We start from the raw sequence: 115,343 nt of genomic DNA, 5'->3' as shown, positions 1-115,343 counted from the left end.
CGCGAGCCTGACGCACTGCCTGAAAAATACGAATCGGCGCGCTTAACTGCGCCCGAATGCCTTTACCACGCAAGCCAGAAATGCGGATAAAATCAATTTCGATACCATGCTTAGGCACCAAATCGGCTTCCATACGATCCGCCGTACCTAACCAGCGAACCTGCCAGCCCTGCGCCATCAGGTGGTGCGCAACCGCCAGCCCGGGAAAGACATGCCCGCCCGTACCGCCAGCCATCACCATCAAACGCTTGCCTTCGCCACTCATCGGGCACCTCTCGTAAACGCCTGCGCTTTCGTCAGACGCGTTTCAAAATCAATGCGTAACAGCAACACTATCGCCGTCGACATAATCAGCAAACTCGAACCGCCGTAACTGATCAGCGGCAACGTCAGTCCTTTTGTCGGTAGCATCCCCGCCGCCGCGCCTACGTTCACCAGCGTCTGAAAGCTGAACCAGATACCGATGGAACACGCCAGAAAGCCCGAAAAACGCTGATCGATCTCCAGCGCCCGCTTCCCGATAGACATCGCGCGAAAAGCGACGAAGAATATCATTAACAACGCTAAAACCACACCGATATAGCCGAGTTCTTCACCTAAAATAGAGAAAATGAAATCGGTATGTGCTTCCGGCAAATATTCCAGTTTCTGTACTGAATTCCCCAGCCCTTGCCCCCAGAATTCACCGCGCCCAAATGCCATCAGGGACTGCGTTAACTGGTAGCCGCTGCCAAACGGATCGTCCCATGGATTCCAGAAAGACGTCACACGGCGCATACGGTAAGGCTCAGCGACAATCAGCAGGCCAACGGCAAACACGCCACAGCCGATGATCGCCAGAAACTGCCACATCTTAGCGCCAGCCAGAAACAGCATCGCCAGCGTCGTAATAAACAGTACCACCACGGTACCGAGGTCCGGCTGTGCCAGCAGCAGCACCGCCAACACCACCATCACGCCCATTGGTTTACAAAAGCCCCAGAAGTTATTTCGCACTTCTTCAACTTTGCGCACCATGTAGCTGGACAGGTAGCAAAACAGCGCCAGCTTGGATAATTCCGCAGGCTGAATACGCAATGGCCCCAGCGAAATCCAGCGTGACGCACCGTTGACCGAGCTTCCCACCGCGAGCACCACCAGCAACATAACCATGGCGAGCAGTAGCAGTACCGGGCTGTAACGTTGCCATATCTCCATCGGCACACGCAGCGTGATTAACGACAAGCCAAATGCCAACCCGATATAAATCGCATCACGTTTCGCGAACAGGAACGGGTCGCTGGCAAGACGCTGCCCAACAGGCATAGAAGCCGACGTCACCATCACAAAGCCAATCACGGCCAGCCCAAGCGTCAACCACACCAGCGTCCTGTCGTACAGAACAACGCTGAGCGTATCGCTTTCGCGCGTTCCCATAACCCAGCTCTTGATGCGCTCGATAAACGCCAGCCCGAAGAACCGCATCAGCCTAACTCCTCCGCCAGACGAGCGAATTCATCGCCTCGCTGTTCAAAACTGCGGAACTGATCCAGACTTGCGCAGGCTGGCGACAACAGCACCATATCGCCCGGCTTAACGCGTTCGGCGATGATACGCATTGCCTGTTCCATCGTTTCTGTCTGCTCGGCAATTTCCGGGCGCAGCGCAGCCAGCTGTTGCCCATCCTGACCGAAGCAGTACAAATGAATGTGCTCGCCCTGCAAATACGGCACCAGCGGCGAGAAATCGGCAGATTTACCGTCACCGCCTAACAGCAGGTGCAACGTGCCTTCTACCGCCAAACCGCTCAATGCGGCCTCGGTGCTGCCCACATTGGTGGCTTTAGAATCATTGATCCACCGCACGCCATTACGCTCGAAAGCCATTTGAAAGCGATGAGGCAGTCCGGTAAATGACGTCAACGCCGTCAACGCAGACGCACGTGGAATCTTCACTGCATCAGCCAACGCCAGCGCTGCCAATGCATTCGTATAATTGTGCTGCCCAACCAGCTTGATTTCACGGGTATTGAGCACACGTTCACCGTCAACCCGCAGCCAGGTTTCTCCCTGCTGGCGGTTAAGATGGTAATCGCCGACATCGACTCCAAAACTGCGGCAGCGTGCATCCGCACCGCGAACAGGCATGGTCAGCGCATCATCAGCATTCACAACACACAAATCCGCGTGTTCATAAATACGCAATTTCGCCGCCCGGTACTGCTGTAGACCAAACGGGTAACGGTTAGTGTGATCTTCCGTCACGTTCAAAATGGTTGCCGCAGCAGCATGCAGGCTACTCGTCGTTTCCAATTGGAAACTCGACAGCTCCAACACATACAGCTGAGCAGGCTGTTCAAGCAGTTGCAGTGCAGGTAGACCGATGTTGCCCCCCACACCCACCTGCCAGCCTGCGGCACGCGCCATTTCGCCGACCAGCGTCGTCACCGTGCTTTTACCGTTGGAACCGGTAATCGCCACAATCGGGGCTTGCGCTTCACGACAGAACAGTTCGATATCACCAACAATCTCAATACCAGCGTCGGCGGCGTCACACAGAATCGGCGTCGCCAAGGCAACACCAGGACTGGCGACGATCAAATCTGCGCTCATCAGCCAGTCTTCATTCAGGCTACCGAGGTGTCGTTCCACCTGCTCCGGCAGCTTATCCAGACCTGGCGGACTGATACGGGTATCCACCACGCGCGGTACGACATCGCGCGCGAGAAAGAAATCAACACAGGAGAGCCCGGTCAGACCCAACCCGATAATGACGACTTTTTTACCCTGATAGTCCACCATGTCTTACCGTACCTTCAGCGTTGCCAGGCCAATCAGCACCAGCATCAACGAAATAATCCAGAAGCGCACAATCACGCGCGGTTCCGGCCAGCCCTTAAGTTCATAATGGTGATGAATCGGCGCCATGCGGAAAATCCGCTGCCCGCGCAACTTAAAGGACCCGACTTGCAAAATCACCGACAGCGTTTCGACCACGAAGACACCGCCCATAATCACTAACAAAAACTCTTGGCGCAGCAGGACCGCAATAGTCCCCAGCGCGCCGCCCAGCGCCAGAGAACCTACGTCCCCCATGAAAACCTGAGCCGGATAGGTGTTAAACCACAGGAACCCAAGCCCTGCGCCCACAATCGCGGTACAGACGATCACCAGTTCACTGGCATGGCGGATATACGGAATGTGCAGGTAACCGGCAAAGTTCATGTTCCCTGTTGCCCATGCCACCAGTGCAAAACCTGCCGCAACAAACACAGTCGGCATGATTGCCAAGCCATCCAGACCATCAGTCAGGTTTACGGCATTACTGGTGCCGACAATCACAAAGTAGGCCAGCGCAACATAGAGCAGGCCCAGTTGCGGCATTACGTCTTTGAAAAACGGCACAACCAGCTGCGTGGCTGGCGTATCTTTACCGATGGAATACATGGTGAAAGCCACCACGAGCGCAATCACCGACTGCCAGAAATATTTCCAGCGGGCAATCAGCCCCTTGGTATCCTTACGGACCACTTTGCGGTAGTCATCAACAAAGCCGACCGCGCCGTAGCCCGCTAACACCAGCAGTACGCACCAGACATACGGGTTAGACAGATTCGCCCACATCAAAACGGAAACGATAATCGCCACCAGGATCATCACGCCCCCCATCGTCGGGGTTCCGCGCTTACTGAAATGTGATTCCGGCCCTTCGTTACGCACAACCTGCCCAATCTGCAAACGCTGCAGCCAGGCAATCATGTGCGGCCCCATCCATAAGGAAATAACCAATGCGGTCAGCAGGCTGACAATGGCGCGGAACGTCAAATAAGAAAAGACGTTAAAGCCGGTATAAAGTTTGGCCAAATGTTCGGCCAGCCATACTAACATTGCGCATTCTCCTGTAATGCATGTACAACCTGCTCCATCGCAGCACTGCGTGAGCCTTTGACCAATACGCTGATGACGTTATGTTCTGACATCAGCACCTTCAAACGTGAAACCAGCGCGGCTTTATCCTGAAAATGCTCACCATTGCCACTGGCAGTGCCGATCAATTCACTCAACTTTCCCACACTCAATACGCGATCGATGCCCGCGGCACGCGCCGCTTCGCCCACTTGACGATGGCACTCAGGGGCTTCATCCCCCAACTCGCCCATATCACCAACGACCATCACACGGTAGCCCGGCATCTCTGCCAGCACCTGTGCCGCCGCCGTCATTGAACCGACATTGGCGTTGTAGCTGTCATCCAGCAGCAGCTTGCCTTCAGACAAAGCTATCGGGAACAGCCGCCCCGGCACCGCCTGAAGCTGAGATAATCCGGCTTTAACGGCTTCCAGCGTCGCTCCGACGGACATCGCCAGCGAAGCCGCCGCCAGTGCATTAGAAATGTTATGTCGACCCGGTAAAGGCAGCAGAACCTGCGTTTCACCAAACGGTGTATGCAGCATGAAACGCGTGCCTTGCGCCAAAATCTCTACGTCGCTGGCAAAAAAATCGATATCGCAAGCAGCCTGCGGTGAGAAACGCCAGACGGTTTTATGATTCAGCATGACCTGCCAGTGCGGGAAATCGTTGCTGTCTGCATTCACGATCGCTACGCCGTCTGCTGGCAAACCAGAAAATATCTCACCTTTCGCCTGCGCCACACCGGCCAGTGAGCCAAAGCCTTCCAGATGCGCGGCAGCCAGATTGTTGACCAGCGCGCTTTCCGGCCGCACCAGATCGGTGGTATAGGCAATCTCACCAATGTGATTTGCCCCCAGCTCAATCACTGCGAACTGGTGTTCCGCCGTCAGACGCAACAGCGTTAGCGGCACACCGATATCGTTGTTGAAGTTACCAGCGGTATACAACACGGAGCCACACTGGCGCAGAATCGCCGCCGTCATCTCTTTAACCGAGGTTTTGCCGGAAGAGCCTGTCAGGGCGACAACACGCGCCGTTGACTGCTGACGAACCCAGGCACCCAATTGGCCCAGCGCCAGACGCGTATCTTTCACCAGCAGTTGCGGCACATTGATAGGTAAGTGCTTACTGACTAGCAGAGCCGCCGCACCGCCTTTCACTGCATCCGCAGCGTAATCATGCGCATCGAATTTCTCGCCTTTCAGCGCGATAAACAAACCGCCAGACGTCAGCTTACGCGTATCGGTTGAAACATTTTCAATATCAATATCTTCGCCAATCAGCTGCGCATTCAGCACCGTGACAAGCTGCTGCAAGGAGACGCGAATCATGCAATCACTCCCAGCAGGCGGGCAACGGTGATGCGATCGGAATAATCGAGACGCTGATTGCCCACCAGTTGGTAGTCTTCGTGCCCTTTACCCGCAACCAGCACCACGTCATTTTCCTGCGCCTGCATAATCGCGCTAGTGACCGCTTCAGCCCGACCGTGAATCACCTGAACGCGCCCAGCATCCAGCAGCCCGGAGAGAATATCGGCAACAATTGCCTGAGGCTCTTCACTACGCGGGTTATCATCGGTAACCACAACGCGGTCGGCCAGTTGTTCTGCGATACCGCCCATAAGTGGGCGCTTACCTTTATCACGATCGCCACCACAGCCAAATACACACCAGAGTTTCCCCTGACAGTGCAAGCGTGCCGCTTCAAGCGCTTTTTCCAGCGCGTCTGGCGTGTGGGCGTAATCCACAACGACCGTTGGTTTTGCTTCAGCATGGAAAACTTCCATGCGGCCACATACCGGTTGCAGCTGAGAACCCGCGATAACCAATTTATCGAGCGGATAGCCCAGAGACAGCAGCGTTGCCAGCGCCAGCAGCATATTGCTGACGTTAAACGCGCCCATCAGGCGGCTTTCAATTGCGCCATGCCCCCAGCTTGAATCAAACGCAATCGTGGCACCGTTATCGTGATAATCAATCTGTGTCGCTTTCAGCCAGCGCCCACGGCAGCCGGGGACAAGATTGTTTTCCATAGTAACGGCAACCGCATCCGGCAACTTCGCCAACCAGCGCAGTCCGACGTCGTCATCCGCGTTGATAATCATCTGCCCCACGCGATGCTCGGAGAACAGCGCCCATTTGGCCGCTTCGTAGCTTTCCATATCGCCATGGTAATCAAGATGATCGCGGCTCAGGTTAGTGAACACCGCCGCCGCGAACGGCAACGCAGCCACACGATGCTGCACTAGGCCGTGGGAGGACACTTCCATGGCGGCGAACGTCGCACCTTGATCGACCAGTTGGCTCAGCACCTGCTGAACATCGACAGCAGACCCTGTCGTATTCTCTGTCGGAATCGCCCGACCTAATAGGCCATTGCCTACGGTCCCCATCACGGCACTCGTTTCGCCTAATGCCTGACTCCACTGCGCCAGAAGCTGAGTTGTCGTCGTTTTTCCGTTGGTTCCCGTTACGCCAACCAGCTGTAACTTTTCCGCAGGCTGCTGATAAAAACGGCCTGCCAGCGCGGACAGCCGCTGATTCAGGTTGCTGAGATACACCACTGGCACACCGTGCATTTCGCGAACGGTGCCATCAGCGGCCTCACCTTCAGCTTCGGCAACAATCGCTGCTACGCCTTGCGCAATTGCCTGCGGAATATAGCGCCGTCCATCTGCTTTGTGCCCGACAATCGCGACAAACAGATCCCCGGCAGCCGCAACGCGGCTGTCTAATGTCATTTCCCGCAGCGCGCGCGCCGGAGTGTCTTGCACCCACGGCGCAAGTAAATCGCGCAAATTACGATCTGCCACCTGATCCCTCTTCTCTATTAATTACAAACTCGTTTTTGTCGCCTGTCGGCAGCGCATCCGGTTCGATATTCATCGTACGCAGAACGCCGCCCATGATGGCGCCAAAGATTGGCGCAGAAACCGCGCCGCCGTAGTACTTCCCTGCCTGCGGATCGTTAATCACGACAACCAGAGCAAAACGTGGGTTACTGGCTGGTGCCACACCCGCCGTGTAGGCAATATATTTGTTGATGTACTTGCCATCCGGGCCGACTTTTTTAGCCGTACCGGTTTTAATCGCGATACGGTAACCCTTGATGGCCGCCTTAGTACCGCCGCCGCCGGGCAGCGCCACGCTTTCCATCATGTGCACCACGGAACGCACCAGCGCTTCAGGGAAGACGCGTTCGCCAGGAACCGGTGGATCGACTTTGGTAATCGACAGCGGACGGTAAATACCGAAACTGCCGATCGTGGCGTAGACTCGCGCTAACTGTAACGGTGTTACCATCAGCCCGTAGCCGAAAGAAAAGGTGGCCCTCTCTATGTCAGACCACCGTTGTTTTTGAGGGTATAAGCCACTGCTTTCTCCGACCAACCCCAAATTGGTCGCTTTTCCTAATCCAAAGCGCGAGTAAGTATCTACCAACGCAGAGGAAGGCATCGCTAACGCCAGTCTGGAAACACCGACGTTACTCGATTTCTGTAGCACGCCCGTCAGCGTCAACTCGCTGTAGCGCGCCACGTCTTTGATTTCATGACCGTTGACGTAGTAAGGCAGCGTGTTGAGCACGCTATTTTCTTTGACGACACCGCGCTGCAACGCCGTCATTACCACCATCGGTTTAACCGTAGAACCCGGTTCGAAGATATCGGTGATGGCGCGGTTACGCATAATCTCTTTCGGCGTATCCGCCAGATTGTTCGGGTTATAAGACGGGCTATTCGCCATCGCCAGCACTTCACCGGTATTCACATCAACCAGCACAGCCGTTCCTGACTCAGCTTTGTTAAAGGCAACCGCGTTGTTGAGCTCGCGGTAAACCAGCGCCTGCAGACGCTCATCAATGCTCAGCGCCAGATTGTGTGCAGCCTGGCTATCAACAGAAGAGATATCTTCAATCACGCGACCAAAGCGGTCTTTACGCACGGTTCGTTCACCGGGTTGCCCGGTCAGCCAGCGGTCAAAACTTTTCTCAACGCCTTCAATACCCTGGCCATCGATATTGGTGAAGCCGATGAGGTGAGAGGTCACTTGTCCAGAAGGGTAATACCGGCGAGATTCCTGCCGCAGATTAATACCCGGCAGTTTCAGTTTATGAACATATTCGCCAATGGCAGGATTCACCTGGCGAGCGAGGTACACGAAGCGCCCTTTCGGGTTAGCGTTGATCTTGGTTGCCAACTGATCCAACGGAATATCGAGCGCATCAGACAGTGCTTTCCAGCGCGTATCCAACGTAATACCGCCACGATCGTTCACTTCTTTCGGATCGGCCCAGACGGCATTCACCGGCACGCTGACGGCCAAAGGACGGCCAGCACGATCGCTTATCATGCCGCGTGCCGTTGGCACTTCCTGTACGCGCAGAGAACGCATATCCCCTTCGCGCACCAGTTTGTCTGGGTTGATAACCTGAAGATAAGCCGCACGCGCCATCAAGCCAACCATCGCAAGCAGGATACAGCCGCAAAGCAACGCAAAACGCCAGCTAACAAAGCTGGCTTGATCTTCCTGGCGCTTTAACTTTCCTGTACGGGCTGCTTTCATGCTTAGCTGGTTGCCTATTTAGTTCATTGCTTAACCACAATGTTTTCCTGTGACGGATCAACGTGCCCCATTTGCAGTTTTTCCGTCGCGATCCGCTCCACGCGGCTATGATCCCCTAGTGAGTTTTCCTCCAGGATCAGGTTTCTCCATTCGATATCCAACGCATCACGCTCCAGCAGCAGCTGTTCGCGTTCTGCTGTCAGCAGACGTGTCTTATGCGCCGTGGTGACCACAAAGACCGCAGAAACCAGCACGGCAATCATCAGCAACACCGGGAGCTTTGCATTACGCAGCAAATCCTCACCGATGACGCCGACCAGAGTATGCCGCTCGTTACCGATCACGCTGGCAGTCTCTCAGCGAAGCGCAGAACAGAACTGCGCGCGCGTGGGTTTTCCGCAACTTCTGCTTCCGAAGGCATCAGTTTCTTGCCGACAGCTTTTAGCGTCTGTCCACCCTGGCTGCGTAACTGTTCTTCCGTTAACGGCAGGCCTGCTGGCACCTGTGGCCCGCGGCTCTGATGGCGAATAAACCGTTTCACAATCCGATCTTCTAACGAGTGGAAGCTAATCACAGACAGACGTCCTTGCGGAGCCAGTACGCTCAGTGCGCCTTCTAGCGCACGTTCGATCTCTTCCAATTCGCTATTGATGTAAATGCGGATCGCCTGAAAACTGCGCGTTGCCGGATGCTTATGTTTTTCTCTAATCGGACTGGCGGCAGCGATCAATTCAGCGAGCTCTTTTGTCCGCGTCATCGGGTCGAGACGATTACGCTCCACAATGGCGCGGGCAATGCGCTTGGCAAAACGCTCTTCGCCGAACGTTTTCAAGACCCAGACAATGTCGTCAGCTTCCGCTTTCATCAGCCATTCCGCGGCAGACAAGCCACGTGTCGGATCCATACGCATATCCAACGGGCCATCGCGCATAAATGAGAACCCACGCTCAGGGTCATCAAGCTGAGGAGAAGAAACGCCAAGATCGAGCAGAACGCCATCGATCTGCCCGGTCAGTCCGAGTTCCGCAACATATTCCGCCATCGCGGAAAACGGCCCGTGAATAATAGAGAAACGAGGATCGTCAATTGCCTTGGCGGCTTCAATTGCCTGAGGATCGCGATCGATAGCTAACAGACGTCCTTCCGGCCCCAGTTGGGAAAGAATCAGACGAGAATGACCACCACGGCCAAATGTGCCGTCGATGTATATGCCGCCGCTGCGAATATTCAGGCCATTTACTGCCTCATCCAACAGGACGGTGGTATGTTTATAATTTTCCAGCATGGCTATAGCGATAGGTCCTGCAACCGCTCAGACAAAGGTTCCTGAGTCGACTGTTCAGCGTCAATATCATCCCTGACCTGTTGATACCAAGTCTGTTCATCCCACAGTTCAAACTTGTTGAACTGCCCGACTAGCATCACTTCTTTTTTGAGGTCCGCATGCTGCCTTAACGTATTCGCAATCAACAAACGCCCTGCACTATCCATTTGGCACTCGCTGGCATGCCCCAATAACAAACGCTGAACACGACGTTCAGCAGGGTTCATGCTCGACAAGCGCGACAATTTTTGTTCAATAATTTCCCACTCAGGTAAGGGATAAAGCAGCAGGCATGGCTGATGCAGGTCAATGGTGCAAACCATTTGACCTTGCGATTCCCCGTTCAGCATTTCCCGATATCGGGTAGGCACAGCAAGGCGCCCTTTACTGTCGAGGTTAACCAGCGTAGCCCCACGAAACATACCTGAGTTACCCCTCCATAACCTTTTTCACCACTTTACCCCACAAAATCCCACCTTTAAGAGTGTACGGAGGGTATGAAAACCTTGTCAAGCCAGAGCTGGCGCGCTTTGGGATTATTCCTGAATGAATTGGGGCCGTCATAGAGGTAAAAGGAATAAGGAGTCAGAATTAACAAAGATTAACGTCATGATAATTTGAGGAAAATTCATAACGGAACGGGAACATTGCAAACATATAGCCACCAACTCCGGCATATCGATTATTTTTATTGTCACAAGCTGATACCAAAGGTAGCGGTTTTCAGAATAGTCTTACCAGGCCGAACACCTTGAATACCAAGGCCTATACAAGCCCGCAGCATCATACCGTAGCGGTTAACATCTGCTCAATGTCACATTTTTAACATCAACATCGCCGATTCTTCATTAATCAGCCGATTTACGTTAATTGATGCCCCACCGACGAATGCGGTTTCCTGAAAAGAAAAGCAGGCTCAGGAAATGTGTCGAATACATTAAGCGCCTCTCATCCTCAAAACGCATTAAAAATGGAGTACCACAAGCAACCCTGTTTTATCGGTCATCTACTCACTTCCTTTAATGCTTTAACGCAATTCCTTCCCGCGCAGAAAGGCCTTTCACCAAAAAACCATAACGATTTGTTTTTAAATAATTTTAAATCCCTTGTCGCGATAAAAAAACGGGAAAATTGCCGGGCAGATATAAAGTAGCGGGAAAGTATAAAAAACACTCACAAATAAATATTTTTACCTAGTACAAAGCCAATCATGCAGTGATGTAAACTACACAAACAAAATAAGGCATGACAAAAAACCACACTAAACCATTACACCAGTTTATCCGTCCTAAGAATGGAGCAACCAGGCATGTTTTCCCCGACGTCACGATTGCGAAGTGCCACTGCAGATACCTTTGCGCTCGTTGTCTATTGTTTCATCACCGGCATGGCGATAGAAATCATGCTTTCCGGTATGAGCTTCGAGCAATCGCTGTCTTCACGCTTGTTATCTATCCCCGTCAATATTGCCATTGCCTGGCCGTATGGGCTTTACCGCGATCGCGTGTTGAATATGGCCAGACGTCACGGCGGTGAGCATTTTCTGGTACGCAGCGTCGCCGATCTGTTTGCCTATGTCAGTTTCCAATCCCCGGTTTACGCCATCATTCTCTGGTCTATCGGGGCGAACCCCGCGCAAATCCTGACCGCAGTTACCAGTAATTTGGTGGTGTCGATGGTGACAGGCGTGATATATGGCTACTTTCTGGAATATTGCCGTCGGCTATTCCGGGTCGCCTTGCCGTAAAAGTGAATTGAGGCTGGGTAAGGAAGAAGCGCCATAGCAATCTATGGCGCAAAAAGCAGGTCGAAATTACGCGCGGCTCAAAGAGCCACGACGATACAGATTACGCCGGATGCGATTCAAACCAGGTTTCGGCCTTTTCGGCTCATCCAGACTGGCCAACACCAACTCCAGTACGCGTTCCGCGACTTCACGATGGCGCTGAGCGACAGACAATACCGGACACTCCAGATAATCCAACAGTTCATTGTCCCCAAAGGTCGCGATAGCCAGATTATTCGGCAAACGCCCGTTAATCTTCAGGTTGACGTCCATCACTCCCTGCAATAGCGGGAATGAAGTGGTGAATAACGCTTCGGGCATAGGATTATTTTTCAAATAATCCATAAACGCGGCAGCGGCAGCCACGCGTTCATAGCTATTAGAATAAAGGTAATTCACTTCGCGCGGATCGCCCGCCCACGCCTGACGGAACCCCTGCTCACGCAGGAAGCTGACGGAAAGCTCAGGCAAAGCGCCAAGATAAAGTACCGATTTCGCAGGCACTTTTCTTAATTCCTGCGCCAGCATTTCAGCATCTTCAAGATCGGCTCCCACCACGCTGGTGAAGTGCTCACGATCTAACGCCCTGTCTAACGCAATAATCGGCAGGCTGCCATTTATCCAACGTTGATAAAACGGGTGCTCCGGCGGTAATGCGGTAGAAACAATAATCGCGTCAACCTGGCGCTGCAACAGATGCTCAATACACCGCATCTCATTGTCTGGCTGATCTTCTGAACACGCAATTAATAGCTGATATCCGCGCTGTCTGGCCTGGCGCTCCAGATAATTAGCGATGCGTGTATAGCTGGTATTTTCCAAATCGGGAATAACCAAACCAATTGAACGCGTACGCCCGGCACGTAATCCAGCCGCGACGGCGTTGGGATGATAATTATGCTCCCTGACGACAGCCATGACTTTCTCAACGGTCTTATCGCTAACGCGATATTGTTTTGCTTTCCCGTTAATGACATAGCTGGCTGTCGTGCGTGAAACACCCGCAAGACGCGCGATTTCATCCAGTTTCACGGTAACCCCTTAGTAGGCCGGAAAATAAGTAGGCCGGCTCAATAAATAGTGTGATGACCATAAAATCATCATGGATATGGCGTAGATCTAACAGCAGAAGCTTTTGTACGGCAACTGCTTTTATCACGTTACCGACATATTTCAAGCTGCCATATCAATAATGGATGTCTTTTAAGCTGAATATATTGTGTCTATATAAGATAAGGGAAATAAAAAGGCCCGATACTATTATCGGGCCTCTTAAAAGAAAAAGCAGCGAAAAGTCGATTAACGCATGATTTTATCGCCGCGTGATACGCCGACGATACCAGAGCGCGCCACTTCAACAATTTCGGAGACTTCACGTACGGCACTCAGGAACGCATCCAGCTTATCGCTGGTGCCAGCAAGCTGTACGGTATAAAGCGAAGCGGTGACATCCACGATCTGACCGCGGAAAATATCGGCGCAGCGTTTCACTTCTTCACGACCATAGCCTGTAGCCTGTAGCTTCACCAGCATGATCTCACGCTCAACGTGCGCGCCCTGCCCCAGCTCGCTGACGCGCAGGACATCCACCAGCTTGTGCAGTTGCTTTTCGATCTGCTCCAGCACTTTCTCATCGCCTACCGTCTGGATAGTCATACGAGATAGCGTTGGGTCTTCGGTTGGTGCCACCGTCAGACTTTCGATGTTGTAGCCGCGCTGGGAAAACAGGCCGACGACACGTGACAAGGCGCCTGATTCATTCTCCAGTAATACTGATAAAATCCGACGCATGATCAGGTCCTCTCCGTTTTGCTCAACCACATTTCATCCATCGCCCCGCCGCGAATCTGCATGGGGTAAACATGCTCGCTGCTGTCGATGTTGATATCAACAAACACCAGACGGTCTTTCTGCGCCAGCGCTTGCAACAGCTTGCTTTCCAGTTCGTCCGGCGTATCGATAGAAATCCCGACGTGACCGTACGCTTCAGCCAGCTTGACGAAATCCGGTAATGATTCCATGTAAGAACTGGAATGGCGGCCAGAGTAGATCATGTCCTGCCACTGCTTCACCATGCCGAGGAAACGGTTGTTCAGGTTAATGACCACCACAGGCAGATCATACTGCAGAGCCGTAGAAAGCTCCTGAATATTCATCTGAATACTGCCATCGCCCGTTACGCAAATCACCGTTTCTTCCGGCAGCGCAAGTTTGATGCCCAATGCCGCAGGCAGGCCAAAGCCCATCGTGCCCAGTCCACCGGAGTTCACCCAGCGGCGCGGTAAATCGAACGGATAATACAGCGCAGCGAACATCTGGTGCTGGCCGACATCCGATGCCACATAGGCTTTGCCTTCGGTCAGCCGATGCAGTGTTTCAATCACCGCCTGCGGTTTAATCTTGTCACCTTCGGTGCTGTATTTCAGACAGTGACGCCCACGCCACTGTTCGATACCCTGCCACCAGTCACGCAGCGCATCAAACTGCTGCGGTGCGCCATCCTGTGCCAGCAACTCCAACATCAGGGTTAATACTTGTTTAGCATCGCCCACGATAGGGATATCGGCGTTTACCGTTTTGGAAATCGACGCGGGGTCGACATCAATGTGCAGAACCGTCGCATTCGGGCAGTACTTCGCCAGATTGTTCGTTGTTCGGTCGTCGAAACGTACCCCTACGGCGAAAATCACATCGGCGTTATGCATAGCCGTATTGGCTTCATATGTCCCGTGCATCCCCAGCATACCGAGGCACTGACGGTGCGTGCCAGGAAAGCCGCCCAGACCCATCAGGGAGGTTGTCACTGGCAGATTAAGTTTTTCCGCCAGCGTCAGCAGTTCTTCGTGACACTCCGCATTAATTACGCCACCGCCGCTGTAGATAATCGGTTTTTTTGCCGCCAGCAGGGTTTGCAACGCGCGACGAATCTGACCTTTGTGCCCTTGAACCGTCGGATTATAGGAACGCATGCTGACGCTTTCAGGATAAACGTACGGCAGTTTATTCGCCGGATTCATGACGTCTTTCGGTAGATCGACCACCACCGGTCCTGGACGTCCAGTCGATGCCAGATAAAACGCTTTTTTCAGAATCGTCGGGACATCTTCCGCTTTCTTGACCAGAAAACTGTGCTTCACAATAGGGCGGGAAATGCCCACCGTGTCGCATTCCTGAAAGGAGTCATAGCCAATCAGCGAAGTCGCAACCTGACCGGACAACACCACCATAGGAATGGAGTCCATATAGGCAGTAGCGATACCGGTAATCGCGTTGGTCGCACCAGGACCAGACGTGACCAGCACGACGCCGACCTCACCCGTCGCGCGCGCATAGCCATCCGCCATATGTACCGCACCTTGCTCATGCCGCACCAAAATATGCTCGATACCACCAACCGTATGCAGGGCGTCGTAAATATCCAACACCGCACCGCCCGGATAACCGAACACATGTTTTACGCCCTGATCGATCAACGATCGGACCACCATTTCGGCGCCTGACAACATCTCCATGGGTCTGCCTCTTTTGTTCAGAAAGCGGAATCCGCTTCTGTATTGATCGGGAGAAATCCCCGAGCTCACATTGTATTAATACTGTTAACTTTTAGTACAAGAATACGAAATATTATAGGGATTACTGATAACCCATTAACATAACGCCAGATTATGACGCAGACAAACGGCAAAAAACCACCGCCCTTAATCGTGCCTAGGGGAAATCGAACGTGAGGGAAAAAGGAACTGAGATAAAATACTAACTGGAAACCTTCAGACCTGAGAGATCGTCCATGAAGGCCATAAATTACAGAGTGAAATATTGAGGCCGAAAACCACATTTCTTTTCAGGAAACGCGCTTCTCGGCCTACGACATCATCAAGACTCGGCGTACATTGCATCAATTTCCAGCTGGTAACGCTGGTTGATGATCTTCCTGCGCAGCTTGAGCGTTGGCGTCAGCTCCCCTTCTGCCATCGAAAACGGCACAGGCAGCAGCGTGAATTTCTTCACCTGCTCCACGCGGGAAAGCTCTTTCTGCATCTCCCGCAAGCGCTGCTCGAACAGCTCAATAATATGGCTGTGGCGCAGCAGCTCCAGACGATCGTGGTACTTCAGATTGATGGAATGAGCGTATTCTTCCAATGCTTCGAAGCAGGGAACAATCAGCGCAGACACGTACTTACGCGTGTCCGCAATAATCGCAACCTGCTCGATGAAGCGATCCTGTCCCAGCGTGCCTTCCAGATGCTGCGGGGCAATATATTTACCGCCGGAGGTTTTCATCAGATCTTTCAACCGTTCGGTAATAAACAGGTTACCGTTGGCATCCAGTTCCCCCGCATCGCCGGTTTTCAGCCAGCCATCTTCGGTAAAAGTGTCTGCGGTTTCCTGCGGACGGTGGAAATAACCCCGCATGATGGTCGCACCGCGCACCTGAATCTCTTTTTCCTCGCCAATGCGGACCTCAATGCCCGGCAGCGGCGTACCAATAGAGCCCAGGCGGAAGCGACCTTCCTCCCAGCAGGAAACCGTCGCACAGGTTTCGGTCATGCCGTAGCCATAAATGATGCGAATCCCGATCGACCGGAAAAACAGAATGATGTTGTCATCCAGTCGCGCGCCTGCGGCTGGCATAAAGCGAATCTCGCCCCCCAGCAACTGGCGCAGTTTTCCTAACACCAGACGGTCTGCATAGTGGTGCATAACGCGACGGAAAAGACCGCCCTTCTTCGCGGTCTGGCTCGCCAGAAAAGCGCGTTGCCCCTGCGCGATAGCCCAGTTAAATAGCCGCTGGCGATACCACGGCGCCTGCGCCACTTTTTCATGGATGGCGCTATACACTTTCTCATAAAAACGCGGTACGGCGCACATCACGGTAGGCTTCACCGTCTGCATTGCCTCACGCACCAGATTCGTGTTGCTGAGATACACGTTCTGCGCGCCGCGGTGCATAATGACAAAGCTCCAGGCGCGCTCAAATACGTGGGAAAGCGGTAAGAAACAGAGCGATACGTCATTTTCTGACATATCCAGACGATCGTCATGCAGCTTAAGCTGCATCGCCATGTTGGTGTAATCCAGCATGACGCCTTTTGGCTCACCGGTAGTGCCAGAGGTATAAATCAGCGTAAAGAGATCGTTGAGATCGCGGCTGTCGATACGCGCTTGCCATTCATCACGCCAGAAATCGTCTACCGCCTGCGCTTCAAATTCATGCAGGGATTGTGCGATGTCGCTACCGCGCAGGTTAACGCCTTCATCCATCACGATGATGTTTCGCAGTTGCGGGCACGTGTCCCGCAGCGCCAGCAGCGCATCCAGTTGCTCCTGGCCACCGACGAATATCGTACGGATATCCGCATCGTTGATGATGAATGCCGCCTGTGCCGACGTATTCGTGGCATAGATTGGCACGCTGATCGCACGCAGGTGCAACAGCGCCAGATCGGCCAGCGACCAGTTCATTGAGTTATGAGAGAAAATCGCAACCCGTTCCTGAACATCCAGCCCTAACGCTAAGAGCGCGCTGGCAATGCGCTGAATGCGCTGCCCGGCCTGTGTCCAGGTGAGCTGCTGTTCGCCCGCAGGCGTCCACTCGCGCAACGTAATGCGGCCTGCGCAGTGATTGATTCGATCTTGGACCCGGTGCACCACATGGTATGGCTGTAAATGATTATTCATCTGTAAAAGAATTTCTAAGGGGGAAGAATTTGACAGCGTTTCAGCGTACAGCTGTACATTATTTGGCGTGCAGTCTACCGCCAATGTTCAAAACCGCAACGATCTTTCGTTCATTCGGCGCAGGCTATCGCTGGTTTACTTGATGCACGTCACACCAATCAAAAGTTGACATAACCCTGATAATCGCGTACCAATAAAGGAACACCGAATTTTAGATGACGAGACACTATGTTCAACTTTACTGTCCTACTAGGCCTACTACTAAACGCATCCTTCTTGCGCGGTAGGTTTGTGGGCAGAGTTCAGAACTAAGTTTCTCGCCACACGATACAAAAACCCGCGCTGATGCGCGGGTTTTTTTTTACTCGCCGAGCGCCAAGTACAAGTAGACACGACAAGGAACTAAACCGATGAGCGAGCAAGTCATTATTTTCGATACCACATTACGCGATGGTGAACAGGCTTTACAGGCGAGTCTGAGTGTAAAAGAAAAGCTGCAAATTGCCTTCGCCCTGGAACGTATGGGCGTTGATGTCATGGAAGTCGGCTTTCCTGTTTCCTCTCCCGGCGACTTTGAATCTGTTCAGACGATCGCCCGTAACATCAAAAACAGTCGTGTGTGTGGCCTGACCCGCTGCGTCGAGAAGGACATCGATGTCGCAGCAGAAGCGCTGCGTGTCGCAGAAGCGTTCCGTATCCACACCTTTATCGCGACCTCGCCGATGCACATCGCCACGAAGCTGCGCAGCACGCTGGATGAAGTGATCGAACGCGCCATTTACATGATCAAACGCGCGCGTAACTACACAGACGACGTTGAATTTTCCTGCGAAGATGCGGGCCGCACGCCGATCCCAGACCTGTGTCGCGTGGTTGAAGCTGCTATCAACGCCGGTGCTCGCACCATCAATATTCCTGACACCGTCGGCTACACCATGCCGCATGAGTTCGGCAACATCATCTCCTCTTTGTACCAACGCGTTCCTAATATCGATAAAGCCATTATTTCCGTTCACACTCATGACGATCTGGGTCTGGCCGTTGGCAACGCTATGGCAGCAGTGCACGCCGGCGCTCGTCAGGTAGAAGGCACCCTGAACGGTATCGGCGAACGCGCGGGTAACTGTTCACTGGAAGAAGTCATCATGGCGATCAAAACCCGCCATAACATCCTGAATGTGCACACCAACATCAATCATCAGGAAATCTACCGCACCAGCCAGTTGGTCAGCCAGATTTGCAATATGCCTATCCCCGCTAACAAAGCGGTTGTGGGTGCCAATGCTTTCGCTCACTCCTCTGGTATTCACCAGGATGGCGTGCTGAAGAACCGTGAAAACTACGAAATCATGACGCCGGAATCCATCGGCCTGAAAGAAGTCCAGTTGAACCTGACTTCCCGTTCCGGTCGCGCGGCGGTGAAACACCGCATGGAAGAAATGGGCTATCAGGACAGCGATTACAATCTGGACGATTTGTACTCTGCCTTCCTGAAACTGGCAGACAAGAAAGGTCAGGTCTTTGATTACGATCTGGAAGCGCTGGCCTTTATCAGCCGTCAGCAGGAAGAGCCTGAGTTCTACCATCTGGATTATTTCAGCGTTCAGTCCGGTTCCAGCGTGATGGCAACCGCCTCTGTCAAACTGATCTGCGGCGAAGAAACCCAGTCAGAAGCCGCAACGGGTAATGGCCCGGTAGATGCCGTTTATCAGGCGATCAACCGCATTACGGGTTATCAGGTTTCGCTGGTCAAATACCAACTGACCGCCAAAGGTCAGGGGCGCGATGCACTGGGTCAGGTTGATATTGTCGCGGATTATCAGGGGCGTCGCTTCCACGGCGTCGGTCTGGCAACGGATATCGTTGAATCTTCCGCGCAGGCAATGGTAAATGTATTAAACAACATCAAACGTGCTCAGCAGGTAGAAAAAGAAATTCAACGTCTGCAGCAGCACAGTAACCAACAACAAAACGATAGCAAACAACAAAACAGTCAGGAAACAGTGTGATGACAAAGAGCTACCATATCGCCGTTTTACCCGGAGACGGCATTGGCCCGGAAGTAATGGCGCAGGCCCATAAAGTACTGGATGCGGTACGTCAGCGTTTTGGCATCCGCATTACCACCAGCGAATATGACGTTGGCGGTATCGCCATTGACCGTCAGGGCACACCGCTGCCGCAGGCGACCGTTGCAGGCTGTGAGCAGGCCGATGCGATTCTGTTTGGTTCCGTGGGCGGCCCGAAATGGGAACACCTGCCACCGGCAGAACAGCCGGAGCGCGGTGCGTTATTGCCTCTGCGTAAGCACTTCAAACTGTTCAGCAACCTGCGCCCTGCTCGTCTGTATCAGGGGCTGGAAGCGTTTTGTCCGCTGCGTAGCGATATCGCCGCGAAAGGCTTTGATATCCTGTGCGTCCGCGAACTGACGGGTGGGATCTACTTCGGCCAACCAAAAGGTCGTGAAGGTAGCGGTCAGTATGAGCGCGCTTTCGATACCGAGGTGTATCACCGTTTTGAAATTGAGCGCATCGCGCACATCGCGTTTGAATCTGCTCGCAAACGTCGCAGCATCGTGACCTCCATCGATAAAGCCAACGTGCTGCAAAGCTCGATTCTGTGGCGCGAGATCGTGAATGAAGTTGCCAAAGCCTATCCAGATGTGAAGCTGTCCCATCTGTATATCGATAACGCGACAATGCAGTTAATTAAAGATCCGTCTCAGTTTGACGTGATGCTGTGTTCTAACCTGTTCGGAGACATTCTGTCCGACGAGTGCGCCATGATTACCGGTTCAATGGGCATGCTGCCTTCCGCAAGCCTGAACGAACAAGGCTTCGGTTTGTACGAGCCAGCTGGCGGTTCCGCACCGGATATCGCGGGTAAAGATATTGCTAATCCGATTGCACAGATTCTGTCGCTGGCGCTGCTGCTGCGCTACAGCCTGGGTGCAGATGATGCCGCAGAAGCGATCGAAAAAGCCGTTAATACCGCACTGGCTGAAGGCTATCGTACTGCCGATCTGGCAAGCACCGGCAGCGCGATCGGCACTAATGAAATGGGCGACGTGATTGCGCGTTTTGTCGCGCAAGGGGCATAACCATGGGTAAGACGTTATATCAAAAATTGTTCGAAGCGCACGTGGTTCATGAAGCGCCGAACGAAACGCCGCTGCTGTACATCGATAGGCATCTGGTACACGAGGTGACTTCCCCACAGGCCTTCGACGGCCTGCGCGCGATGAGCCGTAAGGTTCGTCAACCGGGGAAAACCTTCGCGACAATGGATCACAACGTGTCCACGCAGACCAAAGACATCAACGCCAGTGGCGAGATGGCCCGTATTCAGATGCAGGAGTTAATCAAAAACTGTGCGGAATTCGGCGTTCAGCTGTATGACCTGAACCACCCGTATCAGGGCATCGTTCACGTTATCGGGCCTGAACAAGGGATGACCTTGCCGGGCATGACCATCGTCTGCGGTGACTCGCACACGGCAACGCACGGCGCATTTGGTTCACTGGCTTTCGGTATCGGTACGTCGGAAGTGGAACATGTGCTGGCGACGCAAACCCTGAAGCAGGGTCGCGCTAAAACCATGAAGATTGAAGTCACCGGCGATGCACCACACGGCATCACCGCGAAAGACATCGTGCTGGCGATCATCGGTAAAACCGGTAGCGCAGGCGGCACCGGTCATGTGGTTGAATTCTGCGGTACCGCTATTCGTGCGCTGAGCATGGAAGGCCGTATGACGCTGTGTAATATGGCGATTGAAATGGGCGCGAAGGCAGGTCTGGTCGCACCGGACGAGACGACCTTCAGCTACCTGAAAGGCCGTCAGTTTGCACCGAAAGATGCCAACTGGGATGCCGCCGTTGCGTACTGGAGCACGCTGAAATCCGATGATGACGCGCAGTTCGACACGATCGTCACGCTGGACGCCGCTCAGATCGCGCCACAGGTCACCTGGGGCACCAACCCCGGTCAGGTTATCGCCGTCAATCAGGAAATCCCTAGCCCTGACTCTTTCAGCGATCCGGTAGAACGCGCCTCCGCGGCCAAAGCACTGGCCTATATGGATCTGCAACCCGGTATTAAACTGACTGACGTGAAGATCGATAAAGTCTTCATTGGCTCCTGCACCAACTCGCGTATCGAAGATTTACGCGCTGCGGCAGAAATCGCCAAAGGGCGTAAAGTCGCCGCTGGCGTTCAGGCTATCGTCGTACCCGGTTCCGGCCCGGTAAAAACCATGGCGGAGCTGGAAGGGCTGGATAAAGTGTTCATCGAGGCGGGCTTTGAGTGGCGTTTACCGGGCTGCTCCATGTGTCTGGCGATGAACAATGACCGTCTGAACCCCGGCGAACGTTGTGCATCAACCAGCAACCGTAACTTTGAAGGCCGTCAGGGTCGCGCTGGCCGCACCCATCTGGTCAGCCCGGCAATGGCTGCGGCTGCCGCAGTGACGGGTCGCTTTGCCGACGTCCGCGAGTTGAATTAAGAGAGAAACCGACATGGCTAAATTTACTCAACACACAGGTCTGGTGGTTCCTCTGGATGCCGCTAACGTCGATACTGACGCCATCATTCCCAAGCAGTTTCTGCAAAAGGTGACGCGTACTGGTTTCGGCCAACACCTGTTCCACGACTGGCGCTTTCTGGACGATGCGGGCCAACAGCCTAACCCTGATTTTGTGCTGAATCAGCCGCATTACAAAGGGGCGAGTATCCTGCTGGCGCGGGAAAACTTCGGCTGCGGCTCTTCCCGTGAGCACGCGCCGTGGGCGCTGACCGATTACGGCTTCAAAGTCGTTATCGCCCCAAGCTTCGCCGATATCTTCTACGGTAACTCGTTTAACAACCAGCTGCTGCCGGTGAAACTGAGCGACGAGGAAGTGGACGAGCTGTTCAAGCTGGTTGACGGTCAGGAAGGGATTACCTTCACCGTTGATCTGGAAAATCAGGTTGTTCAGGCGGGCAGCAAAAGCTATCCGTTCGAAATCGACAGCTTCCGCCGTCACTGCATGATCAACGGATTAGACAGCATCGGCCTGACGCTGCAACACGAAGCGTCTATTACCGAGTATGAAAAGAATCAGCCTGCATTTTTGAACTGATTCAAGATTACAGATAGCCCGAAGCCCGCACACTTCCCCTGCGGGCTTTTTCTTTTGGAAGAATGGGTGGATTACAGCAGCGAGGCTATCAGATAAAAAGCCAGCATACTCAAGAGCACCGCGCCCACAATATTTCTGATAAAGAATGAAATTACGACACTCACTATCGCGCCGAGAAAATACGGGTTATCAGGAAAGGCGCGAATCACGCCGTGGTCCATTAAAATAATCGGTCCACAAATCGCAGTGAGTAAACAAGGTGCTGAATACTTTAATGCACGATGGAGTAAAACCGGAATTTTTACCGGTACGGCGGGCTCAAGAAAAATATAGCGATTAAAAAACACGATCCCTGCCAAAACGAATATCAATAACCAGCTCATTTTTCTTCCTTAAGCACAGACGCAATGAACACAGAGAAAAACATACCGCCGACGCCAGCAATAGCAATGGCACCTTCTACCTTGAAATAGGTCAACAGCATCGACAACAACAGAGAAAACAGGACGCCAGAAAAGGTGCTGATTTTCTTTATCATCGGCACAACAATGGTGATAAACGTGGCAACGATAGAATAATCAAGATGATACTTATCCAAATCGGGCACAGATGACGCCATGACCACGCCAAGAATACTGAAGATATTCCAAAAAATATAAAAGGTGAAACCCGCACCAATTAAATAGCTGGTACTAACGTTGTTCTTTCTGTCTTTCTTTTCACTGAGTGCAAAAAGCTCGTCTGATAATAAAAAACCGATAGGAAGGCGCTTTCTCAATTTCAACGTTGAAACGTATTCACGTAACGTCAGGCCATATATCAGGTGCTGCGCGGTGATAAAAAAAACGGAGATTAATAGCGTCGCGACATTCGCCCCGGACATGAGCAACCCGAGCGAGACAAGCTGCGCCGCCCCCGCGAAAATAATCGCGGACATCCCGATACTTTGCCCAACGGATAATCCCGACTGGATAGCCATAGAGCCAGCTAAAATTCCCCAGGGCACCACGGACAAACAGAGCGGAAGCATTTCAACTACCCCCGTCATAAAATGCTTCCACGGACTAACAGTGTTTTTTGATTCAGACGATGAACGGGCTACGGTGTTTTCCATATCACATTGCACTACCATAAAAATATCGATAGCGGAAAACTAACAAAACGTTTTTTAAGAGTATTGGATGAATTTGCTGCGCCCCAGAATAGGGGGCGAGTATAACTACAGATTGCCTTTAGCAAACTCGCCCGGCGTCAGCCCCAACGAATTTTTGAAATGGCGATGGAAGTGGCTCTGATCGGTAAAACCGCACCGTACGGAAACATCGAGGATCGCATCGCCTTTACGCAACAGTGCCTTAGCCTTGCGTAGCCGTGCCTGAATCAAGTAGGCGTGAGGCGTAATCCCCACCACCGCTTTAAACTGTCGTAAGAAGTGCCACACACTGAGTTCGGCCAGCGCAGCCAATTCAACGAGAGCCAGTTCTCTTTCAGGATAGCTATCCATAAACGCTTTAACGTTCAATATATTTTGGGTCGCAACGGGCAGCATCTGTGGCGTCAGACGCGTCTTGCTGTAGCGCATCGTCAGCCAGGTTAATGACGACAACAACAGCGTTTCTTTCAAGAGCATATTGCCCGGCTGAGCGAGCATATTGAACGTCATGAGCAGTTGATCAGACAGCCCTGGGTCGTGAACAACCGCATCGGGAAACCACGGGATGGAATCCTTTGAGCGTTGCAGATCTTGATTAATCGAACGAAAAAGATCGGGATGCGGATAAATGGCGCGATAGGCCCAGCCGGTTTCGACCTCCGAACTCCCCGTGTGTACATCGTCCGCATTCACCAGAATGATGTCACCTTTAGGCGCAACATGTTCTGCACCGGAGCGATAAAAACGCTGAGCTCCCTGCTCAATCACACTGATGCAATACGTATCATGCACATGGCGAGGAAAACGCTGCTGGTAGTACTGCGCCTGCAACATATCCAGACCACCTAATGCCTCCAGGTGTCTGAAATGTGTTTGCTCTTGCACTACCGGCTTTTTATGCACGCGTTAATCCTCTTATCGTTTGTACAAAATTGCTCTGGCGGAAGCGACATGTGCGTACTTCTTTATAGCCAGAAACAGCTGACCTGTTTCACTGATTCTATCAGAAGCGGATTCACATCCCCATGCTCGAAAAAACAACGAAAAAAAAGCCAGCGACAAAGCCGCTGGCCATTGATGACGCATTCTCGTCTTTATGTCTTTTACCAACCGGGTTACATCAGATGAAATCGGGACACGCCAAGATTCAACCGTTCGGCCTGCTGCTCAAGCGATGCAGCAGACGAGGAAGCCTCCAGCACCAGCGTCGCGTTCTGTTGTGTGACCCGATCCATTTCTGATATCGCTAACGACACCTGATTGATACCACTGCTCTGTTCATCAGATGCCAGCGCGATCTCATTCATGATACGGGTGACGTTATTAATTTCAGCCACAATCTCGGCCATCGCTTTACCCGCTTCGGATGCCAGCGTCGTCCCCTCAGTCACTCTGGCTTCGGATTCTTTAATCAGCGCGGCAATTTCCGTTGCGGCGTTAGCCGAGCGCTGTGCCAGATTACGCACCTCTCCTGCGACTACCGCAAATCCTTTACCCTGCTCGCCCGCTCTCGCGGCTTCAACCGCCGCATTCAGTGCCAGAATATTGGTCTGGAATGCAATCCCGTTAATGAGCGCAATAATCTCAGAAATCTTGTCTGAACTCTTGGCGATATCTGCCATAGATCCCACAACCTGTTCAACAATGCCGCCACCGTTCACCGCTTTGGATGAGGTCTCCGTCGCCACAACACTTGCATGGTGCGCATTATCGGTATTCTGCTTCACGGCAGCCGTGAGCTGCTCCATGCTGGCCGCCGTTTCCGCCAACGCTGCAGCCTGCTGCTCCGTTCGTGCAGACAAATCCGTATTACCGACGGCAATTTTCGTCGAACTGCTGTGAATCGACTCTGCACTGTCGCGTACCGAGCCAACCGTTTCGGAGAGCGAGTCCTGCATTTGCTGGATGTTGTTCCCCAAAATACCGATTTCATTCCGTCCGGCATCCACACTCGGGCGTGTTAAATCTCCGTGCGCAATTGCCTGTATGCGTGATACCCAATACTGCACTGGATTAATAATGACCCGACGAATGACGAAGAACGTCATGCCCGTTAATACGATCGCCAGAATAAAGGCGCCTATCATGAGCGTATAGCCCAGAGTGGAATTCCTTTCAGCCGTCACATTAATATTTTTTGCCATCTCAACCCGATAAAGATAAGACGCTTTCAACGGCACATCATACTCATCATCCAATTTAGACAGGGTCGTCGACTCAAATGCATTGAGTTCTTCAACATTGCCCTTCTTCGCTATGTCAAACATGGGTTTAATACCGCGTTCAACATAATCGCCATAGCGCGCTTTTAATTCATTATCGCGGGCGAGTTCAACATCTGAGCGAACTGACCTATTTTGATACCCATTAAACATTTGCTGAGACAGCGACAGACGCTCTTCTGCCGCTTTCATACTCGCATTGTAGTTATCCGTAAGGCCATTACGTAAGTGATTCACAGCATGGAGCAAATTCATACGCGCTGCACGCATATGATTAGCACTATCAACCAGTTCCATTCGAACATTCAATTCCAATGTCGAACTATTTAACGATTGTTCAGCCTGTTTAAGAAAATAGGACGATGTGGAAACTGCCAAGGCAAAAAGAAGTAAAACACCAGCAAAAACAATGACGAAAAGGGGCGTCAGTTTGATATTGTGCACACCAGGTGCAGCGTGCCAGGGTTCTGGTTTTTCGTAAATCGCTATTGACTGATAAGGAACATCGCTCATTTTTACATCCGTCGAGTTATTCAAAAAATTGCTGTGAAGTAAATTGCTGGTAAGCAAGAAAAAAATAAAACGCTGCTATATGTTACAGACTATTTAAAGATTGTGACAATGTGCGTTAAACGCAAGATAAAAAACAATGGACTATAAAAAATAATTTTATCCATAGGAGCGTCATCACAAAAAACCACCTATAATTTCAACAAAAATAGTTTCCCCAAAAAACAATTCATAATAAAAACCATTACACTCAATTAGTGAATTATTTTAGTCATTATTCTTACATTAATATTAATTATAAGAGAAAAAAATAGATTAACGGCGTCATTCTTTTTTATTGAGAATAAACACGCTTTAACATTCAATATTACTGACTGATTCACTATTTCGTCATCCTGAGTACAGAACCCCACATTACCCCGCACGATGAGCACACAAGGCGTCACACGCCGAGAAAAAGCAGTAAGCCGAGTTGCCATTTCGATCACGGTATTTTCCCGCGGACGTACTATGCTGAAAACGTTCAACTCAATGTGTGAGAGGAGCCTATGGCGCGCACTATTCAGCGTTACCGTTTAAGCATCTCTGGCGATTGCCGGGCCTGGTTCAACATCGACCATCGCCTCACCAATGACTTCCCTCGTCCGCCTCATGCCTGAATCAGCGCCACGCTGATCATTTCCTGTTCCTGCATTCCTTACTTCGGCGTCACATAACGTGTCGCGACGGAATTCTTTTTTCTGGAGATCTATGGCATGAAACGCATCCCTGAACCATTCCGCATTAAGATGGTAGAAAATATCCGCATGACAACGCAGGCGGAACGTGAAAAAGCGCTGGCAGAGGCGGGGTACAATCCTTTCCTGCTACGTAGCGAAGACGTCTACATCGACCTGTTGACCGATTCTGGCACTGGCGCGATGAGCGACCGCCAGTGGGCTGGCTTAATGATGGGTGATGAAGCTTACGCAGGGTCACGCAATTACTATCATCTGTGCGAAAAAGTCGAAACCTTGCTGGGCTACCCGTTTACGATTCCCACCCATCAAGGGCGCGGCGCGGAACAGATTTTATTTCCGTGTCTGATAGCCAAGAAACAGCGTGCTGGCGGCGCGAAAAAGCCCATCTTCATTTCCAACTTCCACTTCGATACCACCGCTGCGCACGTCGAGCTAAATGGCGCTAGGGCCATTAACGTCGTCACACCAAAAGCTTTTGATACGAACACGGCCTATGACTGGAAAGGCGATTTCGATCTGGACCAGTTACAAAGCGTGATTTCACAGCATGGCGCGGAGAATGTCGTCGCCATTATCACCACGGTAACCTGCAACAGTTCAGGCGGACAGCCCGTCTCGATGAGCAACATGCGCGCCGTTTACCATATTGCACAGCAGCATCAGATCCCTGTGGTGATTGATTCGGCACGTTTCTGCGAAAACGCCTGGTTTATCAAGCAGCGCGAAACGGGCTATGCGGATAAATCCATTAAAGCCATCGTGCATGAAATGTATGAATACGGCGACATGCTGACGATGTCCGCGAAGAAAGATCCGATGGTCAATATTGGCGGATTATGCTGCTTCCGCAGCGACGAGGACCTGTTTAACGAGGTGCGCATTCGCTGCGTCCCGATGGAAGGCTTCGTCACCTATGGCGGACTGGCTGGACGAGATATGGAGGCGCTCGCCATCGGTCTGGAAGAAGGGATGGACGAAGACTATCTGTCCTACCGTATTGGACAGGTCGCCTATCTCGGAGAACGCCTGAAAGCCGGTGGAATTCCGATTCAGTATCCCGTTGGAGGACACGCTGTCTTTGTTGATGCCGCACGGCTATTGCCTCATATTCCGCCAGAGCAATTCCCTGCGCAGGCCCTTAACAATGCGCTGTATCTGGAAGCCGGTATCCGCAGCGTTGAAATCGGCTCACTTCTGCTGGGGCGCGATCCAGACACCGGGCAACAGAAAGCATCACCGCTTGAGCTACTGCGTCTAACTATCCCACGCCGGGTCTACACCAACGACCACATGGACTACATTGCAGATGCCCTTATCGCATTAAAAGCCCGGGCCAGCGATATTAAAGGGTTAACGTTCACCTATGAGCCCCCCGTGCTGCGGCACTTTGTCGCCCGTCTAAAACCAGTGGAATAACCCGCTGTAAGCATGCCCGGAGCCTTTCTCTGCGGGCATGCCTCCTTTCCAGTCTTCCTCTTCAATTTGCTTTTGCGAAGCTGCGTGCAGGCCGATCGCGCCGTTTAAATGTCAGCTAAATAAGCAGGTATATTTCATTCTCGACCAACACCAGCGTTGACAATTGTCAACACGCGACTTTACCATGACCCTATATAGCGATGAAAAAACATCCAAATAAGCATATTCAGGCAGCTATTGAATACGCACTAGCGCAAGGCTGGCGTTTTTATCCCAGCAACGGGCATGCATTTGGCAGACTTATCTGTGGCACGCCGGATCACAGTACCCATATGATGAGTATTTGGTCCACGCCATCAGTCCCGGAAAATCACGCAAAGCAGATCCGCCGCAATGTCGATAGCTGCCTGATAACGTTGAAACAATAGAAGGTCTATACGGCTTACCGAGGAATTTATGACAACGTATCACTTTTCTCTCACGCTAGCGGGCGTTTCCGCAGATACGGCTGGGCTGGAAGATGCGCTTTTTGCCAGCGGCTGCGACGACGCTCTGATCTGCTTCTATGGCAATGCCGTCTATCTCGAATTTGATCGAGAAAGCCCCCGTTTTTCTACCGCGGTTATCAGTGCTATTCATGATATCGAGTCCGCAAGCATCCAGGCCAAAGTCCACTCCGTCGATGCAGTCTGGGTTGGGATCAGTGACATCGCAGCCTTGTCTGCGCTGTCGCGTCAGGCGATCGCGCTTCTCAAAGATGGAAAACGTGGTGCGGGCGATTTCCCCTCTCCGGTCCAGCGCTTACGCGGTACATCACCGCTGTGGGAATGGAGCGATGTCGCCGACTGGCTGGCCAAACAAAAAAAAATCCCCCAAGAATTAGCCGATAACGCCCGGGTGCTTGCCACGATTAACCTGGCTTTACAGATACGCAATACCCACCAGCAGGACGAATTAGCACGTTATTGTGCATTACTCAGCGCAGGCAAGCCATTACGTGAACAAATCATCACGTAAACAACGCCGCTGATACCTCACTACCCTGCAAACCACCCGCAGCAGACAAAGCTAGCGGCAGGTAAACACCATAAAAAAAGCCAGCGAAAAACTCGCTGGCTGGTGAAACATCACCATTACTCAGAATACATTGTTTTACTCAGAATAAATTGTTTCGCACCACCTAAAGCCAATGACGGTACTCTTCATCAGACATGTCGTTCAGGTGCCACTGCGTTGCCTGCTGCAATAGTGCAACGCGCTGTTGGGTAGACATCCATCGCAACCACTTTGCCTTACAGGTCGATAAGTAGGTTTGATAGAACTGGTACAAACGGGAAATCGCCATCAGCCACCTCCTCTCTTTTCTTGTTGCAAAGTATCGGCGTAATATAGGGAAAGATAAATTGATGACTTTAGTGCAGGGAGTTCCTCTTTTATGTCTTCCCCTCGATTGCAACAACAGTTCATCCGCCTGTGGCAGCACTTTCAGGGGCAAACGACCGACACCACGCTGCAAGAGTTGACCGGGGTGTTGAACTGCTCCCGCCGCCATATCCGCTCATTGCTGAACGCGATGCAGCAGGAAGGGTGGCTGATCTGGCAGGCAGAAGCCGGAAGGGGAAAACGCTCGCAGCTATCGTTTGTGTATACCGGATTAGCGCTACAGCAGCAGCGCGCCGAGGATTTGCTGGAACAGGATCGCATTGAGCAACTGGTGCAGTTGGTCGGTAATAAAGAAGCGGTACGCCAGATGTTACTTGCCCATCTTGGGCGCAGTTTCCGGCAGGGAAAACATATTCTGCGGATTCTCTATTACCGCCCCTTACGCAACCTGCAGCCAGGTTCGGCGCTGCGGCGTTCGGAAATGCACATTGCACGGCAAATTTTTAGCGGGCTAACCAATATAAATGAGGAAAATGGGGAACTAAAACCCGATCTTGCTCATCATTGGCAGATGCTGGCCCCGCTGCACTGGCGTTTTTATCTGCGTCCGGCCATCCGCTTCCATCACGGTCGTGAGCTCACGATGGAGGATGTCATCACCTCCCTCAAGCGCCTCACCGCATCGCCGCTGTTTTCGCACCTTGAAACCATCACATCACCGATGCCCTTCGTGATTGATATTCGGCTAAACAGCCCGGATAACTGGCTACCGTGGTTATTAGGCAGCGTGCACGCCATGATTTTGCCGCAGGAATGGCAAACGCTACCCGATTTTGCCCAACACCCGATTGGCACTGGCCCTTACGCCGTGGTGCGCAATAACAGCAACCAGTTAAAGATCCGCGCCTTCGATGATTATTTTGGCTATCGGGCGCTCATTGATGAGGTCAATATTTGGGTCCTGCCCGACGAGCCGGAGGAAATGCCGGTATCTATCCAACTCCAGTCTGACAATTCTCGTCACGAACAGCTGGAAAGCCGGATGGAAGAAGGTGGTTATTTCCTGCTGTTCGATAAGCGTTCGCCGTTAGCATCACGACCGGAAGTTCAGCGATGGCTCAGGCAGGTCTTTAACCCTATTTCGCTACTCAACCACGCCAATACCAGCAACCAGCGTGACTGGTCGCCCGCCTACAGTTTGCTGCCGCGCTGGCACCATCACCATCCCGATGTACCGCAATCCATGCCGAAAGGGCTAACGGACGTCACGCTCACGTTCTATCAGGCACACCCTGAATATCGGATATTAAGCGAGATAATGCGTACACTGCTGGCACAACACGGTGTCACATTACATATTCAGACGGTCAGCTACGAAGACTGGTATCAAGGCAATGCCGACAGCGATATCTGGTTTGGTAGCCTGAATTGTTACCTGCCGATCGAATTCTCCCTGTTCGCGATGCTCTACGAACTCCCGCTGGCGCAGCACTGTCTGAATGACGATCTGCACGCGGACGCGCAGCAGTGGCGTAACCACACGCTGCCGATGGCAGAGTGGTGTGAAAAGCTGATCGCCAGCGGTCAACTGCACCCTCTGCTGCACCATTGGCTGCAACTTCAGGGGCAGCGCAGTATGCGCGGTGTCAGGATGAATATGCTGGGCTGGTTTGATTTTAAATCTGCCTGGTTCGCACCGCCGGAACGCTGAGAGCCTTTCGCTGCCCGACTTAACCCTTTACAATGTGCCGTTCTCAACGGGGTGCGGAAAATTTTTCGCTGAGAAGATACCCGTCGAACCTGATCCGGTTAATACCGGCGAAGGGATTTGAGAGTGCTGCTCATTGCTGCCTCAAAGTCCTTTGCCACCCTATGATTCTCAGGAGTGCAAAGTGTTAAATCAATTATTACCGCGTTCAGCCACCGTGCTGAAAACCAGCCTGTCTTGCCTGCTACTGCTCTCTGCTTCGGCGTTCGCCAAGCCTGCGCTTACCGTATATACCTACGATTCATTTGCTTCCGAGTGGGGTCCAGGCCCTGTCATCAAGACCGCATTTGAAAAAGAGTGCGAGTGCGAGCTGAACTTCGTCGCGCTGGAAGATGGTGCCTCGCTGCTGAACCGCCTGCGTATGGAAGGCAAGAACAGCAAAGCGGATATCATTCTGGGGCTGGACAACAACCTGCTGCAGGCGGCGGAACAAACCGGCCTGTTTGCGCCACACAATCTGGACACCCGCGCCGTCACGGTGCCGGGCGGCTGGAACAATAAGACGTTCGTGCCTTATGACTACGGCTATTTCGCGTTTGTGTATAACAAAAACACGCTGAAGAACCCGCCGAAAAGCCTGCATGAGCTGGTGGATAGCAACGAACCGTGGAAAGTGATCTATCAGGATCCACGCACCAGCACGCCGGGACTGGGGCTGCTGTTGTGGATGCAGAAAGTGTATGGCAATGATGCGCCGCAAGCCTGGCAGAAACTGGCGAAAAAAACCGTTACCGTCACCAAAGGCTGGAGCGAAGCCTACGGCCTGTTCCTGAAAGGGGAAGCGGATCTGGTGCTGAGTTACACCACATCGCCGGCCTATCACATCATTGAAGAGAAGAAAGACAACTACGCGGCAGCGACCTTCAGCGAAGGACACTATCTGCAAATTGAAGTCGCCGGGCAGTTGGCTTCCAGCAAAAATCCCGAGCTGGCAAAACGCTTTATGCAGTTCATCCTGAGCCCAACGTTCCAGCAGGCGATCCCTACTACAAACTGGATGTATCCGGCGGTGAAAACCGATCTGCCAGCAGGTTTCGCGACGCTCGCGGTACCGGAAAAAGCCATGCAGTTCAGCGCACAGGAAGTTGCTGACCAAAGGACGCAGTGGATTCAGGCATGGCAACGCGCCGTCAGCCACTGATCGGCGGACGTCTGTGGCCAGGGCTACTGGCCACCACGCTGTTAATTTCCGTTGCCACACTGGCTTTCGGTGCCCTGTGGCTACAGGCACCCGAAAGCCAGTGGCGCACGCTATGGCATGACAGCTATCTCTGGCATGTCATTCGGTTTACCTTCTGGCAGGCCTTTCTCTCCGCACTGTTCTCTACCGCTCCGGCCATGTTTCTCGCCAGAGCGCTGTACCGGCGACGCTTTCCCGGCCATCGCTGGCTGCTGCGCCTGTGCGCGATGACGCTGGTGCTGCCCGTGCTGGTCGCCGTTTTTGGCCTGCTCAGCGTTTACGGTCGCCAAGGCTGGCTGGCCTCTGCGCTGGGCTGGTTTGACCTGAAATACACGTTTTCGCCCTATGGGTTGCAGGGCATCCTGCTGGCGCACGTCTTCTTTAATCTGCCGCTGGCAACCCGATTGCTGTTGCAGTCGTTAGAAGGCATCGCTACCGAGCAGCGTCAGTTGGCCGCGAATCTGGGCATGAACAGCTGGCAGCATTTCCGACTGCTGGAATGGCCCGCCCTGCGCCGGCAGATTTTACCCACTGGCGCACTGATTTTTATGCTCTGCTTCGCCAGCTTTGCCACCGTGCTGTCGCTGGGCGGCGGCCCGCAGGCAACCACGATCGAGTTGGCAATCTATCAGGCATTAAGCTTTGATTACGATCCGGGACGCGCGGCGCTGCTGGCGTTAATCCAGATGGTTTGCTGTCTTGGTTTGGTACTGCTGAGCCAGCGGCTGGGGCGCATTCTGCCCGTCGGCAGCACACAGCAGCTTGCCTGGCGCAACCCTCAAGATAGCGCTTTAAGCCGCCTCACCGATGGCGTTCTGATTGGTGCACTGCTGCTGCTGGTCGTCCCTCCTTTGCTGGCCGTGGTAGTGGATGGCGTAAACCGCTCGCTGGTTACCGTGCTGCAACAGCCTGTGCTCTGGCAAACGCTGTTTACCTCACTGCGCATCGCCTTAGGCGCAGGGCTCCTGTGTCTGGTACTGACCATGATGCTGCTCTGGAGCAGCCGCGAGCTCAAGCTACGCCAGAAGCCACTCTACGGGCAGTTGATGAACCTGAGCGGAATGCTTATCCTCGCCATGCCCGGTATTGTGCTGGCAACCGGCTTTTTCCTGCTTCTAAATAACAGCATCGGGTTACCGCAATCCCCTTACGCACTGGTGGTGTTCACCAACGCGCTGATGGCGATTCCCTACGCGATAAAAGTGCTGGAAAACCCAATGCTGGACGTTGCCGAGCGCTACAACCGACTCTGCACGTCGCTGGATATTCGCGGCTGGCAGCGATTGAAGCTGATCGAACTCGCCGCGCTGAAACAGCCGCTGGCGCAGGCGTTAGCCTTTGCCTGCGTGCTGTCGATCGGGGATTTCGGCGTTATCGCGCTGTTCGGCAATGAGCAGTTCCGCACGCTGCCGTTCTACCTGTACCAGCAAATTGGTTCCTATCGCAGCGCCGACGGCGCAGTCACGGCGCTGCTCTTAATGCTGCTGTGCTTTATGTTATTTACCCTGATTGAGAAACTGGCAGGCCGTCATGATCGCGCTTGAGAAATTGACCTACTTTTATCAGCACTTGCCCATGCGTTTTGATTTTCACGTCAAACCGGGCGAGCGCATCGCCATCCTCGGCCCCAGCGGCGCAGGGAAAAGTACGCTACTGAATCTGGTTGCCGGTTTCCTGATGGCAGACAGCGGGGAGTTACGACTTAACGGCGAATCTCACCGCGAGACACCTCCCGCTAAACGACCGGTGTCGATTCTGTTTCAGGAAAATAACCTGTTTCCTCATTTGACGATCGGACAGAACATCGCGCTGGGGCTACATCCCGGCCTGCGACTGAGTGCCACACAGCGTGAAACGCTACGGCAGATCGCCGATCGGGTCGGTCTGGCGGATCTTCTGGATCGTCTGCCGTCGCAGGTGTCCGGCGGGCAGCGCCAGCGCGCGGCATTGGCACGCTGTCTGGTGCGTCACCAGCCCATTCTGCTGCTGGATGAACCGTTCTCAGCGCTCGATCCGGCGCTGCGTCAGGAAATGCTCGATCTGGTTGAAAGCGTGTGTCAGGAGCGTGAGTTCACACTGTTGATGGTCTCTCACAATCTGGATGATGCCATGCGGATCGCAAAACGTACGGTGCTGATCGTGGACGGGCAGATTTATTATGACGGGCCGACTCAGGCGCTACAGGATGGCAGCGCCGAGGCAGCCGCCATCCTGGGAATTTCACGTCCGTCTTCGGATTGAGAAGTTAAGGCAACGCCTGATAGCGCAGGTTGCTGAACGTCACCTCGCCTTCGCCTGAAGCATACAGGGCAGGCCGCAGACTGAGGAAATCATACGCGACGTTGTGGTGGTAGCCGGACACTTCCATCTGCACCGGGTATTTTTTCCACGGTTCCTGATCCGAGGTTCGGGTGTAGAACGTCACGATATGGCGATCGTTTTTCATCCGAATCTGCACCTCATTGCCCGTAATATGTGGCAATTTCTTCTCCGCCCTTTCCAGCCCATAGCGATGCATGACGGTGCCATCCTGATTAAACGACAGCCCGACATATAGCTTCGCATTGTAGAACAGCAATAAACCAGCCTGTGCACCGGACGCAAAGTTCGCTGTCACTTCAATCTGGTAAGCCTGATCGCCGGGGATCATCGTCAGCGGCGCGCTATCTTTCGGCGACGTGCCTTTTGCCTTCAGGTGCAACTTGCCGTCGCTAAGCGTAACCCGCTTTAGCTCTTCCGCATTGGCGCGGTAGAAATGCCAGCGTGCCGGAAATTTCTCGTCGGTAAAGCTATCAGACCAGCCGATGCCGTGAGGCACCGCTTCGCCCCCTGTCGGCTTGCGAATCGGTTTGCCGGTATCGAATCCGGCAGACGTAAACCAGCCGTCATCGCCCCAGACAATTGGCTCCAGCATCGCCTGCCGCCCCAGTGTCATAAAGCCGTTTTCATAACCGTGATACACCATGTACCAATTTTTATCCGGCCCGTCGATCAGCGTGGCATGACCGCGTGACCACCACTTCTCTGAACGATCCTGCGTGCGGATAATCGGGTTATGCGGCGAGTTTTCCCACGGTCCGTTGATCGATTTAGATCGCGCGGCAATCACCATGTGCCCGGTTGGTGGCCCAGCCGTCCCGCCTTCCGCCAGCACCATGTAGAAGTAGTCGCCGTGGCGCAGCATCTTAGGCCCTTCCTGCGAGAAGCTTTCCACATCCCACTCTTCCGGGTACTGCCATCCCTGATAGACCACCTCCATGTCGCCGACCGTCGACAGCCCGTCGTCCGTTAATTGCACGCGGTTGCCACCAGACATAAAGATGTAACGCTTGCCATCCTCTCCCACGATGTGGCCGGGATCGCTGGCCGGGTTTTTCAAGCCCGTATCCTTCGGCGGCGTCCACGGGCCGTGGATATCATCGGCGGTAATCACATACAGCGTTTTCTTTTTCGTCCCTTTGGCGTCGATAATCCGGTTTGTGGTGAAGTAGATATAATACTTGCCGTTGTGCTTCACCAAATCCGGTGCCCAGATCGCATCGACAGGCGTCGTGATCGCGGGGCCAAGTGGTTCCCAGTTCACTAAATCGCGTGAATGCCAAATCAGCAGCCCGGGGATGTCGTCAAATGACGAGAACGTCATGTAATAGTCATCCCCGTCTTTGATAATCGTGGGATCAGGATGATCGCCCGCAATAATCGGATTGAGATAACAGCCATTGCCCAAATCAGCCTGACGCTGCTGTTCAATACCCCGCTTCCATTCGTTAGCAGGGCCAGCCTGACAGGCCATCGCCGTGCCGATACCCATTGCCATCAATAAGATACCGCTTAATACGCCTTTCCCTACCGCTCGGGACACGCCCATTTATCACCACCCACTATCTCAATGATTATTTTATAATTTATAACATTGAAACCCTGTTCCAATTGTGAAAACAGTCACGCTTCTCTCGGTTATACGGCGAAAAATCAGGCGGTAATCGTGCGGTGAAATACCAATATATACCCTAAATAATTCGAGTTTCAGGACAAAACGTAGCGTTTTGAACAGCGCTTGCGCTGACCCCGAAGGGGTGAGGCCATAGGCCGAATAACGCGGCAAGTGAGGGACAAATTCGTCGGGAACGAATTTGACCAGCCAACGGCTGGCCTTCGGTGAGAGACAGGATGTCTCTCATTTAATCCCGATGAGCTTACTCAAGTAAGTGATTCGGGTGACTGAGCGCAGCCAACGCACATGCAACTCGAAGTATGACGGGTATACTGTGACCAATTCGACATATTCAGTTTTTATCCCTTGTAGGTATTGTGTCTTTTTGTGCTGCTGTGCTTATATGAATTGGCGATTGAATAACTCATTCGAACACAACACTCGGCCATAAATAAATTTACTAGAACATAAATAGGATTCCCGTGACGCACTATTCTTCTTCCACTTCAGCACTACTAAGCACCGCGCATGTTGACGCGGTCGTCGTCGTGCGCGTGGCAGTCGTGGTCGTCGTCGGCAGCGCGCCGTAACGGGTTCCGAATCGAAGATTCTCAAACCCCGCCGGCGCAAGCCGAGCGGGGTTTCTTGTTTTTACCCTCCCCGCTCCGACACCGCACCGGCCCTGATGAAGGATGTAAACATGCGTTATACAGGCGCTCAGTTAATTGTTCGGCTGCTCGAACAGCAGGGCATCACCACCGTAGCGGGCATTCCCGGCGGCGCGGCCCTGCCGTTATATGATGCACTGGGTCAGAGTAAGACTATTCGCCACGTTCTGGCTCGCCACGAGCAAGGCGCTGGATTTATGGCACAAGGCATGGCGCGCGCCAGCGGACGCGCGGCGGTTTGTATGGCGTCCAGCGGGCCGGGGGCGACCAACCTGCTCACCGCCATCGCCGATGCCAAACTGGATTCGATCCCGCTGGTGTGTATCACCGGTCAGGTGCCTTCCAGCATGATCGGTACTGATGCGTTTCAGGAAGTCGACACCTACGGCATCTCTATTCCCGTCACCAAACATAACTATCTGGTTCGCGACATCAACGAACTGCCGCGCGTGATCCCGGAAGCCTTTCGCATCGCGCAGTCGGGCCGCCCTGGCCCCGTGTGGATTGATATTCCAAAAGACATTCAGAATGCGACCATTGAACTGAGCGAACTGCCGGACGTCTTCCCTCTCGATACGCCGCCCGCCATCGCCCAGCAGGAAATCGAGCGTGCTGCGGCCATGATTAATGCGGCTCAGCGTCCGGTGCTTTATCTGGGCGGTGGGATCATTAGCAGCGCCGCGCACGAACAAGCGGTTCAACTGGCGGAACGCTCCAGCCTGCCAACCACCATGACGCTGATGGCGCTGGGAACCATGCCCGTCGATCACCCTCTGTCGCTCGGGATGCTGGGTATGCACGCCGCACGATCAACCAATCTGATCTTACAGCAGGCAGATTTGTTAATTGTGTTGGGAGCGCGTTTTGACGATCGCGCGATTGGTAAAGCGGAACAGTTTTGCCCGCAGGCCAGCATCATTCACATCGATATCGATCCCGCCGAGTTGGGCAAGATCCGCCAACCGCACGTGGCGATCAACGCAGATGTCGCACAGGCGCTGGATCAGTTGCTGCCACAGATTACGCCGCAGCAGCGTGACGTATGGCGTACCACCGTCCGTGGTCTGCAACAGGAATTTCCGTTCAGCATGCCGGGCGCTGACGATCCATTGAGCCATTATGGTCTGGTTCAGGCCACGGCGCAGGCGCTGACGGATGATGCCATCATCACGACCGATGTCGGCCAGCATCAGATGTGGGTCGCGCAGTCTTATCCGCTGCGTCGTCCACGCCAGTGGCTGACATCCGGCGGGTTTGGGACAATGGGCTTTGGCCTGCCTGCGGCGATTGGCGCGGCGTTGGCTGAACCGGATCGCACCGTGGTGTGTTTCTCGGGTGATGGCAGCCTGATGATGAATATTCAGGAAATGGCGACCGCGGCAGAAGAAGGACTCAACGTAAAAATCGTCCTGATGAACAACCAATCGCTCGGTCTGGTTCACCAGCAACAGGATATGTTTTTCCAGAAACGCATCTTCGCGGCCGATTACCGCTACAGCGCGAATTTCCTCGCGATTGCCGCAGGTTTTGGCTTTGCAACTTGCGATCTGAACGCCGCCACCGACCCACAGGCCGCGCTGCAAGAGATGCTCAATCAACCAGGTCCTGCGCTGATCCACGTACTTATTGACGCCAATGAAAAAGTGTTACCCATCGTGCCACCGGGCGCAGCGAACATCGATATGATCGGAGATTAATGACTATGTCAACTCAACTAACTTCGTCAACTCAACCAACTTCAAATCAGGTCACGCTAGAACTCTCTGTGCGCAACCATCCCGGCGTCATGTCACACGTTTGCGGCCTGTTTGCCCGCCGGGCATTTAACGTGGAAGGCATTCTGTGTATGCCGCTGGCCAACGGTGAAGAAAGCCGCATCTGGCTACTGGTCAAAGATGACCAGCGGCTACCGCAGATGATCAGTCAGGTGGAAAAGCTGGAAGACGTCCTTCAGGTTCGCCGTCACGGTGAAGAAATGCGTATTTTCGAGCAGGTCGCCGAGTTTTACTGCTAACTGGCTTGGCCGGGTCTTTCCCGGCCTGCCCAACATTACCCGTTTAACACCTGCCATAGCAGATGACGGTAAACTGGCATCAGCGGGTGCTGTAGTAGTACGATCAGCAAGGCAACCGCCGCCACGGACATCACGGGCGCGACCCAGCGCAGACGTCTGAGTGGCATCTTTCTGCTAAACCAGTCATGATGTTTACGCTTATCACTGCGCCACCAGCGCCAGTTTAGCCAGCCTGCGCCCCACAGCATGATGGCAGTAATCAGCAACAGCCACTTAAATCCTGCGCTGTTTGTCCCCGCGGGAATATCAATCGCAACGCCAGCCAAAATGCCCGGTAAGAAATAGGCTGGCGGCCACAGCAGGCAGCCAATGATATTCGGTACAGCAAATTTATAAGGTGGTAACCCCAGCATCCCCGCCACCATCGGGATGAGCGGACGCGTCGGGCCGACAAAACGCCCGATCAGTATCGTCGGCATCGGGTGCTGATACAGGGCATATTCGGTTTTACTCAGCAGCGCCTGATGCTTTTTCAGGAAAGACCAGTTATGCAGCGGCGCCTTAAAACGCATGCCAATGAAATAGGAAATCCAGTCCCCTAGCAGGCAACCGATAATCCCTGCCGCCCACGCCGGATAAAGCCCCATTTGTCCGCTGCCGATCAGTGCTCCCAGCGTTGCCATCATCACCGTTCCCGGCAACAGCAGCCCCACCAGAGCCAGAGATTCGAGAAAGGCAACCAGCATGACGGCGATCAGTGAATACGCTAGCGATTGGGTAACCAGATGATCCAGCCACGCTTCCATAAAATCTACCCGTACGTTATAAAAACAAGGATTGTCTGGATCATAGCAGAAGCCGTCAACTCCTGATTTCACCTCATCATCCGATTAGGATTAATGTAAAAATCCAACACACCGGATTACCACACGATTTCGTCTCTCAGGCGATATTGATCTCCGTCCACTAGCACGAAACCCAGCAATATCCTACCGAAAATATGTAGCATGATTTATCTATCCTGCGTTGAAGCGATCTCAGCTCGCAGGTATAGAAAGCCTGTACGTTCTGATAAATATCAACTATTCCCCTTATCAAGGCAGACGCAATATCATTTTCCAATTCAAGCCGTTAGCACCACTTCAGTAATGGTGTTTTATGGTCAATTCTTTTGCACCGACGGGCATCAACACTTATGATAGCGGTCATTTTTTGCCACCGTGCCACACTGCCACTATGTTTTTTAAACTATTCAAACATTTCGGATTACGACGTCTTATCCTACTCTTGGCAGTGGCGAGCGCCTTGGTAACACTGGCAAACAGTTTTTATGCCAGCTATCGAGTCCAACGAGAGCTGCTGATTGATAACACCCTTGAAGCCAACCGCGTTTACGCCACCAAACTCGCGGCAATGACCCATTCCTTCTTTAAAGAATCCCAGCAGCAGCTCGCCTACAGCGCCAATATCGTCGCTACCCAAATGGATGATAAGGCCGGCCTGTTTAAAGAAGCCGAGCGCCTGCGGTTACAGACCAGCAATTTTAACTCAGTCGTCATTGCAGATGAAAAAGGGATCATCAGAGCCACATCGCCCGATACGTTCCAATTAATCGGGAGAAGCCTGACCACAGAAGGCGCACTCGAAGCCTTGAAAGAAAAACAGCCGCTTATCAGCCAGCCCTATGTATCCGCCGCCAATAACCTCATCGTGCTGATATCTTCGCCGATATTCACACGAGATGGCCGCTATAAGGGGTTTATCGGTGGTTCGATCTATCTTAAGCAGCCCAGCGTGCTCAATACGCTCTTAGACAAACACTATTACCGTGATGGCTCTTATATTTATGTCACCGATAAGAACAAAACAATGCTGTATCACCGTGACATGGAGCGTATTGGCAAAACAGAAACCAATAATCTGAAGATCGATGCCTATCACGAAAATAATGGCAGCCAGCATATGGTGAACTATCTGGATGAAACCATGCTGGCGGGTTACGCCGTTGAAGCCACCTCACAGTGGCAGATTGTGGCGCTTCGCCCGATGGACATTACGCTGAAACCTCTCGATAGCCTGATGCTGAACGTACTGCGTCACACACTTCCACTCGCGCTGTTGACCATCTTCTGCGTCTGGCTGCTGGCCCGGCTCATCGCCCAGCCTCTGTGGCTGCTGGCGCGCAGTGCCAATAAGATGGATGCACTCGATGTCTCCGACGACATCAGAAATATCCACTCCTGGTATTTCGAAGCCTCACAGCTCAAACAGGCCATGCTTCTGGGTATCGATTTACTCCAGCGCAAAATTGGTAAGCTGCGTTCAGAGGCACATTCAGACCCCATGACCGAACTGCTCAATCGTCGTGGGTTGGATAGCGTGCTCCGCTACTGGCAAATGGGACAGAAAAGCTTTGCGGTCATCGCACTGGATATCGATCGCTTCAAGCGCATCAATGACACTCACGGCCACGATGTCGGCGACAACGTCATCCGCTATCTCTCACAGCTTATTCGCACCAGCTCACGCGATGCCGACATTCTGTGCCGCAGCGGCGGTGAAGAATTTTTGATTCTACTGCCGGAAACCAGCCTCGACGTCGCACTCAGCATTGCTGAACGGTTGCGGCAACGCGTGCAGGAATCGACCATTCCTGTCGTGGGCAATATCACCATCTCATTAGGCGTTGCCCTGTGGGAACCGGGCGTCAGCAATATGCCAATCGATCGCACCTTCAAGCTGGCAGATGAAGCCCTGTATCAAGCCAAGCAAGAAGGCCGCAACCGCGTGGTCTCTGCCTCTGGCAGCGAGCAGTAATCCATTTTCTCCTTATTTTATATACCCTAAATAATTCGAGTTGCATGAAGGCGGCAACGGCGCGAATCCCCAGGAGCTTACTCAGGTAAGTGACTGGGGTGAGAAAGGGAAGCCAACGCACAAGCAGCTTGAAGTATGACGGGTATACAGGTGATGTCGCTGGACATCACCTGTATAAATAACCATACTTATCCCTACCATCTTTCCTTATCCCGCTCGCTATAAAAGGCCGCTTAGTGACTCAGGTTCGTCAGGGGTTTCTACTGACCCGCCACTGGAACGACACACCAGCTGGCACGCAGGTTGAATTCTGGCTGGCCACCGATGAGGGCCCGCTGCTCGCACGTCTGCCAGTACAGCAGGCCGTTGCCTTTATTCCCGCACAGCAGGAAGCCCGCGCAAGAACGCTCTTACAGCAGGAGAAACGCTGGCAGTTAAAACCACTCGCCATGCAGGATTTCCACCATCAGCCGCTGCTGGGGCTGTATTGCCCGCAATACCGACAGCTGCTGCGGCTGGAAAAATTGCTGCGTGAAGGCGGCGTTCAGGTCTACGAAGCGGATATTCGCCCGACGGAACGCTTTTTGATGGAACGCTTTATCACCGCCCCCGTGTGGTTTAGCGGCAACGCCGTTTCAGATAGCCTGCTGACGGACGCCCGCATGAAATCCAATCCTGATTACCGCCCGACGCTCAAACTGGTGTCGTTGGATATTGAGACCACCCGCCACGGCGAGCTTTACTGCATCGGGCTGGAAGGCTGCGGACAACGTCAGGTTTACATGCTCGGCCCACCGAACGGCACGCCTGCCGAGCACGAGGATTTTACGCTGGAGTACGTCGCCAGCCGCCCGTTGCTACTGGAAAAGCTGAATACCTGGATGCAGCAGCACGATCCTGATGCCATCATCGGCTGGAATCTGGTGCAGTTTGACCTGCGCGTCTTACAGAAACATGCCGAGCGCTACAATATTCCGCTCAAGCTAGGGCGCAACGGGCAGGCGTTAGAATGGCGGGAGCACGGCTTTAAACAGGGGCATTTTTTTGCCAGCGCCACTGGCCGTTTGATTATCGACGGCATTGACGCGCTCAAATCCGCGACGTGGAATTTTGCCTCGTTTAGTCTGGAATTCGTCGCGCAGTCGCTGCTGGGGGAAGGCAAAGCCATCGATACACCCTATCAGCGGATGGATGAAATCGACCGCCGTTTTGCTGAAGATAAACCGGCACTCGCACGCTATAACCTGCAAGACTGCGAACTGGTCACGCGTATTTTCGACAAAACCGAGCTGCTGCCTTTCTTGCTAGAGCGCGCCAGCGTCACCGGTCTGGCGGCCGACCGCAGCGGCGGTTCCGTGGCGGCATTTTCCCACCTTTATTTACCGCGCATGCATCGCATGGGTTACGTCGCTCCGAATCTGGGTGACGTCGCACTTGAAGCCAGCCCCGGCGGATTTGTGATGGATTCACGTCCCGGCCTGTATGATTCAGTGCTCGTACTGGATTATAAGAGCCTCTACCCTTCCATTATCCGTACGTTCCTGATCGATCCGGTTGGGCTAGCGGTAGGAACGCAGAATCCAGACGCTCAGCACGCCGTCCCCGGCTTTCGCGGGGCGTGGTTCTCCCGCGAACAGCACTGCCTGCCGGCGATTGTTGAACAAATCTGGCAAGGGCGTGAAGCGGCAAAGCGTACTAACAATAAGCCACTGTCGCAGGCGCTAAAGATCATCATGAATGCCTTTTACGGGGTGCTGGGCGCAACAGGCTGCCGTTTCTTCGATCCGCGTCTCGCCTCCTCCATCACCCTACGCGGCCATGAAATCATGCGCAAAACGCGCGAGCTGATCGAGGAACAGGGCTATCAGGTGATTTATGGCGATACCGACTCCACCTTTGTCTGGCTGAAGCACGCGCATAGCGAAGAAGAAGCCGCAAAGATTGGCAATGCGCTGGTGCAGCACGTTAACCAATGGTGGACACAGCACCTGCAAGACACTCAGCAGTTGACCAGCGCGCTGGAGCTGGAGTTTGAAACACATTTTCGCCGCTTCCTGATGCCAACGATTCGCGGCGCGGAACAAGGCAGCAAAAAGCGCTACGCCGGCATGATCGACACGCCACAGGGCGAAAAGATGGTGTTTAAAGGGCTGGAAACCGTGCGCACCGACTGGACACCGCTGGCGCAGCAGTTTCAACAGCAGCTCTATCTGCTGATTTTTCAACAGCAGCCTTATCAGGACTGGCTGCGGGATTATGTCGATCGCACCCTGAATGGGGATTTTGACGATCTGCTGATCTACCGTAAACGGCTGCGTCGCCGGCTCGATGATTACCAGCGCAACGTACCGCCCCACGCCAGAGCCGCGAAAATCGCTGATGACTATAACCGCCAGCAAGGACGACCGCTGCAATACCAAAACGGCGGCTGGATCAGCTATGTGATGACCGTCAACGGCCCCGAACCGCTGGAAACCCGGCATTCTCCACTGGACTACCAGTTCTATGTAGAACGCCAGCTTCAGCCCGTCGCAGATGCCATTCTTCCTTTCCTGCACGACGATTTTGCTACACTGGTAACAGGTCAGATGGGCTTGTTTTAAATGGCAGATATTCATGTTTTTAAATGACAGGGGTTAATTCGCGCCACAGCAAGTTTGAGGGGTGACGAACGCACCGTCATCCATTACCATAACGCCCTTTCTGAATTTGCATCAGCAGCATTATCGGCACCCGGTAATGTAATCAGACATTCCTCCGACACAGACGAACATCGAGCTAAGAATTTATGCCTTTTACACTTGGTCAGCGCTGGATCAGCGATACGGAAAGCGAACTTGGACTGGGAACGGTTGTTGCCGTCGATACGCGTATGATTACGCTGCTTTTCCCTGCCAGCGGTGAAAACCGACTTTATTCCCGCAGCGACGCCCCCATCACCCGCGTGATGTTCAATCCCGGCGACACCGTCACCAGCCATGAAGGCTGGCAGCTCAAAGTTGATGACGTGCGAGAAGAAAAAGGGTTGCTGGTGTATTGCGGCCAACGACTGGACGATGAAACGTCGGCGGAACTGCGTGAAGTCTTCCTCGACAGCAAACTGACATTCAATAAACCGCAAGATCGCCTGTTCGCCGGGCAGATCGATCGTATGGATCGCTTTGCGCTGCGCTACCGCGCCCGCAAGCATCAGAACGAACAGGCGCTGCAACAATGGGGCGGATTGCGCGGCATGCGTGCCAGCCTTATCCCCCATCAGTTGCATATCGCTCATGAAGTCGGCCAACGCCACGCACCACGCGTTTTGCTGGCGGACGAAGTCGGTCTGGGGAAAACCATTGAAGCCGGGATGATCATCCACCAGCAGTTGCTGGCAGGTCGTGCCAGTCGCGTGCTGATTGTCGTGCCGGAAACTCTGCAACATCAGTGGCTGGTCGAAATGCTGCGCCGCTTTAACCTGCTGTTCTCACTGTTTGACGACGAACGCTATGCCGAAGCCAAGCTGGACAGCAGTAACCCGTTTGAAACCGAACAGTTGGTCATCTGTTCACTGGGATTTGTGCAACGCAGCGCCCAGCGCTTTGCGCAGCTCGTCAACGCCGACTGGGATCTGCTGGTGGTGGATGAAGCCCACCATCTGGTCTGGAGCGAAGAAAGCCCTAGCCCGGAATATCAGGCCATCGAAACGCTGGCACGCGCCACGCCGGCCGTTCTGCTCTTAACCGCGACGCCGGAGCAGCTCGGCCAACAGAGCCACTTTGCGCGCTTACGCCTGCTCGATCCCAACCGTTTCCACGACTACCAGGAATTCGTTGCCGAACAGCAGCAGTACCGCCCGGTTGCCGATGCCGTCACGCTGCTGTTAGCGGGCGAAAAAGCCCAAACAGCTGAACTGAATGCGTTGAGCGATCTGCTGGGCGAACAGGATATCGAGCCGCTGCTGAAAGCCATCAACAGCGACAGCGATGACAATCAGAAAGCGCGTCAGGAACTGATCACCATGCTGATGGATCGCCACGGCACCAGCCGTGTGCTGTTCCGTAACACGCGTCAGGGGGTTAAAGGCTTCCCACAGCGTATCCTGCATCAAATCCGCCTGCCGCTGCCGGCGCAGTACCAAACGGCGATTAAAGTGTCCGGCATTATGAACGCGAATAAAGCGCTGGAAGTCCGCGCCCGCGACATGCTGTACCCGGAACAAATTTATCAGCAGCTCGAAGGGGACGATGCCACGTGGTGGAACTTCGATCCGCGCGTGGAATGGTTACTGAACTACCTGACTGCACATCGTGATGAAAAAGTGCTGGTGATCTGTGCACAAGCAGCCACCGCGCTACAGCTGGAGCAAGTGCTGCGCACGCGTGAAGCCATCCGCGCCGCCGTCTTCCATGAAGGGCTGTCGATTCTGGAGCGTGACCGCGCCGCCGCCTATTTTGCTTCTGAAGAAGAAGGCGCACAGGTGCTGATCTGTTCAGAGATCGGTTCCGAAGGCCGTAACTTCCAGTTCGCCAGCCATTTAGTGATGTTCGATCTGCCGTTCAACCCCGACCTGCTGGAGCAGCGTATTGGTCGTCTGGACCGTATCGGACAGGCCAAAGAAATTCAGATTATGGTGCCCTATCTGGAAAGCACCGCACAGGCGTTGCTGGTGCGCTGGTATCATGAAGGGCTGGACGCATTTGAGCACACCTGCCCGACAGGCCGTACCATCTATGATGCGCACCACACGCAGCTGATCGAGCGACTGACGACCGTTGGTGAACAGCAGGGACTGGATGAGTTTATCCATGTTTGCCGTCAACAGCACGACAGCCTGAAACAACAGCTTGAACAAGGCCGCGATCGCCTGTTGGAAATGCATTCTAACGGTGGCGAACAGGCTCAACTGCTAGCGCAGGCCATTGCCGAGCAGGATAATGACGTCAATCTGGTGACATTCGCCCTGAACCTGTTCGATATTGTTGGCATCAATCAGGAAGATCGCAGCGATAACCTGATCATCCTGACGCCATCCGATCATATGCTGGTGCCAGACTTCCCGGGCCTGCCGCAGGACGGCTGTACGATCACCTTCGATCGCGATCAGGCGCTCTCTCGCGAAGATGCACAGTTTATCAGTTGGGAACACCCGCTGATCCGTAACGGGCTCGATCTGGTGCTGTCCGGCGATACCGGCAGCTGCGCAGTGTCGCTGCTGAAAAATAAAGCGCTGCCGGTCGGCACATTGCTGGCAGAATTGGTTTACGTGGTGGAAGCGCAGGCACCGAAACACCTGCAACTGACTCGCTTCCTGCCGCCTACGCCGGTTCGCCTGCTGATGGACCGTAAAGGCACCAATCTGGCGGCACAGGTTGAGTTTGAAAGCTTCAACCGCCAGCTCAATGCGGTAAACCGCCATACGTCCAGCAAGCTGGTGAATGCCGTACAGCCTGATGTTCACGCCATGCTGCAACAGGCAGAAGCGCTGGTGGAAACGCAGGCGCGCCAGCTCATCGCCGAAGCTCAGGAGCAGGCTGACCTGCAATTGCGCCGTGAGCTGGAACGTCTGGAAGCGTTGAAAGCCGTCAACCCTAACATTCGTGAAGATGAGCTGACTGCACTGGAAAACCAGCGCGAGCAGGTGCTGAGCAACCTGCATGAAGCCAACTGGCGTCTGGATGCAATCCGTCTGGTTGTGGTGACGCATCAGTAAGCGTTGCTGACTGCGGTATCGGCATCGTGCTATACCGCAGCTATAAAGACATGTTGTTTGCAAAATCGAGATACACGGGCCTACCACGGGGCGAGGTCTCCCTGCGGGAACCTCATCCCCGTGTTCTTCCTAATATCACACATTATACGTTGCCTGAAAGGTGCTCCGATGGAACCCTATAATCCGCCTACCGATCCCTGGTTGCATATTCTGTATCAGGATCAGCACATCATGGTGGTGAATAAACCCAGCGGTCTGCTGTCGGTTCCCGGCCGCGCGCCAGAACACAAAGACAGCGTCATGAGCCGTATTCAGGCTGACTATCCGACCGCAGAATCTGTACATCGTCTGGATATGGCAACCAGCGGCGTGATTGCCGTCGCACTCACGAAAGCCGCCGAACGCGAATTAAAGCGTCAGTTTCGCGAGCGTGAACCCAAGAAATCCTACCTTGCCCGTGTCTGGGGACATATGGCACAGGATGAGGGCGTCATCGACCTGCCACTGATCTGCGACTGGCCGAACCGCCCGAAACAGAAAGTCTGCTTTGAAACAGGAAAAGCAGCGCAGACGGAGTATCAGGTACTTTCACGTGACGCTGACGGTACAACACGCGTCAAGCTGATGCCGATTACCGGTCGCTCCCACCAACTGCGTGTTCACCTGCTCGCGTTAGGTCATCCTATCCTCGGCGATGGCTTTTATGCGCATCCCGATGCCAAAGCACTTGCCCCCCGCCTTTTACTGCACGCACAAGAACTGGCTATTACCCACCCTGAATTCAATACCCCAATGCACTTTCGTTGCGAAGCGGATTTTTGAGGCAGATACGCCGACGGTATTTGCAAATCGGTGTTTGCTGGAGCGGTAAAACAGGGAAGGAGTAAGAAGAGGAAGGATGCGGATTATTTTGTCTGATTCGCGCTTTTCAGCAGTTCATAGGCGGCCTGAATATCCTGCGCTTTGCGCTTGGCCATCTCCATCATCCTCGGCGAAAGCTTCTTGGCGACCAGCTTATCGGGATGATGCTCGCTCATGAGTTTGCGGTAGGCACGCTTAATCGTCACGGCGTCATCGCTGCTGCGCACGCCTAGCGTACGACAGGCACTTTCGACCGTTGGCCCACGCGGCGGTGAAGCCGGGCGTTGGCCGCCATAAGAGTGTCCGTTGGAGTAGCCCCCGCTGGAGTGGCCGTTACTGCGTCGTTGATGCGATTTACCGTTCTGGCGTGACTGATTCTGCCGCGACTGTTGCCCCGTGCTACTTTCCATATTCCGCAAAAAGAACTCAAACTGCTCGCGCGTTACGCCCAGCTCATCGGCAATCACATACAGCACGCGTCGTTCATTTGGATGCAAAACGCCATCAACAAACGCGACCTGAAGCTGAATTTCCAGAAACATCTTAATTAAATCAAAACGTCCCAGACAGGCATCGCGTAGCTTGCGTAATTTTATTCGCAGAGGGAAATGACTGGTCTTTCCTTCACGGAAAGCCCGTTGAGCGGCGGTTCTGGCCTCACCAAACAGCTCAAGGCGATCCATCATTTTGGTTGCAATCTTGATATCGGCTTCCGTCACCCGGCCTTTGGATTTGGTCAGGTGTCCCATAGCCTGAAAGGTCGTGAGAAAGAACAATGACTGACGGGTAGACTGAGCGGAGAAATAATCACGGCGACGCGATGCCCGGGCTTTGTCAATCCAATGCCCCATCAGTAAGCCCATGATCATTCCCCAGATGCCAGCGCTTGAGACGATTCCCAGCGCCAACCCCAGCAACTTTCCCCAATACCGCATATACTCCTCAAATCCTCATGCCGTCAGCCAAAAATTGCTTTATCATACCTGTCATTTATCTTTGCACCTAACGGCGGTGCGTATAGGCGGTGGGGATTTAACACTGGCGCAACGCTAACGAGTGATATAGTCTCTGACCGTTTGCCGGCATGATGCCCCTGATGACGGAACACCTGATACCACGTATGAAAAAAAGTTTCCCAACTCTGCTGGCCACTCTGGTTTGGTCGGCGCTTTACAGCCAGCACGCGCTGGCCGATCTCGCTGAACAGTGCATGCTGGGTGTACCTACGTACAACAGACCGCTGGTAACAGGCGATCCTAATCAGCTGCCGGTCAATATTCAGGCCGACAAAACCGAAGCCAACTATCCCGACAACGCCAAATTCATCGGCAATGTTAACATCCAGCAGGGCAACAGCGTCATGACCGCCGAGCAGGTGGAACTGAACCAGCTGGATCCGACAACGCAGGGTAGCACGCCTACGCGTACCATTACTGCGACGGGAAATGTCCACTACGACGACAATCAGGTTATCCTGAAAGGCCCTAAAGCCTGGGCCAACCTGAACACCAAAGATACCGACGTCTATGAAGGCGACTATCAGATGGTGGGCCGTCAAGGGCGTGGTTCCGCCGACAAAATGAAAATGCGTGACAGCAATCGCTACACCATTCTGGAAAACGGCTCCTTCACTTCCTGTCTGCCGGGAGATAATAGCTGGAGTGTCGTCGGTTCGGAAGTGATTCAAGACAGAGAAGAGCAGGTTGCTGAAATCTGGAACGCACGTTTCAAGATTGCTGGCGTACCTGTGTTCTATAGCCCGTATTTACAGCTTCCTATCGGCGATAAACGACGCTCTGGCTTCCTGATCCCCAATGCGAAATATGGTAGCAGCAATGGCTTCGAACTGCTGACGCCCTATTACTGGAATATTGCCCCTAATTTTGACGCCACGATCACACCGCATCTGCAAACTAAACGTGGTATGCAGTGGCAGAACGAATTCCGCTACCTGACCACACCGGGCCTTGGTGTCATTCAGTTCGACTGGCTGCCCAGCGACAATGAATATGCCAAAGTCTCCCCGCAAGATAGTAACGATACCCGCTGGCTGTTCCACTGGGGTCATAGCGGCGTGATGGATCAGGTATGGCGTTTTAACGCCGATTACACGAAAGTCAGCGACGATCGCTACTTCACCGATCTGGAGTCGAATTACGGTTCAACTACCGATGGCTACGTCACCCAAAAATTCAGTGCGGGCTATGCGAACCAAAACTGGAACACCTCGCTGTCCACCAGACAATTCCAGGTTTTTTCCAATGCGACCAGCCGTGATGTCTACCGTGCTGAGCCGCAGCTCGATATCAATTATTACCAGAATGATATCGGCCCGATTGATATGCACCTTTATGGTCAGGCGGTAAAATTTACCAACGTCAACGACAATCGGCCGGAAGCGACTCGTCTGCACGCTGAGCCAACGCTGAATCTCCCGCTGGCAAACCGCTGGGCCAGTCTGAATACCGAAGCCAAGCTGTTAGCGACGCACTATCAACAGGACAATCTGGATCGCTATCGCGCCGATCCTACCGTCACCGACGTCAATAAAAACGCGCTCCAGAGCTCCGTTAACCGTGTCATGCCGCAATATAAAGTGGATGGCAAAATGGTCTTTGAGCGCGAAATGGACTGGTCGCAGGCCTATACCCAGACGCTGGAACCTCGCGCGCAGTACCTGTATGTGCCTTATCGCGATCAGAGCGGCATTCATACCTATGACTCCACGCTGATGCAGACCGACTATTCCGGCCTGTTCCGCGATCGCAGCTACAGCGGCCTGGATCGCATCGCGTCCGCGAACCAGATTGCGACCGGTGTCACTACGCGTATTTATGATGATGCGCTGGTTGAACGTTTTAACGCTTCTATTGGTCAAATCTATTACTTTGATCGTCCACGTACCGGTGACCGCAATACGTCACTCGATAAAAGCGACAACAACGGCAGCCAGGTGTGGGCCGGTGACTCCTTCCTGAAAATCGATGACAGGTGGGGCGTTCGCGGGGGTCTGCAATATGACAATCGTCTGAACGAAGTCGCGCTGGGCGACGCCGTGTTAGAATACCGTCGCGATGCGGAACGTCTGGTGCAGTTGAACTATCGTTACGCCAGCCCTGAATACATTCGCGACATGCTGCCGAACGTGACAAATCAGGGTTCTCAGCAAGGTATTTCGCAGGTCGGTATCACCGCGAGCTGGCCGATCGTCGAACGTTGGGCGGTGGTTGGGGCTTATTATTACGACACCAAGGCTAATCAGCCAGCAAATCAGCTGATTGGGCTGCAGTACAATACCTGCTGTTGGGCCGTGAGCGTTGGTTATGAACGTAAAATTACCGACTGGAACAGCGCCAGCCGCAGCAGCGACTACGACAACAAAGTGTCATTTAATATCGAATTACGTGGTCTAAGCAGCAATTACAGTCTGGGTTCCGAAAAAATGCTTCGCTCGGGTATTTTGCCTTACCAGCGCGCATTCTGATGCAATACGGAGTGCTTAGCCGATAAGGATGTGGCAAACAGGCTGTCTCACTGAAACGTTGGAACTTTTAACCCGCCTTGCGGATGAAATAATGGGAAAGGTATGAAGAACTGGAGAACGCTTATTCTCGGATTGGCACTGAGTGCCTCTACCGCGTTCGCAGCACCACAGGTGGTTGATAAAGTCGCAGCAGTGGTCGACAACAGCGTCGTGTTGGAAAGTGATGTAAACAGTCTTTTGCAGTCGGTAAAACTGAACGCCCAGCAGGCTGGGCAACAGTTACCGGATGACGCCACGCTGCGTCATCAGATTACCGATCGCCTGATCATGGATAACATCATCCTGCAAATGGCGCAGAAGATGGGTATCCAGGTGACGGATGAACAACTGAATCAGGCGATTACCAATATTGCCGCTCAGAACCGGATGTCTCTGGATCAGCTAAAAAGTCAGCTGGCTTATGAAGGTCTGAACTACAACACCTACCGTAACCAGATTCGCAAAGAGATGCTGATTTCGGAAGTGCGTAACAACGAAGTCCGCCGTCGCATTACCGTGCTGCCACAGGAAGTCGATACGCTGGCTAAGCAAATCGCCACCCAGACCGGCGAAAACGATGAGCTGAATCTGAGCCACATTCTGATCCCATTACCGGAAAACCCGACTCAGCAGCAGGTTGATGAAGCGGAAAACCTGGCAACGTCGCTGGTGAAACAAATCAATGAAGGCGCGGATTTTGGCAAGTTGGCCATTACCTATTCTGCAGACCCTCAGGCGCTGAAAGGCGGCCAAATGGGCTGGGGCAAGTTGCAAGAGATCCCAACGCTGTTTGCTGAACGCTTAACACAGGCGCAGAAAGGTCAGGTCGTTGGCCCGATCCGTTCTGGTGTGGGTTTCCACATTCTGAAAGTGAACGATATTCGCGGCGGTAACAAAAGCGTATCGGTAACCGAAACGCATGCTCGCCATATTCTGATCAAACCGTCTGTCGTCATGACGGACAGCCAGGCACAAGCCAAGCTGGCCGAAGTGGCACAGCAGATCAAAAACGGCAGCACCGATTTCGCCTCACAAGCCAAACTGCTCTCTCAGGATCCTGGTTCAGCGAATCAGGGCGGCGACCTTGGCTGGGCTTCTCCAGATATGTACGATCCGGCCTTCCGCGATGCGTTGTTGAAACTGAAGAAAGGCGAAATCAGTCAGCCTGTTCATTCCTCTTTTGGCTGGCACCTGATTCAGTTGCTAGACACCCGTCAGGTTGATAAAACCGACGCGGCGCAAAAAGAGCAAGCGTACCGTATGATCTTTAATCGTAAATTCGCTGAAGAAGCGCAAACCTGGATGCAGGAACAGCGTGCAGCGGCCTATGTCAAAGTGATTAATGGTGCCAGTAACTAATGCAGACTGAGAGCAATACGCCACGCGTTGTGATCACCCCCGGCGAACCCGCCGGGATTGGCCCCGATCTGGTGATTGCTCTGGCTCAGCAGGCCTGGCCTGTAGAGCTCGTGATCTGTGCGGATCCTGACCTGTTACTCAGTCGCGCATTACAGCTGTCTATGCCGCTGACGTTGCGTGACTATCAACCCGGCCAGCCCGCACAGCCACAACAGGCGGGTAGTCTGACCATTCTGCCGATCGCCGCACCGGCAACCATCATTCCAGGCCAATTGAATGTCGCTAACAGCGCTTATGTGGTTGAAACGTTGGCGCGTGCTTGCGATGGCTGCCTGAACGGTGAATTCGCCGCGCTGATTACCGGACCGGTGCATAAAGGCATTATCAACGATGCTGGCGTCCCCTTCAGCGGGCACACTGAGTTTTTCGCCGATCGCAGCCGCTGTGACCGTGTCGTTATGATGCTGGCAACAGAAGAACTGCGCGTTGCCTTAGCGACCACGCATCTTCCGCTTGCAGCCGTTTCTGCGGCGATTACCCGCCAGAGCCTGCACGAAGTCATCACGATTTTGCATCATGATTTGCAGACAAAATTCGGTATCGCTCAACCGCAAATCTATGTGTGTGGGCTAAATCCTCATGCCGGTGAAGGCGGCCATATGGGCCGTGAAGAGCTGGATGTGATTAACCCAGCGCTGGACGAACTCCGGCAGCAGGGTATCACGCTGGTTGGGCCGTTGCCTGCCGACACACTTTTCCAGCCAAAGTATCTGCAACACGCTGACGCCGTTTTGGCGATGTATCACGATCAAGGGCTCCCGGTTCTGAAATATCAGGGCTTCGGGCGAGCCGTTAATATCACGCTGGGGTTACCTTTTATTCGTACGTCGGTCGATCACGGTACAGCGCTTGAGCTGGCCGCAACTGGCAGCGCCGACCCCGGCAGCTTCATCACGGCATTAAATCTTGCCATTAAAATGATAAAACACAGTAATGAATAATCGCGTACACCAAGGTCACTTCGCCCGTAAACGTTTTGGGCAAAACTTTTTAAACGATCACTTCGTGATCGATAGCATCGTTTCGGCGATTCATCCTCAACCGGGTCAAGCGATCGTCGAGATCGGTCCCGGCCTCGGCGCGTTGACCGCGCCCGTTGGCGAACGGATGGATCGTTTTACCGTTATCGAGTTGGATAGGGATCTGGCAGCGCGCCTGGAAACGCATCCGACGCTGAAAGACAAGCTGACGATTATTCAGCAAGATGCCATGACGATCGATTTCGCCGCGCTCGCTGAACAGGCTGGGCAACCGCTGCGTGTTTTCGGCAACCTGCCGTATAATATTTCCACACCGCTGATGTTCCACTTGTTCACCTATACTCAATCTATCCGCGACATGCACTTTATGTTGCAGAAAGAGGTGGTTAACCGCCTGGTGGCAGGGCCGAACAGTAAAGCCTTTGGACGCCTGAGCGTCATGGCACAGTATTATTGTCAGATAATCCCAGTGCTTGAAGTACCACCAGAGGCATTCAAGCCCGCGCCTAAAGTTGATTCCGCCGTAGTGCGACTCGTTCCTCATGCCGAGATCCCCTGCCCGGTCAGCGACATTCGCGTGCTGAGCCGCATCACGACGGAAGCGTTTAACCAGCGCCGTAAGACACTGCGTAACAGTCTGGGCAATCTGTTCACCCCGGAAATTCTCACCGAGCTGGGAATCGATGTCTCCAGCCGCGCAGAGAATGTGACCGTTGAACAATATTGCCGATTGGCGAACTGGTTGAGCGAGCATCCTGCAAAACAGGAATAACTGGAGTTCATCATGATTAATGCGCCCCGTGTTTGTGTACAGGTTCAGAGCTTCTACGTGGAATCACAGTCTGAGCCTGATGAAGAACGTTTCGTGTTTGCTTACACGATTACGGTTCGCAATCTGGGGCGTCATGAAGTCCAGCTTTTGGGACGCTATTGGCTGATCACCAACGGTAACGGTCGCCAGACTGAAGTTCAGGGTGAAGGCGTCGTCGGCGAACAGCCGATTATCCAGCCCGGCGGCGAATTCCAATATACCAGCGGTGCCGTCATCGAAACGCCTCTCGGCACGATGGAAGGCCACTACCATATGGTTGACCATCAGGGTAAAGCGTTTCAGGTTTCCATCCCCGTTTTCCGTCTGGCTATTCCTTCACTGATACATTAATTATGTCTACCTATTTAGTTGGCGATGTTCACGGCTGTTTCGTGGAACTTAATGCGCTATTGGCGCAAGTTTCCTTTAATCCAGAGCAAGATACGCTCTGGCTAACTGGCGATTTAGTCGCACGCGGGCCGGATTCCCTCCAGGTTCTACGCTTTGTTCGCTCCCTCGGTTCCTCTGTTCGCATGGTGCTTGGCAATCACGATCTGCACCTGTTGGCCGTTTATGCGGGTATCAGCCGCAACAAGCCGAAAGATCGGCTCAACGAGCTCCTCACAGCACCGGACGCCGACGAACTCATCAACTGGCTACGTCGCCAGCCGATCTTGCAAGTTGATGAAGAGCTGAAGCTGGTGATGGCGCACGCGGGCATCACACCGCAGTGGGATCTGCCGACGGCGCTTATGTGCGCACGCGAAGTCGAATCGATCCTGAGCAGCGACAGCTACCCGCTTTTCCTCGATGCCATGTATGGCGATATGCCGAACCACTGGAGCCCAGAGCTCAGCGGTCTGGCTCGTCTACGCTTTAGCACCAACGTCTTTACCCGTATGCGCTACTGCTTCTCTGGCGGGCAGTTGGATATGCTGTGTAAAGAGCCGCCGAGCCAAGCCCCTTCTCTGCTAAAACCGTGGTTTGAGCTGCCGAGTCAGGTTACCGGGGAATATGCTATTGCGTTCGGCCATTGGGCCTCGCTGGAAGGGAAAGGCACGCCGGAAAACATTTACGCGCTGGATACCGGGTGCTGCTGGGGGGGAGAACTAACTATGCTGCGTTGGGACGATAAGCGCTATTTCACGCAACCGTCTCTTTCATCAAACACGTCATCAACTGCCGAGCTTTCTGGCGATAGCACGCCCTTATCGGGTGAGTAAAGGCTCGAAAGCCGTTGCACCATCGCCAACCGTGCCAGAGTCATAGAAAAGGGGAAGTCGTCTCAGACTGAGCCTTTTTGGATGACGGTACGGCCAACCCCTCGGCGGGAATCGACCAGATGCCACCGCCAAGAAACCCGGACAGGCCGACGGCTTCTACGCCGCCTGGCGGCAATTCACGGCGGCGTGGATCGCTCAGGCGGTCAGTATTCAGATTACGATTTCTATTCGTCATGCTTACTGTCTCCTATCTATCAAATACAGCGGCTTAACGACATCTCAATTGAACGACGGAAGCCGCTACTCGTTTTCATACTAGCGATGATAGATGACGGAAATGTGACCCATTTCCGCTAAAAATGGAGAATTCATCTCTCACTATGGCTGCTGGTGGGTTGCCGCGGTCGATTTTGTCAGCGGTTGAGAAGCCGCAGAATATTGCACCACCAGCATCCCCATCACGATTAACGCGACACCCGCGATTCGCCCCAGCGTCGCAGGCTTCACCGCTAACCCCATCAAACCAAAATGATCGATGATCAGCGATGCCACAACCTGCCCAACAATCACGCAGACAATAAAACCTGAGGCTCCGAGCTTTGGCGTCAGCAATAAGGCGGCGGTGATATAAGCCACGCCCGCCACGCCGCCCAGCCAGATCCACCACGGCCCCTGCAAGGCATTACCCAGTGCTGGCGTGGGCACCCGAGCAGCAAACAGAATCGGCAACAGCACGCAGATGCTGACCAGCAGTGAGACCAGCGTTGCCCAAAGTGGATGGCCTAACGAGCGCCCCAGCATCGCATTACTGGCGGCCTGAAAAGGCACAATGCTCCCGGCGAATACCGCAATACCCAGCGGCAGCAATAATGAGAGAGAAAAAGAAGAGAATAACGACATGGAGCCCCCTGATTCACAATATTAAGTTCACAACGTAATTGGGATGTTCCAATACTCCATCATCCATTAAACTGATGGAAATTCGTAATTCATACGGAAGACATTCACAGAATGGATGATTTACGTCGTATCGATATGAATCTGCTGCTAACGCTTCATGCGCTGTTGACGGAAAAACACGTCACACGGGCGGCACTGCGCCTGCACCGCAGCCAGCCTGCCGTCAGCCATTCACTAGCACAGCTTCGCCAGATTTTTAACGATCCGCTGTTAGTTCGACGTGAAGTCGGTCTGACGCTGACGACCCGTGCACAGGCGCTACTCGGCCCGCTGGAACTCGCGCTTGAACAACTAAATGGCCTCATACAAGCTCCGCAGTTCGATCCGCGCCATAGCACGCGACATTTCCGTTTGGCGCTTTCTGATTACGGTACGAATGCCGTTTTGCCAACGCTCATGCGGCATCTACGCCTGCAGGCTCCCGGCATTTCGCTGGCCGTCAGTCATGCCGGCCGTGAAATGATGCTGGCACAGTTGATTGATGGAGAAATCGATTTAGGCCTCGGCGTATTTCCTGAACGCCCGTCTGAAGTACACGCCGAGCTTCTCTTTGAAGAACAGTTTGCCTGTCTGGCCGACCGCGCCACGCTGCCGGAAAACGGTATGCTATCGTTTGAGGCATGGCTGGAACGCCCACATGTTCTGGTCACCATGCATCCCGATTCAGCCAATGAAGTGGACAGCGCGCTTGCTGCAAGCGGCCTGTCACGCAATGTCGTGCTGACGCTGCCCCACTGGCACGCCGCCATCAATCTCATTGCCGGTACTGACCTGATTTTGACTGCCGCACGGCGCAGTATGCTCCACATCACTACGCCAAATTTGCACATTTTTCCGCCTCCGCTCGCGATACCCAACTTTGCCTTCCAGCAGGTGTGGCATACGCGACGCGAGAGCGATCCTGCGCATCGCTGGCTGAGACGCGCCATTTGGGAAAGCTGTCAGGCGGGAGAAGTAAACATCGGGTAAGAAAACGAAAAAACCCGCCACAAAGGCGGGTTTAGCGAGTCATCGACAGAACGTTATCGCAGGAAAGGCGCTTAGCGGCGTTCCAGAATTTCGAAGCAGTAACTGTGTGAGTTGCGCTCGTCAGCATCATGGAATTCGCTGAAAACAGACTGCCACTCATCCGGCTCATAGTCAGGGAAATGCGTGTCGCCTTCCACTTCAGCATCAATGTGCGTCAGATAGAGGCGATTAGCCTGCGCCAGCATTTGTTGATAAATACTGCCGCCGCCAATCACCATCACTTCCTCGACGTCACCCGCCGCCGCCAGCGCAGCGTCCAGCGAAGAGACCCAGGTCACACGATCGTCATCACCGGGATGATTGCTGACGACAATGTTCAGTCGGCCGGGCAGCGGCTGACCGATAGAACGGAAAGTATTACGCCCCATAATAATCGGCTTATTAAGCGTATTACGCTTAAACCATGCCAGATCGGCTGGCAAATGCCACGGCATCGCGTTTTCCATACCAATCACGCGATCCACTGCCAGTGCAGCAATCAAACTAATAACCATGGTGAAAAAACCCTGTAGGTCAGAAAATTGCTGACACTATACGGAAAGCCCTTTCGCTCGTCGATATAGATACAAGACCGAAACGTAATATAAGAGTTTTATACTCCCGGCCGTTTACGGTAAAGCCAGATCCCCGGTAAAGACAGGCCGATAGAGAGCGCACCGACGATAAAACTGGCCTTCAGAAAATTGGTTATCATGACGCTCATCAGCGCTTCGCTGTAGCCAAGATGCGAAATCTCCACCACCGAAATCATCGCGGTATAGGCAGAAATACCGGGAAACATCGGGATCACCGCCGCTACGGTAAAGACTTTCGGATGCGCCAGCAGCCAGCGTGACCAGCGAATACCGATGATGCCGATCAGGATCGCCGCCAGAAACGACGCCCACTCGATATTCATGCCGAAATGTATCGCCAGAAACCGTACGCCATGCCCGACACCGCCCAGCAGCGCACAGTAAGGCAGCACTTTCAGCGGCACGTTGAAGACCATCGCAAAGCCCAACGCAGGAACCGCCGCCAGCACCATATCCTGCAAGAGTGCCCACAGTAAACTTAAGCCCATCCGCGTAACCCCCACAGCGACATCGCCATCACGACACCAATACAGGTTGCCAGCGTCAGTAAACTCGCGACCGTCCAGCGTGCCAGACCGGTATTCACGTGCCCTTTAAACATATCCGCCACGGCGTTAATCAACGGAAAGCCGGGAACCAGCAGCAGCACGCTCGCCGCCATCGCGACCGTTGAGGTTTGTCCAAAAGCAGGCAAACGCATCAACAGCCCGGATGCCGACGTCGCGACAAATGCCGTAATGCAGAAGTTGATCAACGGATTCAGGTGTCGCGCCGTAAAGACCTGTCGGACGTACATCGCCAGACCGCTGGCAATCAGCGTGACGATAAACGCATCCCACCCGCCGCCGTTCAAACGGCTGAAGCAGCCGCAGGAGAGCGCCACAACGGAAACCATCAGCCAGCGCGGATAGCGCAGCGGTTTGATATTTCCCAGACGTTTTTCCACCCCCGCCACATCCAGCAGCTTATGCTCGGCCATGATGACCGCATGCTGAACCTCAATGACGACGTGCATATTAATGCCGCGATCCACATTCTTCCGCGTTGACGTCAGGCAATGCCCTTGCATGATAGTGGTCAGCACAATCGAATTTGCCGAGATTGAACTCTCAACGCTATCAGCGCCGAGCGCCATACCCAGCCGTGACGACAGCTGTTCTACCACCATACTTTCTGCGCCATGCTGTAACAGCAGCAGCGCACACTGGATGCACAGTCGGGTTATTTCCCGCTGCTGTGGCGCTTCACCCATCCGTTTTTCGCCACATAATGGTTCACGGTTCTCACATTCACTGACCATGTTGTTATCTAACCCGCCCCTGAAATTAACCACAAAAAATGAAAGGATAATTGTTAACATATCGCCGCCGAATAACCAATAAGTGTGATGCGAATTCATTATTCTGGCGCTATGATTTCCCTCGGCCCTCTCTTTCTTCACTGCCTGGAATGACCATGTTAGAAACATCACTGTTTGTCGCGACCATCGCCACGCTGGGGATGCTCTCTCCCGGCCCCGACTTTTTCCTCGTTATCAGGAATGCGGCGCGCTATCCACGTGCTGCTGCAATGATGACCGCCTTTGGCGTCATCTGCGGCGTAGCAACTCACATGGCTTATTGCGTCGCCGGGCTAGCCGTCGTCATCACCACCACGCCTTGGCTGTTTAATGTACTGAAATATGCGGGTGCCGCCTATCTAATCTGGATCGGTATTCAAGCGCTATTCGCGCGCGGCGGAAGCAAAATGGACGTATCAAATCTGACACAGCAAAGCGTCAGCCTGAAAAAAGCGTTCCTGCAAGGCTATCTCTGCAACCTACTGAATCCGAAAGCCACGCTGTTCTTTCTGGCGATGTTCACTCAGGTTCTGAACATTCACTCAGGCCTCGGTGAAAAACTGTGGTACGCCATGATTATCTGGCTGCTTTCTCTCGTCTGGTGGCCACTGTTGGTGGTACTTTTCCAAAGCGAACCGGTACGCCGTGGATTGGCTAAAGTGCAGAAACTGGTCGATAAGCTGCTGGGAACGGTGTTGATCGCGTTAGGTATCAAAGTCGCGCTAGGTTAACACTCAAAACGCGCCCCATGAAAAAAGCCAGCGCTGTTACCAACGCTGGCCTTTATTATCCGCTTACTGCCTACCGAAGTTGGTCAATCAGCCTTTAATCATCGCATGCATTTCCTGCACGGAAGTCACCTTCTCCGTCGGATCTGCCGTCAATGACATGGCCGTAGCGAAACCGCCGTTCAGCGTCGTGTCGTAGTGCACCTTGTATTGCAGCGCGCTGCGGCGAATCAGCTTGGAATCTTCAATCGCCTGACGCCCTGCGGTGGTGTTGACGATGTAGGTGTACTCGCCGTTCTTGATGCGGTCCTGAATATGCGGACGACCTTCATGCACCTTGTTCACCAGACGCGGATTAATGCCCGCTTCGCCCAGCTCAATCGCCGTGCCGTGCGTCGCATCCAGCTCAAAGCCGTACTTCAACAGCTTGGCCGCCAGATCCACTACGCGAGCTTTATCACCTTCACGCACTGACAGCAGCGCACGTCCGGTTTTCTTCATGTGCGAGTTACTGCCCAGCATCGCTTTAGCAAAAGCTTCAGCAAACGTGCGGCCCACGCCCATCACTTCACCGGTTGAACGCATTTCTGGCCCCAGAATCGGGTCAACGCCAGGGAATTTGTTGAACGGCAGCACCACTTCTTTTACGGAGTAGTACGGCGGGATAATTTCTTTCGTGACGCCCTGCTCAGCCAGCGTTTTGCCTGCCATCACGCGTGCCGCGACTTTCGCCAACGGAACGCCCGTCGCTTTCGAGACAAACGGTACGGTACGCGCCGCACGTGGGTTCACTTCAATCAGATAAACTTCGTTATCCTTCACCGCAAACTGCACGTTCATCAGGCCGCGAACGCAGAGTTCAAACGCCAGTTTCTCAACCTGCTGACGCATCACGTCCTGAATCTCTTTGCTCAGCGTATAAGCCGGCAGTGAACAAGCCGAGTCACCGGAGTGAACGCCCGCCTGCTCGATGTGCTCCATAATGCCGCCAATCAGCACGCGCTCGCCGTCACAAATCGCATCAACGTCGACTTCGATAGCATCGTCAAGGAAGCGGTCTAGCAGCACCGGCGCGTCGTTGGACACGCTAACCGCGTTTTGGAAGTAGCGACGCAGGTCGATTTCGTCGTACACGATTTCCATCGCGCGGCCGCCCAGAACATAAGAAGGACGGACAACCAGCGGGTAGCCGATGCCACGCGCTTTTTCTACCGCCTGCTCAATGGTCGCGACCGTGGCGTTAGCCGGTTGCTTCAACCCAAGACGATTCACAGCCTGTTGGAAGCGCTCGCGGTCTTCTGCACGGTCAATCGCATCCGGGCTGGTGCCAATAACCGGCACACCAGCGGCTTCCAGCGCACGCGCCAGTTTCAATGGCGTCTGGCCACCGTACTGCACGATAACGCCTTTTGGCTTCTCGATGCGGACGATTTCCAGCACGTCTTCAAACGTTACCGGCTCAAAGTACAGACGGTCAGACGTATCGTAGTCTGTTGAAACGGTTTCCGGGTTGCAGTTGACCATGATGGTTTCATAACCATCTTCACGCAGCGCCAGTGAAGCGTGGACGCAGCAGTAGTCAAATTCGATCCCTTGACCGATACGGTTCGGCCCACCGCCCAGTACCATGATTTTGTCACGATCCTGAGTCGGATTGGCTTCACACTCTTCTTCGTATGTGGAGTACATGTACGCTGTATCGGTCGCAAATTCTGCCGCACAGGTATCGACGCGTTTATAGACGGGATGCAGGTCGAACTTATCGCGCAGCTTGCGAATTTCGCTTTCCGCCACGCCAGCCAGTTTCGCCAGACGCGCATCGGCAAAGCCTTTACGCTTCAGCGTACGCAGGAATTCGGCATCCAGCGCAGTTGCGCCTTTTTCAGCGACCTGCTCTTCCAGACGCACCAGCTCTTCAATCTGCACCAGGAACCAGCGGTCAACGTTGGTCAGGTTAAACACGCCATCGACAGACATCCCCGCGCGGAAGGCATCGGCGATGTACCAGATACGCTCGGCACCGGCATCTTTCAGCTCGCGGCGAATTTTGGTCAGCGCTTCTGGATCGTCCAGATCCACTTTCGGATCGAAGCCCGTTGCGCCCACTTCCAGGCCACGCAGCGCTTTCTGCAAGGATTCCTGCTGCGTGCGGCCAATCGCCATCACTTCACCCACAGATTTCATCTGCGTGGTCAGACGGTCGTTGGCACCCGCGAATTTCTCGAAGTTAAAACGTGGAATCTTAGTGACAACGTAGTCGATAGCAGGCTCGAAGGACGCTGGCGTACGGCCCCCAGTGATGTCGTTCATCAGCTCATCGAGCGTGTAACCTACAGCCAACTTGGCCGCGATTTTCGCAATCGGGAAGCCCGTCGCTTTAGACGCCAGCGCGGAAGAACGTGATACACGCGGGTTCATTTCGATAACAATCAGACGGCCGGTTTTCGGGTTTACCGAGAACTGAACGTTGGAACCGCCCGTTTCTACGCCGATTTCACGCAGTACCGCCATCGAGGCGTTACGCATGATTTGATACTCTTTATCGGTCAGCGTTTGTGCCGGTGCGACGGTGATGGAGTCACCCGTGTGGATCCCCATGGCATCGAAGTTTTCGATTGAGCAGACGATGATGCAGTTGTCGTTCTTATCACGCACCACTTCCATCTCATACTCTTTCCAACCGATCAGCGATTCATCGATCAACAGCTCTTTGGTTGGAGACAGATCCAGACCGCGCTCACAGATCTCTTCGAACTCTTCACGGTTGTAAGCGATACCGCCACCGGTGCCGCCCATCGTAAAGGAAGGACGGATGATGCACGGGAAGCCGACGTCAGCCGCAACCGCCAGCGCTTCTTCCATATTGTGTGCAATACCGGAACGCGCGGTATCCAGACCGATCTTTTTCATTGCCACGTCGAAGCGGCGGCGATCTTCTGCTTTATCAATCGCATCCGCCGTTGCACCAATCATGGTAACGCCGAATTCGGCCAGCACGCCCTGACGTTCCAGCTCCAGCGCACAGTTCAGCGCAGTCTGGCCGCCCATCGTTGGCAGCACCGCATCTGGACGCTCTTTTTCAATGATCTTGCGCACCACTTCCCAGTGAATCGGCTCGATGTAGGTCGCATCGGCCATTTCCGGGTCGGTCATGATGGTTGCCGGGTTGGAGTTCACCAGAATAACGCGGTAACCCTCTTCACGCAGCGCTTTACACGCCTGTGCACCCGAGTAGTCAAACTCACACGCCTGGCCGATAACAATCGGGCCTGCGCCCAGAATCAGGATGCTTTTAATATCTGTACGTTTTGGCATTTTCTCGCTCCTGATTATTTAGCTGAAGAACGGTAAGTCTGAATCAAGTCAATAAAGTGGTCGAACAGCGGCGCGGCATCGTGCGGGCCTGGGCTCGCTTCCGGGTGACCCTGGAAGCTGAACGCGGGCTTATCCGTGCGGTGAATCCCTTGAACCGTATGGTCAAACAGGGATTTATGCGTGACGCGCAGCGTGGCAGGCAGATTATTTTCATCAACCGCAAAGCCGTGGTTCTGCGCGGTAATCATCACACAGTTGTTATCCAGATCTTTGACCGGATGGTTGCCACCGTGGTGACCCAGCTTCATTTTGATGGTCTTGGCACCGCTCGCCAGTGCCAGCAGTTGGTGACCCAGACAGATGCCGAATACCGGAATATCCGTTTCCAGGAAGGTTTTGATCGCGCGAATCGCGTAGTCGCACGGTTCCGGGTCTCCCGGGCCGTTAGAGAGGAAAATACCGTCTGGATTCAGCTTCAGTACGTCCTCAGCAGGTGTCTGCGCCGGAACCACCGTCAGGCGGCAGCCGCGATCTACCAGCATACGCAGAATGTTGCGTTTCACACCGTAGTCATAAGCCACAACGTGGTAAGGCAGTTCGCTTTCGTTTTTCGCCGCAGGCAATTCGCCTTCCAGCGTCCAGCTTCCCTGTAGCCAGCTGTAGCTTTCTGCCGTCGTCACTTCTTTTGCCAGATCCATGCCTTTCAGCCCCGGGAAGGCTTTCGCTTTCTCCAGCGCGACGGCAGCATCCGGCGCATCGCCCGCAATGATGCAGCCATTCTGTGCGCCTTTTTCACGCAGCAGACGGGTTAGTTTACGGGTATCGATATCAGCAATGGCGACGATGTTGTTGCGTTTGAGGTATTCAGACAGGCTTTCTTCACTACGGTAGTTGCTGGCAATCAGAGGTAAATCGCGAATAACCAGACCTTGAGCCTGTACAGAGGGGGATTCTTCATCGTTGGCATTGGCGCCGACATTACCGATATGGGGATAAGTGAGAGTGACAATCTGGCGGGAATAGGAAGGATCAGTAAGGATTTCTTGATAACCGGTCATCGACGTATTGAAGACCACTTCCCCCACTGCCGACCCTTCTGCCCCAATGGCCCGACCGTGGAATTGGGTTCCGTCTTCCAGAACCAATAGCGCTGACTTAATCAAAACACCCTCCAAGGAATAAACAATCACGTTATTTGCATATTAATTCAGATCTGAGTCACTAAATCAATGCAAAAACTACCTGTAAGGCCAATTTTTGGCAAATTGGGCGCATTTTAATGATGGTCTTCCTGATTGTCTACCCAAACCGCTTTTTTTCTCTTATTTTTATGCTTTACGAAATAAATAGTGACCCACTGACGTAAAAAACGCTATCAACTTAGATAAGTAAACGGTTGCGAGACAACATCGTTAAAATAAGGATAACAAATCGCCAGCAAAGGGGATTTCGGTAGTCACAAGGAAGAATTACTGCTAAAAAATAGAATAAAAAAAGATAAATAGAAACAATAAGATTTAATTTACCTGAAACATGTAAAAGTAAAGGTGATCATAAAAATAACCACCTTTATCAGTTAGATATAATATTTATATTAAAAATTAAATACTATAAATCATCCAGAGAAAGCACATCTCTCATATCAAAAATCCCACTTTCTTTCGAGCTAATCCAGATAGCAGCTCTTACTGCACCATTAGCAAATGTCATACGGCTGGATGCCTTGTGGGTAATCTCAACGCGCTCGCCAATGTCAGCAAACATCGCCGTATGTTCACCGACAATGTCACCCGCACGCACGGTCGCAAACCCAATGCTTTTCGGATCGCGTTCACCGGTATGGCCTTCACGCGCGTACACGGCACAGGACTTCAGATCGCGTCCCAACGCATCGGCGATCGCTTCGCCCATCGCCAGCGCGGTACCCGATGGCGCATCCACTTTGTGGCGGTGGTGTGCTTCAATAATTTCGATATCAGTATAGTCGCCCATGACCTTGGCCGCTTTTTCCAACAGCTTCAGCATGACATTGACGCCAACGCTGAAGTTCGCCGCAAACACAATTCCAATATCCTGCGCAGCCTGCTTAATCGCCGCTTTCCCTGCGTCATCAAAGCCGGTTGTCCCAATAATCATGCCTTTACGGTGCTGACGGCAAAACGCCAGATGCGCTAGGGTGCCTTCCGGGCGGGTGAAGTCGATCAAAATATCGAAATCATTCTGCACGGCATCCAGACTTTCATTCACGGTAATACCGCTTTTACCCAGCCCGGCGAGTTCACCGGCATCGCTTCCTATCAGAGACGAACCAGAACGTTCCAGCGCCGCGCCCAATACCACGCCGTCCATTTGCTCGATAGCCTGAATCAGCTGGCGTCCCATACGGCCGCCCGCACCTACAACCGCAATACGGATGGATGAATCCTTCATAATGTCTCTCTCTTTTTGATCCTGACGACATAAAAATAACATCAGGTTAACGGGCGCTGCGCACTATCGCCAGCGGATTTACCGCCAGATTAGAAAATACTGTTTGAAGCCGCAGAAAATCAGCAAAACTGTCTAACCACAGACAGCAAAATGGCGCATCAGAGCGATGAAAAGCCGCAAGGTATTTGAAGATAAGCAAAAGTGGTCAAAATTAAACCATATGGCATAACGCATAAAAATTCATTTTTATGCATTAACATTTTCATGGGTGAATAACAGAGAAGAGATATACCCTAAATAATTCGAGTTTCAGGAAGGCGGCAAGCGAAGGCATCCCGATGAGCTTACTCAAGTAAGTGATTCGGGTGAGTGAGCGTAGCCAACGCACATGCAACTTGAAGTATGACGGGTATAAAATGGAAGGGGATAAAAGCGGTAAGGCCAAAGCCCTACCGCAGAAACAGCATTAATCTATCTGTTTGACTTCAACACGCAGTTCTTTCGGCACTTCAAAGACGATGTTTTCTTCACGTCCCTGCATTTCAACAGCCACCTTGCCGCCTAATTCTTTCAGGCGCTGAATCACCTGTTGTACCAAAATATCCGGTGCCGATGCGCCTGCGGTTACCCCAACATGCGAAGCGCCCGCTAGCCATGACTCCTGGATATCTTCCGCTGAATCTATCAGATAAGCCGCTTTCCCCGCGCGCTGTGCTAATTCAGCAAGGCGATTGGAATTTGAGGAGTTTTTAGAGCCGACGACAAAAACGACATCCGCCTTATCCGACAAGTGGCGAACGGCTTCCTGACGATTGGTCGTGGCATAGCAGATGTCATCTTTACGCGGGCCGACGATCTGCGGGAAACGCTCACGCAATGCATCAATCACCGCATAGGTATCATCAACAGAAAGCGTGGTCTGCGTCATAAAACACAGATTGCTTTCGTCTTTTACCTGTAGCTGCCAGACATCCTCAGGGGATTCCACCAGATACATGCCGCCGTCCGCATTGCTGTATTGCCCCATCGTCCCTTCGACTTCAGGGTGTCCGGCATGCCCGATAAGAATCGCTTCTACGCCTTTCTTACTGGCTCTGGCCACTTCCATATGCACTTTGGTTACCAGCGGACAGGTCGCATCGAATACCGTCAGATCGCGGTTTTTGGCTTCATTACGTACCGCTTGCGAAACGCCATGTGCCGAGAAAATCAGAATCGCACCGTCCGGCACGTCTTCAATCTGCTCAATAAAAATCGCACCACGTTCGCGTAATCCATTAACCACATAGCGGTTATGTACCACTTCATGACGGACGTAGATCGGCGTACCAAAAAGCTCCAGCGCACGTTCCACAATGCTGATAGCCCGATCGACACCGGCACAAAAGCCGCGCGGATTAGCCAGCAGGATCTGCATGTGTCACCTCCTGTTGTACGGGATCGATATCCAGCACTTCAAGATCGAAGGTTATCGCCTGGCCGGACAGAGGATGGTTGAAATCCACGGTGACCGACTCTTCGGTCACATCGCGGATAATCCCCGGCATATCATTTCCGGCAACACCGCTGAACAGCATGATGGTGCCGACTTCCGGCACGCCGGTCTGGGCGAAATCACGACGCAGGAAGAACTGGATCAGGTTCGGATTGGTCGGCCCAAAGGCCGACTCCGGCGGTAGCGTAAACTTGCGTTTATCGCCACGCTTTAATCCCAACAGATGTTGCTCCAACGCGTCAGACAGGCTGCCGTCGCCAAGGCGAAACAGCGCTGGTTTGCCGCGCTCACGCGTAGATTCAGCCGCTGAGCCATCCTCTAGCGTCAGAATAAAATGCACCAGCAGCGCGCTGTTATGCTGAACACTCTCGGACATCAGTGACCCTTTTGCTTAACGGTATCAGTATCATCATGCATACTGAAAAAACCTTCCAGTACGATGAGTGCCGCACCAATACAGATAGCGGTATCGGCAAGGTTAAACGTGGCGAAATGCCAATCACCGACATAGAAGTCGATGAAATCGACAACAAATCCGTGCCATGTCCGGTCGAACAGATTGCCCAGTGCGCCGCCGATAATCAACGAATACGCAATGTTATTGAGCCGCTGTTTGACGCTGCCACGGTACATCATCACCAGCAGTGCAACCACGATAGCAATCGCGATGCCAGCAAAGAACCAGCGTTGCCAACCGCCTTTATCCGCCAGGAAGCTGAATGCTGCGCCGTAGTTACGGGCGTAATGCAGATTCAGAGAAGGCATCACTGGCACCGTATCTCCCAGCGCAAAGTGGGCAAGGATCCACTGCTTGCTGCCAAGATCGACAATTAAAACCAGTATCGCCAGCCAGAGCCAGCGCAGTCCACTCGAACAGATCTTATTCATCAGACAAATTTACGCTCTTCGCCGTTACCGCCCACGTTAGTCGCACAGCGACCACAAACTTCAGGATGCTCGGCATTGCTACCGATATCCGTCTCGTAATGCCAGCAGCGTGGGCACTTGTGCCCTTCTGCCTCACTTAAGGCAATTTTCAGTCCGGTGAGTTCCGTTGCCTGCGCGTTATCCGGCGCATTTTCATAACGTTCCACCTGCGCTTTTGACGTCAACAGCGCAAAGTGCAGTTCCTGACGTAGCTGATTCAACTTACCCGCCAGATTGGCATCGGCGTACAGCGTAACGGAGGCTTCCAGCGATCCACCGATACGTTTGTCATTACGCGCCTGCTCAATGACTTTGTTCACTTCGCTACGCACTTTCAGAACATCTGTCCAGAACGCATCGTTCATGGTTTCTGCGCTATCCAGCGCGAACAGACCGTCATACCACTCTTCGGTAAAGACGTACTGCGCACGCTCGCCCGGCAGGTAGTTCCAGATCTCATCCGCGGTGAAAGACATAATCGGTGCCATCCAACGCACCAGCGCTTCTGAGATATGGTACAGCGCAGTCTGGCAGCTACGGCGCGCCACGCTGTCGCCTTTTGCCGTGTACTGACGATCTTTAATGATATCCAGATAGAACGAACCCATTTCAATCGAGCAGAACTGCATTAGACGCTGTACGACGCGGTGGAAATCATAGCTTTCATACGCTTCGAGGATCTCTTCCTGTGCCGCTTTCGCACAGCCGACCGCCCAGCGATCCAGCACAACCATGTCTTCTGGTTTCACCATATGCTGCTGTGGATCAAACCCATTCAGGTTCGCCAACAGGAAACGCGCGGTGTTACGGATACGGCGATAGGCATCGGCGGAACGCTTCAGAATCTCATCGGATACCGCGATTTCACCGGAGTAATCCGTTGAACCGATCCACAGACGCAGAATGTCGGCACCGAGTTTGTTCATCACGTCCTGCGGGCTGACGGTATTCCCGATCGATTTGGACATCTTGCGGCCCTGACCATCAACGGTGAAACCGTGGGTCAGCACCTGACGGTAAGGCGCTTTGCCTTTGATCGCCGTAGAGATCATCAGGGAAGACATGAACCAGCCACGATGCTGGTCGGAACCTTCCAAATACATATCCGCCGCGTGACCGCCGAATTCAGGGCGTACATCCACGACAGACGCGTGCGTTGATCCAGAATCGAACCACACGTCCAGCGTGTCCGGCACTTTGACGTAGTTATCCGCGTCTGCGCCCAGCACATCGGCCGGATCGAGATCCCACCATGCCTGAATGCCATCGGCTTCAACACGTTTCGCTACCGCTTCAATCAGCTCAGCGGTGCGCGGATGCAGCTCTTCCGTCTCTTTGTGGACAAACAGCGACATCGGCACGCCCCAGGTACGCTGACGGGAGATACACCAGTCAGGGCGGTTGGCGACCATCGCTTCGATACGCGCCTGGCCCCAATCCGGGATCCACTGCACGCCTTTGATTTCAGACAGCGACTGCTTACGCAGGCCTTTCTGATCCATGCTGACAAACCATTGTGGCGTCGCACGGAAAATGATCGGCGACTTGTGACGCCAGCAGCACGGATAGCTGTGCTGCAATTTCTCTACGTGCAGCAACATGCCTTTTTCACGCAGGATTTCAACGATCAGGTCGTTGGCTTTGAAAACGAATTTGCCATCCAGTTCAGGATAGGTGCCGCTCAGGTAGCAGCCGTTCGGCCCCACCGGGTTGGCGATTTCCAGATTATATTTCTGACTGATCACATAGTCGTCAGGGCCGTGGCCACCGGCGGTATGCACCGCACCGGTACCCGCATCCAGCGTGACGTGCTCGCCCAGAATAGCCGGTACGTCAAAGCCCAGGAACGGATGTTTGAAACGCAGCAGCTCAAGATCTGCGCCTTTACAGTTGCCCAGCACTGTCCACTGCGTCACGCCGACGCGTTTCATCACGCTTTCAACCAGATCGGCCGCCAGAATCAGCGCCTGACCGTCAATCTGCACCAGCTGATAATCGAATTCCGCATTCAGTGAGATCGCACGGTTTGCTGGCAGCGTCCACGGCGTGGTCGTCCAGATCACCAGCGAAACAGGGCCGTCTACGCTACTCACGCCAAATTTGGCTAATACCGCAGCCACATCGCTGGCGTTAAACGCGACATCAATGGACGGAGAGGTTTTGTCGTAATACTCAACTTCCGCTTCCGCCAGCGCGGAACCACAGTCGGCACACCAGTGAACCGGCTTAGCACCCTTGTGTAAGTGGCCGTTTTCAATGATGCGGCCCAGCGCACGGATGATGTTCGCTTCGGTTTTGAAATCCATCGTCAGGTAAGGACGATCCCAGTCGCCCAGCACGCCGAGACGAATAAAGTCGGCTTTCTGACCGGCAACCTGCTCTGCCGCATATTTACGGCACTCCGCACGGAATTCTGCGGCGCTGACTTTCTCACCCGGCTTACCGATCAGCTGTTCTACTTTCAGCTCAATCGGCAGACCATGGCAGTCCCAGCCCGGCACGTACGGGGAATCGTAGCCAGACAGACCTTTTGATTTAACAATAATATCTTTCAGAATCTTGTTAACTGAGTGACCAATGTGAATGCTGCCGTTTGCGTACGGAGGGCCATCGTGCAGAATGAAGGTCTTCTTTCCCTTCTTCGCATTGCGAATAATCCCGTACAGATCCTGCTCATACCAACGTTTCAGCATGTCAGGTTCGCGCTTGGCCAGATCGCCACGCATCGGGAACCCTGTTTCCGGCAAGTTCAGGGTAGTCTTATAGTCACTCATTAGATTCTCGATTTCGTTTCGGCTAGAAAAATTAAACCGGTGTCTTTAACCCGAAGAACGTCCGGGCTGTCACCACATCATCGGCGATTTGCTGTTTTAACGCATCGAGCGAAGCAAAACGCTGTTCATTACGGATCTTTTTACGCAGTACGACTTCAATATGACGACCATAGAGGTTCATCGTCACGTCTAGCAAATGCACTTCAAGCTGCTGGCGTTTGTCACCGTTTACGGTCGGACGCGTGCCAATGTTGGCAACGCCCGGTAGCGGTTCTTGCCCTAGCCCATAAACGCTGACGGCATACACGCCGCTAACAGGCGAAACCTGACGTTTCAGCGGCAGGTTGGCGGTAGGGAACCCAATGGTTCGCCCCAATGCTTTGCCATGTTCCACACGCCCGGAAATGCTGTAAGGATGGCCCAACAGACTTTCTGCCAGCTCAAGTTCATCACGACTGAGCGCTTCACGTACGGCAGTGCTGCTAACCCGTTTGCCGCCATTACAGAACGAATCGGTGCTGATGACATCAAATCCCGACTCACGTCCAGCCTTCTGTAATAACAGGAAATCTCCCTGACGACCAGCCCCGAAGCGGAAGTCATCTCCCACCACCAGAAACTTCACGCCCAATTTTTTCACCAGCAGGGAAGAAACGAACGTCTCAGCATCGTTGGCGGCAAAACGTGCGTCGAATCTGACGCACAACAGATAATCCACGCCGGCCTGCGCCAGATATTTCACCTTGTCACGCAGACGCGTCAGACGGGCGGGCGCTTTTTCCGCAGCGAAGAGTTCCAGCGGCTGTGGTTCAAAAATCATGACCATCACCGGCAGCCCACGAGCGCGACCTTCCTGCTTCAGTCGTTCAAGCAGCATTTGGTGTCCGAGGTGCACGCCGTCAAAATTACCAATAGTGAGCACACAGCCGTAATGGTGTGCCCGAAGATTGTGTATACCGCGAATTAGCTGCATGGCTGGCCCAGAACAAAGGGTTAATATTATGGAAATCGGCGGATTATACCTTGTACAGCGAGTAAGGTTAACCCGCGATTCGCGCCTTTTGCAGCCACCTTGTAAATCGTGCCAGTATTTGCACGATTTTTAGCTGAATCATCGATGGATGACGCCTATACGCAGAATATCCAGACGGCGGACGGCACATGCAATCCGACTTTACCGATGACAGACAGGGTTTTATCAAATTCAGGATGAATTTATGATGCGAAAAGCTGTATTCCACCGCGTGAAGCTGCTAAAATCCTGCGCCATCACAACGTAACAAGTGTCGACGTACAAACGACGCTTATTTGCACAAATCCATTGACAAACGAAGGCTAAACGAGCATATTCCACGGCCTTTGAATTGTCCTCGATTGAATATATTTGGGAGTTGGACCTTGGCTAATATCAAATCAGCTAAGAAACGCGCCGTACAATCTGAGAAGCGCCGTAAGCATAACGCAAGCCGTCGCTCAATGATGCGTACTTTCATCAAGAAAGTATACGCGGCGATCGCTACTGGCGATAAAGAAGCGGCACAGAAAGCATTTAATGACATGCAACCGATCGTGGATCGTCAGGCTGGTAAAGGCCTGATCCACAAGAACAAAGCTGCACGTCATAAATCCAATCTGGTTGCGCGCATCAACGCCATGCAATAATCACGCATCTGCGTGTTGTTGCTAAGAAAAAACCGGCCTAGGCCGGTTTTTTTGTGTCTGTGGTATCACAGAAGAGCGCTGAAAAATCCGCGTTACAGACGCGCTGCACCGCCGGATGTTGGATCATTCTGGCCGCAAAAATCGCATAATACTCATCCTGAATGTTCTCGATCCTACCGATCTCAACGATATCGCCCTGCTGGTAGATTTCATTGGCATACAGCGACGGTGCAACGAAAATCGCGTCGTTATTAATGCCGAACGCGGTCATCAGCGCCGCATCATCAAACTCGCCCAAAATAGTCGCCTGAATATTCTGCGCCGTAAACCAGTTCAATAGTTTCCGTCCCAGCATGGTTCGCCGCCCGGGAATCAGCAGCTTACGTTGTTCAAGGCAGGCGGGAAAAGGCTGCTCAGGCTGCGGACGTTTACAATAAAAACTCACACCACATTCGCCCAGCTTGATTGAAAACAGCCCTTCCTGCTGCGTCGAATCCACCGGACAATCTGACAGAATCATATCCAGCTTATGCTGACTCAACTGCTCTAGCAGCATTTCGTGCGTCGACTCAAAACAACGTAAATGGATATGTTCCTGTTCCGTTACGACCGTTTCCAGCACCCTGCTCACCAGCCGTTTGGACAGCGCATCAGCCACGCCGACATCGAATAACAGGTTCGATTCTTTGCGGTAGTTCACAATATCCAACATTTCCTGGCTAAGCTGGAACATGCTATCCGCATAGCGAAAAACAAGCTGTCCCAGCTCCGTCGGTTCCAACCCTCGTCCCTTACGCTTGAAGAGCTTGCCCTGTAAACGCTCTTCCAGGCATTTGATTTGCCCGGTAATAGTCTGCGGCGTTAAGAACAGCGTCTCTGCCGCACCCGCAACGGATCCCGACTTATAAACCTGCCAGAAATAATAGAGATGATTAAAATTCAAATGAGACACACCCGCCCCCTCTTCGCGCCTCCGGCATAGCATCAACCCTTACACGGTTGCATCACCTTGTCCAGCGTAGGCAACACGACGCGTAGTGCCAGATAGCCAAGCAGCGCAGCCAGCCCCGATGCCAGCAGAATTCCCAGCTTGGCATAGGTAATCAATTCCGCATCGCCGCCGGAGAAGGCCAGTAGCGTAATGAATATCGACATGGTAAAACCGATGCCGCACAGCACTGACACCGCTACAATCTGGCTAAAATGAACACCAGCGGGCAGACGCGCGTAGCCCAGTCGGATAGTTAGCCAGCTGAACAAGGTAATGCCCAGCGGTTTACCAATCAGCAATCCAGCGGCAATGCCAAGGCTCAAAGGGGAAAATAGTTTTTCCAGCACAATCCCCTGCAATACAATGCCTGCGTTAGCGAAGGCAAACAGCGGGATAATCAGAAACGCGACCCACGTTTGTAAGCCATGTTCCAGCGTGGTTGCCGGAGAAGATTCGCCGTTGGACGTACGTAAAGGAATAAAGAATCCGACAATCACTCCCGCCAGCGTTGCATGAACGCCACATTTCAGGATGCAAACCCACAAGACGATCCCCACAAGCAAATAGGCGGAGGTTTTACCAACCTGCTGCCTGTTCATATAGGCCAGTGCCGCAATCGCCAGCACCGCCCCACCCAGTGCGGGCCAGAAGATCTGCTGCGTATAAAACAGAGCGATGATCAGGATCGCTCCCAGATCGTCAATGATCGCCAGCGCCAGCAGGAAGACTTTCAGCCCCGCGGGAACCCGCTTGCCCAATAGCGTCAGCACGCCAATGGCGAACGCGATATCTGTCGCGGCGGGAATCGCCCAGCCAGCGCGCGTCGCCTCATCATTGCCGTTGAAAAGCAGAAAGAGCAAGGCAGGAAACATCATTCCGCCTACCGCAGCCGCCAATGGCAACATCGCCTGCTGGCGACTGGCTAACGTGCCTTCAACGAGCTCGCGTTTCACTTCCAGGCCAATCAGCAGGAAGAAAATTGCCATCAGCCCATCGTTAATCCACAGCAGCAGATTCTTATTGATTTCCAGTGCGCCAAACCGCATTTCCACTGGCATCATCAGGAATTGTTGATAGCCAGCAGCGGTCACAGACCAGTTGGCAAACGCGATTGCCAAAACCGTTGTCATCATTAGCATCACACCCGCGGCGGCATCCAATCCAATAAAGCGACGAATCATTGTTATCATTGACTTAATCTCCCATGAGGCACGAACGCCAATACCGTACGTTCGCTTTCTTACTGGCAAGATTACGTGACCTAACCACTCGTTAAAAGCAGATTAAAACTGGCTTAATCATCGTAAAAAACGATCTATTGAATTGAGGCTATCGAGAGAAGGGAATAAAAAATGTTGGGAGCGTTTTTCAACGTTGCACAGCAACGGCCGCAAGATGACGGACGGATGTCAATCATAAAAAAACCGGCAGGTTTACCCCACCGGTTTCTTATCACGCGTTAACGACAAATCATTAACGGGTTAAATCATCGAAAAATTTCTTCACGCCATCGAAAAAGTTTTTCGAGCGTGGGCTATTTCTCTCGCCAGACGGGCCACCGAAGCTCTCATCGAGTTCTTGCAGCAGTTGTCTTTGACGCTCGTTCAGGTTAACCGGCGTTTCTACAACCACACGGCACAGCAGATCGCCCTGCGCACCGCCACGTACCGATTTAACGCCCTTGCCACGCATACGGAACAGTTTCCCAGTTTGCGTTTCCGCAGGCACTTTCAGCTTCACGCGGCCATCCAGCGTAGGAACTTCAATCTCGCCACCTAATGCTGCCATCGCAAAATTGATCGGCACTTCGCAGTACAGATTGTTTTCTTCACGCTGGAAGATCGGGTGCGCTTTAACCTGCACCTGAACGTACAAATCACCTGACGGTGCACCGTGCTCACCCGCTTCGCCTTCACCAGACAAACGGATACGGTCGCCCGTGTCCACACCCGCCGGAATTTTCACCGACAGCGTTTTGCTCTTCTCTACGCGACCATGACCGTGACATTTGACGCACGGATCTTTAATGATCTTACCGCGACCATGACAGTGCGGACACGCTTGCTGCACGGTAAAGAAGCCCTGACGCATCTGAACCTGGCCGTTCCCATGACAGGTTGGACAGGTAATCGGGGAGCTACCCGGCTTCGCGCCGTTACCGTGGCACACATCACACTCTTCGAGTGCGGGAATACGGATCTCTTTGGTGACGCCACGTACCGCTTCTTCCAGCGTCAACTCCATGTTGTAGCGTAAATCGGATCCACGGCTCGCGCGCTGACGGCGACCGCCGCCAAAGATGTCTCCGAACACGTCGCCAAAAATATCACCAAAATCGGCACCGCCGCCGCCAAAGCCACCGCCGCCTCCGCCCATACCACCTTGCTCAAACGCCGCGTGACCGTACTGATCGTAGGCTGCACGTTTTTGCGAATCGATAAGGATTTCGTAGGCTTCTTTGATCTCTTTGAACTTGGCTTCTGCCTCGCTATCACCAGGATTACGATCCGGGTGGTACTTCATCGCCAGACGCTTGTAGGCTTTCTTTATTTCGCGCTCATCTGCGTTTTTAGCAACGCCCAGGCTTTCGTAATAATCTTGCTTCGCCATTTCTTTTCCTGCCCCTCAACATGCGTGCACGGGCGCAGAGTTTCCTCGACGCCCGTGCTGATTGCCAGCAGTAGCCTTGTGGCTGCTACTGCGCCCGCTCAAGGGCGATTACTTTTTATCTTTGACTTCTTCAAACTCAGCATCGACGACATCGTCGTCGCGACGAGCAGAAGCATCATCAGCGGCACCTTCAGCACCTGGCTGTGGCTGAGACGCTTCCAGCAGCTTGCCGGAAACCTGAACCAGCGCCTGAATTTTCGCTTCGATGTCTGCTTTGTCTTCGCCTTTCAGCGCGCTTTCCAGCGCTTTCAGTGCATCGTCAATGGCAGTTTTATCATCAGCGGCCAGTTTGTCGCCCACTTCTTCCAGCTGCTTACGCGTGCTGTGCAGCAGGTGATCGCCCTGGTTACGCGCCTGAACCAGCTCTTCAAACTTACGGTCAGATTCCGCATTTGCTTCTGCGTCACGTACCATTTTCTGGATTTCTTCTTCGTTCAAACCAGAAGACGCCTTGATGGTGATTTTCTGCTCACGACCGCTGTTTTTGTCTTTCGCGGAAACGTGCAGGATACCGTCAGCATCGATGTCAAAAGTTACTTCGATCTGTGGCATACCGCGCGGTGCAGCCTGAATACCATCCAGGTTAAACTGACCCAGAGATTTGTTATCGTGCGAACGCTTACGCTCACCCTGCAGAACATGGATCGTTACCGCAGACTGGTTGTCTTCCGCCGTCGAGAACACCTGACTGTGTTTAGTCGGGATCGTCGTATTTTTGGCGATCAGCGGAGTCATCACGCCACCCATCGTTTCGATACCCAGAGACAGTGGGGTTACGTCCAGCAGCAGAACGTCTTTCACGTCACCCGACAAGACACCACCCTGAACCGCAGCACCGATAGCAACCGCTTCGTCCGGGTTCACGTCTTTACGTGGCTCTTTACCGAAGAAGTCAGCAACTTTCTTCTGTACCAGAGGCATACGCGTCTGACCACCAACCAGAATCACGTCCTGAATTTCAGAAACGGACAGGCCAGCATCCTGCAACGCCACTTTCAGCGGCTCCAGAGAACGGTTCACCAGCTCTTCTACCAGTGATTCCAGTTTCGCACGCGTCACTTTGATGTTCAGGTGCTTAGGACCGGTCGCGTCTGCCGTGATGTACGGCAGATTAACGTCGGTCTGCTGAGCAGAAGACAGCTCGATCTTGGCTTTTTCTGCCGCTTCTTTCAGACGCTGCATCGCCAGTGGATCGTTGCGCAGGTCGAAACCTTGCTCTTTCTTAAATTCGTCAACCAGATAGTTGATCAGACGGCTATCGAAGTCTTCACCACCCAGATGGGTGTCACCGTTGGTTGCCAGAACTTCAAAGGTTTTTTCGCCATCAACTTCGTCGATTTCGATGATAGAAATATCGAACGTACCGCCGCCCAGGTCGTAAACCGCGATAGTGCGGTTGCCAACTTCTTTATCCAGACCGTACGCCAGCGCTGCCGCCGTCGGTTCGTTGATGATACGTTTGACTTCCAGACCCGCGATACGGCCGGCGTCTTTGGTTGCCTGACGCTGCGCATCGTTGAAGTAAGCTGGTACGGTGATAACCGCTTCGGTGATCGTCTCACCCAGATAGTCTTCCGCCGTCTTCTTCATTTTTTTCAGCACTTCAGCTGAAATCTGCGGCGGAGCCATTTTCTGATCTTTCACTTCCAGCCACGCATCGCCATTATCTGCCGCGATAATTTTGTACGGCATGATGTTGGCATCGCGCTGAACTTCTTCGTCTTTGAAACGACGGCCAATCAGGCGCTTGATAGCAAACAGTGTATTTTTCGGGTTGGTCACTGCCTGACGTTTAGCCGGTTGGCCAACCAGAGTTTCACCGTCTTGCGTATAAGCAATGATTGAAGGCGTGGTGCGATCGCCTTCGCTATTTTCCAGTACTTTTACCTGAGTACCGTCAATAATCGCGACACAAGAGTTGGTTGTACCCAGGTCGATACCAATAATCTTACCCATCTAAACATCTCCACTAAAAAGTCATATTCGGTATGGTGGTTAAACCTACTGTGCGGGCGAAATGTCGTTTTTCAACAAGATTTCTCGTTTTTCCAACGACACACCCTCGTTTTCATCAGCAGCACACGTTTCATTTTCATGCTAACCACCGATGTAACGGCCCGACACACGCCTTTGCGGCAGGTCAAACTGTTTCGGTTGGAAATAAGATGGGGCCAACATTTCTATCATCAAGGGGGGAAGATGAAAAAAAATGACCTTTATCCCTCGTACGATCAAACTATTCTGCCTTCCCCATGTTGTGTCCGTTCCAAACGCCCGATATGATGCCGCGCCCGCCGCAGAAATGGGGACATTTCCCTACATAATGGCGGGCAATAACACCTAAACGACACCTATCCCAACGTGATTGGCGCACTCGCTAACCTTAATGCCGCGCCCGACGCGAAGGGACTATTAATAATCTGTTATTGCAGAGGATTTATGAGCACGAACACGTTGGCAAATCCTGGTCCATTAGGACTGATGGGCTTCGGGATGACCACTATTCTGTTGAACCTGCACAACGCAGGCTTTTTCCCACTTTCTTCCATCATTCTCAGCATGGGTATTTTCTACGGCGGTATTGCCCAGATTCTGGCTGGCCTGCTGGAATATAAAAAAGGGAATACGTTTGGCGTGACCGCATTTACGTCTTATGGCGCATTCTGGCTGACGCTGGTTGCCATTCTCGTATTGCCAAAAATGGGTCTGGCGGAAGCCAGCGACGCGCAGTTCCTTGGCGTGTTCCTTGGTCTGTGGGGCGTCTTCACGCTGTTTATGTTCTTCGGCACCTTCGGCACTAACCGCGCCCTGCAATTTGTCTTCGGCAGCCTGACCGTGCTGTTTGCGCTGCTGGCCGTAGGCAACTTTACCGGCAACCACGCCCTGCTGACCTTCGCGGGTTACGAAGGCATCATCTGTGGCGCTAGCGCGATTTATCTGGCGATGGCTGAAGTGCTGAACGAGAAGTTTGGCCGCACCGTACTGCCAATTGGTGCTCGTGGCGCGTCTCACTAAGTTCTGACGCCATACCCGTACCGACGCAATCCTGCGTTCCATGCAAACGAGCCCTGTCAGGTTGACAGGGCTCGTTTGTTTTTGATGCCGCGCTATTTTTTGATAATAGCGTGCTTAAACTTCGACGGGCGAACGATCGCGCGCGTCGCTATCGGCCGAAGCATGCGAGTCCGCATCCAGATCGCGCTGCAAATAAATCCCCAGCAGCAGCCCTACCGCAGCTAGCGTCAGAACATAGAAGGCAGGCGCCATCGGCGTCGCCTTCATAATCAGCGTCACGAAGACGGGCGTCAGGCCACCGAAAATGGCGTAGGAAACGTTGTAGGAAAAAGAAATCCCGGAGAACCGCACCGCCGCCGGGAATGCCCGCACCATGACATACGGTACGCCGCCCACCACACCAACGCTGAGCCCCACAATCGCATAGCTGACAAAGAGCAACGTCGTACTGCTTGCTGCCGAGCTATAAAAGAACCAGCTACAGGCAGCCAGCAACAGGCTACCCACAATGAACAGCTTGCTCGCACCGAAGCGGTCAACCAGCAGCCCCGCGCCGACGCAGCCCACCATCAGAGCAATCGTTGCCAGACAGTTCGCCTGCAATGCCAGCGCGGCAGGAATGCCGTGGACTTTTTGCAGGTAGGTCGGTGCCATCAGAATAACGACGACAATGCACGCAGACAGCAGCCAGGTCAGCAGCATTGAAACTACAACCGCGCGTTTATGATTTAAGACGACAGATTTCAGCGGCAGCTCTTCCGCCAGCTTTTTCTGCTCACGCATCTCCATAAAAATGGGGGTTTCCTGCAACCAGCGACGCAGATACATGGCGACAAGACCGAATACCCCGCCAATAAAGAACGGCAAACGCCAGCCGCCGCCAGACATCTGCTCTGGCGTGAGCACCGTGTTCAGCAGCGTCGCAATCAGCGAGCCCAGCAGGATCCCCATCGTTAAGCCGGCAGTCAACGTACCGCAGGCAAACCCAATACGGGCGCGAGGCACATGCTCCGCAACGAAGACCCATGCACCAGGGACTTCCCCACCGATTGCGGCACCTTGCAGCACACGCATTAACAGCAGTAAAAGTGGTGCCGCAATACCAATAGCTTCATAGGTTGGCAGCAAGCCCATTGCCAGCGTCGGTAACGCCATCAGCAATATGCTCAGGCTGAACATTTTCTTACGTCCGCTCTTATCGCCAAAGTGGGCCATGATGATGCCCCCAAGCGGGCGGGCCAGATAGCCTGCGGCGAAAATACCGAAAGTCTGTACCTGCCGCAGCCATTCAGGGATATCGGGTGGGAAAAAGAGATCGCCAATCACGGCGGCAAAGAAGACGAAAATAATAAAATCGTAAAACTCTAACGCGCCACCCAGCGCAGCCAGAGACAGCGTTTTATAGTCCTGCCGGTTCAACCGGCGAGGATGGGCGTGTTGGTCCTGAGTCATAAGTTACCGTGCATTGCCAGAGTGAGAAAGAAACATCACCGCAGTGTGTAAAGTAGAAATTACTATATCGGCAAAATTTTTATACACCAGCAAAGCTGAATCTTATGTTTCAAATCGCCTAACTTCAGTTTTTTATTTCGCGCACGGCATTTTTAGGGCGAAAAGCTGCTACCACATCCGCATTGGTTTCAATATAAGGGCCTTCCAGCAACTGGATACAATACGGTACGCTGGCAAAAATACCGGCGACAACGACCTTGCCATCTGCATCTTTTAAACCTTCCAGCGTTTCCTTAATCGACTTGGGTTGCCCTGGAAGATTAAGAATCAGCGCCTGTTTACGCAGCACGCCCACCTGACGGGAAAGGATCGCGGTAGGAACAAAGCGCAGGCTGATCTGACGCATTTGTTCGCCAAACCCCGGCATTTCTCGATCGGCAACGGCCATCGTGGCATCCGGCGTGACATCACGACGTGCAGGCCCCGTTCCCCCGGTTGTCAGCACCAGATGACAGCCGCGTTCATCAACCAGTTCACACAGCGTTTGTTCAATCATCGGCTGTTCATCCGGCACCAGCCGGGTTTCCACTTCAAAAGGCGTGGTCAACGCGCTGCGGAGCCAGGATTCCAGCTCTGGGATGCCTTTATCCTGATAAATCCCGCCGGAAGCACGATCGGATACGGAAACCAAGCCAATACGCAATACGTTCATAAGCACCTCAGTTTAAACAAAACACCAATTTTATCAGGATATTGACGGCTTTTAGCAAACAATTCGCTCTCATGAGGAAATTCACACGACGTTCGTTATTTCACGCTGAGTGCGGTATGACACTTGATAATAATTATTAAATAGCGTCTCAAAAAAAGTCAGGGCATGACTTAAATTAATAATAACGCGGCGCAATTAAAATTTAAGAATAGTAGGCAAATAAAAAAGATCGCTAACCCATTAAGAGCGGGTGAAATACGCCGATAGATTAAAGAGAAAAGGATGATATCCACCACGACAGAGCATCACGTTAAATCAGATCATATGATAAAATTAAAGCACTTCTTTAGTATCACAATAAGTAAAAAAGCCCTATCAAGGAAGTCGTCATGACCGATCTTAAATATAAGATATTAAAGTTATTTTCACACCCCACCTCGGCCTTCTTCCTTTTTGGGTTTATTTCTTTTTTTATCGTTATCTTTCTTACTCATGAAGCAAGCAGAAACGCATGGAAAGTAGAACGGCAGAATCTGGACATCACCATCAAGACATATGAGTCTTATAATGCGGGTGGAGAAGTAACGGAGAGTGATATCACCCGAAAAACGGGTTCCTACATTTCTTCACGGGTGAGAACGTGGGTATTCAATACACGCGACGTTCGTAGCGAATGTATTAATCGATTATCATCGTCTGAGCTTACATTTAATGATATGGCGATTATCCGTGTCTGCCAGAATAAACTGCCATCAATTGGTGAATATGCAGGTAAAGGCAGCCTTACTACCATATTTCCGGTGCTATCGCCTACGGATGAATTATTGGGTATCCGGATTAGAACCACGTCAGAAACGCCTCCTCCTACGTTTTTTTATACACTGACATCCCTTGGTTCCGCGGCCGTCATTCTCAGCGTTGTGCTGCTTTCTGCGATCTTAGGCAGCTTGCTCTCACTTCTGGCAAAAAAGTACCTGATAGAGCTGCCCATCATCGCGCGGTATGACGATCTCACCGGTTATTTGCGGCGAGACGCGTTCTTTCTGGCCGCCAATAAAGCCTTTAGTATCGCTAACCTGACCAAGCGCCCCGTTAGCGTCATTCTGATCGACATCGATTACTTTAAGCAGGTGAATGATAGCTTTGGGCATAGCGTCGGAGATGATGCGTTGAAGTTTGTTGCTGACACCTTCAAGAAATCATTTCGCCGTGAAGATATTTTTGGTCGAATTGGCGGCGATGAATTCGCGATCGTATTACCGAATACCGGGTTAGACGATGCGTACACCATCGTGGACAAAGCAAGAGAACGCGTTAGCGACACGCCTTGTGAAACCACTGCGGGGAAAATCAGGCTAACGGTCAGTATTGGGTTGGTTGAATACTATATCGCTGGGGAAGATCTTAGCGAGGTCATGAAGCGTGCCGATGACAATCTTTATATCGCGAAGAAAACCCGTAACGCGACGGCAAAATAGGCTTTATTCTCTCCACGAGACCAAACTGCAGACAAAAAAATAGCCGGGAATCCCGGCTATTTTCATCAGCAAAATGCTTACAGTAAATCGGCAATCATCTTTTCCAGTTTTTCCTGGTCGATAGCAAACTTACGGATCCCGTCCGCCAGTTTATCAATCGCCATTGGATCCTGGTTGTGCTGCCAGTAGAACTCAGCTTCCGTCATTTTCGCCGGACGAACTTTCACCTCACCGACGTAAGACAGTTTGCGAACGACTTCGCCTTCGCTTTCTGACAGCTCTTTCAGCAGGGCTGGCGCAATCGTCAGGCGATCGCAACCGGCCAGTTCCAGAATCTCACCGACGTTACGGAAGCTTGCGCCCATCACGACGGTTTCATAGCCGTGCTCTTTGTAGTAGTCGTAGATTTCGCTAACGGAAACCACGCCTGGATCTTCATGCGGTGCGAATTCTTTCTTATCGCCATTGGCTTTGTACCAGTCAAGGATACGGCCAACGAACGGTGAAATCAGGAACACGCCCGCTTCAGCACAAGCGCGCGCCTGTGCAAAGGAGAACAGCAGCGTCAGGTTACAGTTGATACCTTCTTTTTCCAACTGCTCCGCCGCGCGGATGCCCTGCCAGGTGGAAGCCAGTTTAATCAGGATACGCTCGTTGCTGATGCCCGCGTCGTTGTACAGCTTGATCAGGTGTTTTGCCTTCGCCACGCTGGCTTCGGTGTCATAAGACAAACGCGCATCCACTTCTGTGGAGATACGGCCAGGGATCAATTTTAAAATTTCGAGACCGATATTGACCGCCAGTTTATCTGTGGCATCCACGACCTGCTGTTTGCGATCGCCGCTCTGCTCACGCGCCCAGGCAATTGCCTCGTCGATCAGCTTGCGGTATTCAGGAATTTGCGCCGCATTAAGAATCAGTGAAGGGTTGGTGGTCGCATCTTGCGGTTGGTACAGTTTCATTGCCGCAATATCGCCGGTATCAGCTACAACCGTGGTCAGTTGGCGTAGGGAAGTCAGTTTATCCGTCATGTTGGCATGTCTCGTTGTTTATACGTGGTGCTCGTGAATGAAAATAGCTCGTATATGAATCGACTTGTTATCTAATCTGGTGGCCGTCTGTTTTGCGCCGAAATCTGATAATAACACGCGCACTTTCCCGTGCAAGCCAGCCTTTTCCCACTCGCCCCTGCAACGGCGGTTACACGCCGATAAGACGCCATATTTTCCCCTTCTCGAACGCGCGAGAACGAGAAAGACGAGGCGTATTATAGCTATCGCCGTTTTCTTACTACGTTCTTGCTATAGTAGAGCCATCAGAAACCAGACCGACAGGACATGGCGCATGCTTATTACTATTTCACCCGCAAAAACGCTCGACTACACCAGTCCTTTGGCAACGACGCGTTATACCCAGCCGGAACTTCTGGACTATTCCAGCCAGTTGATTGATGTGTGTAAAAAACTGACGCCGGCACAGATCGCTTCGCTGATGAGTATCAGCGATAAGCTGGCTGACCTGAACGCAGGCCGCTTTAGCGATTGGCAGCCGGATTTCACACCGGAGAACGCGCGTCAGGCGCTGCTGGCGTTTAAGGGCGACGTCTATACCGGATTGGCCGCAGAAGATTTCAGCGAGGATGACTTCGATTTCGCTCAACAGCATCTGCGTATGCTGTCAGGCCTGTATGGCGTGTTGCGCCCGCTGGATTTGATGCAGCCGTATCGGCTGGAAATGGGCACCAGGCTGGAAAATAAAGCCGGCAAAGATCTCTACAGTTTCTGGGGCGACACCATTACTGAAAAGCTGAATCAGGCGTTGCACGATCAAGGCGACGATGTGCTGGTTAATTTGGCATCGGACGAATATTTCAAAGCCGTTAAACCGAAAAAGCTCAATGCCCGTCTGATCAAGCCCGTTTTCCTGGATGAGAAAAACGGTAAGTTCAAGGTAATCAGCTTCTACGCCAAGAAAGCGCGCGGTCTGATGAGCCGTTTCATTATTCAAAACCGCCTGACTCAACCAGAACAGTTGAAAGCATTTAATCTGGAAGGTTACTTTTTCGAGGCTGCGGACTCTTCAAATGATGAACTGGTATTCAAGCGCCACGAACAGTAAATAAGGTAGTACGATAGGTAAAGAAGATAAGACGAAATTGCTGACAAAGGCCATCGAGCGGTAGTAACGGATAGATCGTAAAGACGCTGTAAATACATCCCTGTACGCTCGGATTGCGCCATCCATGGCGCAAACGCTTTACTCTTCTATTCCGTTACTACCGTTTCCGTTTAGCAAATAGGTTCGTCAGCAATCTTATTCCGGCAGTGACATCAGGAACTCACGCAGCTTCGCGAAATCATCCGGGAAGTTGTGCGACAGCAGATCCAGATCGGCACGCTCAGCGAGCGCTTCTGGCAGATCCAGTTCTTTGCCAAGAATGTCTTCTACGCTTTCCTTGAATTTCGCTGGGTGCGCCGTACCCAGGAACAGGCCAAACTCACCGGCTTGCAGCTGATCGCGCAGCAGACGGTAAGCAATCGCCGCGTGCGGCTCAGAGAGATAGCCTAACGCATCCAGCTCATGCATGGTTTCTTTCGTCGTCTCATCGCTCACTGCGCCAAAGCCCAGTGTTTTCAACTGCCAGTTCTTACGACGGAACAGCTCTTCCACGCGCGGCCAGTTGTTCGGCTGACTCACGTCCATCGCGTTGGATAAGGTTGCCACCGTTTTATTCGGTTCCCAATTTCCGCTACTCAGGAAACGCGGCACGGTGTCATTGGCGTTGGTCGCTGCGATGAAGCGCTTAATCGGCAGACCCAGCGATTTCGCCAGCAGGCCAGCCGTCAGATCACCGAAGTTACCACTTGGTACAGAAACCACTAGCTGGTTACGAGCTTCCTGCGGCAGCTGTGCAACGGCTTCAAAGTAGTAGCAAATCTGCGCCAGCAGACGGCTGATGTTGATGGAGTTCGCTGAGTTCAGGCCAATCGCCTTTTTCAGTTCTTCATCATCAAACGCCTTTTTCACTAACGCCTGACAGGCATCGAAATCGCTGTCGATCGCGATGGTGTGAATATTGCCACCCAGCGTACAGAACAGTTTTTCCTGCAACGGGCTGATCTTGCCCTGCGGATACAAAATCACAACGCGGACATTTTCCAGACCGTAAAAGGCGTGCGCCACAGCGGCACCGGTGTCGCCAGAGGTTGCCGTCAGAATAGTGATTTTCTCGTCGCCAGACACTTCCGTCAGCATTTGCGCCATAAAGCGGCCGCCGAAGTCTTTAAAGGCCAGCGTCGGACCGTGGAACAGCTCCAGCGCAGCAATGTCTTCCGCAACTGGCGCAACGGGTGCCGGGAACGCAAAAGCAGCTTTTACGCGCTCGAACACCGTTTCAGCCGCGATCTCATCGCCAATGTACGCAGACAGAATACGGCTGCTGCGAGTAACGAAATCCAGATCCAGCAGTGCATCGATTTCGGTGCGCTCAAATTCCGGCAGCTCCAGCGGGAAGAACAGCCCTTGCTGGCTACCCAGCCCTTGCTTGATAGCCTGAGCAAAACTGACCTGCTCGTTATGATCTTTAAGGTTGTACAGTTTCATGCGTTATCCCAGTTGTCGTGCGCCAGTCGTATCAAGACGGCAAATATGAACAAAACCTTCATCGTTCTGCAAATAGTTATCCCGCAGCCAGTCGGCTAAGCGCTGTGCGCTTGCCATGTCGTTGCAGACGGAGAATAACGTTGGGCCAGAGCCGGAAATACCGCAGGCCAGCGCCCCGATATCTTCAGCAGCCTGGCGAGCGGCAGCAAAGCCGGGCAGCAGTTTCGTACGATAAGGTTCTGCGATGACATCCTTCATCAGTTTCGCCGCCAGCTCAGCCTGTCCGGTATGGCAAGCGTGGATAAAGCCGGCCAGATAGCGGCCGTGGCTGATACAATCCTGACGACGATATTGCGCAGGCAGAATCGCGCGCGCTTCAGCAGTGGAGACTTTAATCCCCGGATACGCCATGACCCACAGCCAATCATCGAATGACGGCACAGGCTGGCTGATGATGCCGTTCTCTTCCAGCATCAGTTGGACGCCGCCAAGGAAACACGGGGCAACGTTATCGTAGTGAACGCTGCCGGAAATGCGTCCTTCCAGCTCACCCATCAGCGTCAGCAGACGGGTATCATCCAGCGGCTTACCGCAAAATTCGTTCATCGCCATCAGCCCAGCGACGACAGAACAAGCGCTGGAACCGAGTCCGGAACCAATCGGCATGTTCTTTTCGAGCGTCATCGCTACTGGTACGGTTTTGCCAATTTCCTGACAGAACAGTTCCCAACATTGATACACAATGTTTTCTTTTGGGTTGTCTGGCAGCTTGCTAACAAAACGCCCTTCATTACGCAGGCTGAACAGATCGGCGGCTTCAACAGAGACGCAATCCCCCAGCAGTGAACCGTCTACCGGCGAGACGGCCGCACCCAGCACATCAAACCCGACGCTGACGTTACCGATTGATGCAGGTGCATACACCTTAACCATAATTATGCTCCCAACTTCCATGACAAGGTGCGCAGCAGATCTGCGAACACACCAGCAGCGGTAACATCGTTACCCGCGCCATAACCGCGCAACACGAGCGGCAGTGGCTGATAATAACGGCTGTAGAATGCCAGCGCATTCTCGCCATCTTTGACTTTAAACAGCGGATCGTTGCCGCCAACAGCACTGATTTTGACCTTGCAGCGGCCTTCTTCAATCACGCCGACATAGCGCAACACTTTACCTTCATCACGCGCTTGTGCAACACGGCTGGCAAACTCATCGTCTGCCGACGGCAGGCGCTGCATGAAGCTGGCAACATCGCCGGAGGCATCGAAGCTGGCAGGCAGAACAGATTCCACTTCAATATCGCCCAGCTCCAGCTGATAACCCGCTTCACGCGCCAGAATCAGCAGTTTACGCGCCACGTCCATACCGGACAGATCGTCACGCGGATCGGGCTCGGTATAGCCTTTTTCTTTCGCCTGTGTGGTCGCTTCCGACAACGACATGCCTTCATCAAGTTTACCGAAAATAAAGGACAGCGAACCAGAAAGAATTCCGGTAAAGCGAATCAGCTCATCACCCGCATTCAGCAAATTTTGCAGGTTCTCAATCACCGGCAGGCCTGCACCGACGTTGGTGTCATACAGGAAACGACGACGGGATTTCGCCGCAGCGCTACGCAGTTGGTGATAGTAATTCATCGACCCCGTGTTGGCTTTCTTGTTTGGCGTCACGACATGGAAACCGTCGGCCAGGAAATCCACGTACTGATCGGCCACGGCCTGATTCGACGTACAGTCAACGATCACCGGGTTCAGCAGATGGTACTCTTTAACCAGACGGATCAGACGGCCCAGATTAAACGGTTCGCGGGCTTTACCCAGCTCTTCATGCCAGTTTTCCATCGAGATGCCGTTAATATTGGTCAGCATCGCTTTGGAGTTGGCGATCCCACACACGCGCAGGTCGATATGTTTGTCTTTCAGCCACGGCTGCTGGCGGTGGATCTGATCCAGCAGTGCGCCACCCACGCCGCCGACGCCGATAACAAACACGTCGATCACCTGATCGGTGTTAAACAGCATCTGGTGGGCAACACGTACGCCAGTGGTCGCCACATCGTTGTTCACCACGACAGAGATAGAGCGCTCAGAGGAGCCCTGCGCGATAGCCACGATATTGATATTTGCCGTCGCCAGTGCGGAGAACAGACGCGCAGACAGGCCGCGCAGCGTGCGCATGCCATCGCCCACCACAGAGAGGATAGCCAGACGCTCCATCACATCCAGCGGTTCCAGCACGCCTTCTTTCAGTTCCAGATAGAATTCGTCTTCCAGCGTTTTTCTGGCGCGCGCCAGCTCGTTTTGCGATACGCAGAAGCTGATGCTGTACTCGGAAGATGACTGCGTAATCAGAACAACAGAGATTCCCGCACGTGACATCGCGGCAAACACGCGTGCGGCCATGCCGACCATGCCTTTCATGCCAGGACCGGATACGTTAATCATCGCCATGTTGTTCAGGTTGGTGATGCCTTTCACCGGATACTGGGTATCCGTGCTGTCCATGCCGATGAGCGTGCCGGGAGCCTGAGGATTTTCGGTGTTTTTGATAAGGCAAGGAATTTGGAACTGGGCGATAGGTGCGATGGTGCGAGGGTGGAGGACTTTGGCGCCGAAATAGGACAGCTCCATCGCCTCCTGATAAGACATCGACTTCAATAGTCGGGCATCCGGCACCTGACGCGGATCGCAGGTATAAACGCCGTCCACATCGGTCCAGATCTCACAACAGTCGGCACGCAAACATGCAGCCAGTACCGCAGCGGAATAGTCAGAACCGTTGCGGCCCAGCACGACCAGTTCCCCTTTGTCATTACCGGCAGTAAAGCCTGCCATCAGGATCACATGATCTTTCGGGATGGCGCTTTCAGCGATGCGGCGAGTCGACTCCGTGATATCCACGGTGGATTCAAGATAGTGTCCCTGCGCCAGCAGCTTCTCAACCGGGTTGATAACGGAGACCCCATAGCCGCGTGCCTGAAAGACCGCTTCCATGATGGCGATAGACAGTTTTTCACCTCGGCAGATGATCGCAGCGTTCACGCTATCAGGGCACTGGCCCAGCAGCGCGATGCCGTGCAGAACGTGTTTCAGCTGTGCAAATTCCTGATCCACGAATGCCTTCAGGCGGGCATGGTCAAAGCCGGGTTGAGACGCGGCAAGGCCTTGCAGCAGCGAAGAAAAGATCGTTTCGGCGTCGTTTAAATGAGGCAGGATATCTTGTCCGGCGACGGTTTTCTCAATCATGGCAACCAGATGGTTGGTAATTTTCGCCGGAGCGGACAATACGGTAGCCACCTGTCCCTGGCGCGCGTTGTTCTCGATAATGTCGGCAACGCGTGCAAAACGCTCCGCATTTGCTACTGAAGTCCCGCCAAATTTCAACACTCGCATTTTTATCTGTTCTCCTGAATTTCTGCCAACCAAACGCCGGAAGCGTTTTTTGTATGCCGCTTACAGACGGCGTTGAGGGATAACCTGCCATAAAAAAAAAGCCCGCACTGTTCGGTGCGGGCTTTTTCTGGAATCTTTATATGCGTCAGCCCGCACCGTTACTGGTTGTATCGGTGATGGTAATAATCGTGGTGATCAGGCTGATAGTGCGCATGTTAAAATCGAATCTCATTAGAAGTAGAGTTATCTGCCCTATTAGTTAGGCCAATCGCCCTTTGAAGTCAACGGATTTCTTTTTTTTCTTCTCGCCGAAGGAGAAATCCCTGCCGCTCAACCCACTGCCTAAACAGGAATAAGCCGGACAAACCGTTGTCAAAATACGTGACTCAAGATGTTCGACTGCCAAAAAAGCCATCTCTGCTATCTTATTTCGGTAATCTTTTTTCAATGTCGTGTAGCAACCGATGGAGCATCGCCGTATCGCGTTGCTCTAAACGTCCCAGCCGCTGATGCAGCCAGTCTCGCAGTTTTTCATCGTCCTCAACCGCCAGAGTAACCAAAAGCCGATCCATACGATCGCGCAGCGCCGATAACTGCCCCGCCACCGCTGGCTGTGTCGCTTCCGGTTTGACCTGCATGAGTTCAGCCAGTTGATAACAGTACACCATCACCGCCTGACCAAGATTCAGCGAGGGATAATCCGCTTTCATCGGCACGCCAGTCAACACATCCGCCAGTTCGAGCTCTTCATTCGTCAGGCCAACATCTTCCCGACCAAACACCAGCGCCGCAGACGCCATCCATTGAACCTTCTCCTGCAATACATCAGTCAGTTCCGCTGGCGTGCAGTAATAATGATATTTAGCCCGGCTGCGCGCGGTGGTCGCGACCGTAAAATCGACATCTGCCAGCGCTTCGGCCAGCGTGGAAAACGTCTGTACGTTATCCAGAATATCCCCCGAACCGTGCGCCACCCAGCGAGCCGCTGGCTCCTGATGTACCGTGCTACCGACAATACGCAAGCTGCTGAACCCCATCGTTTTCATCGCACGAGCGGCCGCCCCGACATTTTCAGCCCGAGCGGGCTCAACCAAAATAATATGAAACTGCATAGGCTCCTCAGTATGGGTTACATGCGTTTTGGCAATAGTTCATCTGCTCGCCAAACAACACGACCTTGTAATCGATAACAATTTATTGATGACTACGATTTATTGATAGCGACAATTTGTTGAGTATCACGGTGAAAAGTTAACAATAAATCAACAACATTTCCGGCATCAACACAGCCTTAGATAGGAAACATCGGTGAGTCCAAAAAATGGGCGGGAAGATAAAACCCTAAGAAAAATAAGGTAAATTATTTTATTTCAATAAGTTATAAAACTACCAGCGACTGTGTAGCGCCAATTATGATTATTGGCATTTGCTATGCTAAATCGTTCATAAAAAGTGCTAAATTGTGACGTAAACTGGCAATCCTATAAGTGTTTATCACAAAATAGTTAACGTGCTAAAATGAAATTTGATATATGTCAACAGAACCGTAGATTTATCAGCAGGCAAAATCTGTGCTTACTGTTATGTTGCTGTTAATAAGGTTAAACTGTGCGCCACTTTGAGCGCAGCTAAATTAGCGCCACGCTCACCCGCTAGCAGTACCTCTAAGCGGGTAGAGAATGAACACCAGTAACGCATTTACGTACTTGAGTCTGACGTTGAGCGAGAGCGTAGTCTACCTCGATAAGCTCCAAGGAAATACCCGGAATAACTGGCGTTGTAGCCAGCGGGCCAGCAGGGTATGACAGCGACTTCTGTACTTCCGATTTCTATAATTTAAGTTGGCAATTTTAGGTAGCAAACATGCAGACGCCGCACATTCTTATTGTTGAAGACGAGCTAGTAACTCGTAATACCCTCAAAAGCATTTTTGAGGCGGAAGGATACGTTGTTCACGAAGCCACTGATGGCGCAGAAATGCACCACATTTTGTCCGAGAACGACATCAATCTGGTGATCATGGACATCAACCTGCCAGGAAAGAACGGCCTGTTGCTGGCACGTGAATTGCGCGAGCAAGCCACCGTTGCCTTGATGTTCCTCACCGGCCGCGACAATGAAGTCGATAAGATCCTCGGTCTGGAAATCGGTGCGGATGACTACATCACCAAACCGTTCAACCCACGTGAACTGACGATCCGCGCACGTAACCTGCTGTCACGCACCATGAATCTGGGCAGCGGCACGGAAGAGCGTCGTCTGGTGGAAAGCTATCGTTTCAACGGCTGGGAACTGGACATCAATAGCCGTTCTCTGATTAGCCCGGCTGGTGAACAATACAAGCTGCCACGCAGTGAATTCCGCGCCATGCTGCACTTCTGCGAAAATCCGGGCAAGATTCAATCCCGTGCAGAGCTGCTGAAGAAAATGACGGGCCGTGAGCTTAAGCCGCACGACCGTACCGTTGACGTAACCATCCGCCGTATCCGCAAGCACTTTGAATCTACAGCCGATACACCGGAAATCATCGCGACGATCCACGGTGAAGGCTACCGCTTCTGCGGCGATCTGGAAAATTAATTCCCCTCAGCCGGAGCAGTCTTCTGTTCCGGCTGTTTTCCCTTCTTACCGCACGTTATTCACTCTTTCCCCACGGCATAACCGGCACTGCGCTTAACGCATTCTTCGGCGATCCATCGACTAAACGATCGGAGTAAGCAAGATAGATCAGCGAATTGCGCTTTTGATCGTAAAATCGCACAACCTGCAATTTCTTAAAAACCAGCGATGTTCTTTTCTGGAACACCACAGATCCGCGATCGCCGCCGTTTTTAATTTTATCGGACAGTGTAATCGGCCCAACCTGCTGACAGGAAATGGCAGCGTCCGACGTGTCTTCCGCCAGCCCTAACCCGCCTTTGATTCCGCCCGTTTTGGCTCGGCTAATGTAGCAGGTCACGTTTGATACATCCGGATCGTCAAACGCTTCCACTACGATCTTATGATCCGGCCCCAGCAATTTAAAGGCCGTATCGACAGATCCCACTTCTTCCGCACTGACAACGCCAGCGGTGGACAGCAATAGCAGACCCGCTCCCATGATGCGCTTTATGTTCATATTTCAGGTCCTGTGACAATTCATAACAAACGGTTAATAACCACAATTAAAAAGGGGATGAGCAAAATAAACCGCTATAATCTCCCTCCTTATCCAAATTACCTGCGGAACATTTTCAAAAATCTTCGGCAGTACCAAAGTGAAAATATTGCTATGATGCGGGATCTCAATACGCTCGCGCTCAATGTGTTTGATGAGGAAGATTATGGATCAAGCCGGTATCATACGTGACTTGCTTAACTGGCTGGAAAGCCATCTCGACCAGCCGCTATCACTCGATAATGTGGCGGCGAAAGCGGGTTATTCCAAGTGGCATCTGCAAAGAATGTTCAAAGATGTGACGGGCCATGCCATTGGTTCATATATCCGAGCGCGGAGATTGACCAAAGCGGCGGTTGCACTCTGTCTGACCAGCCGCCCTATCCTTGATATTGCCCTGCAATACCGTTTTGATTCACAACAGACTTTTACCCGCGCGTTCAAAAAACAGTTTGCACAAACGCCAGCGTCTTATCGTCGTTCCGATAACTGGAACACGTTCGGCATTCGTCCGCCGATCCGGCTTGGTGCGTTTACCCTGCCACAGCCGCAGTTTGTCACCCTGCCAGAAACGCAGTTGCTTGGGCTAACGCAAACCTATACCTGTCGCCTGGAACAGATTTGTAATTTCCGTACGGAAATTCGCGTCCACTATTGGCGTCAGTTTTTGGGAGAAACCCGCTGTGTCCCACCGGTGCTTTACGGGCTACACCATTCACAGCCGAGTAAAGAGAAAGACGACGAGCACGCAGTGCTCTACACCACCGCGCTGGAGCCGCAGTATCTGCCTGATGATATCCACACGGGCGAACCCATCACACTACCGGGCGGCGACTACGCGATGTTCGTGTTTGACGGCCCGACCGACGAGCTACAGGATTTTATTATCAGCCTGTATGACACCTGCCTGCCGACCTTCCAGCTCACGCGCCGTAAAGGGTTCGACGCCGAGCGTTTTCACCCTAGTCGTGATGCAGACGGGGAAATACCCGACATCATCCGCTGCGAGTATTTTATCCCCATCCAACATCCAGAACCGCTCTCAGCGCTGTAACTCATCCAGTGCCGGAATATCCAAATGCGAAATATCTCCGGCCGTTTCCACTACCCATCCCGGTGCCAGCCACGGACTTTGCTGATAATCAATGCGCGACAGGGAGCAGTTGCGTAGGCGCAGTCGCCGTTCGGCCGATGCGGGTAACCCCAGAACCGTACTCAGCAAGCACCCCAGCGCCATACCGTGGCTAACCAGCAAAGGACGACTTCCCGCGGGCAACGCCAGACAACGTTCCAGAACGCCGTGCATACGCAATGCCACATCAACCATCGACTCGCCTTCTGGGATGCGGCCATCGGGCGTGCCATCCACCAGCCCTTTACGCCATTTTTCTTCCTCGGCGGTCAGCGAATCCAAATCACGGGCTTCTAAGACGCCCATGTTCAATTCACGTAACCCGGGCTCTAGGATTATCTGGCAATCACCACAAGATTTAGCGATGATTTCTGTCGTCTGACGCGTTCTTCCGAGATCGCTGGTAAAAATATGCGTAATCCCTAACGTCCTGATTCGTCCAGCAACTTGCTGTGCCTGTTGCTCACCTCTTGGCGTCAGCGCACTGTCCGATTGACCTTGAATACGTCGAGCCACATTCCATTCTGTTTCGCCGTGGCGAACAAGATATACCTGTAACATGGTTATTTTCCGTTATACTGCGTCAAATTAACTAAAGGTACGAAACTGTTATGTATCACGTTGTTGCTGCAACTACCAACCCGGCAAAGATTAAGGCTATTACTCTGGCATTCACCGATGTCTTTGGTGCAGAAAACTGCCGCATCGAAGGCGTTGACGTCGACAGTGGCGTCCCGCGCCAGCCTCTCGGCTCTATCGAAACCCGTACAGGCGCAAGAAACCGCGTCATGATGGCACGCCAGGTGCGACCAGAAGCCGATTTTTGGGTCGGTGTCGAAGCAGGCATTGAAGAAAGCATGACGTTCGCCTGGATGGTGATCGAAAACGCCCACCTGCGTGGCGAATCACGTTCTGCAAGCCTGGTTCTTCCAGAAAGTATATTACATGGTATCCGTGAAGGGCGGGAATTAGGCGATGAAATGGAGCGTTTGACGGGCGTTCAGAATATCAAACATAAAGGTGGTGCCATCGGCGTCTTTACCGACGGCAAATTGTCACGTACCAGCGTGTACCATCAGGCGCTGCTGCTGGCACTGGTGCCGTTCCATAATCCGATCTATCAGATTCCCGTTCAGGCAGCAAAACCGTAACGGCTACGCGTCATCACTCAACGGCTTATCTGCCGACAGCAACTGCGCTTCCAGCCAGCTTTTTAACGCGGGGGGCGCGGCTTTCAGACTGTTTGAACCGCGCGTAATCGTCGCAATTCCCGCACCTAACTCGCTTTTCAGCTCACGCTGGCTCATTTCACCCCGCATTAGCTCCTGTATAATTCGCACCCGCGTTCCTAACGCTGTACGCTCATCCGGCGTCAGCAGGAGTTGAAGCAGCGGCAATTGAAGATCCTCTGCGATAGACTGCTGCAATAACGCGACAAAGCGTAACCAATGCTCATTGTCTTGTTCAGAAAGTGCCGGGTCGATAAGCGATAACGGAGTCATAACGGGCTGCCATACTATTTAACTAGTACGGCAGCATAACACAATTTCAGGCAACGAGCGCAACGCCACGTCTCAATAACGCCGCTGCCATTCCGCATCCGTCAGCACACTGGCTGGCTGATTCAGGAAATAACGATAGAAGACGTCATACGCCAGCACATTTTTCACGTAACCCCGTGTTTCCGAGAACGGAATACTTTCGATAAACGCAACGGGATCGATGCGCCCAGCGCTGTTCCTTAGCCAGGTATTCACACGCGATGGCCCGGCATTGTAAGCCGCGGAAGACAGAATGCGGTTACGGCCGAATGTCTGGTACACGTACTCCAGGTAGTTCGTTCCCAACAGGATATTGGTTTCGGGATCGAACAGTTGGCTGCTGTTCGTATAGAACGTGATATTACTCATTTTGGCCGTATGCTGCGCCGTCGCGGGCATCAACTGCATCAGGCCCGATGCACCCACTGGGGAACGCGCTTTCGGGTTCCAGGCGCTTTCCTGACGAGCAATCGCCATTGCATAGCTCTGGCTGATGCCTTTCCCCTGTGTTTCACGGCGGAATTCATCGTTCCAGGCCAGCGGGAAACGCTCTTCCAGATGATCCCACAGCTTCGCGACAATCGTCGCCTGCACGCTCAAATCCGCCCAGCGCTGTTCAAACGCATAGCGAGCCAGAGCCTCCTGCTGCGGCTTGCTGCGATTCGCCACCAGCCCGACCCATTCGCTGCGCGCCAGATTATCCATCTGCCAAAACATCAACTCACGCACGCGGGTGATTTCCGGTAGCTGAGACAAAGAAGGATCCGGCTTCACCGCCGCCATAATAGTCATGGGATAGCGCTCGTTCAGCTTCTGCGCCGCTGCCATCGGATAGAACCCGCGTTCCTGCATCAGGCTGCGTAATAGCGTCTCGCCTTCCTGCCGCTTGCCCTGCTCCAACAGCACCACCGCACGCCAGTAGCGCCATTCGTCTTTCTGTAACGCATCCGCGGGTAAACGCGCCATCCAGCTCGTTAGCCCCTGACGATCGCCGGCTCCCAGCGCCATACGTACGCGGCGTTCCAGCAACGTGGTCGACGTGCTCTGCCGCACCACGCCATCCCGCCACTGTGCCTGTTCTGGCGTGGCATCGTTGCCCATCAAACGCCAGGCAATGGTTTCTTCCATCCCCTGACGTTCTGCTGCGCTCATTTTCTGCAAGCGGGCAATGACTGGCAGCATCGAGCGGGCATTATCAGCATCCTGACGCGCCGTGCGCGTGAAGGCCGAGAGCGTGACTTTACGTGTAAAATCCGTTGGTCCGACGGTACGGGCGAAGCTCTCCAGCGAATTCGGATCGTTCTGGAGTTTCAGCAGCGCATCGCCCATCGTTTTATAATCGTCGGGTAACTGCTTGATGAGATAACTCACCAGACTGCTGCTACCTTCGTCCATCGCCAGACGCGCGCGTTCCAGCGTCGTCAGCGGCGTCTGTTCGCCGGCCTGCTGCCAGACGGAGAAGAGTTTATCGCACACGGTAGGGAGCGAACGCCCTGTCAGCCAGATATCCCGCGTGGCTTCCCACACGCCCTGGCGCTGACCGGTTGCCCACTGGGCGTAATAAAAGTTACAGCGGGCGCTGACCGGCTTCGGCGGCTGAGGACTAAATGCCAGCAGCCCAATCCAGTCCTGACGACGCGCCAGTTCATTCACAAAGCTGGTCGTCAGGTTACGGGCGGGCGGCAACGTCGGGTGCGTTACCATAAACTGCTTCACCTGCGTCGCACTGACCTGACTCAGATCCTGCGTGAGCGAACGGTATTCAAGATAAGGATAAAGTGGGTAACTGCGCAGCGTCGGCATCAACTGCGCAACCGTGTCCATCTGGTTGCTGTCCCATGCTTGCTTAACCTGCTGATAGCGCTGACGCTGTTCGTCCAGAGAATCCGCCAGCGCATGGCCGGAAATCCCAGCCAGACATATCGCCGAAACGGCGTACCACCAATGACCCGCTTTTCTCACCTGCATTAACCTCATCCGTTATCGAACTTGCTATCGGCATCCTTCATCGTATCGATACCCCTATCCTATCGGGCAGATCCAGTGTGGCACATCATGCCAGACAACGATATGCCGATCCGCAAACCGATTCTGAAATTCATCACGCGGGCCTACGTCTCAGATCGGCCATGGCAAATCGCCGGATAGCTGGGATCGCGGGCTGAAACCCGCTACACTTCATACTTAGAATAATCGATCCGCTGCCGGGGTATTTCCCTGGCTGCACCACTGAGTATTAAGTAGCACAGTGCTACATATGGTCACCCGCTTATGGTGACAAATCATAGAGATAAGAGAGAGGCGAAGTCGCAACGTGGCTCAATATGTTTATACCATGCATCGCGTCGGTAAGGTCGTACCGCCGAAGCGTCACATTCTGAAAAACATCTCCCTCAGTTTTTTCCCCGGTGCCAAGATCGGCGTGCTGGGTCTGAACGGAGCCGGTAAATCAACGCTGTTGCGTATTATGGCTGGCATTGATACGGACATCGAGGGCGAAGCTCGCCCACAACCTGGAATCAAAATCGGCTATTTGCCGCAGGAACCGCAGTTAAACACGGAGCACACCGTACGTGAATCCGTGGAAGAAGCGGTGTCTGAAGTCGTCACCGCGCTGAAGCGTCTTGACGAAGTCTATGCGCTGTATGCTGACCCGGATGCAGACTTCGATAAATTGGCCGCCGAACAAGGCCGACTGGAAGAAGTCATTCAGGCGCACGACGGCCATAATCTGGACAACCAGTTAGAGCGTGCCGCCGATGCGCTGCGCTTGCCGGAGTGGGATGCGAAAATCGCTACCCTGTCCGGGGGTGAACGTCGCCGCGTGGCACTGTGCCGTCTGCTGTTGGAAAAGCCGGACATGCTGCTGCTCGACGAACCAACGAACCACCTGGATGCCGAATCGGTAGCCTGGCTGGAACGCTTCCTGCACGATTTCGAGGGCACCGTGGTGGCGATTACCCACGACCGTTACTTCCTCGATAACGTCGCAGGCTGGATTCTGGAGCTGGACCGCGGCGAAGGTATTCCGTGGGAAGGCAACTATTCTTCCTGGCTGGAGCAGAAAGATCAGCGTCTGGCACAGGAAGCTTCTCAGGAAGCGGCACGCCGTAAATCCATTGAGAAAGAGCTGGAGTGGGTGCGTCAAGGCGCTAAAGGCCGTCAGTCCAAAGGTAAGGCACGTCTGGCACGCTTTGAAGAGCTGAACAACACCGAATACCAGAAACGTAACGAAACCAACGAACTGTTTATTCCACCAGGTGCTCGCCTCGGCGATAAAGTGGTGGAGGTCACCAACCTCAGCAAGTCTTACGGCGAACGTCAGCTCATCGACGGGCTTTCCTTCTCCGTACCGAAAGGCGCGATTGTCGGCATTATCGGCCCGAACGGTGCCGGTAAATCGACTCTGTTCCGCATGATGTCCGGTCAGGAACAGCCGGATGGCGGCTCGATTGAGCTGGGTGAAACGGTAAAACTGGCGTCAGTTGACCAGTTCCGTGACGCGATGGACAACAGCAAAACCGTCTGGGAAGAAGTGTCTGGCGGACAGGACATCATGCGTATCGGCAACACCGAAATGCCAAGTCGTGCTTACGTTGGCCGTTTCAACTTCAAAGGGGTTGATCAGGGCAAACGCGTTGGCGAGCTGTCCGGTGGTGAACGCGGTCGTTTGCATCTGGCGAAGCTGTTGCAGGTCGGCGGCAACGTGCTGCTCCTCGATGAACCAACCAACGATCTGGATATCGAAACCCTGCGCGCGCTGGAAAACGCCCTGCTGGAATTCCCAGGCTGTGCCATGGTGATCTCGCATGACCGTTGGTTCCTCGACCGTATCGCAACACACATTCTGGATTACCAGGATGAAGGTAAAGTGGAATTCTTCGAAGGTAACTTTACCGAATACGAAGAATACAAAAAGCGTACGCTGGGTGCCGATGCGCTGGAACCACACCGCATCAAATACAAGAAGATCGCTAAATAAGCCGTCATCGAACGTGATAAAACAAATGGCCCGCAAGTTGCGGGCCATTTTTCTTTCCAATACGGCTTCACTTATCCGATCAGAACGTTTCCCAGTTTTGACTATCGCTGCCTTTGCTACTGGTTCCGGCGAGGGCCATCGCTGGCACTAAGCGCGGTTGCGGTACAGCCTTCGGTAAGGACGATTTCAGTCTCTGAGCCACACCAGCCAGTTTGAATACCGCGACAGCCTGCGTTAGACGTGCCGCCTGTTCTTCGAGTGAAACAGCCGCCGCCGAGGCTTCCTGTACCAGTGCCGCATTCTGCTGCGTCGCGCTATCCATTTCAGAGACGGCCTGACTCACCTGCCCGATGCCACGGCTCTGTTCGTCAGAAGCGGAAGCAATTTCTCCCATGATGTCGGTCACGCTGACAACCGCGCGGACAATCTCGCCCATGGTTGTACCCGCCTGAGACACAAGCCCAGACCCGGTATCCACCAGCCGACTCGATTCGCCAATCAGCCCTTCAATCTCTTTCGCTGCCTGCGCGCTGCGCTGTGCCAGGCTACGGACTTCACCCGCCACCACGGCAAAACCACGCCCTTGTTCACCCGCTCGCGCGGCTTCTACCGCCGCGTTCAGCGCCAGAATGTTGGTCTGGAAAGCGATGCTATTAATGACGGACGTGATTTCGGAAATACGACGTGAACTGGTAGCAATATCCTGCATGGTATCCACTACGTTCTTCACGATTTGTCCGCCCTTCTCCGCTTTTTCAGAGGCATTTTTCGCCAATTGGCTGGCGTGATGGGCATTGTCAGAGTTCTGTTTCACCGTCGCGGTCAGCTGTTCCATGCTCGCGGCGGTTTCCTCCAGCGCGGCCGCCTGCTGCTCGGTACGCGAAGAGAGATCGACGTTACCCGCCGTAATTTCTGACGACCCTTGATAGATCGAATCCGCACCTTCGCGCACGATCGTCACCGTATCTGTCAGCTCCGCCTGCATGTTCTGGATATTCGTTCCCAGAATGCCGATTTCATTGCGTCCCATCGCCATCGGCGGCTGCGTCAAATCACCCGCCGCGATCTTCTGGATACGATCAACCAGCCTGTTGACCGGCGCGAGAATCACATTGCGCACCATAATGTAGGCCATGATCGCCATAATGATAGACAGGACAAACGAACCCGCCATCATCCAGTAACCCAGCTTGGCATTATCCGCCGCACGATGATTGATATCCTGCGCGGCTTGCGTGAGTTCATTCACTTTCTTGCGTACTGGAACACTGAACGCTTCATCTAACTGACGAGCCAGCGTACTTTCCAACGTGATCGTATCTTCAAATTCCCCGTCGTTTGTCGCTTTCTGCATAGCCAGAATCGCGTTATCACGGTAGTTGGCGTATGCCTTAAGAATCTCGTCATCCAGCGCGTTTTCGCTCTCCAGTTTGTCTGGACGCGCGATATATTCATCCAGACGCTTCTGTGAGGCTCTGACTCGCCCAGCAGCCTGGTCTGAAGCGGATTTAAAGACGTCGTGATCGCTAATACGGTTTGCCGCCCCCGCCTGAATAAGCAGCAATCTGGCAACGCGCAGTTGATCGAGGCTGCTGCTGATACCAGCGCGGATATCAGACAATTCATTAGCCTTATCCAATGAATCATTACTTTGCTTTAAGAAATAGCTCGCTGTGCCAATAGAAAGCGCAAATAAAATCAGGATAATTGAAAAAAGAGTAATAAATAACGAAACGAGACGTATATTGTTGATGTAACTCAACTTCTCTTTTTGAACAGACATCGGTTGCATTCTCATTTTCACCATCACTGGTCTACATTATCTCTGCCATTGCTGGTGCGGCAGAGCCCAGATATCACTGTGACAATAATGTCACGCAGGACAAACCTTTCATAAGAAAGTCAAAAGGAACCACAATTGTTATCGGCATTTTCAGTCTAAAACGTACCTAAAATAAGTTGATGGAAATCACGTTTCAATAAAAATTAAAAAATACCCGTAAAAATGAAACAAAAATATTATAGGTACGACAATCCCTACTGCTTTTTCAAAAACGTTGAGTAATCGTCCCACGCGCGATGCTGTAAAACAAAGTCGATAAAACACGCCAATGCGGGCGAATTCAGCTTGCGGCTGGGGTACACCAGATAAAGCTCGTTGGCTTCCACCTGCCAATCCGGCAAGACCCTGACCAGTTTTCCAGACACCGCTTCATCCAGACAGAGGAAATCCGGCAATAGCGTAATCCCCGCCCCCGCAATCGCGCACTCACGGGCGTAAGGCAGGTTATCCGTAATATGCGAATCGGGGAGTAACCAGCGATAAAGTTCCGAACCGCGATGCAGCAGCCACTCCGTCCAGGCATGATGCGCAATACAGCGGTGTTGCTGGAGCTGTTGTGGATGAAGTAGTGCCGAGTGCCGCGCCAGATAGTCAGGCGATGCCAGCAAGTATCGCGGGGTTTGCCCAAGCGAACGCCCAATCAGCGAAGAGTCATGCGGTTTACCGGTGCGAAAAGCGACATCAAAGCCCTCCTGCACTAGATCGATCACATCGTCTGAAATCAGCACATCCAGTGATACCGCCGGAAAGTGCTGCTGAAACTCGGCGGTGAGCCGCGCCAGCAGCGTAGACCCTAATCCTGCCGGGCTAGTGATGCGCAGTCGCCCGCTGGGGTTATCACGCAGGCGCTGTATGGCGAGATCGGCACGCTCACTGGCTTGCAGCATCTCCTGACAGTGAATCAGGTAGCGCTCACCGGCAAACGTCAGATTAAGCTGGCGCGTAGTTCGGTTCAACAATCGCAGGCCAATCTGCTGTTCAAGCTGGCTAATGCGCAAGCTCAGGCTGGATTTTGCCAGCCCCGCTTTTCGCGCCGCCTGTGTAAAACTGCCACACTCGGCCACCAGCGCAAACAGCGCCATATCCTGCAATTGCTTAAACATGATTGTTCACCCCAGACGAACACTGCATTATTTATTGTCCATCTTATCAGCCCTATCTCTGTGTTCTACACTTTGGCTTATGCAAAAATAGGTTTTATTCACAAGACCGCATTCTGAAAATAATGAGGAACAGACCATGACCGCTCATGCGATAGCCGTTGATCCACAACAGCCAGAAAATTTCATTGCCATCACGCAGGATATTCCCGAGCCCGGTGAATACGATCTGTTGGTCGGTGTAAAAGCCATTTCCGTCAATCCGGTGGATACCAAAGTTCATGCTGGGTTACGTCAGAATGGATTACAGCAGCCACGAATTCTCGGCTGGGATGCCAGCGGCGTCGTACTGAAAATCGGCAGCGCGGTTAACAACATTCAGGTCGGCGATGAAGTCTGGTACGCCGGCGATATCACCCGCCCCGGCAGCAACACCACCCATCAGTTAATTGATTCACGTATCGTGGCGCGCAAGCCGGTGTCGCTAGACTGGGCAGCGGCGGCCGCACTGCCGCTCACGGCGCTGACCGCCTGGGAAGGCTTATTCGAGCATTTGAAAATACAGCAGGCCGACAGCAACAAAACGCTGCTGATTATCGGCGGTGCAGGCGGCGTAGGATCTCTCGCGATTTCTCTGGCGGCATTGCGCAGTTCGGTGAACATCATCGCCACCGCGTCACAGCCTGACTCGGCAGAGTGGTGCCGCCAACGCGGTGCCCATAAGGTCGTGGATTACCGTAATCTGGTCGAGTCTCTGGAAAAAGAAGGGATCAAACAGGTCGACTATATTTTCTGCCTGAACGACACGGACGGCCACTGGGATGCCATCAGCAAACTGATCGCGCCAATGGGACACATCTGCACCATCGTGGAAAACAAAAATCCGCTCGACCAAACGGCGCTAAAACTCAAAAGCGCGGCGCTGCACTGGGAACTCATGTTTACCCGCAGCATGTTCACCACGCCGGATATCGCGGAACAGGGGAATATTTTGCACGAAGTCGCACAGCTGGTTGATGCAGGAAAACTTCAGGGAACCGCCAGCGAAATGCTGCAAGGGTTAACGGTAGACACGCTGAAGCAGGCTCACGGTAAAGTGCTGGAAGGGCATATGCGCGGCAAGATCGTTATCGCGCTTTAAAAACGCAACCAGCCCCAAAAGGGGCTGGCTGTTTATTCACTGATTAAAACGAATCAGAACAGCAGACGGGCACGAATGGTGCCTGGAATCGCCTTCATCAGTTGCAGTGCCGTTTGTGCGCCGTCGGTTTCGACATCAATGACCACATAACCAATTTCAGGTGTCGTTTGCAGATACTGCGCGGCAATGTTAATGCCCTGCTCAGCAAAGATCTGGTTAATTTTGGTAATAATGCCAGGACGGTTTTCATGGATGTGCAGCAAGCGGCTGGCGCGTGCGCCATGGACAGGCAACGACACTTCCGGGAAATTCACCGCAGACAGCGTAGAACCGTTGTCTGAATATTTCGCCAGCTTTCCAGCGACTTCATCACCGATATTTTCCTGCGCTTCCTGTGTAGAACCACCGATGTGCGGCGTCAGCAGCACGTTGTCAAACTCGCACAGCGGCGACAGGAACGGATCGCTGTTGGTTGCTGGTTCCTGTGGGAATACGTCAATCGCCGCACCGGACAAATGCTTGCTGCTCAACACGTCGCACAACGCTGGAATATCAACTACAGTACCACGAGCGGCGTTAATCAGGATTGAGCCCGGCTTCATCAGCGCCAGCTCTTCCGCACCCATCATGTTATACGTGCTTTCATTTTCCGGCACGTGCAGGCTCACCACGTCGCTCATATTCAGCAAATCAGACAGGTGACGCACCTGCTGAGCATTGCCCAGCGGCAATTTACTTTCGATATCATAGAAGTAAACGTGCATACCGAGGCTTTCAGCCAAAATACCCAACTGCATACCGATATGGCCGTAGCCGATGATCCCCAGCTTTTTACCGCGCGCTTCAAACGAGCCCACAGCCAGCTTGTGCCAGATACCACGGTGCGCTTTCGCGTTGGCCGCCGGGATACCGCGCAGCATCAGCAGCATTTCGCCGATCACCATTTCTGCCACGGATCGGGTATTGGAAAAAGGTGCGTTAAATACCGGGATACCACGCTTGGTCGCGGCCGACAGCTCAACCTGATTAGTCCCGATACAGAAACACCCTACCGCGATCAGTTTTTCCGCAGCAGCAAAAATCTCTTCTGTCAGATGGGTACGCGAGCGGATACCCACAAAATGCGCATCGCGGATGGAGGCTTTCAACGCCTCAGGATCCAGCGCACCTTTATGGAACTCGATGTTGGTGTAACCCGCTGCACGCAGGTTATCCAGCGCGCTCTGATGCACGCCTTCCACTAACAGAAACTTAATCTTGTCTTTTTCCAATGATACCTTTGCCATTTCCCGACCTTATTTTCAGACTTCAAATGTGACAGAGTGCTCAATAGCTTCTGCCAACATAACAAAAATTACGCAGTCAGCAATACAAACGATTGCTTCGCCCAAATCGCGCCACAGAGGAGCGCGCCTGATTTATGGCAAAAAATATTGCCAAAGATGTTCATCGCCATATCGACGATAAACAAAATAAGAAAATGTGATATTAAGTACCAAAAATGAGCCGTTAACTAAATGGATTTTTTTAGCTAAAAAATTTCTGACGTGTGGGTTCACCACGCCAGAACGATCGCGTACTCATTTAACGACGGTTTTTACACCCTCAGCCGTACCGACTAACGCGACATCTGCACCGCGGTTGGCGAACAGCCCTACGGTTACGACGCCAGGGATGCCATTAATGTGGTTTTCTACCGCGACCGCATCCATGATATTCAGATTGTGTACATCCAGAATGACGTTGCCGTTATCCGTCAGTACGCCCTGACGATAGACTGGCTGCCCGCCCAACTTCGCCAGTTCACGCGCCACGTAAGACCGCGCCATCGGGATAACTTCAACCGGCAGCGGGAATTTACCCAGCACATCAACCTGTTTGGATGCATCGACAATGCAGATGAACTGGCGCGACATTGCCGAAATGATTTTCTCACGGGTCAGCGCTGCACCACCGCCTTTGATCATCTGCATGTGGCCGTTGATCTCATCCGCGCCATCCACGTAGACATCCAACGAATCCACATCATTGGCGTCAAAAACGGGGATACCCAGACTTTTCAACTTTTCCGTTGAGGCATCCGAGCTGGAAACCGCGCCTTTGATTTGATGTTTTATCGAACCCAGCGCATCAATAAAGTGTGCTGCCGTCGATCCGGTTCCTACTCCCACAATGGTGTCGGGACGGACGTAGTCGAGCGCTGCCCATCCCACTGCTTTTTTCAGTTCATCTTGCGTCATAATCTGCTTCTGGCCTGTAGAATCGATATACGAAAACGTGTGCGTATTATAGAACATGCACGTTGGGGAAAGCGTGCAAATTCACTTCACCGCCGATGCATTATTTCATGCGTACCATTTCACACATACCGTGCTGAATCGTGATTGCGCACAACAGCCAAAATAAGATTTCTGCATGGCAAATCTGCAAAATGTGGCATAGTGAAAAAAAAACAGACTCATTCAGAGGATTTTGACTTTCATGAAACGCCCGGACTATCGAACGCTTCAGGCTCTGGATGCCGTCATCCGCGAGCGTGGTTTTGAACGCGCTGCCCAAAAACTGTGTATTACCCAATCTGCCGTTTCACAGCGTATTAAACAATTGGAAAACCTGTTCGGCCAGCCGCTATTAGTCAGAACCATCCCGCCTCGCCCGACAGAACAAGGGCAGAAACTGCTGGCTCTGCTTCATCAGGTCGAGCTGCTGGAAGAAGAGTGGCTGGGCAATGAAACCAACAGCGACATCCCGCTGCTGCTGTCGCTGGCGGTGAACGCCGACAGTCTGGCAACCTGGCTGCTACCTGCGTTACAACCGGTGCTGGTTGATTCACCGATTCGTCTTAATTTGCAGGTAGAAGATGAAACGCGCACGCAGGAAAGGCTGCGCCGGGGTGAAGTGGTCGGTGCGGTGAGTATTCAGTCCCAGCCGCTGCCAAGCTGTCTGGTGGATAAACTGGGTGCGCTGGACTATCTGTTTGTCGCATCGCCGACCTTTGCCGCCCGCTATTTCCCGAATGGCGTGACGCGCTCGGCGCTGCTGCGTGCACCAGCGGTCGCCTTCGACCATCTGGATGATATGCATCAGGCCTTTTTACAGCAGAATTTTGATTTGTCACCTGGCAGCGTTCCCTGCCATATCGTGAATTCGTCGGAAGCGTTTGTACAACTGGCGCGTCAGGGCACAACCTGCTGCATGATCCCGCATCTGCAAATCGAAAGAGAACTTGCCAATAACGAGTTAATCGACCTGACGCCAGGGCTGTTTCAGCGCCGGATGCTCTACTGGCACCGCTTCGCGCCGGAAAGCCGGATGATGAGGAAAGTGACGGACGCCCTGCTCTCGCACGGTCATCAGGTACTGCGGCAATCATAACGTACTGAGAAAGTACAAAAAATAACAGGCCTGTCTGAGCAGGCCTGTTGGTATCATCAATGGTTTACGCAACCGTATTTTAGCGTGAACGTTACTGCGTGCGCTGCAACTCAAACACCACATCCACCTGATCGTCAAAGTGAATAGTTTGCTGTTCATAGGTTTGTGCTGCTTCGCTTTGAACCGCTGCATCTGCCGTTTTAAACATCCGTGCCATTGGCATCGGCTGATAGTTAGCAACGTGGTAGCGAACGCTGTAGATCGGCCCCAGCTTGGCGTTAAAGCCCTGCGCCAGCGCTTCCGCCTGACTCGTCGCCTGCTCGATGGCTTTCTTACGCGCTTCATCACGATAGGTTTCTGGGTTAGCAACGCCTAATTCTACCGTACGAATCTCATTCAGCCCCGATTTCAGCGCCCCATCCAGCAGCTCATTCAGTTTGTCTAACTGGCGTAGCGTGACTTCCACCTGACGCACCGCACGATAGCCTTTCAGCACCGAGCCGCCGGTTTTCAGATAGTCATATTCTGGCTGCGTACGTAAATTGGCGGCATTAATATCTTTTTTCTCAATGCCATTTTTACCCAGAAAATCAAAATATTGTGCAACGCGGGCATCGACCTGCTTTTTCGCTTCCGCCGCATCCTTCGATGACACGCTCACTTCAATCGCCAGACGCGCGATATCCGGTGTCGCATCTACGCTAGATGTCCCTGACGTCACGATATGCGGGCCATCCGGCAATTCCGCAGCCTGCGCGGCTATCGACACACCGCCAAGTCCTATCGCAGCGGCCAACGCCAGTGCATTGAGCTTCATCATACCTCGCTTCACACTCTCTCCTTACTTATGTTTCGTCACGCATGCCGTTCGCAGATTACCTGTATCAATAGATCGTCTGTATCAATAGATTGTCCGTATCAATAGATTATCTGTGTCCACACGGTATCTTCCAGAATGAAAGAGACAAGACGGATTGCTTTACCGACCAACATAACGCATTACCAACTCCACACAATATAGGTGAATTTCTGAAACACAGCGTAAGGTGAGGTTATTTATTTCCAACCATCATTGCCAACCGTGACGCGCCAGCTGCAAAGCAATGCCCCACATCACTACACCGACAAAAAAGTTGATGACCCGCTGTACCCGCGGCGTATTCAGCCACGGTGCCAGCCAGGAGGCCAACAGCGCCAGCGCAAAGAACCAGGTGAAGGAAGCCGTCATCGTCCCTAGCGCAAACCAGCTGCGGGCATCGTCCGCAAACTGGCTACCCAGACTCCCCAGCACCACAAAGGTATCCAGATAGACATGCGGATTAAGCCAGGTCACCGCCAGCATGGTAGCAATAATGCGCCAGCGGCTTTGTTTCATCACTTCGGCGCTGGCGAGGGCAATATTCTTGCTGAAGGCCGTTTTCATCGCTCCCCAGCCAAACCAGAGCAGAAACGCAACACCGCCCCAGGTCACCGCCCCCAGCAGCAGTGAAGACTGGCTAAGCAACGCGCTGCCGCCAAAAATACCAGCGGCAATCAGCACCATATCGCTCACCGCACATAACAGCGCCACCATCAGGTGATACTGCCGGCGAATTCCCTGATTCATCACAAACGCATTCTGTGGCCCTAGAGGCAGAATCATCGCCGCTCCCAACAAAACGCCCTGTAAATACACCGCCCACATACTTCTCTCCTACACCGTTTGTTGTTATCGCGGGGAGTGTATGGAAGCCGATTAGATAAGTGAAATTGAATATTCTAACGCTACATTAGCTAAGCTAATGTGCTGAAGGCAGAGGAAGTCCGTGTCGGACGAGAAGATAATTTCTGACGATGCACCACGCCGATAAGGACATGGTGCATACCTGAAGGCTTATGTCAGAGAGGTTATTCTGGCTGTTTCGCTGCGGATGGTAAGTTATGCAGGTGTACATCCATCTGCGGATAAGGGATACCAATACGGTGCTCATCCAGCACGCGTTTAAAGCTTTCCAGCAGATCCCAATACACCGCCTGCGCGTTGCCGTTGGTTGTCCACACCCACACCACAAAATTCAGTGATGACGCCGCCATTTCATTCAGACGGATCGTGACGCCCTTGTCGTGCTGGATGCGTTCATCCGCCGCGACAATATCACCCAGCAGCTTTTTCACCACGTCGATATCGGCATCATAGGCTACGCCAACAATAATTTCGGTACGGCGATCCGGTTCACGCGAACTGTTGATGATGTTACCAGCAATGATCTTGCCATTCGGCACCACGATAATTTTGCCGTCAGACGTGCGCAGCGTCGTCGAGAAGATCTGTACCTGCGTGACCGAGCCGGACACGCCGCCCAAATCCACCCACTCGCCGGTACGGAAAGGCCGGAAAATCACCAGCAAGACTCCCGCTGCAAAGTTGGCTAACGACCCCTGTAATGCCAGACCAACAGCCAAACCCGCGGCACCCAACACAGCAATCACCGATGCCGTCTGTACGCCAACCCGACTCAATACCGCAATCAGCGTGAACGCGATAATGCCATAGCGCACCAGCGCAGACAGGAAATCTGCCACGGTTGAATCGATAGAACGGTTAATCATCAGCTTATTGATGGTGCCGGAAACGATCCGAGCGATCACCAGACCAACGATGAGGATCACTAATGCTGCGACGATATTCACGGCATACTGCAAAAACAGGCTCTGGTGTGTCACCAACCAGTCCCCTGCCTGATCCAACCCCGTATTAAGTTCTTCCATTTGAAAGCTCCTGTTTTTTAATCACTGGGAAAGCATAACGCCCCTAACTGAAACCGCAACATTGAGCCCCAAAAGCCCAAAAAATTAAGGCTCCCGTAGGAGCCTTAGCATCAAACCATGTTTACGTCGTCTGACTTACAGCACGTCAACGGCATTAAGCTCTTTGAAAGCTTGTTCCAAACGAGTCACCATGCTCGCCTGAGCGGAACGCAGCCACACACGCGGGTCATAGTATTTCTTGTTCGGCTGATCTTCGCCTTTCGGGTTGCCCAATTGGCCTTGCAGATACGCTTCGTTTTCTTTGTAGTATTTCAGGATACCTTCCCACGTTGCCCACTGGGTATCGGTATCGATGTTCATTTTCACTACGCCGTAGCTAACGGAATCTTTGATTTCCTGAGCGCTGGAACCAGAACCACCGTGGAATACGAAGTCCAGGCTGTTGTGCGGCAGGTTATGTTTCTTAGAAACATATTCCTGAGAATCACGCAGGATGGTCGGGGTCAGTTTCACGTTACCTGGCTTGTATACGCCATGCACGTTACCGAAAGAAGCCGCGATAGTGAAACGTGGGCTGATCGCGTTCAGTTTGGTGTACGCGTAGTCAACATCTTCTGGCTGGGTGTACAGAGCAGAAGCATCCATGTGGCTATTATCCACACCGTCTTCTTCACCACCGGTGCAACCCAGTTCGATTTCCAGAGTCATATCGATTTTGGCCATACGTGCCAAATACTTAGAGCAGATCTCAATGTTCTCTTCCAGAGACTCTTCAGACAGGTCGATCATGTGAGAAGAGAACAGCGGTTTGCCGGTAGCAGCAAAGTGTTTTTCACCCGCGTCCAGCAGGCCATCGATCCACGGCAGCAATTTCTTCGCGCAGTGGTCGGTGTGCAGAATCACCGGCACGCCGTAGTGTTCAGCCATTTGATGCACATGATGAGCGCCAGAAATCGCACCCAAAATTGCCGCCTGCTGACCTTCTGCTTTCAGGCCTTTACCGGCGATAAATGCTGCACCGCCGTTAGAGAACTGAACGATGACCGGCGCACGCACTTTGGCTGCGGCTTCCAGCACAGCATTGATTGAGTCGGTACCGACACAGTTCACTGCTGGCAAAGCGAATTGGTTTTCTTTTGCTACTGCGAAAACTTTCTGAACGTCATCACCAGTGATGACACCGGGTTTTACGAAATCAAAAATTTTAGACATGTTACGTGTCCCGTTTCGTTGGCCGTGGAGGGGTTAGAGAAATCGATGTTAAATCGACAAGGTTGTCTCGACACGATATTGCGAACATCACATATCGAGACAACCACAGGAAAGAGGAAAAGCGCCCCTTACCTTAAATTATTGCTTGGCACGTTCTTCCAGCATAACTACTGCTGGCAGTTTTTTCCCTTCGACAAATTCGAGGAATGCGCCGCCACCGGTAGAAATGTAGGAGATTTTATCTGCAATACCAAACAGATCGATCGCAGCCAGCGTATCGCCGCCACCTGCGATAGAGAACGCGTCGCTCTCTGCGATAGCACGGGCGATGGTCTCGGTTCCTTTACGGAAATTCGGGAATTCGAAGACGCCAACCGGGCCATTCCACAGGATAGTCTTGGCATTCTTGAGAATTTCAGCCAGACGCTCAGCGGATACATCACCCAGATCCAGAATCTGCTCTTCGTCTTTGATTGCCGTAACAGACTTCAGCGTTGCCGTTGCAGTTTCAGAGAATTCTGACGCAACACGCACATCGCTTGGTACAGGAATATCACAGGTTTCCAGCAGCTTCTTCGCTTCAGGAATCAGATCGGCTTCGTACAGAGATTTGCCCACGTTGTGGCCTTGTGCGGCAACGAAGGTGTTGGCGATACCGCCACCGACGATCAGCTGATCGGCGATTTTAGACAGGGAATCCAGCACGGTCAGTTTAGTGGAAACTTTAGAACCACCCACGATAGCGACCATCGGACGTGCTGGCTCGCTCAATGCTTTACCCAGCGCTTCCAGCTCACCAGACAGCAGCGGGCCTGCACAAGCGATAGTGGCAAATTTACCCACGCCGTGGGTTGAAGCCTGCGCACGGTGTGCCGTACCGAATGCATCCATTACGAACACGTCACACAGCGCCGCGTATTTCTTGGACAAGACTTCGTCGTCTTTTTTCTCGCCTTTGTTAAAGCGGACGTTTTCCAGTACAACCAGCTCACCTTCGGCGACATCAACACCGTCCAGGTAATCTTTCGCCAGGCGCACAGGAGAAGACAGTTTTTCTTTCAGGTAGTCAACGACGGGCAGCAGAGAAAATTCTTCGTTGTACTCGCCTTCGGTCGGGCGTCCCAGGTGGGAAGTGACCATAACACGAGCACCTTGTTTCAGCGCGATTTCAATGGTCGGCAGAGAGGCACGGATGCGCGCATCAGACGTCACTTTCCCTTCTTTTACCGGTACGTTCAGATCCGCACGAATAAGAACACGTTTACCAGCCAGATCCAGATCGGTCATCTTAATTACAGACATGGTGAATCCTCTTGTTGATTCTCTTTTAAAGTTGCTTGAGCGAGATAGCGACCCCAGATCGCCACCGTCGTACTAGAAACCGCTGGCCGCCATCGCCCGTGTTGTATCCAACATCCGGTTGGCAAAGCCCCATTCGTTATCGCACCAGACCAATGTTTTAATCAGATGCTGACCACTGACCCGTGTCTGCGTGCCGTCGACAATGGCACTGTGCGGATCGTGGTTAAAATCAGCCGACACTAACGGCAATTCAGTGTAATCAACTATACCACGAAACGACTCATGCGCTGATTTTTGCAATAGTGCGTTAATTTCATTCACATTTACGGCTTTCCTGACGCTAACGCTCAGGTCAATTGCCGTGACGTTAATCGTCGGTACCCGCACCGAGATCGCCTCAAAACGATCGACAAACTGCGGAAAAATACGGGTGATCCCCGCCGACAGTTTAGTATCTACCGGAATGATCGACTGGCTGGCGGCGCGTGTACGCCGCAGATCGTGATGATAAGCATCGATCACCGGTTGATCGTTCATCGACGAGTGAATCGTCGTCACCGTCCCATTCTCGATACCAAACGCATCATCCAGCAGTTTGATTACCGGGATAATGCAGTTGGTCGTGCAGGACGCATTGGAAACAATACGGTGCCCGCTTTCCAACTGGTGGTGATTGACGCCAAACACCACCGTCGCATCCAAATCTGTCGTTCCCGGATGAGAAAACAGCACTTTCTTCGCACCTGCCGCCAGATGGGCTTCTCCATCTTCCCGGCTACCGTAAACGCCGCTGCAATCCAGCACGATATCAACACCGAGTTCTCGCCAGGGCAATGGCTGAATCTCTGCCTGATGCAACAGCCGAATACAGTCATCACCGACATAAAGCTGGTCGCACTCCTGACGCACATCCCACGAAAAACGGCCGTGGCTGGAATCATACTTGAGCAAATGCGCCATACCTTCCGCGCTCGCCAGCTCGTTAATAGCCACAACGGTAATCTCGGCTCGGCGGCCTGATTCATACAACGCACGTAAAACACTGCGGCCGATGCGGCCAAAACCGTTTATCGCAATACGGATCGTCATGGCGTTCTTTGTGATTCCTTGTGTCGTGGCAGGGTTACCCAGCCCATAGGATATACCCTTCTTAGACACCAGAGAACCCCTGGAGAAACGCCGTCAGCACAACAACTGAAACGCTTCAGCTAGCATAAACGAATTAACGCATAAAAGAAATATTCTCGTCTGGCACACACAAGAAGAGTGACCTGCGTCATAAAAATGAAAAAACCGCGATCGAGGGCAGGCAAAGCGCATTGAGAGGTGGATTAAATTAAAGATGAAAAAAAGCCGCCAGCGCTAGCTGACGGCTTCTCATATCGAGATTAATGCGGCGTGATTACTTCAGCAGCGCCTGCGCTTTTTCAACGACGTTATCGACGGTGAAGCCGAATTCTTCGAACAGCAGCTCAGCCGGCGCCGATTCGCCGAAGCTCGTCATGCCGACAATCGCGCCATTCAGGCCGACGTACTTGAACCAGTAGTCCGCAATACCCGCTTCAATCGCTACGCGTGCCGAT

Annotated in this window: 99 protein-coding genes, 1 riboswitch and 1 other annotated feature (1 of these 101 running past the window's edge); of the genes, 37 read left to right on the top strand and 62 right to left on the bottom strand. The window is 52.9% G+C overall.

Going from position 1 to position 115,343, the window contains the following annotated elements; genetic code table 11:
- The 10 genes in view from murG to mraZ are tightly spaced (at most 23 nt apart) and all read right to left on the bottom strand, a layout consistent with a single transcriptional unit that may run on beyond the window.
- On the bottom strand, nucleotides 1-265 hold the beginning of the coding sequence (gene murG / locus ACIPUG_RS07255) for an undecaprenyldiphospho-muramoylpentapeptide beta-N-acetylglucosaminyltransferase (protein WP_400337999.1). It extends 827 nt beyond the left edge of the window; the window shows 265 of its 1,092 coding nt (coding positions 1-265); it begins with the start codon at nucleotides 263-265; its stop codon lies beyond the left edge, outside the window.
- Nucleotides 262-1,464 (bottom strand): cell division protein FtsW, encoded by a 1,203-nt coding sequence (gene ftsW / locus ACIPUG_RS07250; protein WP_014916650.1) that lies wholly within the window; start codon nucleotides 1,462-1,464, stop codon nucleotides 262-264. The genes murG and ftsW overlap by 4 nt, the downstream gene beginning before the upstream one ends.
- Nucleotides 1,464-2,780 (bottom strand): UDP-N-acetylmuramoyl-L-alanine--D-glutamate ligase, encoded by a 1,317-nt coding sequence (gene murD, locus ACIPUG_RS07245; protein ID WP_014916651.1) that lies wholly within the window; start codon nucleotides 2,778-2,780, stop codon nucleotides 1,464-1,466. Before murD ends, ftsW begins: the two co-directional genes overlap by 1 nt.
- Nucleotides 2,781-2,783: 3 nt before the next feature.
- Nucleotides 2,784-3,866, bottom strand: a complete 1,083-nt coding sequence (mraY, locus tag ACIPUG_RS07240; protein WP_010298023.1) for a phospho-N-acetylmuramoyl-pentapeptide-transferase — start codon at nucleotides 3,864-3,866, stop codon at nucleotides 2,784-2,786.
- Nucleotides 3,860-5,221 (bottom strand): UDP-N-acetylmuramoyl-tripeptide--D-alanyl-D-alanine ligase, encoded by a 1,362-nt coding sequence (murF, locus tag ACIPUG_RS07235; RefSeq protein ID WP_400337998.1) that lies wholly within the window; start codon nucleotides 5,219-5,221, stop codon nucleotides 3,860-3,862. Before murF ends, mraY begins: the two co-directional genes overlap by 7 nt.
- Nucleotides 5,218-6,705, bottom strand: a complete 1,488-nt coding sequence (gene murE / locus ACIPUG_RS07230) for a UDP-N-acetylmuramoyl-L-alanyl-D-glutamate--2,6-diaminopimelate ligase (RefSeq protein WP_400337996.1) — start codon at nucleotides 6,703-6,705, stop codon at nucleotides 5,218-5,220. The genes murF and murE overlap by 4 nt, the downstream gene beginning before the upstream one ends.
- Nucleotides 6,692-8,455: a peptidoglycan glycosyltransferase FtsI gene (locus tag ACIPUG_RS07225; protein WP_014916654.1), complete on the bottom strand. Its 1,764-nt coding sequence runs from the start codon at nucleotides 8,453-8,455 to the stop codon at nucleotides 6,692-6,694. The genes murE and ACIPUG_RS07225 overlap by 14 nt, the downstream gene beginning before the upstream one ends.
- Nucleotides 8,456-8,478: 23 nt before the next feature.
- Complete coding sequence (gene ftsL, locus ACIPUG_RS07220) at nucleotides 8,479-8,799, bottom strand: cell division protein FtsL (RefSeq protein WP_014916655.1); 321 nt, start codon at nucleotides 8,797-8,799, stop codon at nucleotides 8,479-8,481.
- Entirely contained in the window at nucleotides 8,796-9,740 is a 945-nt protein-coding gene (rsmH, locus tag ACIPUG_RS07215) for a 16S rRNA (cytosine(1402)-N(4))-methyltransferase RsmH (RefSeq protein WP_010681524.1), read from the bottom strand. Before rsmH ends, ftsL begins: the two co-directional genes overlap by 4 nt.
- 2 nt (nucleotides 9,741-9,742) lie before the next feature.
- Nucleotides 9,743-10,201, bottom strand: coding sequence for a division/cell wall cluster transcriptional repressor MraZ (mraZ, locus tag ACIPUG_RS07210; RefSeq protein WP_010298042.1), 459 nt, complete (start codon nucleotides 10,199-10,201; stop codon nucleotides 9,743-9,745).
- Nucleotides 10,202-11,088: 887 nt separating this feature from the next.
- Here mraZ and ACIPUG_RS07205 point away from each other — a divergent pair.
- Nucleotides 11,089-11,526, top strand: a complete 438-nt coding sequence (locus ACIPUG_RS07205) for an L-alanine exporter AlaE (RefSeq protein WP_010681525.1) — start codon at nucleotides 11,089-11,091, stop codon at nucleotides 11,524-11,526.
- Nucleotides 11,527-11,592: 66 nt separating this feature from the next.
- Here the strand turns inward: ACIPUG_RS07205 and cra are convergent, their stop codons facing one another.
- The 4 genes from cra to ACIPUG_RS07185 all read right to left on the bottom strand — a co-directional run bounded on the left by cra (nucleotide 11,593) and on the right by ACIPUG_RS07185 (nucleotide 17,244).
- A complete protein-coding gene (gene cra, locus ACIPUG_RS07200; protein ID WP_039278293.1) occupies nucleotides 11,593-12,597 on the bottom strand; it encodes a catabolite repressor/activator in 1,005 nt (334 codons plus the stop codon).
- Nucleotides 12,598-12,864: 267 nt separating this feature from the next.
- Nucleotides 12,865-13,356: an acetolactate synthase small subunit gene (ilvN, locus tag ACIPUG_RS07195; protein WP_010681718.1), complete on the bottom strand. Its 492-nt coding sequence runs from the start codon at nucleotides 13,354-13,356 to the stop codon at nucleotides 12,865-12,867.
- Nucleotides 13,357-13,358: 2 nt separating this feature from the next.
- Nucleotides 13,359-15,077 carry an acetolactate synthase 3 large subunit gene (gene ilvI, locus ACIPUG_RS07190; protein WP_014916658.1) on the bottom strand — a complete coding sequence of 573 codons (1,719 nt, stop codon included), beginning with the start codon at nucleotides 15,075-15,077 and terminating at the stop codon, nucleotides 13,359-13,361.
- 361 nt (nucleotides 15,078-15,438) lie between these two features.
- Nucleotides 15,439-17,244: an AMP-dependent synthetase/ligase gene (locus ACIPUG_RS07185; RefSeq protein ID WP_400337995.1), complete on the bottom strand. Its 1,806-nt coding sequence runs from the start codon at nucleotides 17,242-17,244 to the stop codon at nucleotides 15,439-15,441.
- 410 nt (nucleotides 17,245-17,654) lie between these two features.
- On the opposite strand from ACIPUG_RS07185, the gene leuA reads away from it, so the two are divergent.
- From leuA to leuD, 4 genes are read left to right on the top strand one after another with little or no spacing between them, the layout of a single operon-like run.
- Nucleotides 17,655-19,253 (top strand): 2-isopropylmalate synthase, encoded by a 1,599-nt coding sequence (gene leuA, locus ACIPUG_RS07180; RefSeq protein WP_039501485.1) that lies wholly within the window; start codon nucleotides 17,655-17,657, stop codon nucleotides 19,251-19,253.
- Nucleotides 19,253-20,344 carry a 3-isopropylmalate dehydrogenase gene (leuB, locus tag ACIPUG_RS07175; RefSeq protein ID WP_010298064.1) on the top strand — a complete coding sequence of 364 codons (1,092 nt, stop codon included), beginning with the start codon at nucleotides 19,253-19,255 and terminating at the stop codon, nucleotides 20,342-20,344. Before leuA ends, leuB begins: the two co-directional genes overlap by 1 nt.
- A gap of 2 nt (nucleotides 20,345-20,346) precedes the next feature.
- Nucleotides 20,347-21,747 (top strand): 3-isopropylmalate dehydratase large subunit, encoded by a 1,401-nt coding sequence (gene leuC / locus ACIPUG_RS07170; protein WP_180791728.1) that lies wholly within the window; start codon nucleotides 20,347-20,349, stop codon nucleotides 21,745-21,747.
- Nucleotides 21,748-21,760: 13 nt separating this feature from the next.
- A complete protein-coding gene (gene leuD, locus ACIPUG_RS07165) occupies nucleotides 21,761-22,363 on the top strand; it encodes a 3-isopropylmalate dehydratase small subunit (protein ID WP_039501488.1) in 603 nt (200 codons plus the stop codon).
- Nucleotides 22,364-22,434: 71 nt separating this feature from the next.
- Here the strand turns inward: leuD and ACIPUG_RS07160 are convergent, their stop codons facing one another.
- The 4 genes from ACIPUG_RS07160 to ACIPUG_RS07145 form a co-directional block, all read right to left on the bottom strand.
- Complete coding sequence (locus ACIPUG_RS07160; RefSeq protein WP_039465790.1) at nucleotides 22,435-22,746, bottom strand: AzlD domain-containing protein; 312 nt, start codon at nucleotides 22,744-22,746, stop codon at nucleotides 22,435-22,437.
- Nucleotides 22,743-23,477 carry an AzlC family ABC transporter permease gene (locus ACIPUG_RS07155; RefSeq protein ID WP_205533871.1) on the bottom strand — a complete coding sequence of 245 codons (735 nt, stop codon included), beginning with the start codon at nucleotides 23,475-23,477 and terminating at the stop codon, nucleotides 22,743-22,745. Before ACIPUG_RS07155 ends, ACIPUG_RS07160 begins: the two co-directional genes overlap by 4 nt.
- A 105-nt stretch (nucleotides 23,478-23,582) precedes the next feature.
- Entirely contained in the window at nucleotides 23,583-24,419 is an 837-nt protein-coding gene (locus tag ACIPUG_RS07150; RefSeq protein ID WP_014916665.1) for an AraC family transcriptional regulator, read from the bottom strand.
- Nucleotides 24,420-24,631: 212 nt separating this feature from the next.
- Nucleotides 24,632-26,251, bottom strand: coding sequence for a methyl-accepting chemotaxis protein (locus tag ACIPUG_RS07145; protein WP_400337993.1), 1,620 nt, complete (start codon nucleotides 26,249-26,251; stop codon nucleotides 24,632-24,634).
- A gap of 545 nt (nucleotides 26,252-26,796) precedes the next feature.
- Here ACIPUG_RS07145 and tnaC point away from each other — a divergent pair.
- The 4 genes from tnaC (at nucleotide 26,797) to ACIPUG_RS07125 (ending at nucleotide 29,421) form a co-directional block, all read left to right on the top strand.
- On the top strand, nucleotides 26,797-26,907 hold the full coding sequence (gene tnaC / locus ACIPUG_RS07140; protein ID WP_072010003.1) for a tryptophanase leader peptide: 111 nt from the start codon (nucleotides 26,797-26,799) through the stop codon (nucleotides 26,905-26,907).
- Between the two features lie 96 nt (nucleotides 26,908-27,003).
- Nucleotides 27,004-28,404 (top strand): tryptophanase, encoded by a 1,401-nt coding sequence (tnaA, locus tag ACIPUG_RS07135; RefSeq protein ID WP_400337991.1) that lies wholly within the window; start codon nucleotides 27,004-27,006, stop codon nucleotides 28,402-28,404.
- A gap of 200 nt (nucleotides 28,405-28,604) precedes the next feature.
- Nucleotides 28,605-28,832, top strand: coding sequence for a hypothetical protein (locus ACIPUG_RS07130; protein ID WP_014916669.1), 228 nt, complete (start codon nucleotides 28,605-28,607; stop codon nucleotides 28,830-28,832).
- Between the two features lie 28 nt (nucleotides 28,833-28,860).
- Nucleotides 28,861-29,421, top strand: coding sequence for a helix-turn-helix transcriptional regulator (locus ACIPUG_RS07125; protein ID WP_400337989.1), 561 nt, complete (start codon nucleotides 28,861-28,863; stop codon nucleotides 29,419-29,421).
- A 163-nt stretch (nucleotides 29,422-29,584) separates the two neighbouring features.
- Here ACIPUG_RS07125 and sgrT read toward each other — a convergent pair whose 3' ends face one another.
- Complete coding sequence (sgrT, locus tag ACIPUG_RS07120) at nucleotides 29,585-29,749, bottom strand: glucose uptake inhibitor SgrT (RefSeq protein ID WP_039501505.1); 165 nt, start codon at nucleotides 29,747-29,749, stop codon at nucleotides 29,585-29,587.
- A 90-nt stretch (nucleotides 29,750-29,839) separates the two neighbouring features.
- Here sgrT and sgrR point away from each other — a divergent pair, with 90 nt between their 5' ends.
- The 4 genes from sgrR (at nucleotide 29,840) to thiQ (ending at nucleotide 34,976) form a co-directional block, all read left to right on the top strand.
- Nucleotides 29,840-31,498: an HTH-type transcriptional regulator SgrR gene (gene sgrR, locus ACIPUG_RS07115; RefSeq protein ID WP_400337987.1), complete on the top strand. Its 1,659-nt coding sequence runs from the start codon at nucleotides 29,840-29,842 to the stop codon at nucleotides 31,496-31,498.
- Nucleotides 31,499-31,535: 37 nt separating this feature from the next.
- Nucleotides 31,536-31,632: riboswitch (TPP riboswitch) on the top strand.
- 80 nt (nucleotides 31,633-31,712) lie between these two features.
- A complete protein-coding gene (gene thiB, locus ACIPUG_RS07110; RefSeq protein WP_165576223.1) occupies nucleotides 31,713-32,696 on the top strand; it encodes a thiamine ABC transporter substrate binding subunit in 984 nt (327 codons plus the stop codon).
- A complete protein-coding gene (thiP, locus tag ACIPUG_RS07105) occupies nucleotides 32,672-34,279 on the top strand; it encodes a thiamine/thiamine pyrophosphate ABC transporter permease ThiP (protein WP_205559661.1) in 1,608 nt (535 codons plus the stop codon). The genes thiB and thiP overlap by 25 nt, the downstream gene beginning before the upstream one ends.
- Nucleotides 34,266-34,976 carry a thiamine ABC transporter ATP-binding protein ThiQ gene (gene thiQ, locus ACIPUG_RS07100; protein ID WP_039555367.1) on the top strand — a complete coding sequence of 237 codons (711 nt, stop codon included), beginning with the start codon at nucleotides 34,266-34,268 and terminating at the stop codon, nucleotides 34,974-34,976. Before thiP ends, thiQ begins: the two co-directional genes overlap by 14 nt.
- Before the next feature lie 4 nt (nucleotides 34,977-34,980).
- On the opposite strand, the gene ACIPUG_RS07095 is transcribed toward thiQ, so the two are convergent.
- Entirely contained in the window at nucleotides 34,981-36,603 is a 1,623-nt protein-coding gene (locus ACIPUG_RS07095; RefSeq protein ID WP_400337985.1) for a family 43 glycosylhydrolase, read from the bottom strand.
- 766 nt (nucleotides 36,604-37,369) lie between these two features.
- Here ACIPUG_RS07095 and ilvB point away from each other — a divergent pair.
- Both ilvB and ilvN (ACIPUG_RS07085) read left to right on the top strand, forming a co-directional pair.
- Nucleotides 37,370-39,034: an acetolactate synthase large subunit gene (ilvB, locus tag ACIPUG_RS07090; protein ID WP_205559663.1), complete on the top strand. Its 1,665-nt coding sequence runs from the start codon at nucleotides 37,370-37,372 to the stop codon at nucleotides 39,032-39,034.
- A gap of 5 nt (nucleotides 39,035-39,039) precedes the next feature.
- Complete coding sequence (gene ilvN / locus ACIPUG_RS07085) at nucleotides 39,040-39,351, top strand: acetolactate synthase small subunit (protein ID WP_039517747.1); 312 nt, start codon at nucleotides 39,040-39,042, stop codon at nucleotides 39,349-39,351.
- 35 nt (nucleotides 39,352-39,386) lie between these two features.
- On the opposite strand, the gene ACIPUG_RS07080 is transcribed toward ilvN (ACIPUG_RS07085), so the two are convergent.
- The gene (locus ACIPUG_RS07080; RefSeq protein WP_014916681.1) at nucleotides 39,387-40,157 is read right to left on the bottom strand and encodes a DedA family protein; all 771 of its coding nucleotides are present in this window, start codon (nucleotides 40,155-40,157) and stop codon (nucleotides 39,387-39,389) included.
- A gap of 430 nt (nucleotides 40,158-40,587) precedes the next feature.
- Between ACIPUG_RS07080 and ACIPUG_RS07075 the strand changes: the two genes are divergently transcribed.
- The 4 genes from ACIPUG_RS07075 (at nucleotide 40,588) to rluA (ending at nucleotide 48,682) form a co-directional block, all read left to right on the top strand.
- Nucleotides 40,588-42,168: a sensor domain-containing diguanylate cyclase gene (locus ACIPUG_RS07075; RefSeq protein ID WP_100018549.1), complete on the top strand. Its 1,581-nt coding sequence runs from the start codon at nucleotides 40,588-40,590 to the stop codon at nucleotides 42,166-42,168.
- 236 nt (nucleotides 42,169-42,404) lie between these two features.
- The gene (locus ACIPUG_RS07070) at nucleotides 42,405-44,771 is read left to right on the top strand and encodes a DNA polymerase II (RefSeq protein ID WP_400337983.1); all 2,367 of its coding nucleotides are present in this window, start codon (nucleotides 42,405-42,407) and stop codon (nucleotides 44,769-44,771) included.
- A gap of 185 nt (nucleotides 44,772-44,956) precedes the next feature.
- A complete protein-coding gene (gene rapA, locus ACIPUG_RS07065; RefSeq protein ID WP_336255293.1) occupies nucleotides 44,957-47,860 on the top strand; it encodes an RNA polymerase-associated protein RapA in 2,904 nt (967 codons plus the stop codon).
- A 168-nt stretch (nucleotides 47,861-48,028) separates the two neighbouring features.
- Nucleotides 48,029-48,682 (top strand): bifunctional tRNA pseudouridine(32) synthase/23S rRNA pseudouridine(746) synthase RluA, encoded by a 654-nt coding sequence (rluA, locus tag ACIPUG_RS07060; protein WP_014916685.1) that lies wholly within the window; start codon nucleotides 48,029-48,031, stop codon nucleotides 48,680-48,682.
- An 83-nt stretch (nucleotides 48,683-48,765) separates the two neighbouring features.
- Here rluA and djlA read toward each other — a convergent pair whose 3' ends face one another.
- A complete protein-coding gene (djlA, locus tag ACIPUG_RS07055) occupies nucleotides 48,766-49,656 on the bottom strand; it encodes a co-chaperone DjlA (RefSeq protein WP_014916686.1) in 891 nt (296 codons plus the stop codon).
- 185 nt (nucleotides 49,657-49,841) lie between these two features.
- Here djlA and lptD point away from each other — a divergent pair, with 185 nt between their 5' ends.
- From lptD to apaH, 6 genes are all read left to right on the top strand, one after another.
- Nucleotides 49,842-52,205, top strand: coding sequence for an LPS assembly protein LptD (gene lptD / locus ACIPUG_RS07050; RefSeq protein WP_400337981.1), 2,364 nt, complete (start codon nucleotides 49,842-49,844; stop codon nucleotides 52,203-52,205).
- 102 nt (nucleotides 52,206-52,307) lie between these two features.
- Nucleotides 52,308-53,603: a peptidylprolyl isomerase SurA gene (surA, locus tag ACIPUG_RS07045; RefSeq protein ID WP_039278231.1), complete on the top strand. Its 1,296-nt coding sequence runs from the start codon at nucleotides 52,308-52,310 to the stop codon at nucleotides 53,601-53,603.
- On the top strand, nucleotides 53,603-54,604 hold the full coding sequence (gene pdxA, locus ACIPUG_RS07040; protein ID WP_014916689.1) for a 4-hydroxythreonine-4-phosphate dehydrogenase PdxA: 1,002 nt from the start codon (nucleotides 53,603-53,605) through the stop codon (nucleotides 54,602-54,604). Before surA ends, pdxA begins: the two co-directional genes overlap by 1 nt.
- Nucleotides 54,597-55,415 carry a 16S rRNA (adenine(1518)-N(6)/adenine(1519)-N(6))-dimethyltransferase RsmA gene (gene rsmA, locus ACIPUG_RS07035; RefSeq protein ID WP_400337979.1) on the top strand — a complete coding sequence of 273 codons (819 nt, stop codon included), beginning with the start codon at nucleotides 54,597-54,599 and terminating at the stop codon, nucleotides 55,413-55,415. Before pdxA ends, rsmA begins: the two co-directional genes overlap by 8 nt.
- A 12-nt stretch (nucleotides 55,416-55,427) precedes the next feature.
- Complete coding sequence (apaG, locus tag ACIPUG_RS07030; RefSeq protein WP_010681750.1) at nucleotides 55,428-55,805, top strand: Co2+/Mg2+ efflux protein ApaG; 378 nt, start codon at nucleotides 55,428-55,430, stop codon at nucleotides 55,803-55,805.
- Between the two features lie 2 nt (nucleotides 55,806-55,807).
- Nucleotides 55,808-56,677: a bis(5'-nucleosyl)-tetraphosphatase (symmetrical) ApaH gene (apaH, locus tag ACIPUG_RS07025; RefSeq protein WP_277518144.1), complete on the top strand. Its 870-nt coding sequence runs from the start codon at nucleotides 55,808-55,810 to the stop codon at nucleotides 56,675-56,677.
- Nucleotides 56,678-56,717: 40 nt separating this feature from the next.
- On the opposite strand, the gene ACIPUG_RS07020 is transcribed toward apaH, so the two are convergent.
- Both ACIPUG_RS07020 and ACIPUG_RS07015 read right to left on the bottom strand, forming a co-directional pair.
- Entirely contained in the window at nucleotides 56,718-56,912 is a 195-nt protein-coding gene (locus ACIPUG_RS07020) for a hypothetical protein (protein ID WP_379060022.1), read from the bottom strand.
- A 143-nt stretch (nucleotides 56,913-57,055) separates the two neighbouring features.
- Complete coding sequence (locus tag ACIPUG_RS07015; RefSeq protein ID WP_039497965.1) at nucleotides 57,056-57,577, bottom strand: DMT family transporter; 522 nt, start codon at nucleotides 57,575-57,577, stop codon at nucleotides 57,056-57,058.
- 111 nt (nucleotides 57,578-57,688) lie between these two features.
- Between ACIPUG_RS07015 and ACIPUG_RS07010 the strand changes: the two genes are divergently transcribed.
- Nucleotides 57,689-58,606 carry a LysR family transcriptional regulator gene (locus ACIPUG_RS07010; protein ID WP_400337977.1) on the top strand — a complete coding sequence of 306 codons (918 nt, stop codon included), beginning with the start codon at nucleotides 57,689-57,691 and terminating at the stop codon, nucleotides 58,604-58,606.
- Between the two features lie 71 nt (nucleotides 58,607-58,677).
- Here the strand turns inward: ACIPUG_RS07010 and folA are convergent, their stop codons facing one another.
- The 3 genes from folA to ACIPUG_RS06995 form a co-directional block, all read right to left on the bottom strand.
- Nucleotides 58,678-59,160, bottom strand: a complete 483-nt coding sequence (gene folA / locus ACIPUG_RS07005) for a type 3 dihydrofolate reductase (protein ID WP_010299774.1) — start codon at nucleotides 59,158-59,160, stop codon at nucleotides 58,678-58,680.
- A 98-nt stretch (nucleotides 59,161-59,258) separates the two neighbouring features.
- Nucleotides 59,259-59,729 (bottom strand): threonine/serine exporter, encoded by a 471-nt coding sequence (locus ACIPUG_RS07000; RefSeq protein WP_010681755.1) that lies wholly within the window; start codon nucleotides 59,727-59,729, stop codon nucleotides 59,259-59,261.
- Nucleotides 59,720-60,493 carry a threonine/serine exporter ThrE family protein gene (locus ACIPUG_RS06995; protein WP_010681756.1) on the bottom strand — a complete coding sequence of 258 codons (774 nt, stop codon included), beginning with the start codon at nucleotides 60,491-60,493 and terminating at the stop codon, nucleotides 59,720-59,722. Before ACIPUG_RS06995 ends, ACIPUG_RS07000 begins: the two co-directional genes overlap by 10 nt.
- A 203-nt stretch (nucleotides 60,494-60,696) precedes the next feature.
- Between ACIPUG_RS06995 and ACIPUG_RS06990 the strand changes: the two genes are divergently transcribed.
- The gene (locus tag ACIPUG_RS06990) at nucleotides 60,697-61,311 is read left to right on the top strand and encodes a LysE family transporter (protein WP_014916698.1); all 615 of its coding nucleotides are present in this window, start codon (nucleotides 60,697-60,699) and stop codon (nucleotides 61,309-61,311) included.
- Between the two features lie 87 nt (nucleotides 61,312-61,398).
- On the opposite strand, the gene carB is transcribed toward ACIPUG_RS06990, so the two are convergent.
- From carB to ribF, 8 genes are all read right to left on the bottom strand, one after another.
- Nucleotides 61,399-64,623 carry a carbamoyl-phosphate synthase large subunit gene (gene carB / locus ACIPUG_RS06985; RefSeq protein ID WP_014916699.1) on the bottom strand — a complete coding sequence of 1,075 codons (3,225 nt, stop codon included), beginning with the start codon at nucleotides 64,621-64,623 and terminating at the stop codon, nucleotides 61,399-61,401.
- Nucleotides 64,624-64,637: 14 nt separating this feature from the next.
- A complete protein-coding gene (gene carA, locus ACIPUG_RS06980; RefSeq protein WP_010306691.1) occupies nucleotides 64,638-65,786 on the bottom strand; it encodes a glutamine-hydrolyzing carbamoyl-phosphate synthase small subunit in 1,149 nt (382 codons plus the stop codon).
- 445 nt (nucleotides 65,787-66,231) lie between these two features.
- Nucleotides 66,232-67,053 carry a 4-hydroxy-tetrahydrodipicolinate reductase gene (gene dapB / locus ACIPUG_RS06975; RefSeq protein ID WP_110162374.1) on the bottom strand — a complete coding sequence of 274 codons (822 nt, stop codon included), beginning with the start codon at nucleotides 67,051-67,053 and terminating at the stop codon, nucleotides 66,232-66,234.
- Between the two features lie 466 nt (nucleotides 67,054-67,519).
- A complete protein-coding gene (gene ispH / locus ACIPUG_RS06970; protein WP_014916702.1) occupies nucleotides 67,520-68,470 on the bottom strand; it encodes a 4-hydroxy-3-methylbut-2-enyl diphosphate reductase in 951 nt (316 codons plus the stop codon).
- On the bottom strand, nucleotides 68,451-68,924 hold the full coding sequence (gene fkpB, locus ACIPUG_RS06965; protein WP_010681766.1) for an FKBP-type peptidyl-prolyl cis-trans isomerase: 474 nt from the start codon (nucleotides 68,922-68,924) through the stop codon (nucleotides 68,451-68,453). Before fkpB ends, ispH begins: the two co-directional genes overlap by 20 nt.
- Nucleotides 68,924-69,439: a signal peptidase II gene (gene lspA, locus ACIPUG_RS06960; RefSeq protein ID WP_400338122.1), complete on the bottom strand. Its 516-nt coding sequence runs from the start codon at nucleotides 69,437-69,439 to the stop codon at nucleotides 68,924-68,926. The genes fkpB and lspA overlap by 1 nt, the downstream gene beginning before the upstream one ends.
- Nucleotides 69,436-72,249 carry an isoleucine--tRNA ligase gene (gene ileS, locus ACIPUG_RS06955; protein WP_094371035.1) on the bottom strand — a complete coding sequence of 938 codons (2,814 nt, stop codon included), beginning with the start codon at nucleotides 72,247-72,249 and terminating at the stop codon, nucleotides 69,436-69,438. Before ileS ends, lspA begins: the two co-directional genes overlap by 4 nt.
- Nucleotides 72,250-72,280: 31 nt before the next feature.
- Entirely contained in the window at nucleotides 72,281-73,222 is a 942-nt protein-coding gene (gene ribF / locus ACIPUG_RS06950; RefSeq protein ID WP_014916705.1) for a bifunctional riboflavin kinase/FAD synthetase, read from the bottom strand.
- Nucleotides 73,223-73,647: 425 nt separating this feature from the next.
- On the opposite strand from ribF, the gene rpsT reads away from it, so the two are divergent.
- The gene (gene rpsT, locus ACIPUG_RS06945; protein WP_010681770.1) at nucleotides 73,648-73,911 is read left to right on the top strand and encodes a 30S ribosomal protein S20; all 264 of its coding nucleotides are present in this window, start codon (nucleotides 73,648-73,650) and stop codon (nucleotides 73,909-73,911) included.
- Between the two features lie 37 nt (nucleotides 73,912-73,948).
- On the opposite strand, the gene nhaR is transcribed toward rpsT, so the two are convergent.
- From nhaR to dnaK, 4 genes are all read right to left on the bottom strand, one after another.
- On the bottom strand, nucleotides 73,949-74,863 hold the full coding sequence (gene nhaR / locus ACIPUG_RS06940; RefSeq protein WP_039497977.1) for a transcriptional activator NhaR: 915 nt from the start codon (nucleotides 74,861-74,863) through the stop codon (nucleotides 73,949-73,951).
- A gap of 32 nt (nucleotides 74,864-74,895) precedes the next feature.
- Nucleotides 74,896-76,092 carry a Na+/H+ antiporter NhaA gene (gene nhaA / locus ACIPUG_RS06935; protein WP_180789353.1) on the bottom strand — a complete coding sequence of 399 codons (1,197 nt, stop codon included), beginning with the start codon at nucleotides 76,090-76,092 and terminating at the stop codon, nucleotides 74,896-74,898.
- Between the two features lie 283 nt (nucleotides 76,093-76,375).
- The gene (dnaJ, locus tag ACIPUG_RS06930; RefSeq protein WP_014916707.1) at nucleotides 76,376-77,512 is read right to left on the bottom strand and encodes a molecular chaperone DnaJ; all 1,137 of its coding nucleotides are present in this window, start codon (nucleotides 77,510-77,512) and stop codon (nucleotides 76,376-76,378) included.
- Nucleotides 77,513-77,620: 108 nt separating this feature from the next.
- Entirely contained in the window at nucleotides 77,621-79,528 is a 1,908-nt protein-coding gene (dnaK, locus tag ACIPUG_RS06925) for a molecular chaperone DnaK (protein WP_014916708.1), read from the bottom strand.
- Nucleotides 79,529-80,011: 483 nt separating this feature from the next.
- Here dnaK and satP point away from each other — a divergent pair, with 483 nt between their 5' ends.
- On the top strand, nucleotides 80,012-80,587 hold the full coding sequence (satP, locus tag ACIPUG_RS06920) for an acetate uptake transporter (RefSeq protein WP_005973207.1): 576 nt from the start codon (nucleotides 80,012-80,014) through the stop codon (nucleotides 80,585-80,587).
- Nucleotides 80,588-80,701: 114 nt separating this feature from the next.
- On the opposite strand, the gene ACIPUG_RS06915 is transcribed toward satP, so the two are convergent.
- Both ACIPUG_RS06915 and mog read right to left on the bottom strand, forming a co-directional pair.
- Nucleotides 80,702-82,039 (bottom strand): MFS transporter, encoded by a 1,338-nt coding sequence (locus ACIPUG_RS06915; protein ID WP_039501556.1) that lies wholly within the window; start codon nucleotides 82,037-82,039, stop codon nucleotides 80,702-80,704.
- A gap of 124 nt (nucleotides 82,040-82,163) precedes the next feature.
- Nucleotides 82,164-82,751 carry a molybdopterin adenylyltransferase gene (mog, locus tag ACIPUG_RS06910; RefSeq protein ID WP_014916710.1) on the bottom strand — a complete coding sequence of 196 codons (588 nt, stop codon included), beginning with the start codon at nucleotides 82,749-82,751 and terminating at the stop codon, nucleotides 82,164-82,166.
- Between the two features lie 389 nt (nucleotides 82,752-83,140).
- On the opposite strand from mog, the gene ACIPUG_RS06905 reads away from it, so the two are divergent.
- The gene (locus ACIPUG_RS06905; protein WP_039497981.1) at nucleotides 83,141-84,229 is read left to right on the top strand and encodes a GGDEF domain-containing protein; all 1,089 of its coding nucleotides are present in this window, start codon (nucleotides 83,141-83,143) and stop codon (nucleotides 84,227-84,229) included.
- 77 nt (nucleotides 84,230-84,306) lie between these two features.
- On the opposite strand, the gene tal is transcribed toward ACIPUG_RS06905, so the two are convergent.
- Nucleotides 84,307-85,260, bottom strand: coding sequence for a transaldolase (gene tal, locus ACIPUG_RS06900; protein ID WP_205531854.1), 954 nt, complete (start codon nucleotides 85,258-85,260; stop codon nucleotides 84,307-84,309).
- Between the two features lie 313 nt (nucleotides 85,261-85,573).
- On the opposite strand from tal, the gene yaaA reads away from it, so the two are divergent.
- Nucleotides 85,574-86,347, top strand: a complete 774-nt coding sequence (gene yaaA, locus ACIPUG_RS06895) for a peroxide stress protein YaaA (protein ID WP_039501562.1) — start codon at nucleotides 85,574-85,576, stop codon at nucleotides 86,345-86,347.
- Nucleotides 86,348-86,542: 195 nt separating this feature from the next.
- Here the strand turns inward: yaaA and thrC are convergent, their stop codons facing one another.
- From thrC to ACIPUG_RS06870, 5 genes are all read right to left on the bottom strand, one after another.
- Nucleotides 86,543-87,832 carry a threonine synthase gene (gene thrC, locus ACIPUG_RS06890; RefSeq protein WP_010681780.1) on the bottom strand — a complete coding sequence of 430 codons (1,290 nt, stop codon included), beginning with the start codon at nucleotides 87,830-87,832 and terminating at the stop codon, nucleotides 86,543-86,545.
- 3 nt (nucleotides 87,833-87,835) lie between these two features.
- Complete coding sequence (thrB, locus tag ACIPUG_RS06885) at nucleotides 87,836-88,765, bottom strand: homoserine kinase (protein WP_010681781.1); 930 nt, start codon at nucleotides 88,763-88,765, stop codon at nucleotides 87,836-87,838.
- A 2-nt stretch (nucleotides 88,766-88,767) separates the two neighbouring features.
- The gene (gene thrA, locus ACIPUG_RS06880) at nucleotides 88,768-91,227 is read right to left on the bottom strand and encodes a bifunctional aspartate kinase/homoserine dehydrogenase I (protein ID WP_075278375.1); all 2,460 of its coding nucleotides are present in this window, start codon (nucleotides 91,225-91,227) and stop codon (nucleotides 88,768-88,770) included.
- A 91-nt stretch (nucleotides 91,228-91,318) separates the two neighbouring features.
- Nucleotides 91,319-91,434: a sequence feature (Thr leader region), on the bottom strand.
- Entirely contained in the window at nucleotides 91,373-91,441 is a 69-nt protein-coding gene (thrL, locus tag ACIPUG_RS06875) for a thr operon leader peptide (protein ID WP_014916714.1), read from the bottom strand. It overlaps the preceding feature by 62 nt.
- Before the next feature lie 211 nt (nucleotides 91,442-91,652).
- Nucleotides 91,653-92,339, bottom strand: coding sequence for a tRNA/rRNA methyltransferase (locus ACIPUG_RS06870; RefSeq protein WP_320697703.1), 687 nt, complete (start codon nucleotides 92,337-92,339; stop codon nucleotides 91,653-91,655).
- Nucleotides 92,340-93,090: 751 nt separating this feature from the next.
- On the opposite strand from ACIPUG_RS06870, the gene arcA reads away from it, so the two are divergent.
- The gene (gene arcA / locus ACIPUG_RS06865; protein ID WP_010300511.1) at nucleotides 93,091-93,807 is read left to right on the top strand and encodes a two-component system response regulator ArcA; all 717 of its coding nucleotides are present in this window, start codon (nucleotides 93,091-93,093) and stop codon (nucleotides 93,805-93,807) included.
- Between the two features lie 55 nt (nucleotides 93,808-93,862).
- On the opposite strand, the gene creA is transcribed toward arcA, so the two are convergent.
- Nucleotides 93,863-94,345: a protein CreA gene (creA, locus tag ACIPUG_RS06860; RefSeq protein WP_039278144.1), complete on the bottom strand. Its 483-nt coding sequence runs from the start codon at nucleotides 94,343-94,345 to the stop codon at nucleotides 93,863-93,865.
- A gap of 205 nt (nucleotides 94,346-94,550) precedes the next feature.
- Between creA and robA the strand changes: the two genes are divergently transcribed.
- Nucleotides 94,551-95,438 (top strand): MDR efflux pump AcrAB transcriptional activator RobA, encoded by an 888-nt coding sequence (gene robA / locus ACIPUG_RS06855; RefSeq protein WP_014916717.1) that lies wholly within the window; start codon nucleotides 94,551-94,553, stop codon nucleotides 95,436-95,438.
- On the opposite strand, the gene gpmB is transcribed toward robA, so the two are convergent.
- Nucleotides 95,427-96,077: a 2,3-diphosphoglycerate-dependent phosphoglycerate mutase GpmB gene (gene gpmB, locus ACIPUG_RS06850; protein ID WP_014916718.1), complete on the bottom strand. Its 651-nt coding sequence runs from the start codon at nucleotides 96,075-96,077 to the stop codon at nucleotides 95,427-95,429. The genes robA and gpmB overlap by 12 nt on opposite strands.
- Nucleotides 96,078-96,127: 50 nt before the next feature.
- Between gpmB and yjjX the strand changes: the two genes are divergently transcribed.
- Nucleotides 96,128-96,667: an inosine/xanthosine triphosphatase gene (gene yjjX, locus ACIPUG_RS06845; protein ID WP_039278139.1), complete on the top strand. Its 540-nt coding sequence runs from the start codon at nucleotides 96,128-96,130 to the stop codon at nucleotides 96,665-96,667.
- Nucleotides 96,668-96,670: 3 nt separating this feature from the next.
- On the opposite strand, the gene trpR is transcribed toward yjjX, so the two are convergent.
- Both trpR and sltY read right to left on the bottom strand, forming a co-directional pair.
- A complete protein-coding gene (gene trpR / locus ACIPUG_RS06840) occupies nucleotides 96,671-97,018 on the bottom strand; it encodes a trp operon repressor (RefSeq protein ID WP_014916720.1) in 348 nt (115 codons plus the stop codon).
- A 72-nt stretch (nucleotides 97,019-97,090) separates the two neighbouring features.
- A complete protein-coding gene (sltY, locus tag ACIPUG_RS06835) occupies nucleotides 97,091-99,025 on the bottom strand; it encodes a murein transglycosylase (protein ID WP_400337974.1) in 1,935 nt (644 codons plus the stop codon).
- Nucleotides 99,026-99,371: 346 nt separating this feature from the next.
- Here sltY and ettA point away from each other — a divergent pair, with 346 nt between their 5' ends.
- Complete coding sequence (gene ettA / locus ACIPUG_RS06830; RefSeq protein WP_010300532.1) at nucleotides 99,372-101,039, top strand: energy-dependent translational throttle protein EttA; 1,668 nt, start codon at nucleotides 99,372-99,374, stop codon at nucleotides 101,037-101,039.
- A 79-nt stretch (nucleotides 101,040-101,118) separates the two neighbouring features.
- Here ettA and ACIPUG_RS06825 read toward each other — a convergent pair whose 3' ends face one another.
- Nucleotides 101,119-102,822: a methyl-accepting chemotaxis protein gene (locus ACIPUG_RS06825; protein WP_400337972.1), complete on the bottom strand. Its 1,704-nt coding sequence runs from the start codon at nucleotides 102,820-102,822 to the stop codon at nucleotides 101,119-101,121.
- A gap of 254 nt (nucleotides 102,823-103,076) precedes the next feature.
- Nucleotides 103,077-103,985 (bottom strand): LysR family transcriptional regulator, encoded by a 909-nt coding sequence (locus tag ACIPUG_RS06820; RefSeq protein WP_400337971.1) that lies wholly within the window; start codon nucleotides 103,983-103,985, stop codon nucleotides 103,077-103,079.
- Between the two features lie 136 nt (nucleotides 103,986-104,121).
- Here ACIPUG_RS06820 and ACIPUG_RS06815 point away from each other — a divergent pair, with 136 nt between their 5' ends.
- Nucleotides 104,122-105,123 (top strand): zinc-binding alcohol dehydrogenase family protein, encoded by a 1,002-nt coding sequence (locus tag ACIPUG_RS06815; RefSeq protein WP_339098447.1) that lies wholly within the window; start codon nucleotides 104,122-104,124, stop codon nucleotides 105,121-105,123.
- 53 nt (nucleotides 105,124-105,176) lie between these two features.
- Here ACIPUG_RS06815 and serA read toward each other — a convergent pair whose 3' ends face one another.
- Nucleotides 105,177-106,409 carry a phosphoglycerate dehydrogenase gene (gene serA / locus ACIPUG_RS06810; RefSeq protein WP_010681794.1) on the bottom strand — a complete coding sequence of 411 codons (1,233 nt, stop codon included), beginning with the start codon at nucleotides 106,407-106,409 and terminating at the stop codon, nucleotides 105,177-105,179.
- Nucleotides 106,410-106,703: 294 nt separating this feature from the next.
- On the bottom strand, nucleotides 106,704-107,363 hold the full coding sequence (gene rpiA / locus ACIPUG_RS06805; protein ID WP_010681795.1) for a ribose-5-phosphate isomerase RpiA: 660 nt from the start codon (nucleotides 107,361-107,363) through the stop codon (nucleotides 106,704-106,706).
- Nucleotides 107,364-107,604: 241 nt separating this feature from the next.
- On the opposite strand from rpiA, the gene ACIPUG_RS06800 reads away from it, so the two are divergent.
- Complete coding sequence (locus ACIPUG_RS06800; protein WP_010300546.1) at nucleotides 107,605-108,498, top strand: LysR family transcriptional regulator ArgP; 894 nt, start codon at nucleotides 107,605-107,607, stop codon at nucleotides 108,496-108,498.
- A 91-nt stretch (nucleotides 108,499-108,589) separates the two neighbouring features.
- Here the strand turns inward: ACIPUG_RS06800 and ACIPUG_RS06795 are convergent, their stop codons facing one another.
- The 7 genes from ACIPUG_RS06795 to ACIPUG_RS06765 form a co-directional block, all read right to left on the bottom strand.
- On the bottom strand, nucleotides 108,590-109,315 hold the full coding sequence (locus tag ACIPUG_RS06795) for an oxidative stress defense protein (protein ID WP_039285344.1): 726 nt from the start codon (nucleotides 109,313-109,315) through the stop codon (nucleotides 108,590-108,592).
- Nucleotides 109,316-109,567: 252 nt separating this feature from the next.
- Entirely contained in the window at nucleotides 109,568-110,182 is a 615-nt protein-coding gene (gene argO / locus ACIPUG_RS06790) for an arginine exporter ArgO (protein ID WP_039461767.1), read from the bottom strand.
- Nucleotides 110,183-110,385: 203 nt separating this feature from the next.
- Complete coding sequence (gene mscS / locus ACIPUG_RS06785) at nucleotides 110,386-111,246, bottom strand: small-conductance mechanosensitive channel MscS (RefSeq protein WP_014916730.1); 861 nt, start codon at nucleotides 111,244-111,246, stop codon at nucleotides 110,386-110,388.
- Between the two features lie 135 nt (nucleotides 111,247-111,381).
- Entirely contained in the window at nucleotides 111,382-112,458 is a 1,077-nt protein-coding gene (gene fbaA, locus ACIPUG_RS06780; protein ID WP_039278117.1) for a class II fructose-bisphosphate aldolase, read from the bottom strand.
- A 138-nt stretch (nucleotides 112,459-112,596) separates the two neighbouring features.
- On the bottom strand, nucleotides 112,597-113,760 hold the full coding sequence (gene pgk, locus ACIPUG_RS06775) for a phosphoglycerate kinase (RefSeq protein ID WP_010681801.1): 1,164 nt from the start codon (nucleotides 113,758-113,760) through the stop codon (nucleotides 112,597-112,599).
- A gap of 72 nt (nucleotides 113,761-113,832) precedes the next feature.
- Nucleotides 113,833-114,849, bottom strand: coding sequence for an erythrose-4-phosphate dehydrogenase (epd, locus tag ACIPUG_RS06770; RefSeq protein WP_014916731.1), 1,017 nt, complete (start codon nucleotides 114,847-114,849; stop codon nucleotides 113,833-113,835).
- Between the two features lie 313 nt (nucleotides 114,850-115,162).
- A partial coding sequence (locus ACIPUG_RS06765; RefSeq protein ID WP_400337969.1) for a transketolase-like TK C-terminal-containing protein occupies nucleotides 115,163-115,343 on the bottom strand: 181 nt, incomplete at its 5' end.

Source organism: Pectobacterium sp. CHL-2024 (genome assembly GCF_044751765.1).
In the GTDB taxonomy this organism is placed as follows: Bacteria; Pseudomonadota; Gammaproteobacteria; order Enterobacterales; family Enterobacteriaceae; genus Pectobacterium; species Pectobacterium brasiliense.
The sequence above is the reverse complement of the archived record's forward strand: the minus strand, read 5'-3'. Positions and strand labels throughout refer to the sequence as shown.

What these genes read in the sequence shown, in the direction of transcription:
- leuD (WP_039501488.1), top strand. Translation starts at nt 21,761, where the DNA reads ATGGCTAAATTTACTCAACACACAGGTCTGGTGGTTCCTCTGGATGCC.
- fbaA (WP_039278117.1), bottom strand. Translation starts at nt 112,458, where the DNA reads ATGTCTAAAATTTTTGATTTCGTAAAACCCGGTGTCATCACTGGTGAT.
- arcA (WP_010300511.1), top strand. Translation starts at nt 93,091, where the DNA reads ATGCAGACGCCGCACATTCTTATTGTTGAAGACGAGCTAGTAACTCGT.
- trpR (WP_014916720.1), bottom strand. Translation starts at nt 97,018, where the DNA reads ATGACTCCGTTATCGCTTATCGACCCGGCACTTTCTGAACAAGACAAT.
- ACIPUG_RS06795 (WP_039285344.1), bottom strand. Translation starts at nt 109,315, where the DNA reads ATGAAGCTCAATGCACTGGCGTTGGCCGCTGCGATAGGACTTGGCGGT.
- ACIPUG_RS07015 (WP_039497965.1), bottom strand. Translation starts at nt 57,577, where the DNA reads ATGTCGTTATTCTCTTCTTTTTCTCTCTCATTATTGCTGCCGCTGGGT.
- ACIPUG_RS06990 (WP_014916698.1), top strand. Translation starts at nt 60,697, where the DNA reads ATGTTAGAAACATCACTGTTTGTCGCGACCATCGCCACGCTGGGGATG.
- dnaJ (WP_014916707.1), bottom strand. Translation starts at nt 77,512, where the DNA reads ATGGCGAAGCAAGATTATTACGAAAGCCTGGGCGTTGCTAAAAACGCA.
- sgrR (WP_400337987.1), top strand. Translation starts at nt 29,840, where the DNA reads ATGTCTTCCCCTCGATTGCAACAACAGTTCATCCGCCTGTGGCAGCAC.
- ftsW (WP_014916650.1), bottom strand. Translation starts at nt 1,464, where the DNA reads ATGCGGTTCTTCGGGCTGGCGTTTATCGAGCGCATCAAGAGCTGGGTT.
- leuA (WP_039501485.1), top strand. Translation starts at nt 17,655, where the DNA reads ATGAGCGAGCAAGTCATTATTTTCGATACCACATTACGCGATGGTGAA.
- yjjX (WP_039278139.1), top strand. Translation starts at nt 96,128, where the DNA reads ATGTATCACGTTGTTGCTGCAACTACCAACCCGGCAAAGATTAAGGCT.
- dapB (WP_110162374.1), bottom strand. Translation starts at nt 67,053, where the DNA reads ATGAAGGATTCATCCATCCGTATTGCGGTTGTAGGTGCGGGCGGCCGT.
- rsmA (WP_400337979.1), top strand. Translation starts at nt 54,597, where the DNA reads ATGAATAATCGCGTACACCAAGGTCACTTCGCCCGTAAACGTTTTGGG.
- ACIPUG_RS07155 (WP_205533871.1), bottom strand. Translation starts at nt 23,477, where the DNA reads ATGGAAAACACCGTAGCCCGTTCATCGTCTGAATCAAAAAACACTGTT.
- leuB (WP_010298064.1), top strand. Translation starts at nt 19,253, where the DNA reads ATGACAAAGAGCTACCATATCGCCGTTTTACCCGGAGACGGCATTGGC.
- ACIPUG_RS06870 (WP_320697703.1), bottom strand. Translation starts at nt 92,339, where the DNA reads ATGCAGTTTCATATTATTTTGGTTGAGCCCGCTCGGGCTGAAAATGTC.
- leuC (WP_180791728.1), top strand. Translation starts at nt 20,347, where the DNA reads ATGGGTAAGACGTTATATCAAAAATTGTTCGAAGCGCACGTGGTTCAT.
- ACIPUG_RS07160 (WP_039465790.1), bottom strand. Translation starts at nt 22,746, where the DNA reads ATGAGCTGGTTATTGATATTCGTTTTGGCAGGGATCGTGTTTTTTAAT.
- ACIPUG_RS06915 (WP_039501556.1), bottom strand. Translation starts at nt 82,039, where the DNA reads ATGACTCAGGACCAACACGCCCATCCTCGCCGGTTGAACCGGCAGGAC.
- thiQ (WP_039555367.1), top strand. Translation starts at nt 34,266, where the DNA reads ATGATCGCGCTTGAGAAATTGACCTACTTTTATCAGCACTTGCCCATG.
- ACIPUG_RS07020 (WP_379060022.1), bottom strand. Translation starts at nt 56,912, where the DNA reads ATGACGAATAGAAATCGTAATCTGAATACTGACCGCCTGAGCGATCCA.
- ACIPUG_RS07075 (WP_100018549.1), top strand. Translation starts at nt 40,588, where the DNA reads ATGTTTTTTAAACTATTCAAACATTTCGGATTACGACGTCTTATCCTA.
- ACIPUG_RS07205 (WP_010681525.1), top strand. Translation starts at nt 11,089, where the DNA reads ATGTTTTCCCCGACGTCACGATTGCGAAGTGCCACTGCAGATACCTTT.
- epd (WP_014916731.1), bottom strand. Translation starts at nt 114,849, where the DNA reads ATGACGATCCGTATTGCGATAAACGGTTTTGGCCGCATCGGCCGCAGT.
- ACIPUG_RS06995 (WP_010681756.1), bottom strand. Translation starts at nt 60,493, where the DNA reads ATGGGTGAAGCGCCACAGCAGCGGGAAATAACCCGACTGTGCATCCAG.
- folA (WP_010299774.1), bottom strand. Translation starts at nt 59,160, where the DNA reads ATGGTTATTAGTTTGATTGCTGCACTGGCAGTGGATCGCGTGATTGGT.
- tnaC (WP_072010003.1), top strand. Translation starts at nt 26,797, where the DNA reads ATGGCGCGCACTATTCAGCGTTACCGTTTAAGCATCTCTGGCGATTGC.
- mraZ (WP_010298042.1), bottom strand. Translation starts at nt 10,201, where the DNA reads ATGTTTCGTGGGGCTACGCTGGTTAACCTCGACAGTAAAGGGCGCCTT.
- ACIPUG_RS06905 (WP_039497981.1), top strand. Translation starts at nt 83,141, where the DNA reads ATGACCGATCTTAAATATAAGATATTAAAGTTATTTTCACACCCCACC.
- ispH (WP_014916702.1), bottom strand. Translation starts at nt 68,470, where the DNA reads ATGCAGATCCTGCTGGCTAATCCGCGCGGCTTTTGTGCCGGTGTCGAT.
- ilvI (WP_014916658.1), bottom strand. Translation starts at nt 15,077, where the DNA reads ATGGAGATGTTGTCAGGCGCCGAAATGGTGGTCCGATCGTTGATCGAT.
- rapA (WP_336255293.1), top strand. Translation starts at nt 44,957, where the DNA reads ATGCCTTTTACACTTGGTCAGCGCTGGATCAGCGATACGGAAAGCGAA.
- pdxA (WP_014916689.1), top strand. Translation starts at nt 53,603, where the DNA reads ATGCAGACTGAGAGCAATACGCCACGCGTTGTGATCACCCCCGGCGAA.
- mscS (WP_014916730.1), bottom strand. Translation starts at nt 111,246, where the DNA reads ATGGAAGAACTTAATACGGGGTTGGATCAGGCAGGGGACTGGTTGGTG.
- ileS (WP_094371035.1), bottom strand. Translation starts at nt 72,249, where the DNA reads ATGAGTGACTATAAGACTACCCTGAACTTGCCGGAAACAGGGTTCCCG.
- tnaA (WP_400337991.1), top strand. Translation starts at nt 27,004, where the DNA reads ATGAAACGCATCCCTGAACCATTCCGCATTAAGATGGTAGAAAATATC.
- ribF (WP_014916705.1), bottom strand. Translation starts at nt 73,222, where the DNA reads ATGCAGCTAATTCGCGGTATACACAATCTTCGGGCACACCATTACGGC.
- sgrT (WP_039501505.1), bottom strand. Translation starts at nt 29,749, where the DNA reads ATGGCGATTTCCCGTTTGTACCAGTTCTATCAAACCTACTTATCGACC.
- rluA (WP_014916685.1), top strand. Translation starts at nt 48,029, where the DNA reads ATGGAACCCTATAATCCGCCTACCGATCCCTGGTTGCATATTCTGTAT.
- ACIPUG_RS07125 (WP_400337989.1), top strand. Translation starts at nt 28,861, where the DNA reads ATGACAACGTATCACTTTTCTCTCACGCTAGCGGGCGTTTCCGCAGAT.
- thiP (WP_205559661.1), top strand. Translation starts at nt 32,672, where the DNA reads ATGGCAACGCGCCGTCAGCCACTGATCGGCGGACGTCTGTGGCCAGGG.
- ACIPUG_RS06800 (WP_010300546.1), top strand. Translation starts at nt 107,605, where the DNA reads ATGAAACGCCCGGACTATCGAACGCTTCAGGCTCTGGATGCCGTCATC.
- tal (WP_205531854.1), bottom strand. Translation starts at nt 85,260, where the DNA reads ATGACGGATAAACTGACTTCCCTACGCCAACTGACCACGGTTGTAGCT.
- ACIPUG_RS07095 (WP_400337985.1), bottom strand. Translation starts at nt 36,603, where the DNA reads ATGGGCGTGTCCCGAGCGGTAGGGAAAGGCGTATTAAGCGGTATCTTA.
- surA (WP_039278231.1), top strand. Translation starts at nt 52,308, where the DNA reads ATGAAGAACTGGAGAACGCTTATTCTCGGATTGGCACTGAGTGCCTCT.
- ACIPUG_RS06820 (WP_400337971.1), bottom strand. Translation starts at nt 103,985, where the DNA reads ATGTTTAAGCAATTGCAGGATATGGCGCTGTTTGCGCTGGTGGCCGAG.
- ACIPUG_RS07010 (WP_400337977.1), top strand. Translation starts at nt 57,689, where the DNA reads ATGGATGATTTACGTCGTATCGATATGAATCTGCTGCTAACGCTTCAT.
- apaH (WP_277518144.1), top strand. Translation starts at nt 55,808, where the DNA reads ATGTCTACCTATTTAGTTGGCGATGTTCACGGCTGTTTCGTGGAACTT.
- ACIPUG_RS07080 (WP_014916681.1), bottom strand. Translation starts at nt 40,157, where the DNA reads ATGGAAGCGTGGCTGGATCATCTGGTTACCCAATCGCTAGCGTATTCA.
- argO (WP_039461767.1), bottom strand. Translation starts at nt 110,182, where the DNA reads ATGTGGGCGGTGTATTTACAGGGCGTTTTGTTGGGAGCGGCGATGATT.
- apaG (WP_010681750.1), top strand. Translation starts at nt 55,428, where the DNA reads ATGATTAATGCGCCCCGTGTTTGTGTACAGGTTCAGAGCTTCTACGTG.
- ACIPUG_RS06825 (WP_400337972.1), bottom strand. Translation starts at nt 102,822, where the DNA reads ATGTCTGTTCAAAAAGAGAAGTTGAGTTACATCAACAATATACGTCTC.
- rpiA (WP_010681795.1), bottom strand. Translation starts at nt 107,363, where the DNA reads ATGACGCAAGATGAACTGAAAAAAGCAGTGGGATGGGCAGCGCTCGAC.
- lptD (WP_400337981.1), top strand. Translation starts at nt 49,842, where the DNA reads ATGAAAAAAAGTTTCCCAACTCTGCTGGCCACTCTGGTTTGGTCGGCG.
- ACIPUG_RS07145 (WP_400337993.1), bottom strand. Translation starts at nt 26,251, where the DNA reads ATGAGCGATGTTCCTTATCAGTCAATAGCGATTTACGAAAAACCAGAA.
- ilvB (WP_205559663.1), top strand. Translation starts at nt 37,370, where the DNA reads ATGCGTTATACAGGCGCTCAGTTAATTGTTCGGCTGCTCGAACAGCAG.
- thrC (WP_010681780.1), bottom strand. Translation starts at nt 87,832, where the DNA reads ATGAAACTGTACAACCTTAAAGATCATAACGAGCAGGTCAGTTTTGCT.
- fkpB (WP_010681766.1), bottom strand. Translation starts at nt 68,924, where the DNA reads ATGTCCGAGAGTGTTCAGCATAACAGCGCGCTGCTGGTGCATTTTATT.
- ilvN (WP_039517747.1), top strand. Translation starts at nt 39,040, where the DNA reads ATGTCAACTCAACTAACTTCGTCAACTCAACCAACTTCAAATCAGGTC.
- satP (WP_005973207.1), top strand. Translation starts at nt 80,012, where the DNA reads ATGAGCACGAACACGTTGGCAAATCCTGGTCCATTAGGACTGATGGGC.
- murD (WP_014916651.1), bottom strand. Translation starts at nt 2,780, where the DNA reads ATGGTGGACTATCAGGGTAAAAAAGTCGTCATTATCGGGTTGGGTCTG.
- nhaA (WP_180789353.1), bottom strand. Translation starts at nt 76,092, where the DNA reads ATGATAACAATGATTCGTCGCTTTATTGGATTGGATGCCGCCGCGGGT.
- creA (WP_039278144.1), bottom strand. Translation starts at nt 94,345, where the DNA reads ATGAACATAAAGCGCATCATGGGAGCGGGTCTGCTATTGCTGTCCACC.
- rsmH (WP_010681524.1), bottom strand. Translation starts at nt 9,740, where the DNA reads ATGCTGGAAAATTATAAACATACCACCGTCCTGTTGGATGAGGCAGTA.
- ACIPUG_RS07130 (WP_014916669.1), top strand. Translation starts at nt 28,605, where the DNA reads ATGAAAAAACATCCAAATAAGCATATTCAGGCAGCTATTGAATACGCA.
- mraY (WP_010298023.1), bottom strand. Translation starts at nt 3,866, where the DNA reads ATGTTAGTATGGCTGGCCGAACATTTGGCCAAACTTTATACCGGCTTT.
- pgk (WP_010681801.1), bottom strand. Translation starts at nt 113,760, where the DNA reads ATGTCTGTAATTAAGATGACCGATCTGGATCTGGCTGGTAAACGTGTT.
- ACIPUG_RS07000 (WP_010681755.1), bottom strand. Translation starts at nt 59,729, where the DNA reads ATGGGCTTAAGTTTACTGTGGGCACTCTTGCAGGATATGGTGCTGGCG.
- dnaK (WP_014916708.1), bottom strand. Translation starts at nt 79,528, where the DNA reads ATGGGTAAGATTATTGGTATCGACCTGGGTACAACCAACTCTTGTGTC.
- murF (WP_400337998.1), bottom strand. Translation starts at nt 5,221, where the DNA reads ATGATTCGCGTCTCCTTGCAGCAGCTTGTCACGGTGCTGAATGCGCAG.
- carB (WP_014916699.1), bottom strand. Translation starts at nt 64,623, where the DNA reads ATGCCAAAACGTACAGATATTAAAAGCATCCTGATTCTGGGCGCAGGC.
- yaaA (WP_039501562.1), top strand. Translation starts at nt 85,574, where the DNA reads ATGCTTATTACTATTTCACCCGCAAAAACGCTCGACTACACCAGTCCT.
- serA (WP_010681794.1), bottom strand. Translation starts at nt 106,409, where the DNA reads ATGGCAAAGGTATCATTGGAAAAAGACAAGATTAAGTTTCTGTTAGTG.
- ACIPUG_RS07225 (WP_014916654.1), bottom strand. Translation starts at nt 8,455, where the DNA reads ATGAAAGCAGCCCGTACAGGAAAGTTAAAGCGCCAGGAAGATCAAGCC.
- ilvN (WP_010681718.1), bottom strand. Translation starts at nt 13,356, where the DNA reads ATGCGTCGGATTTTATCAGTATTACTGGAGAATGAATCAGGCGCCTTG.
- ACIPUG_RS07185 (WP_400337995.1), bottom strand. Translation starts at nt 17,244, where the DNA reads ATGAATAATCATTTACAGCCATACCATGTGGTGCACCGGGTCCAAGAT.
- ACIPUG_RS06815 (WP_339098447.1), top strand. Translation starts at nt 104,122, where the DNA reads ATGACCGCTCATGCGATAGCCGTTGATCCACAACAGCCAGAAAATTTC.
- gpmB (WP_014916718.1), bottom strand. Translation starts at nt 96,077, where the DNA reads ATGTTACAGGTATATCTTGTTCGCCACGGCGAAACAGAATGGAATGTG.
- robA (WP_014916717.1), top strand. Translation starts at nt 94,551, where the DNA reads ATGGATCAAGCCGGTATCATACGTGACTTGCTTAACTGGCTGGAAAGC.
- djlA (WP_014916686.1), bottom strand. Translation starts at nt 49,656, where the DNA reads ATGCGGTATTGGGGAAAGTTGCTGGGGTTGGCGCTGGGAATCGTCTCA.
- mog (WP_014916710.1), bottom strand. Translation starts at nt 82,751, where the DNA reads ATGAACGTATTGCGTATTGGCTTGGTTTCCGTATCCGATCGTGCTTCC.
- thrA (WP_075278375.1), bottom strand. Translation starts at nt 91,227, where the DNA reads ATGCGAGTGTTGAAATTTGGCGGGACTTCAGTAGCAAATGCGGAGCGT.
- thrB (WP_010681781.1), bottom strand. Translation starts at nt 88,765, where the DNA reads ATGGTTAAGGTGTATGCACCTGCATCAATCGGTAACGTCAGCGTCGGG.
- sltY (WP_400337974.1), bottom strand. Translation starts at nt 99,025, where the DNA reads ATGCAGGTGAGAAAAGCGGGTCATTGGTGGTACGCCGTTTCGGCGATA.